General features: G+C 68.0%; 112 protein-coding genes and 2 pseudogenes (2 of these 114 running past the window's edge). 55 read left to right on the forward strand and 59 right to left on the reverse strand.

Translation table 11 applies throughout. The features are described 5' to 3' along the window. The 3 genes in view from Q5Y72_RS03085 to Q5Y72_RS03095 are tightly spaced (each overlapping or abutting the next) and all read right to left on the reverse strand, a layout consistent with a single transcriptional unit that may run on beyond the window. A protein-coding gene (locus Q5Y72_RS03085) for an ABC transporter substrate-binding protein (RefSeq protein WP_305961948.1) crosses the window boundary here: on the reverse strand, positions 1–887 show its 5' portion. The gene continues 148 nt to the left of window position 1, outside the view; only the first 887 of its 1035 coding nucleotides appear in the window; it begins with the start codon at positions 885–887; the stop codon falls past the left edge of the window. Continuing rightward, positions 884–2275 carry a sensor histidine kinase gene (locus Q5Y72_RS03090; RefSeq protein ID WP_305961949.1) on the reverse strand — a complete coding sequence of 464 codons (1392 nt, stop codon included), beginning with the start codon at positions 2273–2275 and terminating at the stop codon, positions 884–886. Before Q5Y72_RS03090 ends, Q5Y72_RS03085 begins: the two co-directional genes overlap by 4 nt. Beyond that, on the reverse strand, positions 2272–2937 hold the full coding sequence (locus tag Q5Y72_RS03095) for a response regulator transcription factor (protein ID WP_305961950.1): 666 nt from the start codon (positions 2935–2937) through the stop codon (positions 2272–2274). Before Q5Y72_RS03095 ends, Q5Y72_RS03090 begins: the two co-directional genes overlap by 4 nt. A gap of 106 nt (positions 2938–3043) precedes the next feature. Between Q5Y72_RS03095 and Q5Y72_RS03100 the strand changes: the two genes are divergently transcribed. From Q5Y72_RS03100 to Q5Y72_RS03125, 6 genes are read left to right on the forward strand one after another with little or no spacing between them, the layout of a single operon-like run. After that, a complete protein-coding gene (locus Q5Y72_RS03100; RefSeq protein ID WP_305961951.1) occupies positions 3044–4003 on the forward strand; it encodes a Bug family tripartite tricarboxylate transporter substrate binding protein in 960 nt (319 codons plus the stop codon). Beyond that, positions 4000–4443 carry a tripartite tricarboxylate transporter TctB family protein gene (locus Q5Y72_RS03105; RefSeq protein WP_305961952.1) on the forward strand — a complete coding sequence of 148 codons (444 nt, stop codon included), beginning with the start codon at positions 4000–4002 and terminating at the stop codon, positions 4441–4443. The genes Q5Y72_RS03100 and Q5Y72_RS03105 overlap by 4 nt, the downstream gene beginning before the upstream one ends. Before the next feature lie 4 nt (positions 4444–4447). Continuing rightward, entirely contained in the window at positions 4448–5974 is a 1527-nt protein-coding gene (locus Q5Y72_RS03110; RefSeq protein ID WP_305961953.1) for a tripartite tricarboxylate transporter permease, read from the forward strand. Between the two features lie 4 nt (positions 5975–5978). Further along, positions 5979–7340, forward strand: a complete 1362-nt coding sequence (locus tag Q5Y72_RS03115) for an acyclic terpene utilization AtuA family protein (RefSeq protein WP_305961954.1) — start codon at positions 5979–5981, stop codon at positions 7338–7340. Further along, positions 7337–7636: a DUF4387 family protein gene (locus tag Q5Y72_RS03120; RefSeq protein WP_305961955.1), complete on the forward strand. Its 300-nt coding sequence runs from the start codon at positions 7337–7339 to the stop codon at positions 7634–7636. Before Q5Y72_RS03115 ends, Q5Y72_RS03120 begins: the two co-directional genes overlap by 4 nt. Continuing rightward, positions 7623–8651 (forward strand): AbrB family transcriptional regulator, encoded by a 1029-nt coding sequence (locus Q5Y72_RS03125; RefSeq protein WP_305961956.1) that lies wholly within the window; start codon positions 7623–7625, stop codon positions 8649–8651. Before Q5Y72_RS03120 ends, Q5Y72_RS03125 begins: the two co-directional genes overlap by 14 nt. Here Q5Y72_RS03125 and Q5Y72_RS03130 read toward each other — a convergent pair. The 5 genes from Q5Y72_RS03130 to Q5Y72_RS03150 all read right to left on the reverse strand — a co-directional run bounded on the left by Q5Y72_RS03130 (position 8635) and on the right by Q5Y72_RS03150 (position 14107). Further along, complete coding sequence (locus Q5Y72_RS03130; RefSeq protein WP_305961957.1) at positions 8635–9522, reverse strand: TolB family protein; 888 nt, start codon at positions 9520–9522, stop codon at positions 8635–8637. The two genes, Q5Y72_RS03125 and Q5Y72_RS03130, sit on opposite strands and share 17 nt — an antisense overlap. Before the next feature lie 122 nt (positions 9523–9644). Continuing rightward, the gene (locus Q5Y72_RS03135) at positions 9645–11354 is read right to left on the reverse strand and encodes a bifunctional sulfate adenylyltransferase/adenylylsulfate kinase (RefSeq protein WP_305961958.1); all 1710 of its coding nucleotides are present in this window, start codon (positions 11352–11354) and stop codon (positions 9645–9647) included. 327 nt (positions 11355–11681) lie between these two features. After that, positions 11682–12089 carry a c-type cytochrome gene (locus Q5Y72_RS03140; protein ID WP_305961959.1) on the reverse strand — a complete coding sequence of 136 codons (408 nt, stop codon included), beginning with the start codon at positions 12087–12089 and terminating at the stop codon, positions 11682–11684. A 49-nt stretch (positions 12090–12138) separates the two neighbouring features. Then, complete coding sequence (locus tag Q5Y72_RS03145; protein ID WP_305961960.1) at positions 12139–12813, reverse strand: ABC transporter ATP-binding protein; 675 nt, start codon at positions 12811–12813, stop codon at positions 12139–12141. Then, complete coding sequence (locus tag Q5Y72_RS03150) at positions 12806–14107, reverse strand: lipoprotein-releasing ABC transporter permease subunit (protein WP_305961961.1); 1302 nt, start codon at positions 14105–14107, stop codon at positions 12806–12808. Before Q5Y72_RS03150 ends, Q5Y72_RS03145 begins: the two co-directional genes overlap by 8 nt. Before the next feature lie 134 nt (positions 14108–14241). Between Q5Y72_RS03150 and radA the strand changes: the two genes are divergently transcribed. From radA to purF, 3 genes are all read left to right on the forward strand, one after another. Continuing rightward, the gene (gene radA / locus Q5Y72_RS03155; RefSeq protein ID WP_305961962.1) at positions 14242–15618 is read left to right on the forward strand and encodes a DNA repair protein RadA; all 1377 of its coding nucleotides are present in this window, start codon (positions 14242–14244) and stop codon (positions 15616–15618) included. A gap of 41 nt (positions 15619–15659) precedes the next feature. After that, entirely contained in the window at positions 15660–16268 is a 609-nt protein-coding gene (locus Q5Y72_RS03160) for a CvpA family protein (protein ID WP_305961963.1), read from the forward strand. A gap of 145 nt (positions 16269–16413) precedes the next feature. Next, a complete protein-coding gene (gene purF, locus Q5Y72_RS03165) occupies positions 16414–17904 on the forward strand; it encodes an amidophosphoribosyltransferase (RefSeq protein WP_305961964.1) in 1491 nt (496 codons plus the stop codon). Between the two features lie 83 nt (positions 17905–17987). On the opposite strand, the gene Q5Y72_RS03170 is transcribed toward purF, so the two are convergent. The 5 genes from Q5Y72_RS03170 to Q5Y72_RS03190 form a co-directional block, all read right to left on the reverse strand. Next, a complete protein-coding gene (locus tag Q5Y72_RS03170; RefSeq protein ID WP_305961965.1) occupies positions 17988–18434 on the reverse strand; it encodes an NUDIX domain-containing protein in 447 nt (148 codons plus the stop codon). After that, on the reverse strand, positions 18431–19465 hold the full coding sequence (locus Q5Y72_RS03175; RefSeq protein ID WP_305961966.1) for a 5-(carboxyamino)imidazole ribonucleotide synthase: 1035 nt from the start codon (positions 19463–19465) through the stop codon (positions 18431–18433). Before Q5Y72_RS03175 ends, Q5Y72_RS03170 begins: the two co-directional genes overlap by 4 nt. Beyond that, entirely contained in the window at positions 19458–19943 is a 486-nt protein-coding gene (gene purE, locus Q5Y72_RS03180) for a 5-(carboxyamino)imidazole ribonucleotide mutase (RefSeq protein ID WP_305961967.1), read from the reverse strand. Before purE ends, Q5Y72_RS03175 begins: the two co-directional genes overlap by 8 nt. 61 nt (positions 19944–20004) lie before the next feature. Further along, the gene (locus Q5Y72_RS03185; RefSeq protein ID WP_305961968.1) at positions 20005–20223 is read right to left on the reverse strand and encodes a YdcH family protein; all 219 of its coding nucleotides are present in this window, start codon (positions 20221–20223) and stop codon (positions 20005–20007) included. After that, on the reverse strand, positions 20220–20423 hold the full coding sequence (locus tag Q5Y72_RS03190) for a hypothetical protein (protein WP_305961969.1): 204 nt from the start codon (positions 20421–20423) through the stop codon (positions 20220–20222). Before Q5Y72_RS03190 ends, Q5Y72_RS03185 begins: the two co-directional genes overlap by 4 nt. Here Q5Y72_RS03190 and Q5Y72_RS03195 point away from each other — a divergent pair. The 3 genes from Q5Y72_RS03195 (at position 20404) to Q5Y72_RS03205 (ending at position 21736) form a co-directional block, all read left to right on the forward strand. Then, positions 20404–20964, forward strand: coding sequence for a hypothetical protein (locus Q5Y72_RS03195; protein ID WP_305961970.1), 561 nt, complete (start codon positions 20404–20406; stop codon positions 20962–20964). The genes Q5Y72_RS03190 and Q5Y72_RS03195 overlap by 20 nt on opposite strands. A gap of 118 nt (positions 20965–21082) precedes the next feature. After that, the gene (locus Q5Y72_RS03200) at positions 21083–21493 is read left to right on the forward strand and encodes an Hsp20 family protein (RefSeq protein ID WP_305961971.1); all 411 of its coding nucleotides are present in this window, start codon (positions 21083–21085) and stop codon (positions 21491–21493) included. A 15-nt stretch (positions 21494–21508) separates the two neighbouring features. Beyond that, a complete protein-coding gene (locus Q5Y72_RS03205) occupies positions 21509–21736 on the forward strand; it encodes a DUF1150 family protein (RefSeq protein WP_305961972.1) in 228 nt (75 codons plus the stop codon). 72 nt (positions 21737–21808) lie between these two features. On the opposite strand, the gene doeB is transcribed toward Q5Y72_RS03205, so the two are convergent. From doeB to ehuR, 10 genes are all read right to left on the reverse strand, one after another. Continuing rightward, positions 21809–22798, reverse strand: coding sequence for a N(2)-acetyl-L-2,4-diaminobutanoate deacetylase DoeB (doeB, locus tag Q5Y72_RS03210; protein ID WP_305961973.1), 990 nt, complete (start codon positions 22796–22798; stop codon positions 21809–21811). After that, on the reverse strand, positions 22795–23991 hold the full coding sequence (gene doeA / locus Q5Y72_RS03215; protein ID WP_305961974.1) for an ectoine hydrolase DoeA: 1197 nt from the start codon (positions 23989–23991) through the stop codon (positions 22795–22797). Before doeA ends, doeB begins: the two co-directional genes overlap by 4 nt. After that, the gene (locus Q5Y72_RS03220) at positions 23992–24960 is read right to left on the reverse strand and encodes a cyclodeaminase (RefSeq protein ID WP_305961975.1); all 969 of its coding nucleotides are present in this window, start codon (positions 24958–24960) and stop codon (positions 23992–23994) included. Next, entirely contained in the window at positions 24957–25913 is a 957-nt protein-coding gene (eutB, locus tag Q5Y72_RS03225; protein ID WP_305961976.1) for a hydroxyectoine utilization dehydratase EutB, read from the reverse strand. The genes Q5Y72_RS03220 and eutB overlap by 4 nt, the downstream gene beginning before the upstream one ends. After that, positions 25907–26611: a maleate cis-trans isomerase family protein gene (locus Q5Y72_RS03230; protein WP_305961977.1), complete on the reverse strand. Its 705-nt coding sequence runs from the start codon at positions 26609–26611 to the stop codon at positions 25907–25909. The genes eutB and Q5Y72_RS03230 overlap by 7 nt, the downstream gene beginning before the upstream one ends. 18 nt (positions 26612–26629) lie before the next feature. Next, on the reverse strand, positions 26630–27076 hold the full coding sequence (locus Q5Y72_RS03235) for a universal stress protein (RefSeq protein ID WP_305961978.1): 447 nt from the start codon (positions 27074–27076) through the stop codon (positions 26630–26632). A gap of 12 nt (positions 27077–27088) precedes the next feature. Beyond that, the gene (locus Q5Y72_RS03240) at positions 27089–28375 is read right to left on the reverse strand and encodes a TRAP transporter large permease (protein ID WP_305961979.1); all 1287 of its coding nucleotides are present in this window, start codon (positions 28373–28375) and stop codon (positions 27089–27091) included. 3 nt (positions 28376–28378) lie between these two features. Next, positions 28379–29029, reverse strand: a complete 651-nt coding sequence (locus Q5Y72_RS03245; RefSeq protein WP_305961980.1) for a TRAP transporter small permease — start codon at positions 29027–29029, stop codon at positions 28379–28381. Between the two features lie 125 nt (positions 29030–29154). Further along, complete coding sequence (gene dctP / locus Q5Y72_RS03250) at positions 29155–30168, reverse strand: TRAP transporter substrate-binding protein DctP (RefSeq protein ID WP_371930740.1); 1014 nt, start codon at positions 30166–30168, stop codon at positions 29155–29157. Between the two features lie 162 nt (positions 30169–30330). Then, the gene (ehuR, locus tag Q5Y72_RS03255; protein WP_305961981.1) at positions 30331–31740 is read right to left on the reverse strand and encodes a MocR-like ectoine utilization transcription factor EhuR; all 1410 of its coding nucleotides are present in this window, start codon (positions 31738–31740) and stop codon (positions 30331–30333) included. A 72-nt stretch (positions 31741–31812) separates the two neighbouring features. Between ehuR and Q5Y72_RS03260 the strand changes: the two genes are divergently transcribed. The 3 genes from Q5Y72_RS03260 to Q5Y72_RS03270 all read left to right on the forward strand — a co-directional run bounded on the left by Q5Y72_RS03260 (position 31813) and on the right by Q5Y72_RS03270 (position 35253). Then, positions 31813–32292: an Lrp/AsnC family transcriptional regulator gene (locus Q5Y72_RS03260; RefSeq protein WP_305961982.1), complete on the forward strand. Its 480-nt coding sequence runs from the start codon at positions 31813–31815 to the stop codon at positions 32290–32292. 118 nt (positions 32293–32410) lie between these two features. Further along, the gene (locus tag Q5Y72_RS03265) at positions 32411–33871 is read left to right on the forward strand and encodes an NAD-dependent succinate-semialdehyde dehydrogenase (protein ID WP_305961983.1); all 1461 of its coding nucleotides are present in this window, start codon (positions 32411–32413) and stop codon (positions 33869–33871) included. Between the two features lie 11 nt (positions 33872–33882). Next, positions 33883–35253 (forward strand): aspartate aminotransferase family protein, encoded by a 1371-nt coding sequence (locus Q5Y72_RS03270; protein ID WP_305961984.1) that lies wholly within the window; start codon positions 33883–33885, stop codon positions 35251–35253. Between the two features lie 73 nt (positions 35254–35326). Here the strand turns inward: Q5Y72_RS03270 and Q5Y72_RS03275 are convergent, their stop codons facing one another. The 10 genes from Q5Y72_RS03275 to purC all read right to left on the reverse strand — a co-directional run bounded on the left by Q5Y72_RS03275 (position 35327) and on the right by purC (position 44696). After that, the gene (locus Q5Y72_RS03275; RefSeq protein WP_305961985.1) at positions 35327–36871 is read right to left on the reverse strand and encodes an ABC transporter transmembrane domain-containing protein; all 1545 of its coding nucleotides are present in this window, start codon (positions 36869–36871) and stop codon (positions 35327–35329) included. A gap of 5 nt (positions 36872–36876) precedes the next feature. Further along, positions 36877–37929, reverse strand: coding sequence for a P-loop NTPase family protein (locus Q5Y72_RS03280; RefSeq protein WP_305961986.1), 1053 nt, complete (start codon positions 37927–37929; stop codon positions 36877–36879). Positions 37930–37965: 36 nt separating this feature from the next. Then, complete coding sequence (locus Q5Y72_RS03285) at positions 37966–38787, reverse strand: alpha/beta fold hydrolase (RefSeq protein ID WP_305961987.1); 822 nt, start codon at positions 38785–38787, stop codon at positions 37966–37968. 157 nt (positions 38788–38944) lie between these two features. Continuing rightward, positions 38945–40276, reverse strand: a complete 1332-nt coding sequence (locus Q5Y72_RS03290) for a glutamine synthetase family protein (RefSeq protein ID WP_305961988.1) — start codon at positions 40274–40276, stop codon at positions 38945–38947. 2 nt (positions 40277–40278) lie between these two features. Continuing rightward, positions 40279–41103 carry an ABC transporter permease gene (locus Q5Y72_RS03295; protein WP_305961989.1) on the reverse strand — a complete coding sequence of 275 codons (825 nt, stop codon included), beginning with the start codon at positions 41101–41103 and terminating at the stop codon, positions 40279–40281. After that, positions 41100–41981: an ABC transporter permease gene (locus Q5Y72_RS03300; protein ID WP_305961990.1), complete on the reverse strand. Its 882-nt coding sequence runs from the start codon at positions 41979–41981 to the stop codon at positions 41100–41102. Before Q5Y72_RS03300 ends, Q5Y72_RS03295 begins: the two co-directional genes overlap by 4 nt. Before the next feature lie 54 nt (positions 41982–42035). After that, entirely contained in the window at positions 42036–42764 is a 729-nt protein-coding gene (locus Q5Y72_RS03305) for a transporter substrate-binding domain-containing protein (protein WP_305961991.1), read from the reverse strand. Positions 42765–42802: 38 nt separating this feature from the next. Continuing rightward, positions 42803–43600 (reverse strand): ABC transporter ATP-binding protein, encoded by a 798-nt coding sequence (locus Q5Y72_RS03310; RefSeq protein ID WP_371930741.1) that lies wholly within the window; start codon positions 43598–43600, stop codon positions 42803–42805. 80 nt (positions 43601–43680) lie between these two features. Then, on the reverse strand, positions 43681–43920 hold the full coding sequence (gene purS, locus Q5Y72_RS03315; protein WP_305961992.1) for a phosphoribosylformylglycinamidine synthase subunit PurS: 240 nt from the start codon (positions 43918–43920) through the stop codon (positions 43681–43683). A gap of 14 nt (positions 43921–43934) precedes the next feature. Beyond that, on the reverse strand, positions 43935–44696 hold the full coding sequence (purC, locus tag Q5Y72_RS03320; RefSeq protein ID WP_305961993.1) for a phosphoribosylaminoimidazolesuccinocarboxamide synthase: 762 nt from the start codon (positions 44694–44696) through the stop codon (positions 43935–43937). Between the two features lie 127 nt (positions 44697–44823). On the opposite strand from purC, the gene Q5Y72_RS03325 reads away from it, so the two are divergent. Continuing rightward, complete coding sequence (locus tag Q5Y72_RS03325) at positions 44824–45141, forward strand: DUF1476 domain-containing protein (protein WP_305961994.1); 318 nt, start codon at positions 44824–44826, stop codon at positions 45139–45141. A gap of 47 nt (positions 45142–45188) precedes the next feature. Here the strand turns inward: Q5Y72_RS03325 and Q5Y72_RS03330 are convergent, their stop codons facing one another. From Q5Y72_RS03330 to Q5Y72_RS03340, 3 genes are read right to left on the reverse strand one after another with little or no spacing between them, the layout of a single operon-like run. After that, a complete protein-coding gene (locus tag Q5Y72_RS03330; protein ID WP_305961995.1) occupies positions 45189–46556 on the reverse strand; it encodes an MATE family efflux transporter in 1368 nt (455 codons plus the stop codon). Position 46557: 1 nt separating this feature from the next. Then, entirely contained in the window at positions 46558–47058 is a 501-nt protein-coding gene (locus Q5Y72_RS03335) for a PaaI family thioesterase (protein ID WP_305961996.1), read from the reverse strand. Positions 47059–47065: 7 nt separating this feature from the next. Then, a complete protein-coding gene (locus Q5Y72_RS03340) occupies positions 47066–47518 on the reverse strand; it encodes a PaaI family thioesterase (RefSeq protein ID WP_371930742.1) in 453 nt (150 codons plus the stop codon). Between the two features lie 144 nt (positions 47519–47662). On the opposite strand from Q5Y72_RS03340, the gene Q5Y72_RS03345 reads away from it, so the two are divergent. The 9 genes from Q5Y72_RS03345 (at position 47663) to Q5Y72_RS03385 (ending at position 57365) form a co-directional block, all read left to right on the forward strand. Next, on the forward strand, positions 47663–48043 hold the full coding sequence (locus tag Q5Y72_RS03345; RefSeq protein WP_305961998.1) for a MerR family transcriptional regulator: 381 nt from the start codon (positions 47663–47665) through the stop codon (positions 48041–48043). A gap of 113 nt (positions 48044–48156) precedes the next feature. Further along, a complete protein-coding gene (locus tag Q5Y72_RS03350) occupies positions 48157–48555 on the forward strand; it encodes a MerR family transcriptional regulator (RefSeq protein WP_305961999.1) in 399 nt (132 codons plus the stop codon). Between the two features lie 4 nt (positions 48556–48559). Then, the gene (locus Q5Y72_RS03355; RefSeq protein ID WP_305962000.1) at positions 48560–50335 is read left to right on the forward strand and encodes an acyl-CoA dehydrogenase C-terminal domain-containing protein; all 1776 of its coding nucleotides are present in this window, start codon (positions 48560–48562) and stop codon (positions 50333–50335) included. Positions 50336–50404: 69 nt separating this feature from the next. Continuing rightward, complete coding sequence (locus Q5Y72_RS03360; RefSeq protein WP_305962001.1) at positions 50405–51046, forward strand: glutathione S-transferase family protein; 642 nt, start codon at positions 50405–50407, stop codon at positions 51044–51046. Next, positions 51043–52254 carry an acetyl-CoA C-acetyltransferase gene (locus tag Q5Y72_RS03365; protein ID WP_305962002.1) on the forward strand — a complete coding sequence of 404 codons (1212 nt, stop codon included), beginning with the start codon at positions 51043–51045 and terminating at the stop codon, positions 52252–52254. Before Q5Y72_RS03360 ends, Q5Y72_RS03365 begins: the two co-directional genes overlap by 4 nt. 11 nt (positions 52255–52265) lie before the next feature. Next, entirely contained in the window at positions 52266–54452 is a 2187-nt protein-coding gene (locus Q5Y72_RS03370) for a 3-hydroxyacyl-CoA dehydrogenase NAD-binding domain-containing protein (protein WP_305962003.1), read from the forward strand. A 154-nt stretch (positions 54453–54606) separates the two neighbouring features. Further along, positions 54607–55785 carry a toxic anion resistance protein gene (locus Q5Y72_RS03375; protein ID WP_305962004.1) on the forward strand — a complete coding sequence of 393 codons (1179 nt, stop codon included), beginning with the start codon at positions 54607–54609 and terminating at the stop codon, positions 55783–55785. Beyond that, positions 55782–56801 carry a DUF2927 domain-containing protein gene (locus tag Q5Y72_RS03380; protein ID WP_305962005.1) on the forward strand — a complete coding sequence of 340 codons (1020 nt, stop codon included), beginning with the start codon at positions 55782–55784 and terminating at the stop codon, positions 56799–56801. Before Q5Y72_RS03375 ends, Q5Y72_RS03380 begins: the two co-directional genes overlap by 4 nt. A 135-nt stretch (positions 56802–56936) precedes the next feature. Further along, entirely contained in the window at positions 56937–57365 is a 429-nt protein-coding gene (locus Q5Y72_RS03385) for a VOC family protein (RefSeq protein ID WP_305962085.1), read from the forward strand. Positions 57366–57467: 102 nt separating this feature from the next. Here the strand turns inward: Q5Y72_RS03385 and Q5Y72_RS03390 are convergent, their stop codons facing one another. The 3 genes from Q5Y72_RS03390 to Q5Y72_RS03400 all read right to left on the reverse strand — a co-directional run bounded on the left by Q5Y72_RS03390 (position 57468) and on the right by Q5Y72_RS03400 (position 58836). After that, positions 57468–57980, reverse strand: coding sequence for a MarR family winged helix-turn-helix transcriptional regulator (locus Q5Y72_RS03390; protein ID WP_305962006.1), 513 nt, complete (start codon positions 57978–57980; stop codon positions 57468–57470). A 162-nt stretch (positions 57981–58142) separates the two neighbouring features. Next, on the reverse strand, positions 58143–58439 hold the full coding sequence (locus Q5Y72_RS03395; RefSeq protein ID WP_305962007.1) for an FAD assembly factor SdhE: 297 nt from the start codon (positions 58437–58439) through the stop codon (positions 58143–58145). 1 nt (position 58440) lies between these two features. Next, the gene (locus Q5Y72_RS03400; RefSeq protein ID WP_305962008.1) at positions 58441–58836 is read right to left on the reverse strand and encodes a helix-turn-helix domain-containing protein; all 396 of its coding nucleotides are present in this window, start codon (positions 58834–58836) and stop codon (positions 58441–58443) included. Positions 58837–58868: 32 nt separating this feature from the next. On the opposite strand from Q5Y72_RS03400, the gene Q5Y72_RS03405 reads away from it, so the two are divergent. Further along, a complete protein-coding gene (locus Q5Y72_RS03405; RefSeq protein ID WP_305962009.1) occupies positions 58869–60071 on the forward strand; it encodes a pyridoxal phosphate-dependent aminotransferase in 1203 nt (400 codons plus the stop codon). Positions 60072–60302: 231 nt separating this feature from the next. Here the strand turns inward: Q5Y72_RS03405 and Q5Y72_RS03410 are convergent, their stop codons facing one another. Beyond that, entirely contained in the window at positions 60303–61085 is a 783-nt protein-coding gene (locus Q5Y72_RS03410) for a 3-hydroxybutyrate dehydrogenase (protein WP_305962010.1), read from the reverse strand. A gap of 332 nt (positions 61086–61417) precedes the next feature. Between Q5Y72_RS03410 and Q5Y72_RS03415 the strand changes: the two genes are divergently transcribed. The 3 genes from Q5Y72_RS03415 to Q5Y72_RS03425 are packed head-to-tail and all read left to right on the forward strand — an operon-like array spanning position 61418 to position 63740. Beyond that, positions 61418–63277 (forward strand): extracellular solute-binding protein, encoded by a 1860-nt coding sequence (locus tag Q5Y72_RS03415; protein WP_305962011.1) that lies wholly within the window; start codon positions 61418–61420, stop codon positions 63275–63277. Next, entirely contained in the window at positions 63274–63402 is a 129-nt protein-coding gene (locus Q5Y72_RS03420; protein ID WP_305962012.1) for a hypothetical protein, read from the forward strand. The genes Q5Y72_RS03415 and Q5Y72_RS03420 overlap by 4 nt, the downstream gene beginning before the upstream one ends. Further along, a complete protein-coding gene (locus Q5Y72_RS03425) occupies positions 63402–63740 on the forward strand; it encodes a hypothetical protein (protein ID WP_305962013.1) in 339 nt (112 codons plus the stop codon). The genes Q5Y72_RS03420 and Q5Y72_RS03425 overlap by 1 nt, the downstream gene beginning before the upstream one ends. 26 nt (positions 63741–63766) lie before the next feature. Here Q5Y72_RS03425 and Q5Y72_RS03430 read toward each other — a convergent pair whose 3' ends face one another. Next, positions 63767–64918: a BCCT family transporter gene (locus Q5Y72_RS03430; protein WP_305962014.1), complete on the reverse strand. Its 1152-nt coding sequence runs from the start codon at positions 64916–64918 to the stop codon at positions 63767–63769. 242 nt (positions 64919–65160) lie between these two features. Between Q5Y72_RS03430 and Q5Y72_RS03435 the strand changes: the two genes are divergently transcribed. Continuing rightward, positions 65161–66048: a cation diffusion facilitator family transporter gene (locus Q5Y72_RS03435; RefSeq protein WP_305962015.1), complete on the forward strand. Its 888-nt coding sequence runs from the start codon at positions 65161–65163 to the stop codon at positions 66046–66048. A 6-nt stretch (positions 66049–66054) separates the two neighbouring features. Here the strand turns inward: Q5Y72_RS03435 and xth are convergent, their stop codons facing one another. The 3 genes from xth to Q5Y72_RS03450 all read right to left on the reverse strand — a co-directional run bounded on the left by xth (position 66055) and on the right by Q5Y72_RS03450 (position 68467). Beyond that, entirely contained in the window at positions 66055–66840 is a 786-nt protein-coding gene (gene xth / locus Q5Y72_RS03440) for an exodeoxyribonuclease III (RefSeq protein ID WP_305962016.1), read from the reverse strand. Further along, positions 66837–68000: an acyltransferase family protein gene (locus Q5Y72_RS03445; RefSeq protein WP_305962017.1), complete on the reverse strand. Its 1164-nt coding sequence runs from the start codon at positions 67998–68000 to the stop codon at positions 66837–66839. Before Q5Y72_RS03445 ends, xth begins: the two co-directional genes overlap by 4 nt. Positions 68001–68143: 143 nt before the next feature. Beyond that, complete coding sequence (locus Q5Y72_RS03450) at positions 68144–68467, reverse strand: HesB/IscA family protein (protein ID WP_305962018.1); 324 nt, start codon at positions 68465–68467, stop codon at positions 68144–68146. A 140-nt stretch (positions 68468–68607) separates the two neighbouring features. Here Q5Y72_RS03450 and Q5Y72_RS03455 point away from each other — a divergent pair, with 140 nt between their 5' ends. From Q5Y72_RS03455 to Q5Y72_RS03475, 5 genes are all read left to right on the forward strand, one after another. Then, positions 68608–69702: a deoxyguanosinetriphosphate triphosphohydrolase gene (locus Q5Y72_RS03455; protein WP_371930748.1), complete on the forward strand. Its 1095-nt coding sequence runs from the start codon at positions 68608–68610 to the stop codon at positions 69700–69702. A gap of 341 nt (positions 69703–70043) precedes the next feature. After that, the gene (locus tag Q5Y72_RS03460) at positions 70044–70466 is read left to right on the forward strand and encodes an OsmC family protein (RefSeq protein ID WP_305962020.1); all 423 of its coding nucleotides are present in this window, start codon (positions 70044–70046) and stop codon (positions 70464–70466) included. Next, positions 70466–71308 carry a transglutaminase-like domain-containing protein gene (locus tag Q5Y72_RS03465; RefSeq protein ID WP_305962086.1) on the forward strand — a complete coding sequence of 281 codons (843 nt, stop codon included), beginning with the start codon at positions 70466–70468 and terminating at the stop codon, positions 71306–71308. Before Q5Y72_RS03460 ends, Q5Y72_RS03465 begins: the two co-directional genes overlap by 1 nt. Before the next feature lie 302 nt (positions 71309–71610). Continuing rightward, on the forward strand, positions 71611–75513 hold the full coding sequence (locus Q5Y72_RS03470; protein ID WP_305962021.1) for a beta strand repeat-containing protein: 3903 nt from the start codon (positions 71611–71613) through the stop codon (positions 75511–75513). Between the two features lie 144 nt (positions 75514–75657). Then, positions 75658–76002, forward strand: coding sequence for a hypothetical protein (locus tag Q5Y72_RS03475; protein WP_305962022.1), 345 nt, complete (start codon positions 75658–75660; stop codon positions 76000–76002). A 236-nt stretch (positions 76003–76238) separates the two neighbouring features. Here Q5Y72_RS03475 and Q5Y72_RS03480 read toward each other — a convergent pair whose 3' ends face one another. Continuing rightward, entirely contained in the window at positions 76239–77669 is a 1431-nt protein-coding gene (locus Q5Y72_RS03480; protein WP_305962023.1) for a nucleobase:cation symporter-2 family protein, read from the reverse strand. A gap of 176 nt (positions 77670–77845) precedes the next feature. Here Q5Y72_RS03480 and Q5Y72_RS03485 point away from each other — a divergent pair, with 176 nt between their 5' ends. From Q5Y72_RS03485 to Q5Y72_RS03505, 5 genes are all read left to right on the forward strand, one after another. Continuing rightward, positions 77846–78775, forward strand: coding sequence for a LysR family transcriptional regulator (locus tag Q5Y72_RS03485; protein ID WP_305962024.1), 930 nt, complete (start codon positions 77846–77848; stop codon positions 78773–78775). Between the two features lie 273 nt (positions 78776–79048). Next, on the forward strand, positions 79049–79975 hold the full coding sequence (locus tag Q5Y72_RS03490) for an amidohydrolase family protein (RefSeq protein ID WP_305962025.1): 927 nt from the start codon (positions 79049–79051) through the stop codon (positions 79973–79975). A gap of 20 nt (positions 79976–79995) precedes the next feature. Beyond that, the gene (locus Q5Y72_RS03495; RefSeq protein WP_305962026.1) at positions 79996–80961 is read left to right on the forward strand and encodes an amidohydrolase family protein; all 966 of its coding nucleotides are present in this window, start codon (positions 79996–79998) and stop codon (positions 80959–80961) included. 72 nt (positions 80962–81033) lie between these two features. Continuing rightward, positions 81034–82419: a UbiD family decarboxylase gene (locus Q5Y72_RS03500; RefSeq protein ID WP_305962027.1), complete on the forward strand. Its 1386-nt coding sequence runs from the start codon at positions 81034–81036 to the stop codon at positions 82417–82419. Next, positions 82416–83021, forward strand: coding sequence for a UbiX family flavin prenyltransferase (locus Q5Y72_RS03505; RefSeq protein ID WP_305962028.1), 606 nt, complete (start codon positions 82416–82418; stop codon positions 83019–83021). The genes Q5Y72_RS03500 and Q5Y72_RS03505 overlap by 4 nt, the downstream gene beginning before the upstream one ends. A 153-nt stretch (positions 83022–83174) precedes the next feature. On the opposite strand, the gene Q5Y72_RS19855 is transcribed toward Q5Y72_RS03505, so the two are convergent. Further along, the gene (locus tag Q5Y72_RS19855; protein ID WP_371930749.1) at positions 83175–83474 is read right to left on the reverse strand and encodes a type 2 periplasmic-binding domain-containing protein; all 300 of its coding nucleotides are present in this window, start codon (positions 83472–83474) and stop codon (positions 83175–83177) included. Here Q5Y72_RS19855 and Q5Y72_RS19860 point away from each other — a divergent pair. Continuing rightward, positions 83473–83751 (forward strand): hypothetical protein, encoded by a 279-nt coding sequence (locus Q5Y72_RS19860; protein WP_371930750.1) that lies wholly within the window; start codon positions 83473–83475, stop codon positions 83749–83751. The genes Q5Y72_RS19855 and Q5Y72_RS19860 overlap by 2 nt on opposite strands. A gap of 24 nt (positions 83752–83775) precedes the next feature. Here the strand turns inward: Q5Y72_RS19860 and Q5Y72_RS19865 are convergent. After that, positions 83776–83907, reverse strand: a pseudogene (locus Q5Y72_RS19865) (transposase); the annotation flags it as partial. 61 nt (positions 83908–83968) lie between these two features. On the opposite strand from Q5Y72_RS19865, the pseudogene Q5Y72_RS03515 reads away from it, so the two are divergent. From Q5Y72_RS03515 to Q5Y72_RS03545, 7 genes and pseudogenes are all read left to right on the forward strand, one after another. Continuing rightward, positions 83969–84669 (forward strand): annotated as a pseudogene (locus Q5Y72_RS03515) (IS256 family transposase); the annotation flags it as partial. A 464-nt stretch (positions 84670–85133) separates the two neighbouring features. Next, positions 85134–85985 (forward strand): substrate-binding domain-containing protein, encoded by an 852-nt coding sequence (locus Q5Y72_RS03520; protein WP_305962030.1) that lies wholly within the window; start codon positions 85134–85136, stop codon positions 85983–85985. Further along, the gene (locus tag Q5Y72_RS03525) at positions 85982–87406 is read left to right on the forward strand and encodes a sensor histidine kinase (RefSeq protein WP_305962031.1); all 1425 of its coding nucleotides are present in this window, start codon (positions 85982–85984) and stop codon (positions 87404–87406) included. The genes Q5Y72_RS03520 and Q5Y72_RS03525 overlap by 4 nt, the downstream gene beginning before the upstream one ends. Beyond that, on the forward strand, positions 87399–88601 hold the full coding sequence (locus Q5Y72_RS03530) for a sigma-54-dependent transcriptional regulator (protein ID WP_305962032.1): 1203 nt from the start codon (positions 87399–87401) through the stop codon (positions 88599–88601). Before Q5Y72_RS03525 ends, Q5Y72_RS03530 begins: the two co-directional genes overlap by 8 nt. Positions 88602–88751: 150 nt before the next feature. Next, positions 88752–89276 (forward strand): arsenate reductase (azurin) small subunit, encoded by a 525-nt coding sequence (locus Q5Y72_RS03535; RefSeq protein ID WP_305962033.1) that lies wholly within the window; start codon positions 88752–88754, stop codon positions 89274–89276. A gap of 12 nt (positions 89277–89288) precedes the next feature. Beyond that, positions 89289–91754, forward strand: a complete 2466-nt coding sequence (locus tag Q5Y72_RS03540; RefSeq protein ID WP_305962034.1) for an arsenate reductase (azurin) large subunit — start codon at positions 89289–89291, stop codon at positions 91752–91754. Positions 91755–91865: 111 nt separating this feature from the next. Beyond that, positions 91866–93077 (forward strand): molybdopterin molybdotransferase MoeA, encoded by a 1212-nt coding sequence (locus Q5Y72_RS03545; RefSeq protein WP_305962087.1) that lies wholly within the window; start codon positions 91866–91868, stop codon positions 93075–93077. A 122-nt stretch (positions 93078–93199) separates the two neighbouring features. Here Q5Y72_RS03545 and trmB read toward each other — a convergent pair whose 3' ends face one another. The 5 genes from trmB to Q5Y72_RS03570 all read right to left on the reverse strand — a co-directional run bounded on the left by trmB (position 93200) and on the right by Q5Y72_RS03570 (position 98403). Continuing rightward, positions 93200–93916: a tRNA (guanine(46)-N(7))-methyltransferase TrmB gene (gene trmB, locus Q5Y72_RS03550; protein ID WP_305962035.1), complete on the reverse strand. Its 717-nt coding sequence runs from the start codon at positions 93914–93916 to the stop codon at positions 93200–93202. Between the two features lie 108 nt (positions 93917–94024). After that, positions 94025–94477, reverse strand: a complete 453-nt coding sequence (locus tag Q5Y72_RS03555; RefSeq protein ID WP_305962036.1) for an Hsp20 family protein — start codon at positions 94475–94477, stop codon at positions 94025–94027. Between the two features lie 143 nt (positions 94478–94620). After that, a complete protein-coding gene (glcF, locus tag Q5Y72_RS03560; protein ID WP_305962037.1) occupies positions 94621–95922 on the reverse strand; it encodes a glycolate oxidase subunit GlcF in 1302 nt (433 codons plus the stop codon). Continuing rightward, a complete protein-coding gene (locus Q5Y72_RS03565; protein ID WP_305962038.1) occupies positions 95922–96956 on the reverse strand; it encodes an FAD-binding protein in 1035 nt (344 codons plus the stop codon). The genes glcF and Q5Y72_RS03565 overlap by 1 nt, the downstream gene beginning before the upstream one ends. Beyond that, positions 96946–98403 carry an FAD-linked oxidase C-terminal domain-containing protein gene (locus tag Q5Y72_RS03570; RefSeq protein WP_305962088.1) on the reverse strand — a complete coding sequence of 486 codons (1458 nt, stop codon included), beginning with the start codon at positions 98401–98403 and terminating at the stop codon, positions 96946–96948. Before Q5Y72_RS03570 ends, Q5Y72_RS03565 begins: the two co-directional genes overlap by 11 nt. A 229-nt stretch (positions 98404–98632) precedes the next feature. On the opposite strand from Q5Y72_RS03570, the gene Q5Y72_RS03575 reads away from it, so the two are divergent. Beyond that, a complete protein-coding gene (locus tag Q5Y72_RS03575) occupies positions 98633–99397 on the forward strand; it encodes a DUF599 domain-containing protein (protein ID WP_305962039.1) in 765 nt (254 codons plus the stop codon). Here Q5Y72_RS03575 and Q5Y72_RS03580 read toward each other — a convergent pair. Next, positions 99315–100502, reverse strand: a complete 1188-nt coding sequence (locus Q5Y72_RS03580) for an MFS transporter (protein WP_305962040.1) — start codon at positions 100500–100502, stop codon at positions 99315–99317. The two genes, Q5Y72_RS03575 and Q5Y72_RS03580, sit on opposite strands and share 83 nt — an antisense overlap. A 104-nt stretch (positions 100503–100606) precedes the next feature. After that, positions 100607–101005 (reverse strand): hypothetical protein, encoded by a 399-nt coding sequence (locus Q5Y72_RS03585; protein WP_305962041.1) that lies wholly within the window; start codon positions 101003–101005, stop codon positions 100607–100609. A 55-nt stretch (positions 101006–101060) separates the two neighbouring features. Between Q5Y72_RS03585 and Q5Y72_RS03590 the strand changes: the two genes are divergently transcribed. Next, positions 101061–101834, forward strand: a complete 774-nt coding sequence (locus tag Q5Y72_RS03590; RefSeq protein WP_305962042.1) for an alpha/beta fold hydrolase — start codon at positions 101061–101063, stop codon at positions 101832–101834. A 6-nt stretch (positions 101835–101840) separates the two neighbouring features. Here the strand turns inward: Q5Y72_RS03590 and Q5Y72_RS03595 are convergent, their stop codons facing one another. The 4 genes from Q5Y72_RS03595 to Q5Y72_RS03610 all read right to left on the reverse strand — a co-directional run bounded on the left by Q5Y72_RS03595 (position 101841) and on the right by Q5Y72_RS03610 (position 105082). Next, on the reverse strand, positions 101841–102149 hold the full coding sequence (locus Q5Y72_RS03595) for a hypothetical protein (RefSeq protein ID WP_305962043.1): 309 nt from the start codon (positions 102147–102149) through the stop codon (positions 101841–101843). A 71-nt stretch (positions 102150–102220) separates the two neighbouring features. Continuing rightward, entirely contained in the window at positions 102221–102583 is a 363-nt protein-coding gene (locus Q5Y72_RS03600) for a cell division protein ZapA (protein ID WP_305962044.1), read from the reverse strand. Further along, a complete protein-coding gene (locus tag Q5Y72_RS03605; protein WP_305962045.1) occupies positions 102583–103239 on the reverse strand; it encodes an FtsB/FtsL family cell division protein in 657 nt (218 codons plus the stop codon). Before Q5Y72_RS03605 ends, Q5Y72_RS03600 begins: the two co-directional genes overlap by 1 nt. A 106-nt stretch (positions 103240–103345) precedes the next feature. Then, the gene (locus Q5Y72_RS03610) at positions 103346–105082 is read right to left on the reverse strand and encodes a BCCT family transporter (protein WP_305962046.1); all 1737 of its coding nucleotides are present in this window, start codon (positions 105080–105082) and stop codon (positions 103346–103348) included. 242 nt (positions 105083–105324) lie between these two features. Between Q5Y72_RS03610 and Q5Y72_RS03615 the strand changes: the two genes are divergently transcribed. The 4 genes from Q5Y72_RS03615 (at position 105325) to hisH (ending at position 108606) form a co-directional block, all read left to right on the forward strand. Further along, entirely contained in the window at positions 105325–105981 is a 657-nt protein-coding gene (locus tag Q5Y72_RS03615; protein ID WP_305962047.1) for a potassium channel family protein, read from the forward strand. 80 nt (positions 105982–106061) lie between these two features. After that, complete coding sequence (locus Q5Y72_RS03620) at positions 106062–107330, forward strand: TrkH family potassium uptake protein (protein ID WP_305962089.1); 1269 nt, start codon at positions 106062–106064, stop codon at positions 107328–107330. A gap of 44 nt (positions 107331–107374) precedes the next feature. Then, positions 107375–107962 carry an imidazoleglycerol-phosphate dehydratase HisB gene (gene hisB, locus Q5Y72_RS03625; protein ID WP_305962048.1) on the forward strand — a complete coding sequence of 196 codons (588 nt, stop codon included), beginning with the start codon at positions 107375–107377 and terminating at the stop codon, positions 107960–107962. Next, entirely contained in the window at positions 107962–108606 is a 645-nt protein-coding gene (hisH, locus tag Q5Y72_RS03630; RefSeq protein ID WP_305962049.1) for an imidazole glycerol phosphate synthase subunit HisH, read from the forward strand. Before hisB ends, hisH begins: the two co-directional genes overlap by 1 nt. Before the next feature lie 132 nt (positions 108607–108738). On the opposite strand, the gene Q5Y72_RS03635 is transcribed toward hisH, so the two are convergent. Beyond that, positions 108739–109500, reverse strand: a complete 762-nt coding sequence (locus Q5Y72_RS03635) for an HpcH/HpaI aldolase family protein (RefSeq protein ID WP_305962050.1) — start codon at positions 109498–109500, stop codon at positions 108739–108741. A 141-nt stretch (positions 109501–109641) separates the two neighbouring features. Between Q5Y72_RS03635 and Q5Y72_RS03640 the strand changes: the two genes are divergently transcribed. Beyond that, positions 109642–110271, forward strand: partial view of a GDSL-type esterase/lipase family protein gene (locus tag Q5Y72_RS03640; protein WP_305962051.1) — the 5' portion only. 567 nt of this gene lie beyond the right edge of the window; 630 of the gene's 1197 nt are visible here — the first part of the coding sequence; it begins with the start codon at positions 109642–109644; the stop codon falls past the right edge of the window.

Below are 110271 nucleotides of genomic sequence, written 5' to 3' on the forward strand. Positions count from 1 at the left end.
GCATTCTCGGCGATCCGGGCCTGACTGGACGGGGCCAGCAGCCAGGACAGCAGATCGGTGGCGTCCGACGGGTTCGGCGCATTGGCCGGCACCAGCGCCGAGCGGACGATCGCCAGCGTATAGTCCTCCAGCACGAGGCGCACCAGGTCGGGATCGTCGGGCGCGTAGCGCGAGGCATAGCTGGCCACGACGTTGTAGGCGATCGTGACCCGGCCGGCGCGCAATTCGTCGATCATCTCGCCCGAACAGCAGAACAGCCGGGCGTTCAGCCGGCCCATCACCTCGGCCAGCCGCCAGAATCCCTCGGATTGCTGGCTGTCCTGCGAGATCAGGAAATAGCCGACGCCCGAACTGCGCGGATCATAGCTGGCGACGCGGCCGTCGAAGCGTTCGGGGTTCTCGCGCAGCATGGCGATCAGGTCGCGCCGGGTGCGCGGCACCGGCAGGTCGCCCAGGCCCTGCCGCGAGGCCAGCGTCACCACCGGTTCCAGCGCGACCCCGAACAGCTGGTCCCGCCAGCGGGCCCAGTCGGGCAGCCCGCCAAGCTGCGGCGAGACCGAGGCCGCAAGCCCGTCATTGGCCAGTTTCATCTGCAGGTCCATCGCCGAGGACATGACCAGATCGAAGGGAACCGCCTCGTCACGGATCGCGCGGAACACCTCGACGCTGGACGCCTGGACATAGCGAAGGCGCAGGCCGGGACGCGCCGCGACAAAGCCCTCGAGCACGCTGTCGATGGCCTCGAGATCGGTAGTCGAGATGACGCTGACCTCGCGCCCCTCCTCGGGGCCGAAGGACCGCTCGACCTCGATCTCGTAGGCGCTGGCGGCCGTCGCCAGCCACAGCAGCATGGCGGCACCGCGCAGAAAGCCCCGCAGCGGCGTCATGGCAGCGCGAGGGACAGCGTCGCGCATGCGCCCTTCTCCGGTCCGGGGCGCAGGTCGAAGCTGCCGCCATGGGCGGCGGCGACCTCGCGCACGATGGTCAGCCCGAGGCCGGATCCGACGACATCGCCGACATTGCTGCCGCGCCGGAACCGCCCGGTCAGGTCGCTGTCGCCCTTTGCAAGCCCGCGCCCCGCATCCTGCACCGACAGGTGCGCCATGCCGTCCGCCTGGTAAAGCCGCAGGGTGATCCGCCCCTCGGAGGCCGAATATTTCAGCGCATTGTCGAGGATGTTGCGCAGCGCGACCTCGATCATCCGCTCGTCGCCATGCAGCGGACATGGCCTGTCGAGGCCCTGCGCGGCGATCTCGATGTCACGCATCTCGGCCAGCGGCGCGACCGCGCGCAGCACCGAGGCGGTCAGCGCGGCCAGATCGAAGGGCGCGGCGGCGAACTGGTCGCTGCGATACAGCACCATCGCATGGTCGAGGATCTGGTTGGCCGAGCGGCTGCTTTCGCCGATGGCGCGCACCATGCGCCGCAGGCGCTGCCGGGTCGCCTCGTCCGACGTTTCGGCCAGCGCCATCTCGGCCTCGTTGCGCACCAGCGACAGCGGCGTGCGGATGCGGTGCGCGGCCTCGAAGATGAAGGTCTCGGCCAGTTGCAGCGCGCCCCGCAGGCGCGCGATGAAGCCGTTCAGCGCGCCCACAAGCGGCACCAGCTCGCGCGGCGTGGGATCGCGCACCGGGCGCAGGTCCTGCGGGCCGCGCCGTGTCACCGCCGCCGCCAGACGATCCACCGGCCGGATCACCGCCCGCGCCGCGAACAGCGCAACCGGCACCGCCAGCAGCAGGAACCCCAACCCGATCCAGACCGCGCTGCGGGCCGTGTCGCGGGCGATGGCGGCCTGGCCATAGCGGGTCTGGCCCAGCACCACGACGATCTCGGCCATGCGGTTGTCCAGAAGCACGCGCCGGGTGATCGCCGCCAGCCGCAGACGGCTGGCCCGGTAATCCGCGCTCCAGAACACTGGCGACAGGTCGCCCGGAACCTCGGGCGGCGGCGGCAGGCCCTCGTATCCGGTCACCAGCCGCGATCCGATCGCGAGGCTGTAGAAGATCCGTTCCTGCCCCATCGCGCCCAGCATCGAGAAGGTCGCGTGGGGCAGGTCAAGCTCCAGCCCGTCATCGACGGCGCGGATGCCGTCGCCCACCGAGATGACGGCCGCGCCCAGGACCGCGTCCTGGCTGGCCCGCGAGGCACGCTCGGCCGCGAAGCGCACGGTGAAGAACAGCGCCACCACCAGCAGCAGCGACAGCACCAGGAACTGCCACACCAGCCGCCGCCGCAGCGAGATGCCGGCCGGCAACGCGGCGCCGGCCGGCGTCATTCGGGAATCAGCCGATAGCCCACGCCGCGCAGCGTCTCGAGGCGCGCGCCCGAACCGTCAAGCTTGCGCCGCAGCCTGCCGACATAGACCTCGATCGCGTTGTCGCTGACCTCCTCGTCGAACGAGAACAGCCGGTCGATCAGATGCGGCTTCGAGAAGGTCTGCCCCGGCCGCGACAGCAGGATTTCCAGCAGCCGCAACTCGCGGGCGCGCAGTTCGCGCAGCTCGTCGCCCACCGTGATGGTGGCCGACAGCGCGTCGAAGATGAAGCCCGCGTAATGGCGCCGGCTGTCCGCCGCGCCCGCATGGCGGCGCAGGACGGCGCGGCAGCGGGCCTGCAGCTCGGCGAAATCGAAGGGCTTGGTGATGTAGTCGTCGGCACCCTGATCCAGCGTGCTGACCCGGTCCCCGACCGAGGCGCTGGCCGTCATCATGATCACCGGCGTCTCGCGCCGCGCCCCGCGTTCGCGCGCCAGGAAGTCGCGGCCGTCACCATCCGGCATGGAAATATCTAGCAGGATCAGGTCGTAAGGCGCGGATTCCAGAAACTCTCTGGCTTCTGCAAGGGTCGCTGCGCGATCCACGCCATGCCCGTCCATCGCCAGCCGCGAGGCCACCGAGGCGGCCAGGTCGTCACTGTCCTCGACCAACAGGAAACGCATTCGCCCAACTTTTCGGCAATTCGTGACAGGTTGGTGTCAGCTTTCCATCAAATCTTCTACGCTGCAAGTCCGCGCCGCGATCCGGCGCATCCACTGGGAGGATACCATGAAGACCTGGACCCGTGCGGCGATCGCCGCGCTGATGATGACCGCAGCCATGCCGGCCATGGCCGAGGAATGCATCGCCCCCGCCAACCCCGGCGGCGGCTGGGATTTCACCTGCCGCCAGATCGGCCGCATCATGACCGAGATCGGGCTGGTGCCGAACATGGTGCAGGTCACCAACCTGAACGGCGCCGGCGGCGGCGTGGCCTACACGCAGGTCGTCAGCTCGCGCGGCGACGATCCCGCCCTGTTCGTGGCCGCCTCGTCGGCAACCACCACGCGGCTGGCGCAGAACGCATTCGCCGGGGCGACGGCCGATCAGGTCCGCTGGGTCGGCTCGATCGGCGGCGATCCCGGCGTTCTGGTCGTGGCCAAGGACAGCCCGTTCCAGAACCTGACCGACCTCGTCGAGGCGGTGAAGGCCGATCCGGCCTCGGTCGCCTTTGCCGGCGGCTCGGCGGTGGGTGGCTTCGACCACCTGAAGGTGCTGATGATGCTGGACAAGGCCGGCTTCGAGGACGCCCGCGCGGTCAAGTATATCGGTCTTGACGGCGGCGCCGACGCCATCACCCAGACGGTCGGCGGGTTTGCCCAGGCGATGACGGGCGATCTGTCCGAGATCACCGGCTTCATCAAGTCGGGCGATGTGCGGCCGATCGCGGTGCTGTCGGAAAGCCGCGTTTCGGGCTTCGAGGACGTGCCGACCGCCAAGGAGCAGGGCGTGAACATCGTCGCGATGAACTGGCGCGGCATCTACGTGCCCAAGGACATCAGCGACGAGGATTACCAGAAATGGGTCGACATGCTGCGGCAGGTCGGTGAATCCGACCAGTGGAAGCAGGTGATGGCCGAAAACGGGCTGGAACCCTACAACCTGTTCGGCGCCGAGTTCGAGGCCTTCGTGAACGAGAACATCGCCGAGATCCAGGAGATCTCGCGCGAGATCGGGTTGCTGCAATGATCCGCGGCGACCGCATCTTCGGAGCGGTGATGATCGTGGTGGCGCTGGGGTATATCCTCAGCGCCAGCAGCATCCAGACCAGCTTCATGTCCGACCCGGTCGGCCCGCGCATCTTTCCCTACATGATCGCGGCCGTCGTCATCCTGTCCTCGCTGGTGATGGTGCTGCGGCCCGATCCCGATCAGGACTGGCCCGCCGGCCCGATGGTGGCGCAGCTTGGCCTCGCCCTGGCGGTGCTGGTGGGCTATGCCTATGCGATCACGCCGCTGGGCTTCATCCTGCCCACGACCATCGCCGCCGGCGTCATCAGCTGGCAGATCGGCGGCAATCCGCGCCGCGCGGCCATCGCCGGGCTGGGGCTTGCCGTTGGCCTGTTCGTGCTGTTCCGCGTCATCCTTGGGCTGGGCCTGAAGGGTCTTCCCGCTGGCATGGGGTTCTGAGATCATGGAAACACTTGCCAACCTGGCGATGGGATTTTCCATCGCGATCACGCCGTTCACCCTGCTGCTGGCCATCATCGGCTGCTTTGTCGGCACCATCATCGGCGCCCTGCCCGGCCTTGGGCCGTCCAACGGGGTGGCGCTGCTGATCCCGATCTCGTTCTCTATGGGGCTGGATGCGATTTCGGCGCTGGTGCTGCTGACCTCGGTCTATTACGGGGCGATGTATGGCGGCCGCATCAGCTCGATCCTGCTGAACATTCCCGGCGACGAGCCGGCGATGATGACCACGCTGGACGGCTATCCGATGGCCAAGCAGGGCAAGGCCGCCGAAGCTCTGGTGGTGTCGGGCGTGGCGTCCTTCGTCGGCGCGCTGCTGGCCACCATCGGTCTGATGGTCTTTGCGCCCTATCTGGCGCGGGTCGCCTATCAGTTCGGGCCGGCCGAATACTTCGCGCTCTACATGCTGGCCTTCTGCACGCTGGGCGGCATGGGCTCGAACAACCAGGCCAAGGCGGCGCTGGCCGCGGCTATCGGCCTCGGCATCGCGATGATCGGGCTGGACAAGACAACGGGCATGCCGCGCTTTACCTTCGGCGAGCTGCACCTGATGGACGGGGTCGACTTCCTCGTGGCCATCGTCGGCCTGTTTGCCGTGGCCGAGGTGTTTCACTTCATCGAAAGCCACGGCAAGGACAGCGCGATCGGCGTCAAGCTGGGCAAGATCCTCGTGCCGTGGAGGATGCTGAAGCAGACCAGCGGCGCGATGCTGCGCGGCACCGGCATCGGCTTCGTCGCGGGCGTGCTGCCCGGCGCCGGCGCCTCGCTGGGGTCGTTCCTGGCCTACATGGCCGAGAAATCGGCCGCCAAGGACAAGGCGACCTTCGGCCAGGGCAACCCCAAGGGCGTCGCCGCACCGGAAGCCGGCAACAACGCCGCGGCGGGTGGCGCGCTGGTGCCGATGCTGACGCTGGGTGTTCCCGGCTCGGGCACCACGGCGGTCCTGCTGGCGCTGCTGCTGACGCTGAACATCACGCCGGGGCCGCTGCTGTTCACCGAACGGCCCGAGGTGGTCTGGTCGCTGATCGCCTCGCTGCTGATCGCCAACGTCGTGCTGTTGCTGATGAACGTGCCGATGATCAAGGTCTTCGTGAAGATCCTGTCGGTGCCGGCCTGGGTGCTGCTGCCGGGGGTGACGATGGTGGCCTTCGTGGGCATCTACTCGCTGACCGGATCCAGCTTCGACATGCTGATGATGGTGGGCTTCGGCGTGCTGGGCTATGTCATGCGCAAGCTGGACATCCCGACCGTCCCGGTCATCCTCGGCATCCTGCTGGGCAACGCGATGGAGGACAACCTGCGCCGCGCGATGGTGCTGTCGAACGGCGACTGGACCTTCCTCTTCAGCTCGCCTATTGCGGTGGGGCTGTGGATTGCCGCGGTTCTGGGCTTCCTGGCCCCGCTGTTCCTGCGCCGGCTGCTGAAAAAGCCGCCGCTGCCCACCACCGACCCCACGCTGAACGAGGACTGATCCCATGCCGACCCGCGTTCTGGTGCCTTCGGGCGTCCTGGGGCTGGGCTTCGACCACGCCGCGCTGATGCGCGGCGTGGCGATGCGCCCCGACATCATCTGCATCGACGGGGGGTCCACCGACAGTGGGCCCTTCAGCCTTGGCGCGGGGGTGTCGAAATACTCTCGCGCCGCGACGAAATCGGAATGGCGCAGCCTGATGCGGGCCCGCGCCGAGGCAGGCGTGCCGCTGGTCATCGGCACGGCAGGCACCTGCGGCACCGACAGCACGGTGGACTGGATGTATGACATCACCACCGAACTGGCCGCCGAACTGGGCCAGTCGCTGAAGATCGCCCGGCTCTATTCCGGCCAGCCCGTCGAACGCATCGCCGAGGCAATGACAGCGGGCCGCATCGCGGCCCTGCCCGCCGCCCCGGCCATCGCGCTGGAGGGCCTTGCCAACATCGTGGCCTTGGCCGGGGCCGAGCAGATCCAGGCCGCGCTGGCGACCGGCGCCGACATCGTGATCGCCGGGCGCACCACCGACACCGCCACCATCGCCGCCCTGCCGCTGTCGCGCGGCGATGCCGCCGGCGGCGCGTGGCATGGCGCCAAGATCGCAGAATGCGGCGCGCTGTGTTCCACGAACCCGACCTCGGGGGTGATCATGGTCGATTTCGACGAGACCGGCTTCACCGTCGAGCCGCTGGCCGACAGCGCCGCCTGCACGCCCCATTCGGTCAGCGCGCATATGCTGTATGAAAATTCGGACCCGTTCATCCTCTACGAGCCGGGCGGGCATCTGGACGTGACCGGCGCGCGCTATGCCGCGCTGGACGGCCGCCGCGTCCGGGTCGAGGGCTCGCGCTGGCTGCCCGGCCCCTACACGGTCAAGCTGGAAGGCGCGCGGGTCGCGGGCTACCAGACCACGATCCTCGCGATCCTGCGCAACGCCCATTACGCGGCCAATGCGCAGGCCTGGGTGGACCGGCTGTCGGGCTTCCTGGCCCGCGAGATCGAGACCCGGATGGGGCTGGCCCCCGCCGATTACGGGCTGGAGTTCCGGCTGATCGGCGTCAATGGCGCGCTTGGCCCGCTGGAAAACCGCTGCGGCGATCCGGTCGAGGTGGGCGTTCTGGGCATCGTCACCGCCCGCAGCCAGGCCGAGGCCGCCGAGATCGGCAAGCTGATCAACCCCTTCGTGCTGCACTACCCGCTGACCGACGACGAGGAACTGCCGACCTTCGCCTTCCCCTATTCGCCGGCCACCACCGATCGGGGCGCGCTGTATGAATTCGCCCTGAACCATGTGATGCATCTCGACGATCCGATGGCCGCGTTCCGCATCGAGGTGACGCAGATCGGCGCGGAGGTTCCGGCATGAAACTGGGTGATGCCGTCCTGAAAGTGCGGTCCAAGAATGCCGGGCCGTTCTGGGTCACCATCGACATCTTCTGCGACCGGCCCGAGATCTTCGCGCGGGTGCGCGACACCCTTGGCAACCGCGAGGTGGCCGCGCTTTACAACGTGCCCGAGGCAACGCTGAAACGCTTTGACATCGAGGATCTGCGCGTCGTCAAGTTCAGCCTGCCGCGTCCGGTCGTGCAGGGCTCGGCGGCCGACCGCGACATGCATGGCGCGCAGTATGCGGCGCTTCTGGAGGAACATGACCTCGCCTAGACGCCGCCTGCTGACCTTCGCGCTGGCCGCGGCCGGCGCGGCGGCCTTCCTGATCCTCGGCCTGCCGCTGCCCTGGCTGCTGGGTCCGATGCTGGCCTGCCTGATCGCGGCGCTGGCCGGCGCGCCGCTGGCCGGCGCCGGGCAGTTCGGCATCTTCATGCGCACGTTCCTGGGCGTTGCCGTGGGTGCCTCGATCACGCCCCAGGTGCTGACCGGCCTGCCCGACATCGCCGCCTCGCTGGCGCTGGTGCCGGTCTTCATCGCGGTGATCGCGATGATCGGCTATCCGCTGTTCCGCCGCGTCTTCGGCTTCGACCACCCGACCGCCTGGTATGCGGCGATGCCGGGTGGCCTGCAGGACATGCTGGTCTTTGGCGAAGAGGCGGGTGGCGACATCCGCGCGCTGTCGCTGATCCATGCGACGCGGGTGCTGGTGATCGTGACGGTGGCGCCGCTGATCATGCAGCTTTACTGGGGCGTGGACCTGTCGCAGCCCCCCGGCGCCCCGATCACCGAGACCGGCGCGGCCGACATCGCGATCATGGTCGCGGCGGGCCTTCTGGGCTGGAAGATCGCCGAGCGGGTCGGCCTGTTCGGCGCCTCGATCCTCGGTCCGATGATCCTGACCGCCGCGCTGTCGCTTATGGGCATCATCGACCACCGCCCCCCGGCCGAGATCATCCAGGCCGCGCAGTTCTTCATCGGCATCGCCGTGGGCGTGAAATATGCCGGCATCACCGCGCGCGAGCTGCGCATCGACGTGACGGCGGGGCTGGTCTATGCGCTGCTGCTGGCGGTCATCAGCCTGATCTTCATCGAGGTGATCCTGATCCTGGGCCTTGCCCCGGCGCTGGATGCCTTTCTGGCCTATCTGCCGGGCGGGCAGGCCGAGATGGTGGTGATCGCGATCATCGCCGGTGCCGATCTGGCCTATGTGGTCAGCCACCACCTGCTGCGCATCATCATCGTCATCACGCTGGCGCCGCTGGTCGCGCGGGTCATGTCGCGGCGCTGACCGGCGCGGTGCCGGACGCATAGCGCATGAAGGCGAAGGCGTGGCCGTCGGGCGCCCATGAGGGCACGTTCAGGCTGCCCTGCCCGCCCAGCAGATCGACGATCCGCCGCCGCCCCGACCCGTCGGGCGCCATCAGCCACAGCGACACGTCCAGATCGCGCGGATGGCCCGCCGTGCCGGGCGGATAGGCCAGGTAGACGACATGCCGTCCGCAGGGCGAGGGATGGGGAAACCAGTTCACGTTGTCGTCACGAAAGACCGGCGCCGCCCCCTGCCCGTCACGGCCGACGCGCCAGATCTGCGCATGGCCGGTGGCGTCGGAATTGAACCAGACGACCTGCCCGCAGGCCGAGAAATCCGGCCCGTCATGATGCGCAGACCCCTGCGGCGTCAGCACCCTTTCTATGCCGCTGTCCAGATCCATCACCGCGACCCGCACGACCCGATCGCCGCCGCGCACGCAGGCATGGGCGATCCAGCGCCCCTCCGCGCCCAGATGCGCCCCGTGCCACCAGCTTGGGCGCGCCGCCAGAACCTCGCGCGGGCCGTCGGCCTCAAGCATGTAGATGCCCGAGCCATGCGCATTGTGGCAGGAAAACAGGATGCGCCCGTCGGGCAGGATGCCATGATCGTTGTTGCAGCGGTCCAGCCCGCCGATATCGATGGCCCGCAACCCGGCGGCATCAGCCCGCCACAGCCGCCCCTCGGCATTGACGAGGAACCAGCCCTCGGGATGCCAGTTCGGCGCCTCGATCAGCCGCGGCGAGCGCAGCACCACCCGGCAGCGCCCGGACGCGATGTCAAAGACCTCCAGCGAGGATCGCCAGCCGGCCGCGCCGGGCCGCGCATCGGATGGATCGTCGCGTGTCATCGCCTGCCTCGCCCCTGTCGCCCCACCCGCCCCTCACGGGCGGATGGCCCCGCCCCATCAAAGGCGAACGGCCCCGCCCCGGCAAGGGGCGAGGCCGCGCTTGTCGCGGATGCGGGCCGGCCTCAGTTCAGGCCGATCAGCCCCATGCCTTCCAGCGTCAGCAGCACCTGATGCGCGCAGGTATCGACATCCACATCCTGCGTGTCGACGCGCAGTTCGGGCTTCTGCGGATCCTCATAGGGGTCCGAGATGCCGGTGAATTCCTTGATCTTGCCTTCGCGCGCCAGCTTGTAGAGGCCCTTGCGGTCTCGACGCTCGCATTCCTCGATCGAGGTCGCGACATGCACCTCGACGAAGGCGCCGTATTGCTCGACCATCTCGCGGACGGCGCGGCGGGTCGCGGTGTAGGGCGCGATGGGCGCACAGATCGCGATGCCGCCATTCTTGGTGATCTCGCTGGCGACATAGCCGATGCGCTTGATGTTGATGTCGCGGTGTTCCTTGCTGAAGCCCAGTTCGGACGACAGGTGCTTGCGGACCACGTCGCCATCCAGCAGCGTCACCGGCCGGCCGCCCATTTCCATCAGCTTGACCATCAGCGCGTTGGCGATGGTCGATTTGCCGCTGCCCGAGAGGCCGGTGAAGAACACGGTAAAGCCCTGACGCGCGCGGGGCGGCGAGGTGCGGCGCAGCTGCGTGACGACCTCGGGGAAGCTGAACCATTCGGGAATGTCCAGCCCCTCGCGCAGGCGGCGGCGCAATTCGGTGCCGCTGATGTCCAGCACGGTCGACCCCTCGGGAACCTCGTTCGCGGGGAAATAGCTTGCCTTTTCCTGCACATAGACCATGTGCTTGAAGTCCACCATCTCGACGCCGATCTCGTCCTCATGGGTCTTGAACAGCTCTTGCGCGTCATAGGGACCGTAGAAGTCCTTGCCGGCGCTGTTCTTGCCTGGCCCGGCATGGTCGCGGCCCACGATGAAGTGCGTGGCGCCGTGGTTGCGGCGGATCAGCCCGTGCCAGACCACCTCGCGCGGGCCGGCCATGCGCATCGCCAGGTTCAGCAGCGACAGCGTGGTGGTGGCCGAGGGGTATTTGTCCAGCACCGCCTCGTAGCAGCGGACGCGGGTGAAATGGTCCACATCGCCCGGCTTGGTCATGCCGACGACCGGGTGGATCATCAGGTTGGCCTGCGCCTCGCGGGCGGCGCGGAAGGTCAGCTCCTGATGCGCGCGGTGCAGCGGGTTGCGGGTCTGGAAGACCACGACGCGCTGCCAGCCCAGCTTCTTGAACATGGCGCGCAGTTCGTTGGGCGTGTTGCGGCGGCCGCGGAAATCGTAATGCGTCGGCGCCTGCAGGCCCTTGACCGGGCCGCCCAGATAGACCGGGCCGGCGATGTTGTGCAGGTAGTTCACCGCCGGATGCGCCAGATCGTTGGCGCCGAACACCTTCTCGGCCTCATGCGCCTTGTTGGGCACGTATTTGTCGGTGACCGACATGATCGCCAGGATCACGCCCTCGGGGTCGCGCAGCGCGATGTCGGTGCCGGGCTCCAGCCCTTCGGCGAATTTCTCGCTGACATCCAGCGTGATCGGCATCGGCCACAGCGCGCCCGAGGTCAGCCGCATGTCATTGACCACGCCGTTGTAGTCCGCCTCGGTCAGAAAGCCCTTCAGCGGGTTGAAGCCGCCATTCATCAGCAGTTCCAGATCGCACATCTGGCGGGCGGTCAGGTCCCAGCTGGGCAGTTTGCCGGCCTCGTGCTTCAGCGCGGCGGCGGCCTCGTCAGAGACATAGAGTTCGGGGATCGGCGTCTGGTTCGGATGGGTCATGTCGGATGCTCGGATCGATTGAAGAGGGATTGGCGCCGCGGTCCCGCGATGCGGTGCGCGCCGTCGGCCCGCCCATAGACCCGCCCGTGCAGACATTCAACCTGTGGCTTGGCGGGCTGCCACGGATTTCGGCAGGGGCTTGCGCAAATGCCCGGCCGGCCACCGGAACAGTGTCGCGCGAGGCGGCGGGGTGACGGAACGATGATCGGGGGCCCGGCGCATCGGCGGGCGATCTGTCCCGCTCAAGGCCCCGGCGAGGACGATTTCAGACGTTTCGGCGTGGCGCGGCGAAAAAGCCACAGCCACGCCGTTCCGGGGTGACGGGCGCTATTCCTGCAACCCCTCGACATATTCCATCAGCGCGACCAGCCGCCACGGCGTCGGCGTCTCGACCCCGTCGCCGCTGTCATACAGCACCGTCCGCCCCTCCAGCACGTCGCCAAAGGAGGGCATGGCGGTTTCGCCGCGCCCCATCGAATAGCCGTAGATGTGGCTCATCACCCGGTTGCGGGGAAAGACACCGCCATTGTCGCGGGCGATGCGCGTGATGTCGGCGGGGCGCGGGTTCAGCCCCTCGGCCATCGGGCCGTCGCCCTTGCCGGCCGGGCCGTGGCAATCCACGCACAAGGCCCTGAAATCGCTGCGTCCGGTGGTGAGCTGGGTCCCGGGCGCGCAGGCCGCGATCAGCCCAGCCATCGCCACGCCGCCCAGACCTGCCAGAACCACTGCCCTCATCGCTGCCTCCGTCGGTTGCGCTGGCCCGACTGTGCCCCGAGGGGCAGCCTCAGGCAACCGTTTCGTTCAGCCGGATCACCCGGTCCATCCGCGCGGCCAGCGCGTGGTTGTGCGTGGCGATCAGCGCCGACAGCCCGGTTTCGCGGACCAGCGCCATCAGCACTTCGAACACCCGGTCCGAGGTCTCGGGGTCAAGGTTTCCCGTCGGCTCGTCGGCCAGCAGCAGCGCCGGCGCATTGGCCAGCGCCCGGCAGAAGGCCACTCGCTGCTGTTCGCCGCCCGACAATTCGGCGGGGCGGTGGCCGGCGCGGTGGGCCAGCCCGACCCGGCCCAGCAGGTCCTGCGCCCGTGCCGCCGCCGCCCGCGCCCCGACGCCGTTGGCCAGTTGTGGCAGCACGATGTTCTCGGCCGCGGTGAACTCCGGAAGCAGGTGGTGGAACTGGTAGACAAAGCCCAGATCGCGCCGCCGCGCCTCGGTCCGGGCCTTGTCGGGAAGCCCGGTCATGTCGCGCCCTTTCAGCAGCACCCGCCCCCGGTCGGGGGTGTCCAGCAGCCCGGCAATATGCAGCAGCGTCGATTTGCCCGCCCCCGAGGGCGCCACCAGCGCCACCACCTCGCCCCGCGCCACGGCAAGGTCGAGGCCGTGCAGCACCGCGACCGGGGCCGGGCCGTCCTTGCCATAGGTCTTGCCGATTCCCTCGAGGTGCAGCACCGGATCACTCATAGCGCAGCGCCTCGACCGGGTTCATCCGCGCGGCGCGGCGGGCGGGAAAGATCGTCACGATGAAGGACAGCGCCAGCGACAGCCCGACCGCGCGGGCGATGTCCCAGGCCCGCAACTCGGCCGGCAGGCGATAGATGCCGCGCACCTCGGGCTGCCAGGCGCCGCCGCCCGTCAGCGCGTTCAGCCCGGCCATGATGCTGTCGACGTTCAGCGCCAGCGCCACCCCCAGCACCACCCCCGCCAGCGTGCCGAGAACGCCGGTAAAGGCGCCGCACAGGAAGAACACCCGCAGCACCGCCCCCTCGGTCAGCCCCATCGTGCGCAGGATGCCGATGTCGCGGCCCTTGTTCTTGACCAGCATGATCAGCCCCGAGGTGATGTTCATCGAGGCGATCAGCACCAGCACCGACAGGATCACGAACATCACGTCATCCTCCATGTCCAGCGCGCTGAGGAAGCTGCCCGAGGCGTCGCGCCAGTTCCAGACCTGCGCCCCCGGACCCGCCGCCTGCAACAGCGGCAGCGTCCAGTCGTCCACCCGCTCGGGGTCGCTGACAAAGACCTCGATCTCGTCGGCCACGCCCTCGCGGTTGAAATAGCTCTGCGCCTCGGCCATCGGCATGTAGATGCGGGTGCGGTCGATGTCATAGCGCCCGGCACTGAACACATAGACCACCTCATAGGCGGTGACGCGCGGCGTGGTGCCAAAGGCGGTGCGCGCGCCCTCGGGGGCGATCAGCCGCACCTTGTCGCCGACGCCGACCGCCAGTTCCCGCGCGATGCCCGAGCCGATGGCGATGCCACGGTCGAAATCCTGCAGCGAGCCCACCGAAGTCCGTGGATCGACGATACGCGACATTTTCTCTAACTCGTCAAGAGTTACGCCAAACACCTCGGCCACGTTCGAGCTGTCATTGGCGGTCGCCATGACCTGCCCGCGAATGACCGGCGCGGTGCGGGTGACGCCGGGGATCTGCGCCAGCGTGGCAGCCATCGCGTCGTAATCGGCGATCCGGCCGGGCACCACATAGACATCGTCGGTGAATTCGTTCTCGACCCGCTGGGGTGCCATGTAGACGGTGCTGTGGGCGTTGGCGCCCAGGATCGTGTCCACGAACTCGGCCCGGAAGCCCGCCCGCACCGCCAGCGTGGCGATCAGCGCCATCACCCCCAGCGCGATGCCGACCAGGCTGATCCAGGTCATCACGCTGACCCCGCCCTCGGCGCGGCGGGCGCGCAGATAGCGCCAGGCGATCATGAACTCGTATCGGGAAAACGGCGCGGGGCTGGGCATCGGCGGACCTTGGCGGAAATCGCGCCGACCCTGACCGCGACAGGGCCGAAGATCAAGCCGACAATGCCGTGAAGCACCGCGCCGCGCACAGACGGATATTGCGGTGCGCGCGACGGGATGCCACAAGATGTGGCATGGCCAAACCCGTCGCCGCCTTCACCTGCACCGCCTGCGGCGCCGCCCACAAGAAATGGGCCGGCCGGTGCGAGGCTTGCGGCGCCTGGAACACCATCGTCGAAGAGGCGCCCCTGTCGCAGGGGCCGGGACGCGGCCTCGGCGCCGCCAAGGGGCGCGCGGTGGCGCTGTCGGGCCTGGCGACGGACGAACCGCCGCCGCCGCGCAACCGGTCCGGGCTGGCCGAACTGGACCGGGTGCTGGGGGGCGGGCTGGTGCCCGGCTCGGCCATCCTGGTCGGCGGCGATCCCGGCATCGGCAAATCGACGCTGCTGTTGCAGGGTGCGGCGGCGTTTTCGCGCACCGGGGTGGACGCGATCTATTTCAGCGGCGAAGAGGCCAGCGCGCAGGTCAGGATGCGGGCGCTGCGGCTGGGGCTGGCCGATGCGCCGGTGCGGCTGGGGGCCGAGACGAACCTGCGCAACATCCTGACCACGCTGGATGCCGAGCGTCCGCAGCTGGCGGTGATCGATTCGATCCAGACGCTGTGGTCCGACACCGTCGAGGCCGCGCCCGGCAGCGTCGCGCAGGTCCGCGCCGCCGCGCATGAGCTGGTGACCTTCGCCAAGCGGCGCGGCGTGGCGGTGGTGCTGGTCGGCCATGTCACCAAGGAAGGCCAGATCGCCGGCCCGCGCGTGGTCGAGCACATGGTCGATACGGTCCTGTATTTCGAGGGCGAGCGCGGCCACCAGTTCCGCATCCTGCGCAGCGTCAAGAACCGCTTCGGCCCCGCCGACGAGATCGGCGTGTTCGAGATGACGGGCGCCGGGCTGGCCGAGGTCGCCAACCCCTCGGCGCTGTTCCTGTCGGAACGTGGCCAGCCGGTGCCGGGCAGCGCCGTCTTTGCCGGCATCGAGGGCACGCGGCCGGTGCTGACCGAGGTGCAGGCGCTGGTCGCCCCCTCGACGCTGGCCTCGCCCCGCCGCACCGTGGTCGGGCTGGACTCGGGCCGGGTCAGCACCATCCTCGCCGTGCTCGAGGCGCGCTGCGGGATCCCCTTCGCGGGTCTCGATGTGTTCCTGAACGTCGCCGGCGGGATGCGCGTCAACGAACCGGCGGCGGACCTGGCCATCGCAGGCGCGCTGCTGTCGGCCCGCGAGGACAGCGCCCTGCCGCCCGAAGCGGTGCTTTTCGGCGAGATCAGCCTGTCGGGCGCGCTGCGTCCGGTGTCCCAGACCGAAAACAGGTTGAAAGAGGCGCAGAAACTTGGTTTTTCACAGGCGATTTTACCCGACGGCCAAAAGCTCGAGGGCGTCGATGGCGAACGCGGCGGCATGGCATTCCGCCGCATCGGGGATCTGACGGGATTTGTGGGTGATGTCTTCGGCGCCGGCTGAACCACCTGAAACGTAACAATATCCGGCGCAGGGGCAGAGCAATGGACGGTTTCACGATCATCGACGCGGTGGTGGCTGCGGTCATCATCCTTTCGGCGATACTGGCGTGGTCGCGGGGCTTCGTGCGCGAATCGCTGGCGATCCTGGGCTGGATCGCGGCGGCCATCCTGGCCTTCCTGTTCGCAGCCGCGGTGCGCCCGATGATCGCGCAGCTGCCGGTGCTGGACCGTTTTCTGGGCGACAGTTGCGAACTGGCCACGATCGCGGGCTTCGCGGTGGTCTTCGCGCTGGCGCTGGTGGTGTTCTCGATCATCACGCCGCTGTTTTCCTCGGTCGTGCAGCGTTCCGCGCTGGGCGGCGTCGATCAGGGCATGGGCTTCCTGTTCGGCGTGGCGCGCGGCATCCTGCTGGTTGCCATCGCCTTCATCGTCTATGACAGGGTGATGACCAGCCAGCAGGTCGCCATGGTCGAAAACTCGCGCTCGGCGCAGGTGTTCGAGCGGATGCGCGGCCAGATGGACGAGCAGATCCCCGACGACGCGCCGGGTTGGATCGTCACGCGCTACGAGCAGATGGTCGGCGGCTGCACCGCCAAGGGGCCGGTGACGCCCGATGCCACCCCCGGCGCGACGCCGCCCGCGTCGAACTGAGCCGCAAGCGCCCCGGCGCCGCAGCGCAGCGAAAATGTGACGCGCCGGTGACGAAAAACGGCCCCCTCATGTCGAGGGGGCGTGACTTTGGGCGCGTGCGGCACTACATACCCCCCGACAGCCCAAAGCCATTCAGGATGCCGCGATGCAACCATTCCTGGCCCATCCGTTCGATTCGGACCGCCTGCATGAAGAATGTGGCATCTTCGGGGCGATCGGCGTGGCCGACGCCTCGAGTTTCGTCGCGCTTGGCCTTCATGCGCTTCAGCATCGCGGACAGGAGGCGGGCGGCATCGTCGCCCATGACCCCGAACAGGGCTTCAACAGCGCCCATCGCTTCGGCTATGTCCGCGACAACTTCACCAAGGCCGATGTCATGGCGACGCTGCCGGGGCCGCTGGCCATCGGCCATGTGCGCTATTCGACCGCCGGCTCGAAGGCCGCGACCGCGATCCGCGACGTGCAGCCCTTCTTCGGCGAGTTTCACATGGGCGGCTGCGCCATCGCCCATAACGGCAACATCACCAATGCGAGCGCCCTGCGCCGCGAACTGATCGAGCGCGGCTCGATCTTCTCGTCGTCCTCGGACAGCGAATGCATCATCCACCTGATGGCCCGCTCGATCCAGCGCAACATCCCCGAACGCATGAAGGACGCGCTGCGCCGCGTCGAGGGCGCGTTCAGCGTGATCGCGATGACCAGGACCAAGCTGATCGGTGTGCGCGACCCGCTGGGCGTGCGGCCGCTGGTGCTGGGGCGGGTCGGGGACGAAGGCTTCGTGCTGGCATCGGAAACCTGCGCGCTGGACATCATCGGCGCCGATTTCGTCCGCGAGGTCGAGCCGGGCGAGATGGTGGTGATCTCGCGCGGCAAGATCGAGACATCGCGCCCCTTCGGCCCCTCGACAGGCCGGTTCTGCATCTTCGAGCACGTCTATTTCTCGCGCCCCGATTCGATCATCGGCGGGCGCTCGGTCTACGAAACCCGCCGCCAGATCGGCGTGGAACTGGCCCGCGAGGCGCCGATCGAGGCCGACCTTGTCTGCCCGGTGCCCGACAGCGGCACCCCTGCCGCCATCGGCTATGCGCAGGAATCGGGGATACCTTATGGCATGGGCATCATCCGCAACCAGTACATGGGACGGACCTTCATCGAGCCGACCGACCAGATCCGCAACATGGGCGTGCGGCTGAAGCTGAACGTAAACCGGGCGCTGATCCGCGGAAAGCGGGTCGTGCTGGTCGATGACAGCGTCGTGCGCGGCACCACCAGTCGCAAGATCAAGGACATGATCATCGATGCCGGCGCGGCCGAGGTGCATTTCCGCATCGCCAGCCCGCCCACCGCCTGGCCCTGCTTTTACGGCGTGGACACGCCCGACCGCGAGAAGCTTCTGGCGGCGAACATGTCGACCGACGAGATGCGCGACTGGATCGGCGTGGACAGCCTGGCCTTCGTGTCGCTGGACGGGCTGTACCGGGCGGTCGGCGAGAGCGACGGGCGCAACGCCAAATGCCCGCAATACTGCGACGCCTGCTTCTCGGGCGATTATCCGGTCGCGCCATTCGACCAGCTTGAACGCGGCTTCCGCATGAAGCCGGGATCCGAGACGGCGATGAACGAGGCCGCCGAGTAGGATTGCGTCCCGCGCCGGCCGGGGGCCAGCCCCCCGGACCCCCCCGGGATATTTCAGCCAAGGCAAACGGCGGCGGGCAGGGTTCAGGGTATAATGGGTTCCAGCGCGTCGTAATGCGCCGCCCCGACGCCCCAGACCGCCTCGGCGAGGCTGTCGGGCTTGTGGCGCATGCAGCGCAGTTCGTCACGCGACACCCACCGGAACCGGTTCACCACCCCCGCGGGGTCGGCGAGGATGATCGCCGGGGCGGCGACAAGACGCGCGCGGAAGAGGAGTTCGACCTGGTGGAAGCCCCCGGCCGGATCGTGGAATTCGTTGATCAGGAAGGGTTCGGCCACCGTGATCGCCAGCCCGGTTTCCTGGGCGACCTCACGGATCAGGTTCTGCGGCAGCGACTGGCCGGGTTCGACCCCTCCGCCCGGCAGGCACCACAAGTCGCTGTGCCGGCCGGGATAGGCGTTCACCAGCAGCAGCCGGTCGTCCCTGAGGATCGCCGCGCGCACCGCCAGCCGGGGGCGCGCGGGCCTCATCCGGCGATCCGGTTGACATGGCCCATCTTGCGGCCGGGACGCGCCTCGCCCTTGCCGTAGAGATGGACCTGGGTGCGCGGGCTGGCCAGAAGCGCAGGCAACTGGTCGATGTCGTCGCCGATCAGGTTCTGCATGACCACATCGGCATGGCGCCGGCCATCGCCAAGCGGCAGGCCGGCAACGGCGCGGACATGCTGTTCGAACTGGTCGACGGCGCAACCGGCCTGGGTCCAGTGACCCGAATTGTGCACGCGCGGTGCGATCTCGTTGACGATCAGGCCCTGCGGGGTGACGAACAGTTCGACCCCCATCACGCCGACATAGTCGAGGGCATTCGCGATCTGCGCGGCGATCAGCACCGCATCCGTCGTGACCCGCGCCGGCAGGCCGCAGGGGATGGTCGTCGTGCGCAGGATGCCGCCCTGATGCAGGTTCAGCCCGGGATCGAAGGCCGCCACCTGCCCATCCGCGCCGCGCGCGACGATGACGCTGATCTCGGCGGTGAAATCGACAAGGCCTTCGAGGATCGAGGGCGCGCCGGTCCATCCGCCCGGCCCGTCGTCGATACGGATCTGGCCCTTGCCGTCATAGCCCATGCGCCGTGTCTTGAGGATCGCGGGACGGCCGAGCCGGTCGATCGCGGCGGGCAGATCCTCGTGGCGCGGCACATCCGCGAAGGGCGCGGTGGCAAGGCCGATCCCGTTCAGAAAGGTCTTTTCGTCCAGCCGATCCTGCGAGATCGCGAGGGCGCGGCGGTTGGGGCGGATCGGGCGCAGCGCTTCCAGCAGGTCCAGCGCGGAGGTCGGCACATTCTCGAATTCGTAGGTGATGACATCGACGCTGGCCGCGAAGTCGCGCAGCGCGGCCTCGTTCTCGTAGGGCGCGGTGGTCAGCCGCCATGCCACGTCTCCGGCCGGCGCGGCGCCCGGTTCGTAGATATGGCAGCGCAGGCCCAGCCGGCTGGCCGCGACCGACAGCATCCGGCCCAGCTGGCCGCCGCCGAGGATCCCGATGCTGCGCACCTCAGTCATCGCGCGGCTCCTCGGGGATCGAGGCGGACAGCGCGGCGCGCCAGTCCTGAAGGCGCTGCGCCAGCGCCGGATCGGCAAGGGCAAGGATGCCCGCCGCCATCAACCCGGCATTGGCCGCACCCGCAGCGCCGATGGCCATGGTCGCCACCGGATAGCCCTTCGGCATCTGCAGGATCGAATAGAGCGAGTCCACGCCAGAAAGCGCCCGCGTCTGCACCGGCACGCCGATGACCGGAAGACGCGTCTTGGACGCCATCATGCCCGGCAGATGCGCCGCGCCGCCTGCGCCGGCGACGATCACCTTCAGCCCGCGGGCCACGGCCGTCCTGCCATAGTCCCAAAGCCGGTCCGGGGTGCGATGGGCGCTGACGATCCGGGCCTCGTAGCCGATGCCAAGCTCGTCGAGGATGGCCGCTGCCTCGCGCATGGTCGGCCAGTCCGACTGGCTGCCCATGATGATTCCCACCGGCGTTTCCATGGCGCGCACCCCCTTCCCGTTGTCTGGCGCCTGCCTTAGCGCGGGCGCGGCGGCATCGCAATCAGGCGATGATGTCGGGGGTCAGTTCGTCTTCCAGACGGGCGATCTTGTCCTTCAGGGCAAGCTTTTGCTTCTTCAGGCGCTGCAGGGCCAGCGACGAGGTCAGCTGCTGGGCCGCCAGCGCCGCGATGGCCTCGTCAAGGTCGCGATGCTCGCAGCGCAGGGCGGCCAGCTTGGCGCGGACGATTTCCTCGTGGGACATTTCATGGTGCACGTTCATCTGGCGATCTGCTGGCTGGCGCTTGGACGTTGTTTTTCCAGCTTATAGCCTGTCGGAACGATGCTGTTAACAGAATCATTCCACTGCGATGCATTGCCGCCCGATCCGGCCGATTGATCCCTTGCGCCCTTGCCCATTGCACCCGACACTGAGGTGCACAGGACGAAAGGACAGGCCGACATGATCGCGAAACTCGGCATTGCCGCCCTGGTCACCCTGCTGGCGGTGCCGGCCAGCGCGCAGATGGACGACGGGGAACTGCAACGATGCATCTGGCGCTGCCTCGCCGATTCGCCCGGCGCCGCCAGCCAGCAATACAATGCCTGCGTGCGCCGGCTGTGCGAGGGACCGGCGCCTGCACGTCCGGCGGGTCCCTCGTGGGGCCATGTCGGGCGGGCCTCGGGGGGCGGGCAGATGGCCTCGATCACCGTGGGGGCCAGCACGCTGGCCTTTTCCTGCGAGCGCGGCAAGCCCGCCCTGCTGGCGATCGAGGGGCTGCCGGGGCCGTCACGGGGGATCGCCGTGACGGTGGATGGCCGGCCCTATCGCGCCGACTTCGCCAGCCGCAGGGGCGTGCACTACACCGCCATCCCGGCCGGTTCGCCGCTGCTGGCGGCGCTTCTTGCGGGATCCTCGGTCCAGCTGCGCAATCCCGGCGGCAACAGCGTCTCGACCTTTCCGCTGGCCGGGTCGTCGCGGGCGATCGGCACCGCGATGGCGCGCTGCGGGATGCGCGGCTGAGGGCGCAGGGGCGGGCCAGAGCCTTGTTTCGCCGCGGCGCGATGCCCATATCGGGTCTCGAAGCGGGTTGCCGTTCCGGGACCCGCGAGGACCAGTCGCTTGAACGGACAGGGCTGACATGACCAAGATCTCGCTGGGGGCGCATCCCTACCTGCTGGGCTTCGACCAGCTGGAGCGCATGGCCGAACGGGCCGCCAAGGGTGCCGAGGGCTATCCGCCCTACAATATCGAGCATCTGCCGCCTGACGGCTTTCGCATCACGCTGGCGGTGGCCGGCTTTGGCGAGGACGATCTGGCCGTGACGACCGAGGATCGCCAACTGGTGATCCGCGGCCGGATGGCCGAGGCCGGCGAGGGCCGGGTGTTCCTGCATCGCGGGATCGCGTCGCGCGCATTCCAGCGCAGCTTCGTGCTGGCCGAGGGGGTCGAGGTCGTTTCGGCCGAGATCGAGAACGGGCTGCTGCATGTCGATCTGCGGCGGGTGCCGTCCCAGCAGGTCGTGCAGACCATTCCGATCAGCCGCAAGTAGAGAAAGGGGTTCCGCATGGAAACCGCATTCGATTTCGGCGACAACACCGCCGACAACACCGTCTATGTGCGCCGCGTCGCCACCGAGACGCTGCCCGACGAAATCCGCGAACAGTTGCAGGGAGTGACCCAGCTTTATGCGGTGCATGATGCCGATGGCGAAAGGCTTGCGCTGGTGCGCGACCGGTCCCTGGCCTTCGTGCTGGCCCGGCAGAACGAACTGATGCCGGTCAGCGTTCACTGACGCGCCCGACCGATGTGGGCAGGCTGGACGGGGCGTGCCTTGCGCGCCCCGTTCGCGTTGCAGCGCCCGATTTCAGGCGACGGCGATCACCGCGAGGCAGTCGCCGCTTTGCACGAGGCCCGGAAAATGGCGCGCGGCGATGACGCCATCGCGGTTGGCAAGCACATCGACCGGATCGACGCCGGTGCGGTCGGGCGGCCAGATCCGCGCGATTGGCTGTCCCGCGGCCACGCTGTCGCCCAGATCGGCCAGCGGGTGCAGCAACCCGTCGCGGGTGGCGAAGTGGAAGCAATCGTCGCCGGGCATGTCCAGCATGATGCTGTCGCCCCCGGTCTCGGCTGCGCCCGACAGGATGCCGGCATGGCGCAGCACGTTGCGCGCGCCCCGCGTGGCGATGGCAGCCGAGCGCGCGGTGGCCGTGCCGCCGCCGCCCAGTTCGGTGGTGACGAAAACCTTGCCCTGGCTTTCCACCGCCGTGTCGAACATGCCCACCGCGTCGATTTCCAGCATCATCATCGTGTAGGGCGCGGCGAAGGCCTTGACCGCCGCGACGCAGGCCGCCTGCTGGTCCTTGTCGTCAAGGTAATGCGCCGCCGCATAGGGCAGGAAGTCCAGTGTCTTGCCGCCCGAGTGGTAATCCAGGACCAGATCGGACATCGGCACCAGCACATCGTTGAAATAGTTCGCGATCTTCTGGCTTGGCGTGCCGTCGGGCCGGCCCGGAAAGGCGCGGTTCAGGTTCACCTGGTCGATCGGGCTGACCCGCGCCCCGGCCCGGAAGGCCGGGTAGTTCATGTAGGGCACGATGATGACGCGGCCGGTCACATCCTCGGGCGCAATCTCCCATGACAGCTGCTGGAGCGCGATGGGGCCTTCGTATTCGTCGCCGTGATTGCCCCCGGTCAGCAGCGCGGTGGGCCCCGCGCCATTGGCGATCACCGTGATCGGAATCATCACGCTGCCCCAGGCGCTGTCGTTGCGCGAATAGGGCAGCCGCAGGAAGCCGTGATGCTTGCCTGGCGCATCCAGCGGGATGGTGGGGCGGATCGGATTGCCGCTCATGCCTTCACCAGCATCTTTCGCGGCAGGCTGCAGAACAGTTCCGGCGCGCCGTCGGTGATGATGATCGACTCGGTCGTCTCGTAGCCCCAGCCGTCCATCCACAGCCCGGTCATGAAATGGAAGGTCATGCCCGGCCGCAACTCGGTCTGGTCGCCCCGGCGCAGCGACATGGTGCGCTCGCCCCAGTCGGGCGGGTAGGACAGGCCGATGGGATAGCCGGTGCGGTTGTCCTTGACGATGCCATAGCGGTCCAGGACGGTGAAGAAGGCGGCGGCGATATCCTCGCAGGTATTGCCGGCCTTCGCCGCGTCAAGCCCGGCATCCATGCCCTCCAGCACGGCCTTTTCGGCCTCCAGCATCTCGTGCGGGGGCTGGCCGAGGAAGATCGTGCGCGACAGCGGGCAATGGTAACGCTGATAGCATCCGGCGATCTCGAAGAAGGTGCCCTCGTTCGGCTTCATGGGCAGGTCGTCCCAGGTCAGGTGCGGCGCCGCGGCATCAGGCCCCGAGGGCAGCAGCGGCACGATGGCGGGATAGTCACCGCCATGCCCGGCCCATTCGTCATAGCGCAGCCCGGCATCATAGATCTCGGCCACGAGGTCGCATTTGCGCATCCCGACCTCCACCTTGTCGGCGATGCGGCGGTGCATCCGCTCGACGATGCGCGCAGCCTTGCGCATGTAGTCCAGCTCCTCGTCGGACTTCACCGCGCGCTGCCAGTTCACAAGGCCGGTCGCGTCCAGGATCTGCGCCTCGGGCAGCCCCGCCAGCAGCCGTTCATGGGCCTTGGCGGTATACCAGTAATTGTCCATCTCGACCCCGATGAAGCCGCGATGCCAGCCGCGATCGGCCATCTGCGCCCACAGGTAATCCATCGGGTGGCGGTCCACCGACTGAACATAGTGGTCGGGATAGCCGATGATGTGATCGTCGCGCATCCAGACGGTGCGCAGCGCGCCCTGCGCGTCCTGGCCGCGGCCGAACCAGATCGGGTCGCCGGTCGGGCCGACGATCACGCATTGATGCACATAGAAGGACCAGCCGTCATAGCCGGTCAACCAGGCCATGTTCGAGGGATCGCTGACGATCAGCAGATCAAGGCCGAGTTTCGCCATGCTGTCGCGGGTCTGCCGCAGGCGGCGCTGGTATTCGCGCGTCGAGAAGCGTTCGGGGGTCCTTTGCAATTCGGGCATTCAGCTGTCTTTCGAAAACGCGGCAAGCGCGTGGGTGGCAATGGCGGTGTCCTGCACGCCGGTGCCGGTCAGATCGGCGATGGTGATCTGGCCGGGGTCGGTGCGGCCGGGATGGTGCCCTGCGATGATGTCGCCCAGTTCCGGCAGGCCGTCGGCGGTGGCGACGATCCCGGCCTCCAGCGCGGCGCGCAGTTCGCCCATCAGCCGGGTCTGGCCGACGCGATCCGCAACATAGAGGTCGGCGCGATCAAGGCAGCGCGGGTCAAGTTCGTTCTTGCCTGCCTGATCGCTGCCCATCGCGGTCAGATGCTGGCCGGCGCGCAGCCAGCCGGCGCGCAGGATCGGCTGCGTGGCGGGCGTCGTTGTGACGATCACATCGCCGAACCCGGCCGCCCTGGCGGGATCGGCCTCTGCCCTCACCGTCAGGCCCGGCTTTGTCATGCTGGCGGCCAGCGCCCCGGCGCGGGCGGGATCGCGCGCCCAGATCACCGCCTCGCGGATCGGCCGGACAAGGCACAGCGCCTGCAGCTGCATCCGCGCCTGCAAGCCGGCCCCGAAGATCGCGGCGCGCGCGCTGTCGGGACGCGACAGGTGCCGCGCGGCGACGCCGCCGGCGGCCGCGGTGCGCAGATCGGTCAGGTAGCCATTGTCCAGCAGCACCGCCTGCACCCGGCCGGTCTGGCTGGACAGCACCACCATCAGCCCCGAGGTCGAGGGCAGCCCCCTGGCCGGATTGTCGAAGAACCCCGGCGACAACTTGACGGCAAAGCCCGGAAGGCCGGGGACATAGGCAGTCTTGACGTCCAGTTCGCCGTTCACATCTGGCATGTGCATCGACAGGACCTGCGGCATCACCACCCCCCCCCGCGCCAGAGTGGCAAAGGCATCCTCGATGACCGCGATCAGGGCGGCGTCCAGATGAATGGCACCCCGCAGCTGGTCTTCGGTGAGAACCCGGATCTCGCTCATGCGGCCCCCCTGACGATCGCGGCGTGGCGGGCCGGGTCGATGTTCTGGCCGGACAGGATCAGCACCAGCGGGCCGTCGGTGGCGCGCAGCTTGCCGGCAAGGATCGCGCCCGCGCCGACTGCCGCGGCACCCTCGACCGTCTCGCCGTCCTGCAGGGCCAGATGGCGGATCCCGGCCGCGATCTCGTCTTCGGTCAGCAGGATCAGGTCGTCCATCAGATCGCGCGTCATCGTGAAGGTCAGCCGGTTCTGCAATCCGATGCCGCCGCCGAGGCTGTCGGCCAGCGTTTCCAGTTCCTCGACCTCGACCGGATGACCGGCCGCAAGGCTGGCGGCCATCGCGGCGCCGCGTTCCATGCTGATGCCGGTGATGCGGATATCGGGGCGCAGCGACTTCGCCGCCAGCGCCACCCCGGCCAGCAGCCCGCCGCCGGACAGCGGCACCGCGATATGGCCGGCATCGGGGATCTGGGACAGGATCTCGACCCCCAGCGTGCCCTGGCCGGCGATCACATCGGCATGGTCGAAAGGCGGGATCAGCGCGAAGCCCTCGTCCCGCCGCAGCCGCCGCGCCTCGTCAAAGGCCGCATCCTGGCTGGCCCCGATCACCCGGGCCTCGGCGCCCAGCGCGGTGATCGCATCGCGCTTGTTCTGCGGCACGAGGCGGGACAGGCAGATGATCGCGGGCAGGCCCAATTGCCGCGCGGCATGGGCCAGCGCACGGCCGTGATTGCCGGTCGAGGCGGTGGTGACGCCCGCCACATCGCCCAGACGCGCCGCCGCGTTCGACGCGCCGCGCAGCTTGAAGGCGCCGGTATCCTGCAGATGCTCGCATTTCAGCCAGACCGGGCCTCCGGCGATCCGCGACAGGCTGTCCGAGGTCCGCACCGGCGTCACCCGCACCATGTCGCGGATGCGCGCCGCTGCGGCGGTGATGTCGTCCGGCCCTACCATGTGCGCAGCCGGAACAGCCGGCCCGGTCCCCGGGCCGGAACCTGCGCCTGGTCCAGCATCGACCAGAACAGCGCCAGATTGGCGCTGACCACCGGCTTGCCCAGGCGATCCTCGATCTGGTCGATGATCCGCACCGCCGGCAGCGCGGTGCAGGACATGAACAGCGCCTCGGCGTCGGGATGGTCGGATTCCAGCGCAAATTCGATGATCTCGGCATCCGACAGCAGGGCCATGTCGCGATCGTCTGCATGGCCCATCGAGTGCCGGGTGACCACGCCCAGCCCGTTGGCCTGGAAGTGATCGCCGACCAGATCGGTCGTCTCGGGCAGATAGGGGGTCATCAGGGCGATCCGCCCGACACCCATCGCCGCAAATCCGCGCAGCGCCGCGGCGACCGGCGTGCTGATCGGAGCGCGTGCCCCGATCTCGTCCAGCACCGCCCGGCCCAGCACCGCCGAGGCCGAGGTGCAGCCGAAGCCGATGCCCTTCAACTCGACGCCGGGCACCAGCAGGTCTGCGGCGGCGCGCAGGCGCGGGCCGGTCTTCCTGAGGTTCTCGGCCGTGGTCGGGTTGTCAAAGGCGATGCGCGTGACATGCAGCCGGCAGCCCGGCGGCAGCAGGCGCGCGGCGTCCTCCTCGATGGTGAGGTCGGTGGCCAGGGCGATCAACCCGAAGCGGTTCATGCTGTCGCGCCACATGGTCTGCCTCGTCCGTGCTCACACGACCATGACCGGGCAATCGGCCAGCCCGGTCACCTTGTGGCTGACCGAACCCAGCAGATAGCCCTCGGTCGCGCCCAGCCCGCGCGAGCCGACGACGATCAGATCGCAGCCCTTTTCCTCGGCCACCGCGACGATGGTGCGCGCGGGCTGCCCCGCCTTGATGAAGGCACTGACCCGTGCCACGCCGGCATCGCTGGCATGGCTCTTGGCATAGTCGGCGGCGTCGCGGGCGGTGCCCCGCATCGCCTCGTCCAGATTGCCGCCCGGTTCGACGCTGCCGCGCACCATCGACAGCGACGCCTCGAGCATCGAATGGTGGCGATAGACGGTCAGCACCACCAGCTGCGCCGCGCACAGCCGCGCCAGCTCGGTCGCCTTCATCAGCGCGCGTTCGGCGCCGTGCGAGCCGTCATAGGCGATCAGGATCTTGTCGAAGACCATCGGCGCCCCCTTTCACTTGTCGAAGGCAAGGTCGCGCAGGAACAGCGCGATCTGCGGAAAGAAGATCAGCAGGACGGCCACCGACAGCAGGATCAGGATGAACGGTGGCGTGCCGCGCACCACCTCGGCATAGGGCCGCTTGAAGACGGCGATGGCGGTGAAGATGTCGCAGCCGAAGGGCGGTGTCGCGCTGCCGATGGCGACCTGAAGCGTGATGATCGTGCCGACCAGCACCGGATCGAGGCCGACCGACTGCACCACCGGCGCGAAGATCGGCACGAAGATCAGGATCACCACGATCGGATCGACGAACATGCAGCCGACGAAGAAGGCAATCGAGATGGTGAACAGCACGCCATACGGACCCATCTGGTCGATGCCGATGGCGCCCAGCACCTGCTGGGGGATCTGGGCGAAGCTGATGACATAGGAGAAGGCGGCCCCCGCCCCCACCAGGATGAACACCACCGCGGTGATCAGCCCGGTCGATTTCGCGGTGGCGTAAAGCTGCTTCAGGCTCATCTCGCGAAAGACGACCATCTCCAGGAACAGCGCATACAGCACGCATGCCGCCGCGGCCTCGGTCGGCGAGAAGATGCCGCCATAGATGCCGCCCACGATGATGACCGGAAAGCCCAGCGGCCACAGCGCCCGGCGCAGCGCGGACCACCGTTCTGCCCAGTCGGCCTTCGGCTCGGTCGGGACGTTGTTGCGGGTCGCGTAGATGTAGGAATAGATCGAGAACAGCACGAGGATCAGCAGGCCCGGTCCGATCCCGGCGATGAACAGTTCCGAGATCGAGGTGCCCGACACCACGCCATAGATGATCATTCCGATCGAGGGCGGGATCAGGAAGGCGATGTCCGAGGCGTTGACGATCAGCGCCAGCACGAAGCTGTCATTGTAGCCCGCCCGCAGCATCCGCGGCCGCAGCGGCCCGCCCACCGCGACCACCGTCGCCTGCGTCGAACCCGAGACCGCGCCGAACAGCGTGCAGGCCGTCGCGGTCGAGACCGCAAGCCCGCCCTTCAGGTGCCCGACAAAGGCCATCACGAGGTCGATCAGCCGGTTGGCCGACTGCCCGCGTGTCATGATGTCGGCGGCGAAGATGAACATCGGCACCGCGATCAGGCTGGCCGGCCGGATGCCGCCCAGGATCTGCTGGACCATGGTGTCCAGTTGGCCAAGCCCTCCGAACAGCGTGACGAAGCCGATCAGCGATCCGGCGATCAGCGGGATCATCATCGGAAATCCCAGCAGCAGCAGGAAGATCATCGCGCCGAAGATTGCCCAGGCCATCGTTCAGACCTCCTCTTCGTGGCTGTCGTCATAGCCCTCGACCGTGCTGGTCGACAGCCAGATATCCTTGTCCAGCAGGTTCTTGATGGCGGTCAGCCCGTATTGCAGCCCGGTCAGGAAGAACCCGAGCGGCGCCCAGACGATGATCCACCATTGCGGGATCTGAAGCGCCGGCAAAAGCCGCCCGCGCGAGGCCTGCGTCAGCACGTATTGCAGCGAATACCACGCCAGCAGGAACATCGCGGCGGCGGTGACGACCGCGATCAGGACCATCAGCGGCTTGCGCAGGCGGAACGGCAGCGCGTCGAAGAAGGCCGACATGCGGATGTGCCGCCCGTGCCGCGCGGCGTAGGAAATGCCCGCGAAGGTGATCAGGATGATCAGTGCCTGGTTCAGTTCTTCCGAGAAATAGATGCTTTGGCCCAGCACATAGCGACCGACGACATTGGCCATCGTGTTGGCGGCCATCAGCAGGACGCCGATGGCCAGCAGCACCGCCTCGATCCGCGCGACGGCGACATCGATCACGCCCAGGACGCCCGGCAGGCCCGAGACATAGGCCGAATCGTCGATGTCATCGTCGAGCGACACCGCCTCGGCCGCGGCGATGACATCGGGATCGGGCGTCGGGGCGTGCTTGTCGTCAAGCGTCATGGCCGCTGTCTTTCCTGTGCGGGCAGGACTGGCCAGACCCCGTCATGGCGGGTCGGCCAGCCGGCGATGCGATGCGCGGGGCGGCGGGCGGCCGGACGGATGGTCCCGGCCGCCAGCCCTGCCGGTCAGCTGCCCGAAGCGGCAGCCTCGAGATCGGCCTTCATCTGGTCAAGGATCTCCTGCGCCTTGGGTCCGCCGATCTTCAGGAACTCCTGCTCGACGGCCTCGGCGGTCGCCTTGAAGGGCGCGCGCTGCTCCTCGGTCAGTTCGGTGATGGTGATCGAGGGCTTGGCGGCCTTGATCTTCTCCAGCGACTCCTCGGTCAGGCCGGTCTGGTAGTCAACGATATAGTCGAAGGACGCCTCGATGGCGTCGCGCACCATCTGCTGATCCTCGGCCGAGAGCCCGTCGAAGAACTCCTTGTTGGCCATCACCGCGGTGGTGAAGTTGTTGTGGCCGGCGCGGGTGATGTAGTCGGTCACCTCGTACATCTTGGTCGATTCGATGAAGAAGGCCGGGTTTTCCTGGCCCTGGATGATGCCGGTCTGCAGCGCGCCATAAACCTCGCCCCAGGGCAGCGGCGTGGGCGTCGCGCCGAAGGACTGGTAGCTGCTGACCAGCAGCGGGTTGGTCATCACCCGGAACTTCACCTCGTTCAGGTCCTCCGGCGATGTGACCTCGGTCGTGGTGGTCATCATCACCTCGCCCTCGGGGAACATGGTCAGCAGTTCCAGCCCCTGTTCTGCGTAAAGCGGCGGGAACAGTTCCTTGATGGCCTTCGAGTTGCGGAAGAAGCTGACCAGCTGTTCCTGGTCGGCGGGCAGCAGGTAGGGAACGAAGAACACCTGCGCCTCGGGGATCAGCGCGCCGGTGAAGCCGGGCGACTGGTCGACGAATTGCAGGATGCCCGATTGCGCCTGCTCCATGATGTCGGCGGACTCGCCCAGGGTGCCGAAGGGGAAAAGCTGCACCTCGTGGTCGGAATTGGCCTCGACCTCTTCCTTGAACTTCTGGGCGAACTTGCCCTGCACCTCTTCCATCGCCTCTTCGAACGCATAGCGCCAGGTGTCGGCCATGGCCGTCCCCGCGCCCAGGACGAGGGCGGCGAGGCTAACGGCGGTCAATGTCTTGCAGGTCATGATACCTCCTGTGGGATGGGGCCGTGTGACGCGATGCAGCCACGGCCTCCGGTTGGCAGGATTCGGGTCGTTGCAGCCCGATCCGACTGGCTCCGAGAGATCGTGCCAGCCAGAACTCAAGTCAATTGATATATTAAATCATGACAATTTAGGCGCCGAGTGTCAAATCGGTGCCTGATCCGGGGCAGCAGCGTCGCCCTGATCTGCCGGCGCAGCGGGCAGGATTTCCGCAAGGGTTGCAAGCGCCGCGTCCAGTTCGCGCACCGAACAGCCGCCCAGACACAGCCGCAGCGCCGGGCTGCGATCGGTCACCGAAAAGCCCGCGCCCGGGGCCAGCGCGATGTCATGGCGCAGCGCCGCGCGCAGCAGCCGCTGCTCGTCCGCACCGCCGGGCAGCGGCACCCACCGGTGCAGCCCGTGCGGGAAGCCATGCGTGCGCGCCCCCAGCACCCGCCGCGCCAGCCGGTTGCGCCCGGCCAGTTCGGCGCGCTGGGCCTGCAGCAGCGCATCGGCGATGCCGCTGTCGATCCAGTCGCGGGCAATCTCGGCCAGAAGCGGGGTGGCCATCCAGCTGACCGAAAGATGCCGGTTCAGGATCCGTTCGGCCAGCGCATCGGGCATCGCCAGAAAGCCAAGCCGCAGCCCCGGCGCCAGGCATTTGCTGAGCCCGGTCATGTAGAGGCTGCGGTCGGGCGCAAAGCTTGCAACCGGTGGCGGCCGGCGCGGCGCGACCGGGCCCAGCACGTCGCTTTCGATGATGATCAGCCCCCATTCGGCCGCGGTCTCGGCCAGTGCCTCGCGCCGGGCCCGATCCATGATCCGCGCCTGCGGCGATGCACCCGAGGGCAGCAGGAACACCGCGCGCAGCTTGCCCGCCGCGCTGCGCGCCGCCGCGGCCAGCGCCTCGGGCAGCATGCCGCCCGCATCGCAAGCCACGCCGCGCATCCGCAGGTGCAGATGGCGGATCGCCGGTTTCAGCGTGTGGCAGGTAAAGCCCTCGGTGGCGATCTCGTCGCCGGGCTGTGCCACCGACATCAGCGCCACCATCAGCGCGGGCGTGCAGCCATTGGTGATCAGGATGCGCTGTGCGGGCACCACCATGCCGCAGCGCGCCAGCCAGCCCGCCGCCATTCCGCCATACAGCGCCATGGTCTGGCGCGGCCGGAACGAATACATCGCCGGATCGGGCAGCCGGTCGGCCACGCGGCGCAGCGAGGCGCGCCAGGCCTCGGCGATGGCGGGCAGCCGCACCGGGGTCATCATCGACAGATCGACGGGCGGCCGCGTGGTCGGCGCGCGGAACCACGGCACCTCCACCGTCTCGCGCGGACCCGACCGCACGAAGCTGCCGCGCCCCACCTCGCCCGAGATCAGGTCGGCGCGGATCAGTTCCTCATAGGCCCGGCTGACCGTCTGCACCGAGATGCCCAGTTGCCAGGCAAGGTCGCGATGCGGCGGCAGGCGGTCGCCCGGGCGCAGGCTGCCCGCGTCGATGGCGGCGGCGATGCCCTGCGCCAGGCTGCGATAGGCAGGGCGTGCGATATCCGCGCGGGTCAGGGGCCAATGCGACATGGGGCCAGTTGAGCCAAGCCGCAGCGGCTTGTCCAGATTGACATTTTCCCGGCCTGCGGAAACAACCGTCGAATGGCCCACACCCGACTGGACGACCGAGACATCGCCATCCTCGCGACGCTGTCGCGCGAGGGGCGCATCGCCAAGACCGATCTGGCGGCGCGGGTGAACCTGTCGCCGACGCCGTGCTGGGAGCGGATGAAGCGGCTGGAAAAGGCCGGACTGATCCGCGGCTATCGCGCCGAGATCGACCTTGCCGGGCTGGGTCCGCATGTGCAGGTCTTCGTCACGGTCGAGCTGGAAAGCCACCGCGCCGAAAGCTTCCAGATCTTCGAACGCACCGTCGCCCGGATGCCCGAGATCAGCGGCTGCTGGGCGATCGGCGGCGGCTATGACTATCTGATGCAGGTGATCACGACCGATGTGGCGGCCTTCCAGACGCTGATGGACGGGCTGCTGGAAAGCCGCGCCGGGGTGCGGCGGTATTTCAGCTATATCGTCACCAAGCCGGTCAAGGACCTGCCGCCGGCGCTGGCGCTGCTGCCCGGCTAGGCGCGGGTTTCTCTGGCGCCGGCTGCCGACAAAAGAGGATTCCTCTGCCCTGCCCGTCCGGCTTGGTGAAATCGACTGCCGGCGCCGTCGCATCCTTGGATCAACAAGGAGGTGTGCGATGCTCGACAATCTGTCTTCCCGGCTGACCGACAGGATCACCGATACCGCCCTGCTGGCAGGCCATGGCGATTTCGCCGGCGAGGGTCGGCTGGCGGTGCGCGATCCGGCGACCGGAGATCTGGTCGCACAGGTGGCGATCAGCGACGCGACCGGCGCCTGCGCCGCCGTCGATGCCGCGCAGGCGGCCTTTGCGGCATGGTCGACCACCCTGCCCCAGCATCGCGCTGCGACCCTGCATCGCTGGCACGACCTGATCCTTGCCGCGAAGGAGGACCTGGCCCGGATCATGGTCGCCGAACAGGGCAAGCCCGTCAGCGAGGCCCGCGGCGAGATCGACTATGCCGCCAGCTTCGTGCAGTTCTATGCCGAGGAGGCCCTGCGCCCGAACATCGAGGGCGTGACCAGCCATCTGGCCGATGCCGAGATGGAGTTGTGGCGCGAACCCGTGGGCGTCGCCGCGCTGATCACGCCGTGGAACTTTCCCTGCGCGATGATCACCCGCAAGGCCGCCGCCGCGCTTGGCGCGGGCTGCACCGTGGTCATCCACCCCTCGGCCGAAACGCCGCTGTCGGCGCTGGCGCTGGCCGAACTGGCGCGGCGCGCGGGCTTTCCCGGGGGCGTGGTGAACACCGTCATCGGCGATGCCGCCACCATCGTCGGCGAATGGACCCGCGATGCCCGCGTCCGGGCGCTGTCCTTCACCGGCTCGACCGAGGTGGGGCGGCTGCTGTATCGCCAGTCCGCCGACACGGTCAAGCGGCTGGTGATGGAACTGGGCGGGCACGCCCCCTTCATCGTCTTCAAGGGCGCCGATCTGGACCGCGCGGTGGCCGAAGCCGTCAAGGCGAAATTCGCCACCTCGGGGCAGGATTGCCTGGGCGCCAACCGGTTCTACATCCACCGCCCGATCTATGACGAGTTCTGCGCCCGATTCACCGCGGCGGTCGAAAGGCTGACCATCGGCACCGGCATGGACGACCCCGATATCGGGCCGCTGATCCATGACCGCCAGATCGACAAGCAAAAGGCGCATGTCGCGGATGCGCTGGCCCAGGGCGCGCGGCTGCTGACCGGCGGCAGCGTCGACGAGGATCTGGGGCCGCTGTTCTTCAGGCCCACGGTGCTGGCCGATGTGCCCGACGAGGCCGCGATCATGTCCGAAGAGACCTTCGGCCCGGTCGCCGCGCTGTCGGTCTTTGACGACGAGGAGGAGGTGATCGCCCGCGCAAATGCCAGCGAATACGGTCTGGTCGCCTATGTCCACAGCCTCGATCCGCGCCGGATCTACCGGCTGACGCGGGCGTTGCAATACGGCATGGTGGCGGTGAACCGCACCAAGGTCACCGGCGCGCCGATACCCTTCGGGGGCATGAAGCAATCCGGCATCGGGCGCGAAGGCGCCCGCCAGGGCCTCGAGGCCTTTACCGAAATCAAGTATGTCTGCCGCGACTGGGGTTGAAAGGAACGACCATGCTGACCAATGACGAACTTGCGAAATGGGACCGCGAGAACTTCTTCCACCCCTCGACCCATCTGGGCCAGTTCGCCCGCGGCGAGGGCGCGCAGCGGATCGTCTCGGGCGGTGAAGGGGTCTATATCACCGACCGCGACGGCAACCGCCTGCTGGACGGCTTTGCCGGCCTCTACTGCGTGAATGTCGGCTATGGCCGGACCGAGATCGCCGAGGCCATCGCCCGGCAGGCGCATGAGCTTGCCTTCTATCATTCCTATGCCGGCCACGGCTCCGAGGCGAACATCACCCTGGCCAAGATGGTGATGGAGCGTGCGCCGCAGGGCATGGCGCGGGTCTATTTCGGTCTGGGCGGATCGGATGCGAACGAGACCAACGTCAAGCTGGTCTGGTATTACAACAACATCCTCGGCCGCCCCGAGAAGAAGAAGATCATCTCGCGCTGGCGCGGCTATCACGGCTCGGGCCTGATGACCGGCAGCCTCACCGGGCTGGATCTGTTCCACAGGAAATTCGACCTGCCGCTGACCCAGGTGCTGCATACCGAGGCACCCTATTACTATCGCCGCGCCGACCTGAACATGTCCGAGGCCGATTTCGTGGCCCATTGCGTCGCCAGGCTGGAGGACCTGATCGAGACCGAGGGCGCCGACACCATCGCGGCCTTCATCGGTGAACCGGTGCTGGGCACCGGCGGCATCGTGCCGCCCCCGCCGGGCTACTGGGCGGCGATCCAGAAGGTTCTGGACAAGCATGACATCCTGCTGATCGCGGATGAGGTCGTGACCGGCTTCGGCCGTCTGGGCAGCATGTTCGGCAGCGATCATTACGGCATGAAGCCCGACCTGATCACCTGCGCCAAGGGCCTGACCTCGGCCTATGCGCCCTTGTCGGCCAGCATCGTCGGCCAGCGCATGTGGGAGGTTCTGGTGCGCGGCACCGACGAGAACGGCGTGTTGGGCCATGGCTGGACCTATTCGGCCCATCCCATCGGCGCGGCGGCGGGGATCGCGAACCTGAAGCTGATCGACCAGCTGGGGCTGGTGCGCAATGCGGGCGAGAACGGGAACCATTTCTGGCAGGCCATGCGCGAGGCGGTCGGGGGCCATCGCAATGTGGGCGAGGTGCGCGGCGAGGGGATGCTGTGCGCGGTGGAACTGGTTGCCGACCGCGACGATCGCCGTTTCTTCGATCCGGCCGAGGCCAAGGGCGCGAAGGTCGTGGCCGCGATGCTGAAGCGCGGCGTGATCGCGCGGGCGATGCCGCAGGGCGACATCCTGGGCTTTGCCCCGCCGCTGTGCCTGACCCGCGACGAGGCCGAGCAGATCGTGTCGGTCACGCGGGACGCCATCGCCGAAGTGCTGGGCTGAGCCCGCAGAGGCGAAGACACGGGCGAAGGCACGGGCACAGGTGAAGGCACGGGCACCAGCGCCGGTCGCCGCCTCAGGCGGCGACCAGACGCGCGCTTTCGGCCTCCGGCCGGGCGCAGATGACGGTGGCCGGGCAGGCGGTCAGGTGACGCTCGATCCGCGGCCAGGCCTCGGCCGCGCAATCGCCGTCGACAAGGATCAGCCGCGGCCGCAGCAGCCGCATCCGCACCAGTGCGACCGCGATCCGTTCGCCGCGCGTCAGGTTGCGCCCGGCCTCGCGCACCGTGCAGTCCAGCCCGCCCAGCCGGGCGATCAGCGGGGCCAGCCCCTCGTCGCAGGCGAGGCGCGACAGCCCTGCGTCATCGGGCCGGTCCCTGCAGCCCATCAGCAGCGCGCGGCGCAGCGATCCGTGCAGGATTTCCGGCGCGGCGCCGATGCGCAGCACGCCGCGTCGCAAGGCGCCCCGGCTGAGATCGCGCAGATCGGTGCCTGACAGCAGGATCCGCCCCCGCTCCGGGCTGTCGAGGCCAAGCAACATCTCGACCACGGCCTCGCCGTCCAGCTCGTCGACCGGCAGCCAGCCCCGCGCCCCGGCCGGGACCGACCACGAGAGCGACCGCCCGGACGGCAGGGCGACATCCTCCAGCACAACCTCGGCCGGCACCTTGCACAGCGGCTTGCCGGCACGATAGAGGTCGCGGCCGCGCCGCGCCATCGCGGCCTGGGCCTTGCGCGCCGCGGCGGCGTGGGCGGCGCGGTGGTTCCACACGCCGCCCAGATCGCGCAACGGCGCCAGCGTCAGGCCCAAAAGCGCCAGCGCGGCGGCGATGCTGGCGGTGCCGATGCCCTGCCGGTGACCCGCCAGCAGGATCAGTGCCGCGGCGATGCCGGCCGCCAGGTCGGGCAGTGCCTTCAGCGTCTCGGCCACGATGCGGTGCCGCAGCGCCGCGTCGATCATCGCATCGCTGCGGCGCTCGAGCAGCGTCATCTCGGTGCCGCGCCGGCCCAGCCGGTCCAGCTGCGGGGCGATGGGCATGCGCTCGGCCATGTCGGCGGCGATCCGCGCGCGCAGCGTCCTCAGGCGCCGCTGCAAGCGCACCAGCGGCAGGCCGCCCAGGCCCGCCAGCAGCATCGTCGCCCCCAGCACAGGCGCGACCACCGCAGCCAGCGCAGGTTGCAGAAGCCACATCACCAGAAGCGTGGCAGGGATCATCACCGCGCCCGCCACGAGGCGGGGCAGGCCCAGCCCGAGCCAGTTGCGAAAGGCGGTCATGTCACCCACGAAGCGCAGCGAGACATGGCCGGCGCGGCGCCGCGCCACTGCGCCTGCGGGCATCCGCGCGGCATGTTCGAACAGCGCGCCGCGGATCTGGCGGGCATAGTCCTGGCCCAGACGCTCGCCCAGAAGGCGGGCGCCGATGCGGCTGGCGGCGATCACCGCGCCCGCTCCGACCAGCAACACCAGCCCGGCGGCCGGCGGCCCGGAACCGCGCTGCAGCGCCTCGAAGATGTCGCGCGTCGCGAAAGCCGCCGCGCCGGCCGCGATGCCCTGGATCAGGGTCAGCCCGGCCACCGCGGCCAGTCCGCCGCCCCGTCCCCGGTCGAGAAGCGGGGGCATTCCCATCACGCGGCCCGAGGGGTGCCGGCAAGGGCACGCCGCGCAAAGCCGTTGGCCTCGGCCGGGTCCGACAGGTCGGATTTGCGCAGCACCGCAATGCCGGTCGCGGCCACGGCCTCGGCGGCGGCCATCGGCGAACAGCTGAGCAGGCCGGTCAGCGCGTCGGGCCGCAGGCCGTGGCGGGCAAGCTCGGCCACGCCGCCGGCGGCCGCGACGGCATCCCCGCAGGCAAAGACCAGGCCCGATTGCCGGCGGCGGAACCAGGCATCCGCGATCAGCTGGCCGGTCTCGCGCTGGAACAGCCCGTCGGCGATCTCGACGACCGCGATCTCGCAACCCTCGGCGGCGGCATGGCCCAGCAGGCGGCGCAGCCCCATCCGCACCCGGGCCAGCGGCTCGCGATAGGTCGTGACCATCCCGGCATCGGTGAAATCGGCGACCAGATGCGCGCCGGTGTCGCTGTATTCGTTCACGTCCCCGAAGGCGCCGGTGCCGGTGCCCTTCAGCGCCGCGACCCGGTAGCCCGCGCGCCGCAGCCCCAGCGCAAGCTGGGCGGTGGCGAGCGTCTTGCCCGAGTTCATCGCGGTGCCCAGCACGAAGACCGCCGGGATCTCGTCGCCGCGATCCGAATGCGGCAGGGCAAAGCGGTCGAGGTTCAGCGGCCGACCCGACCCGTCCAGCAGCCGCCCGACCGGGATCAGCCGCGTTGCGGGCCTGATCCGTTCGTTCCGGGCCACCACCCGGCCGATGCAGCCGCCACCGGCGAGAAGGTCGGCGCCAGCCGGATCGATCCGGGCCAGCCCCTCGAACTGGTCGGGCGCATATCGCGCGCCGCAGGCCAGCACCACCATGTCGCCGGGATAGATGTTCGAGGGCCGCCCCGTCGTCAACTGCACGCGCTGGTGCTGGCCGAGGCTTTCGACCTGGGCGAGGATGAGGTCGCCCGCCCGCGCGGCATCGAAGCCGCAATCCATGCCGGCAACCAGCCCGCGATCGACGCGGCGGGTCGAGAATGTCCATTTGGCCGCGGCAAGGGCGGCGGGGAGATCGATGCTCATGGTCGGCTCCGTTCTGAATCGGGGGGGTGCGGCGGATCAGCAGGCGCTGGCCAGCGCGGGCGTCTCATGCGTCACGCACCGGGCCAGCCCGGCCTGGCGGATCGCCTGTGCGACGTCATGCGCGACACCGGGCAGGCGGATCAGCGCGATGTCGGGGCGGATGCCCTGCGCCCGTGCGGCGGCACGGAAGCGGGCCACATAGGTCTCGGCCCGCGCAAGGCGGTTCGGCCCCTGTTCGCGGTCAAGCCGCGGGGTCTGGCGCAGGGTCTCGTCGCGCCCGACATCAAGGGTGCCGACATAGACCTCGACCCGCAGGCCAAGATATTCGGCCAGCACCGCGCGGTGGCGGCGCGCCCAGACCAGCGTGTCGGGGTCGGCATCCGCGCCGATCCCGCAGGGATGGGACATGCCGGCATCGGGCAGGCAATACCACCCCGCCGCCGCCAGACCCAGCCGGCGCAGCCGCTGCGGATACAGCATCGCAAAACGGTGCGCCAGCTGCGCGCCGCCGGAATGGCCGAACACATCCAGCCGCCCCGCAAAGGCCGGATCGAAGCCCGCGAGATGGCCCATCAAGGCCAGCAATGCCTGATCGGGCCGCGCGGCACGGCAGGGCCGCTGAAAATGCGGCCAGCGGCTGGCCGAGAAATGCGGCACGAGGACCGGCCTTCCGCTGGCCTCGGCCTCGGGGCGGAACAGGTCCACAAGTTCGTCGGCGTTGCGCGAGATGCCGTGCAGGACCACCAGGGGCGGCAGGCCGGACCGGCTGGCCGGCTGGATCAGCCGCGCCGGCAGGGTGCCTGCCGGGGACGCGGCGCGGTGGTCCGTGACCACGGATGAAACCCGGGAACGCTGCATGTCTGCCTCCTTCATGCGCTGATGCATGGAAAACGGGCCAGCGGGCGGATTATTCCGGTGTCATGAAAGTTTCATGTCCGCGACGGTGCTGCGGCCTGCGCTGGGTGGGCGGCGCGCGGCGGCCGTCGCGGTGCGCTGGGGCCGCGCGCGGTCCGGGTCAGACCGTGTCCAGATACAGCTCGACCGTTTCCTCGTCGGACAGTTCGGACATGTAATGCAGTTCCTGACGCTTGGTCATCAGGTAGTTCTCGACCAGATGCAGCGGGAAGATGCGGCGGATCTCGGGGCAGGTCGCGAAGGCCTCGATCGCCGCGCCCCAGTCGCCGGGCAGTTGCTGAAGGTTCTGGTCATAGGCATTGCCCCGGAACGGCGCCGGCGCGGGCAGGCGATCCTCGATCCCATCCAGCGCCGCGCCGAGGATCGCCGCAACCGTCAGATAGGGGTTCACGTCGCCGCCCGCCACGCGATGCTCGATCCGGCGGGCGGCGGGCGAGGATGCGGGAATGCGGATCGCCGCGGTGCGGTTCTCATGCGCCCAGCCGATCCCGGTCGGCGCATGGGCATTGGGCACCAGCCGGTCATAGCTGTTCTCGTGCGGGGCAAACAGCAGGGTCGAGCCCGGCATCGCGCGCAGGCAGCCCGCGACCGCGTGGCGCAAGGCGTCGCTGCCGGCCTCGGTGCCGTCGTCGAAGATGTTGCGGCCATCCCCGGTCAGGATCGAGAAATGCATGTGCATGCCGTTGCCCGGCCAGGCCTCGTAGGGCTTGGCCATGAAGCTGGCGGCAAAGCCGTAGCTGCGCGCCACGCCCTTGACCAGCATCTTGAACAGCCAGGTGTCGTCGGCGGCCTTCAGCGGATCGGCCTGATGCATCAGGTTGATCTCGAACTGTCCCGGCCCGGCCTCGGAGATCGAGGTGTCGGCGGGAATGTCCATCATCTCGCAGGCGTCGTACAGGGTGGTGAAGAACTGGTCGAAGGCGTCCAGCGCCCGCAGCGACAGCACCTCGCCGCCGGTGCGGCGCTTGCCCGATCGCGGGCTGGGCGGCACCCGCAGCGTGCGCCCGGAATCGTCGATCAGGAAGAATTCCAGCTCGGTCGCGACAACCGGCACCAGCCCCGCCGCCCTGTATCGGTCGACCACCCGCGCCAAGGCTTGGCGTGGGTCGCCCTCATAGGGGCGGCCGTCGGGGTGGAACATCCACAGCGGCAACAGCGCGGTCGGGGCGTCCAGCCAGGGCATCGGCAGGAAGCCGCGTTCGGTCGGCAGCAGCAGCCCGTCGGGATCGCCCGATTCGAAGACCAGGGGGCTGTCCTCGATATCCTCGCCCCAGATGTCGAGATTCATCACCGAGAAGGGAAATTTCGTCCCCTCCTCCATCAGCTTGCGGGCAAAGCGGGCCGGGATGCGCTTGCCGCGGGCGACGCCGTTCAGGTCGGCCGCGGCGACGCGGATCGTCTTGACCTCGGGATGCTCGCGCAGCCATTCCATGCTTACCTCACCAGTTGCGGGCGATAGGACAGACGCCCTGCCGCACCGGGCAAATGGCGGTTCAGGCGCCGGTTGACGATGCCGAACAGCCCGATCAGCAGCAGGGTGCAGAGGATGAAATATCCCGCCACGATCGGATAGGCGACGAAGGGGTTAAAGGTCCGGTCGGCAAAGTAGCTGGCGTAGTACAGGCTGTCGCCGCGCTGCTGGAAGGCCGGGAAGCCGGAAAAGAACACCAGCGTGGTCGCGTGGAACAGGAAGATCGCCTCGTTGGTATAGGCGGGCCAGGCCAGCCGCAGCATGGTCGGCCACAGCACCCTGCGGAACTTGTTCCAGCCCGAGAGGCCATAGGCGTCAGCGGCCTCGATGTCGCCCTTGGGCACCGACATCAGCGCGCCGTGGAAGATCTGCGCCGAATAGGCAGTGGTGTTCAGGATCAGCACGATCAGCGCCCCCGCCCAGGCCTTGGTCAGCCAGCTGGTCGCCATCGTGAAGCCGAAGATCTCGATCCCCGCCCGCGGCAGCAGCACCAGCGTCTCGTAGGCGAGGAAGAACTGGATGAACAGCGGGCTGCCCCGGAACAGGAACACGAAGCCCTCGGCCGGCCTGCGCAGCCAGGGATTGCCGCCGGCCTTGGCAAGCGCCAGCCCGGTCGCGAGGAAGAAGCCGACCAGCAGCGCGAACGCCGCGAAGTAGATGTTCCAGATCAGTCCCGAGCCGATCAGCACGAATTGCTGGCACAGGTCGAAATCGCTGCGCGGCAGCAGCCGTTCGCCGATGCCGATGGCGCGCAGGCCGTAATCGAGGATGGTTTGCGCGCAGCTCATGCCGCCCCCGCCTTGCGCTGCGCCTCGCCGGCCATCGTCGCCTGACCCGAGGACAGCCGGCGCGTCAGCCGCCCCAGGATGCGCTCGGATCCCCAGGTCATCATCAGGTAGAAGACGAGGATCGCGAGGAAGTAGTAGAGCCGCCAGTCGGGATGCGGATAGTCGAAGGCGCTGGTCTTGGCGCCGCCCAGTTCGCGCGCCCAGTAGACGATGTCCTCGACGCCCAGCAGGAACAGCAGCGGCGTGGCCTTGATGAGAATCATCCACAGGTTCGAGAGGCCCGGAATGGCATAGGTCCACATCTGCGGGATCAGCACCCGCCGGGTGACCTGCCGCGGGCTCATGCCGTAAGCCTCGGCGGTTTCAAGCTGGGCGCGGGGCACCGCCTGCATGGCGCCGTAAAGGACATTCGCCGCGAAAGCCCCGAACACGACCGCAAAGGCGATCACCGCCAGCGTCAGCCCGTAGGCTTCGTGCATCCATTCCGGGCTGGTCGACAGCGGCATCTTGGCCGCCGGGCAGACCACGAACTCGTTGCCCTGCCAGGGCGGGACCCGGCTTTCGCACAACACGCGGCTGCGCGCCCATTCGATCACCTGATCCAGCGCGATCGGCACGAAGAGGAAGAAGATGATGTCGGGCACGCCGCGCACCATCGAGGTGTAGATGCGCCCGAACCAGCGCAGCGGCGCGATCTGCGACCGCGAGGCCATCGCGCCGCCAAAGCCGAACAGCAACGCCACCGGCGCGGTGACCGCCAGCAACAGCAGCACCGTGCCGAAGCTGGCATAGAACAGCATGTGCTTGCCCGAGGTCAGGTAGCACGTCAGCCATTCAAGCCCCTGAAGCGAGGCGGGTTCGGCGCAAGAGGCGAACATCGCGCAATTCCATCGGGGCCGCCACGGCAGGCGCCGAAGCGGCCGGGCTTCAGATCATTCGAAGACCTGCGAATCCTCGCCGAACCATTTGCGGATCATCGTGTTCAGGCTGCCATCGGCCTTCATCTCGGTGATGACAGCATCCAGCTTGTCGCGCAGTTCGGTGTCGGACTGGCGCAGCCCGACGCCGATCCCCTCGCCCAGCACGACATCCTCGCCGACCCAGACAAGCTCGCCGCCCGATTCCGCCACGAAAGGCGCCAGGAAGTCCTTGTCGGCCAGAACCGCGTCGGCCTCGCCGTTGCGGACGGCGGCCAGGGTCTCGTCGGGGGTTGCGAATTCCAGCAGCGTCGCGCCGGTCTCGGCGACATGGCCCGCCTGGATCGTGCCGGTCTGCGCCGCGACGACGCCGCCCGCGACATCGACATCCGGGGTCAGCCCGACATAGGCCGACGGCACCGGCGGGATGTAGTTCTGGGTGAAGCCGATGACCGCCTTGCGCTCCTCGGTGATGCTCATGCCCGCCATGATCGTGTCGTAATTGCCCGACACGAGGTTGGGGATGATCGAATCCCAGTCGTTCTTGACCCAGGTGCAGTCCAGCTCTGCCCGCGCGCAGATCTCGTCGCCCAGCTCACGCTCGAACCCGTCCACCTCGCCGGCGTCGTTGACGAAATTGTACGGAGGATAGGCGCCCTCGGTGCCCATGCGCAGTGTCTGGGCAAGGCCGGTCCCGGCGGTCAGAACCAGCGCGGCGGCACCGGCAAGCATCAGTGTCTTCATCAATCGTCTCTCCTGTTGGTCTTTTCGTGATTGTTCGGTCAACTGGCCATCGTGGCGTTCAGGAACTGGCGCAGCCGATCGGTCTGCGGCGCGCCGAAGAGGCGGTCGGGCGGGCCTTCCTCGCAGATCAGGCCCTGATGCAGGAACACGACATGATCGCTGACATCGGCCGCCAGCCGCATGTCATGCGTCACGATGATCATGGTGCGGTGTTCGCCGGCCAGGTCCTTGATGACGCGCACCACCTCCTGCTGCAATTCCGGGTCCAACGCGCTGGTCGGTTCGTCGAACAGCAGCGCGCGGGGCTGCATGCACAGCGCGCGGGCGATTGCGGCACGCTGTTGCTGACCGCCCGACAACTGCGCGGGCCAGGCATCGGCCTTGTCGCCGATGCCGACCTTGTCCAGCAGGGCGCGGGCCCGCGCCTCGACCTCGGCCCGATCCTCGCCCAGCACGGTGACAGGCGCCTCGATCACGTTCTGGAGGATCGTCATGTGCGCCCAGAGGTTGAACTGCTGGAACACCATCGACAGGTTGGTGCGGAACCGCGTCACCTGCGCCCGGTCGGCGGGGTGGCGGGACTGTCCCTGCCCCTTCCAGCGCACGGCCTCGCCGTCGAAGAGGATGTCGCCCTTCTGGCTGTTTTCCAGAAGGTTGCAGCAGCGCAGCAGGGTCGACTTTCCCGATCCGGACGAGCCGATCAGGCTGACGACGTGACCGCGCGGCGCCGCCAGCGAGACGCCCTTCAGCACCTCAAGCGTGCCATAGGCCTTGTGCAGCCCGCGAATCTCGATCACGGGGCTTGGGTTCCGGGGGGCGCGGGTCTCGTCCATCATCGGCGCATTGGGCGACACTCATGACGAATTTGCAACAGCTTCGCGCGCGGCGGCGGCCGACAGGCCCGGCTGCCGTGGCGTCAGGCGATCTCGATGGCATATTTCTCGATCACGGTGTTGGCCAGCAGCCCCTCGCACATGCGGGCGACTTCGGCCCGCGCGGCCTCGGGGTCGGTGGCGTCCAGATCAAGCTCGATCAGCTTGCCCTGCCGCACGCCCGCGACGCCGCGATGGCCCAGCCCGCCAAGCGCATGGCGGATCGCCTCGCCCTGCGGGTCCAGAACGCCGTCCTTCAGCATGATGGTGACACGGGCTTTCATGGCGCGGCGTCCTTTCAGTTGATCGCGGTCGGTTTCAGGCTGGTGGTGTTTGCGGGCATCAGGCCCAGCCGGCGGGCGACCTCGGTATAGGCGTCGGTCAGGTTGCCCAGATCGCGGCGGAACACGTCCTTGTCCAGCTTCTGCCCGGTCTTGACGTCCCACAGCCGGCAGCTGTCGGGGCTGATCTCGTCGGCGACGATCAGCCGCATGAAGTCATTGTCCCAGACCCTGCCGATCTCGATCTTGAAATCGATCAGCTTGATGCCGACGCCGTAGAAGACGCCCGACAGGAAGTCGTTCACGCGCAGCGCCAGCGACACGATGTCGTCCAGATCCTGCTGGCTGGCCCAGCCGAAGGCGATCACATATTCCTCGCTGACCATCGGATCGCCCAGCTCGTCGTTCTTGAAGCTGTATTCGACGATCGGGCGCGGAAGCAGGGTGCCTTCCTCCAGGCCAAGCCGCTTGGACAGCGAGCCTGCCGCGAAGTTCCGCACGATCACCTCCAGCGGGATGATCTCGACCTGGCGGATCAGCTGCTCGCGCATGTTGATGCGGCGGATGAAGTGGTTCGGCACGCCGATATTCGTCAGCCCGTTCATGAAGAATTCGGACAGCCGGTTGTTCAGCACGCCCTTGCCCTCGATGGTGGCGCGCTTCTGGGCGTTGAAGGCGGTCGCGTCGTCCTTGAAGTACTGGACCAGTGTCCCCGGCTCGGTGCCCTCGTAGAGGATCTTCGCCTTGCCTTCGTAAACTTTCTTGCGCCGCGGAGCCATGGCCGGCCGTCCTTTCGCATCTGACTGCTTCGGGCCTTATCGCAGAACCGGGCCGGGGGGCAATACGGGCTTGCGGCAAAGGCCCGCAATGGGCATATCGGAAGGCAACAGCAACAGGAGGCCATGCATGACCACCTTTGACGATCGCGAACGCGCCTACGAGGCGAAATTCGCGCTGGATGCCGATCTGCAATTCCGGGCCGAGGCGCGGCGCAACCGGCTTCTGGGCGAATGGGCGGGCGGTCTGCTGGGCAAATCCGGCGAGGATGCGCGGACCTATGCGATGACCGTCGTCACCTCGGATTTCGAGGAGCCGGGCGACGAGGACGTGTTCCGCAAGCTGGCCGGGGATCTCGAGGGGCTGGCCGATGCCGCCACGATCCGCGCCAAGATGGCCGAACTGACCGTCGAGGCCCGACGGCAGATCGTCGAGGAAAAGAAATAGGGCTTGCCCCGACTGGTGGCGGATGAAGGGGGCGCAGGCCCCCTTTTTCATGCGCGCCTGCCCTCGGTATCCGGCAGCGGGGACGGGGCGGGCGGCCGCGCGGCCTCCTCGGCGCGGGGATAGCGCAGGGCCATGGTCACGCCGCGCGCCGCGTTCAGGATCATCAAGGCCGCCCACAGCCCGTGATTGCCCAACAACGGCGGCAGCAGCAGGACCGCGCCCAGATACAGCAGGACCGACTGGAACATCGCCACACGCATCTCGCGCGTCAGCGTGGCGCCGATAAAGACGCCGTCCAGCATCCAGCTGGCAATCCCGATCAATGGCGCCGCGCCCAGCCAGGGCAGGTAGCGACGGGCCTCGGCCCGCACATCCGGCGCGGTCGTCAGAAGGTCGATGATCGCCCCGCCCCCGACCCAGAACACCAGCCCCAGCAGCACCGCCCCGCCGATCCCCCATTGCGAGGTCAGGATGGCGGCGCGGCGCAGCCTGTCGGGGCGCCGCGCCCCGACGGCCTGCCCCACCAGGCTTTCGGCCGCGAAGGCAAAGCCGTCCAGCGCGAAGGCGGTGATCGACAGGAATTGCACCAGCACCTGGTTGGCCGCCAGCACCGTGTCGCCCTGCGCCGCGCCGAGGAACAGGAAGCTTGTGAAGCAGGCCTGCAGCAGCACGGACCGGATCATGATGTCGCCGTTCACGCGCAGCAGGCGCCGCAGCCGGTCGCGGGCGAACAGCGTCGCAAGGGCTCGCGCCGCGGTGATCGCGGCGCGCAACACCCGGCGCGCAAGGAACAGCCCAAGCGCAAGGCCGGACCATTCCGCGATCAGCGTGGCCCAGGCGACCCCCGCGACACCCAGGCCGAGGCCAAGCACGAACCACAGGTCCAGAGCCACGTTCAGCCCGTTCTGCAACAGTTGCAGCGCCAGCACCGCCCGCGTCCGCTCGACCGCGATCAGCCAGCCGGTGACGGCGTAAAGCCCGATCGTCGCGGGCGCGCCCCAGATGCGGATGACCAGATAGTCGCGGGCCAGCGCCTCGACCTCGGCCGAGGCGGGCGCAAGCCGGAACGCGGCCCGGAAGATCGGCGCCTGCAGGATGATGAAGACCACGCCAATGCCGCCGGCGATGGCCAGGGCGCGCAGCAGATGCGCGCCGACCTCAGCCCGGTCGCCGGCGCCGTGGCTTTGCGCCACCAGCCCCGATGTGCCCATCCGAAGGAAGCCGAAGACCCAGTAGATCGAGGCCAGGATGACCGCGCCGATGCCCACCGCGCCGATCGGCGCAGGCTGGCCAAGCTGCCCCACCACACCGGTATCGACCAGTCCCAGCAACGGCACGGTCGCATTCGCCAGCACGATCGGCAACGCGATGCCCAGCACCCGCCGATGGCTCAGCGGCACCTCGCCCGGCGTCATGTCAGGGCTGCGGCATCAGGAAATGCCCGGTCGCCTGCGCGATCAGCCGCGAGCGGTTGTCCTGCCAGGCCTCGACATGCACCGAGGCATAGCGCCGACCCGACCGCACCACCCGCGCCCGCGCATAGGCATCGCGCGGCAGGCCGCTGCGCAGGTAGTCCACCGTGAAGTCGATGGTCTTGGGCAGGCGCGGCAGGCTTTCGGGCACCGCGGCATCGGGCGCAATCCGGCCCGATTCCAGATCCTCCCACATCGCGACCCAGGACAGTTCGACAATCGCCGTCACCTCCAGGAAGGCCGCCGTCACGCCGCCATGCAGCGCGGGCAGCACCGGGTTGCCGATCAGCTTGCCGTCGAAGGGCAGCACGGCGGTCAGCTCGTCCCCCCGCCGGTCAAAGCGGATGCCCAGCCAGGTCATGTAGGGCACGCCCGAGACCAGCGCGTTCAGCGCCGAATCGCGACGCGACTTGATGCGGTCCAGCGGTTCGTTGCGATCGGCCATCCGGTCCCTACCTTTCCGCCGTGAAGGCACCGGTCGCGGCGGCCACCGGATTCTCGCCGTCCTCGTCCAGCGCGACCGCCCGCAGGAAGGCCACGCTGCGGGTCATGTGATAGCATTCGGCCCGCGCGGTGATCCGCTGCCGGGGCGCCGCCGCGCGCATGTAGTCGATGCGCAGGTCGATGGTGGCAGTGGATCGCGGGCTGGCCGGATGCATCATCACCGCGGCCCCGCAGCAGGTGTCCATCAGCGCCGATACCACGCCGCCGTGAATGACCCCGGTGCGCGGGTCGCCGACCAGATGATCGGACCAGGGCATGCTGATAACCGCCCGGCCCGGCCCCAGGTCGTCCACCCGCATCCCGAGGGCGCGGGCATGGGGGATCGCCTCGATGAATTGCTGGGCGATCCGCTTGCGGTCGTCGCGGTCGCTGTCGTCGCTTGGCCCGGCAGACATCGGCATCTCCTGCGCTTGCACGCCCCAGGCTTAGCGCCGGCGGCCCGCCCTGCTCAACCCCTGTCGCGGCGGCAGGCGACTTGCGGTTGAGCCGTGACCGCAGAAGGGCTAGGTTTCCTTACGAGACCAAAGTCTGAGGAGCGGACGCGGATGCCGTCACAGTCACTGCTGAGCTTCAAGGAGATGTGCGCGCGATTCGAGGTCACGCCGCGGACACTGCGCTATTACGAGTATATCGAGTTGCTGAACCCGCAGCGCGACGGGCGCAGCCGCCTTTATGGCCCGCGCGAGATCGCCCGCATGACCCTGATCCTGCGCGGCCGCCGCTTCGGCTTCTCGCTGGAAGACATCCGCCAGTGGCTGCTGATGTACGAACAGACCGGCAGCCGCAAGCAGTACGAGGCCTGGCTGTCGCTTGCCGACCGCCAGCTCGAGGTCATGGACGGCCAGATCGCCGAGTTGCAGGCGGCCCGCGCCGACCTGAAATCGCTGCGCGATCTCAGCGAGGACGAGATCCGCAACATGCGCTGAAACGTCGCGCCGCGGGCGCGGAGTTGTGACGCTGCGTCTCGCTTACGTTCGCGTAAACTTGGGCCTATATCCTGCCGCAGGATGGCTTGGGGCCCAGGGAGGAACGGCGCGACATGCCCGACGAGGTGCTGACGATCAGACAGATGTGCGACCTGTTCGAGGTCACGCCGCGAACGTTGCGATTCTACGAATCGCGCGAACTCATCTTTCCCGAGAGGCGTGGCCAGCGGCGCCTTTATGACCGGCGCGACCGCGCCCGGCTGACGCTGATCCTGCGCGGCAAGCGGTTCGGCTTCAGCCTGGAACAGATCCGCCAGCTGCTGGAATGCTACGAGCCCGGCGGCACCAACCGCACGCAGATCGCGGCGACGCTGAAGGTCGGCCGCGACCGCCTTGCCGACATGGAACGCCAGCACGCCGAACTGGCCGAGGCCATCGCCGAGCTGAAAGCCCAGATTGCAGAAGCAGAACACCGCCTGGCCGGGATGCCGGCCGATTTGCGAACAGGATAGAGAGATGCCGATCTACACCGCACCGACCCGCGACCTGCAATTCGTCCTGCACGACGTGCTGGAGGTGCAGCAAAGCGGCCTGCCCGGACATGACGAGATGGACCCCGGCTTCACCGAGGCGGTGCTGGACGCAGCCGGCAAGCTGGCCTCCGATGTGCTGGCCCCGCTGAACAGCTCCGGCGATGCCGAGGGCTGCCGTCTGGAAAACGGCGTGGTCTACACGCCCGGAGGCTACAAGCAGGCCTTCGAGGCCATGCGCGAGGGCGGCTGGACCGCGCTGGATTGCGACCCCGATTACGGCGGACAGGGCCTGCCTTATGTCATCGGCCTGGCCACGGGCGAGATGTTCGCCGCCGCCAACATGGCCTTCACCATGTATCAGGGCCTGACCCACGGCGCCTATTCGGCGATCCGCACGCATGGCACCGACGCGCAGAAGCAGACCTGGCTGCCCCGGATGGTCAGCTGCGAATGGACGGGCACCATGAACCTGACCGAGCCGCATTGCGGCACGGATCTGGGCCTGCTGCGCACCCGCGCCGAGCCGCAGGAGGATGGCAGCTACCTGATCACCGGCCAGAAGATCTTCATCTCGGCGGGCGACCACGACCTGTCGCAGAACGTCATCCACCTGGTGCTGGCCAAGGCGCCGGGCGGAGGCGAGGGGACCAAGGGCATCAGCCTGTTCATCGTGCCCAAGTTCCTGCTGAACGAGGACCGCTCGGTCGGCGAGCGCAACGCGGTCAGCGTCGGCAGCCTTGAAGAGAAGATGGGCATCCACGGCAACGCCACCTGCGTGATGAACTTCGACGGCGCGCGCGGCTGGCTGCTGGGCGATCTGCACAAGGGCATGCGGGCCATGTTCACGATGATGAACGAGGCGCGGCTTGGCGTGGCGCTGCAGGGCTATGCCTGCGCCGAGGCCGCCTATCAGAACGCGGTGGCCTATGCCAAGGACCGGCTGCAGGGCCGCGCGGTGACCGGCATCGCCAACCCGGCCGGCCCCGCAGACCCGCTGATCGTGCATCCCGACATCCGCCGCAGCCTGATGGATCAGAAATCCTTCATCGAGGGGGCCCGCGCGCTGGCGCTGTGGGGCGCGCATCTGATCGACCGCAGCCACAACGGCGATGCCGAGGCCGAAGGGCTGATCTCGCTGCTGACGCCGGTGGCCAAGGGGTTCCTGACCGACAAGGGCTTCGACGCGACCGTGCAGGCCCAGCAGGTCTTTGGCGGGCATGGCTATATCGAGGAACATGGCATGAGCCAGTTCGTCCGCGACGCCCGCATCGCGATGATCTACGAGGGCGCCAACGGCATCCAGGCGCTGGACCTTGTGGCGCGCAAGCTGCCGCAGGGCAGCGGCAAGGACATGATGGCCTTCTTTGCGATGATCAAGGCGTTCTGCAAGGAACATGGCGACAATCCGCGCCTGGCCAACGATTTCGTGGTGCCGCTGAAATCGGCGTCCAAGGATCTGCAGGCCGCCGTGATGTTCTTCATGGAGCGTGGGATGTCGCGGCCCGATGATGCGCTGTCGGGATCGACCGACTTCCTGCATCTGTTCGGCCATGTCGCCCTGGGCTTCATGTGGGCGCGCATGGCGGTGGCCGCCACGCTGGCGCTTGACGAGGAAAACCCGGACGAGGCCTTCTATCGCAACAAGCTGCTGACCGGACGCTATTACATGCAGCGGCAACTGCCGATGACCGTGACCCATCTGGCCCGGATCAGGACCGGCGCCGACCCGGTCATGGCGCTGCACGTCGACGCGTTCTGAGATCGGCCCCCGCCCACCAGCGGTGGCGGGGGGCGGGCCGGCAGGCGCCACAACCACAGGGGAGGAAGGATGACCGCGCAACTCTGGTGCTTTGGCGAATCCGGCAACGCCTACAAGGCGGCGCTGACAATGCAACTGGCCGGCTATGACTGGCAGCCCGTCTATGTCGATTTCTTCAATGGCGAGGCCCGCAGCCCCGAATTCCGCGCGCTGAACCCGATGGGCGAGGTGCCGGTGTTCCGCGAGGACGGGCTGACCCTGACGCAATCCGCCGTGATCCAGCTGCATGTCGCCGAACGGACCGGCAGGTTCCTTGGCAGCGACCGCAACGAGACGCTGCGCTGGCTGATGTTCGACAATCACAAGCTGTCCGGCCAGGCCGGACCGGCACGGTTCCTGTTGAACTTCCTGCCCGAGGCCAAGCGCCCGGCCGGTGCCGCCGCGTATCTGCAGGGCCGCCTGAAGGGCGCCTATCAGGTGCTGGACGCGCATCTTGCCACCCGCGACTGGGTGGCGCCCGGTGGGCCCGGCATCGCCGATTTCGCGCTGTGCGGATACCTGTATTATCCCGAGCCCTTCGGCTTCGATCGCGCCGACTGGCCGCATGTCGGCCGCTGGCTTGACGCCATCGCCGCCCTGCCCGGCTGGCAGCACCCCTACGACCTGATGCCCGGAAACCCATCCGACCGGGCGCCCAAGGAGGACACATGACCGACGCATTCATCTATGACGCCGCCCGGACGCCGCGCGGCAAGGGTCGCCCCGATGGCAGCCTGCACGAGGTCACCTCGCTGGCGCTGTCGGCGCGCCTGCTGAACGCCGTCAAGGAGCGCAACGGGCTGGAAGGCCACGCGGTCGAGGACGTGATCTGGGGCAATGTCACCCAGGTCAAGGAACAGGGCGGCTGCCTGGCCCGGTCCGCCGTGCTGGCATCCGATCTGGACGAACGCATCCCCGGCCTGTCGATCAACCGCTTCTGCGCGTCGGGCATGGAGGCAGTGAACCTTGCCGCCAATCAGATCCGGGGCGGGGCCGGGCAGGCCTATATCGCCGGCGGGGTCGAGATGATGGGCCGCGTCGCCATGGGCAGCGACGGCGCCGCCATCGCGGTCGATCCCTCGCTGGCGATGAAGACCTATTTCGTGCCGCAGGGCATCAGCGCCGACATCATCGCGACCGAATACGGCTTCAGCCGCGAGGATGCCGACAACCTGGCGCTGGAAAGCCAGCGGCGTGCGGCGCAGGCGTGGCAGGAGGGGCGCTTTGCCCGCTCGATCGTGCCGGTGCTGGACCAGAACGGCCTGACCATCCTCGACCGCGACGAATACATGCGCCCCGGCACGACGCCGGACGACCTTGCGAAGCTGAAGCCCGCCTTCAAGGAAATGGGCGAGGCGATGCCGGGTTTCGACAAGGTGGCGATGCTGAAATACCCGCATCTGGACCGGATCGAGCATATCCACCATGCCGGAAACAGCAGCGGCATCGTGGACGGCGCGGCCGCCGTGCTTATCGGCAATGCCGAGTTCGGCAAGGCGCATGGCCTGAAGCCCCGCGCCCGCATCCGCGCGACGGCCAAGATCGGCACCGACCCCACCATCATGCTGACCGGCCCGGTGCCGGTGACCGAGAAGATCCTGGCCGACAGCGGCATGGCGATCAGCGACATCGACCTGTTCGAGGTGAACGAGGCCTTCGCCAGCGTGGTGCTGCGCTTCATGCAGGCGTTCCAGGTCGATCCGGCCCGCGTCAACGTCAACGGCGGCGCCATCGCCATGGGCCACCCCCTCGGCGCGACCGGCGCGATCATCATCGGCACCCTGCTGGACGAGCTTGAGCGGCAGGACCGGCAGGTGGGCCTTGCGACCCTGTGCATCGCGTCCGGCATGGGCGCGGCCACCATCATCGAACGCGTGTGAGGAGCCCGGACATGACCGATTTCACGATGGACAAGGGCGCCGACGGCGTCGCGGTGATCACCTGGGACGTGCCGGGCAAGTCGATGAACGTGCTGTCGATGGATGGCGCGACTGCGCTGGACGGGCTGATCGACGACGCGCTGGCAGACGAGGCCGTGAAGGGCGTTGTCATCACCTCGGGCAAGAAGGACTTTGCCGGCGGGATGGATCTGAACGTCATCGCGGGAATGAAGGACCGCGGCGGGGCGCAGGGGGTCTTTGACGGCGTGATGACGCTGCACCACCTGCTGCGCAAGATCGAACTGGCCGGGATGGACCCCAAGACCAAGAAGGGCGGCAAGCCGATCGCCGCAGCGCTTCCCGGCACCGCGCTTGGCATCGGGCTGGAACTGCCTCTGGCCACGCACCGGATCTTTGCCGCCGACAATCCGAAGGCCAAGATCGGCCTGCCCGAGATCATGGTCGGCATCTTTCCGGGCGCGGGCGGCACCACCCGCCTGACCCGCAAGCTGGGCGCGATGATGGCCGCGCCCTTCCTGCTGGAAGGCAAGCTGTCCGACCCGAGGAAGGCCAGGGCGGCCGGGCTGATCGACGAGGTGGTCGAAGACCCGCTGGCCGCCGCGCGCGACTGGGTGCTGGCTGCAAAGGATGCCGACATCGTCAAGCCCTGGGACGCCAAGGGCTACAAGATGCCGGGCGGAGAGCCGTTCCACCCGGCGGGCTTCATGACCTTCGTGGGCGCCTCGGCGATGGTGCATGGCAAGACCATGGGGGTCTATCCCGCCGCCCGGGCGCTGCTGTCGGCGGTCTATGAGGGCGCCATGGTGCCCTTTGACCAGGCCCTGAAGATCGAGGCGCGCTGGTTCACCAATGTCCTGATGAACCCCAGCAGCAGCGCGATGATCCGCAGCCTGTTCATCAACAAGGAGGCGCTGGAGAAGGGCGCCAACCGCCCCGAGGTCGCGGACCAGACCGTGCGGAAGGTGGGCATCCTGGGTGCGGGCATGATGGGCGCGGGCATTGCCCATGTCAGCGCCATGGCCGGGATCGACGTCGTCCTGATCGACGCCGCACAGGACGCCGCCGACCGTGGCAAGGCCCATTCCGCGGGCCTGCTGGACAAGGCGATCGGCCGCAAGAAGGCGACCGAGGAGAAGAAGGCCGAGGTGCTGGGCCGGATCACCGCCACCACCGATTATGCCGCGCTGGCCGGCTGCGACCTGATCGTGGAAGCCGTGTTCGAGGACCCGGCCGTGAAGGCCGAGGTCACCCGGAAGGCCGAGGCGGTGATCCCCGGCGACGCCATTTTCGCGACCAACACCTCGACCCTGCCGATCGGTGATCTGGCGAAGGCCAGCGCGCGGCCCGAACAGTTCATCGGCATCCACTTCTTCAGCCCGGTCGACAAGATGCTGCTGGTCGAGATCATCAAGGGCCGCCAGACCGGCCCCCGCGCCGTCGCCAAGGCGCTGGATTTCGTGCGCCAGATCCGCAAGACGCCGATCGTCGTGAATGATGCGCGGTTCTTCTATGCCAACCGCTGCATCATCCCCTATATCAACGAAGGCATCCGCATGGTCGGCGAAGGCGTGAACCCGACCCTGATCGAGAATGCCGCCAAGCTGATGGGCATGCCGCTGGGTCCGCTGCAACTGGTCGATGAAACCTCGATCGATCTGGGCGTCAAGATCGCCAGGGCAACCCGCGCGGCGATGGGCGAGGCCTATCCCGACGGCGCCGTGGACGCGGTGATCTTCTGGATGGCCGATCAGAACCGCCTAGGCCGCAAGACGAACGCCGGGTTCTATACCTATGACGCGGCGGGCAAGCGGCAGGCATTGTGGGACGGTCTCGACGCCCAATATCCGCAGGCCGACGACCAGCCCGAACTTTCCGAGGTGCAGCACCGGCTGATGTTCGCCCAGACCCTCGAGGCGGTTCGGGCGCTGGAGCAGGGCGTGCTGGAAGACATCCGCGAAGGCGATGTCGGGGCGATCCTCGGCTGGGGCTTCGCGCCCTGGTCCGGCGGGCCCTTCGGCTGGCTCGACATGCTGGGCGCGGCCCGAGCGGTCGAGATCTGTGACCACCTCTCAGCACGTCACGGCGACAGGTTCGCCGCCCCTGCCCTGCTGCGCGAGATGGCTGCCAGCGGCGACAGCTTCTATGGACGCCTCGCCGCCCGGCCACGCGCCGCCTGAACCGCCCCCGGCACGAAGACGTCCCTTGCGATCCTGCACGGGGGCGAAACTTTCGCCCCCTGCTGCCGTTGAACCAGGCCGAAATCGGCATATGCTGCGCTGCGACAGGTCGCCGCGGCGGCCGTTCTGGCTGGACGGGACAAGGACGATTCTGATGACCGACGACACGCGCCGCCGCGCCGAGGCCGCCCGGAACGACATCGAGCAGGTGACCTCGGTCGTGCTGCCCGAACCGGCGGACGGCCCGGCCGCGCTGGATCAGGCCGATCCGGCAACCAGCGAGGAGATCCGCCGCCGCATGGACGAGATCGACCTGGCCGACAGCGGCTCGATCATGCGCTTTGGCACCCGCGCGCAATCCGAATTGCAGCAGATCAGCCAGAAGATGCTGGCCGATGTGAAGAACAAGGATGTCGGCCCGGCCGGCGACAGCCTGCGCCGCATCGTCACCACGATCCGCGGCTTTTCCAGCGCCGAACTGGACATGCGCCGCGAGCGCAGCTGGTGGGAGCGGCTTCTGGGACGTTCGGCCCCGTTCGCGAAGTTCGTCGCGAATTACGAGAAGGTCCAGACCCAGATCGACCGCGTGACCTCGGATCTGGAAGGGCATGAACAGCGGCTTCTGAAGGATATCAAGGCGCTGGACCTTCTGTATGAGCGCACGCTGGCCTTCTATGACGAACTGGCGCTGTATATCGCGGCGGGCGATGCCAAGCTGGCGCAGCTTGACGGCGAGGTGCTGCCCGCGCGGCAGGCCGCCATCGAGGCGGCGGCCGAGCCCGATCAGGTGATGCAGGCGCAGGAGCTGCGCGACCTGCGCGCCGCCCGCGACGATCTGGAACGGCGCGTCCACGACCTGCGCCTGACCCGGCAGGTCACGATGCAGTCGCTGCCCTCCATCCGGCTGGTGCAGGAAAACGACAAGTCTCTGGTGACGCGGATCAATTCGACGCTGGTGAACACCGTGCCGCTGTGGGAGACGCAGCTTGCGCAGGCCGTGACGATCCAGCGCGGCGCCGAGGCCGCACGCGCGGTGAAGGAGGCCAACGACCTGACCAACGAATTGCTGACCCGCAACGCCGACAACCTGCGGCAGGCCAACGCCCAGATCCGCACCCAGACCGAACGGGGCGTCTTCGACATCGACGCGGTCAGGACCGCGAATGCCCAGCTGATCGCGACCATCGAGGATAGCCTGCGCATCGCCGACGAGGGCCGCGCCCGCCGCGCCGCCGCCGAGGACGAGTTGAACCGCATGGAGACCGGCCTGCGCCAGGCGCTGGCCTCGGCGGGGGCGCGCGGCGCAATCTCGGGCGGGGACGACCGGCGATGAGGGCCGCGGCGCTGCGCCCGGCGCTGCTGGGTCTGATCGTGCTGCTGGCGGCCTGCGCCGACCGGCCCGCGATCGAGGCCGTGCCGCCGCCCATGCGTCCGACCCCCGCCGTCGCACCCCCCGCGGGCCCGACGCAGGAAGAGTTGCGCCGCGCCCGGGCCTCGCGCAATCGCATCACCAACGCTGCCGCCGCCGATGCCCAGTCCAGCGGGCTTGGCCCCGACGCGGCGCAAAGCGCCCATTACCGCGCGGTCGAGCGCGGGTTGCTGGCGCAAGGAAGGCTGCGGCGCGACCGGGTGCCGCTGGACGCGCCGATCACCGCCGATCGTCTCGCAAGCGACTTCATCCAGATCGCGCTGCGCGACGAATACAGCCGCAGCGGCGATCGGCTGCTGCCCGGCGCGCAGGATGCGCCGCTGCGACGCTGGCGCGATCCGGTGCGGTTTCAACTGGAATTCGGGCAATCCTCGGACACCGCCCTGCAGCGCATCTATCGCGGCGAGATCGCGGCCTTCGCGGCACGGTTGCAGCGGGTCACCGGCCACCCCGTCGGGCTGACCGGCAACGGCGGCAATTTCCTGGTGCTGATCCTGTCCGACAGCGAACGCAAATCCATCGGTCAGCGGCTGGGCACGCTGATCCCCGACCTTCCCGCGCAGGATGTTGCGGCGCTGAGCGCGCTGGATCGCGACAACCTGTGCACGGTCTTCGCCTATTCGCGGGGCAGTGGAACCGATTACGTGCGGGCGGTCGCCCTGCTGCGGGCCGAATTGCCGCCCCTGCTGCGCAGTTCCTGCATCCATGAGGAGCTGGCGCAGGGCATGGGCCTGGCGAATGACAGTCCCACCGCCCGGCCCTCGATCTTCAACGATGACGAGGAATTCGCGCTGCTGACGCGACACGACGAATTGCTGCTGCAGATCCTGTATGATCCGCGGCTGCGCCCCGGCATGACCGAGGCCGAGGCAATCCCGATCGTGCGCGAGATCGCGGCCGAATTGCTGCCCTCGTCGTGATCGCGGCACGCCGCGCCGGGGAACCGGGGCGCCGACTGCGCTGTTTCGTCCGCATGGTCGGAGCCTGTGCCGCGGACAGCGCCGACGCCGACGCCGACGCCGACGACCCGAGAAACGACAGGACAGGAGATGGCTATGGACATCCGCTATTTGCACACGATGGTGCGCGTGAAGGATCTGGAACAGAGCATGGCGTTCTTCCGGCTGCTGGGGCTGGAGGAAACCCGGCGCATCGACAATGAAAAGGGCCGCTTCAGCCTCGTCTTCATGGCGCCGCCCGGCCAGCCCGAATGCCCGGTCGAGCTGACCTACAACTGGGATGGCGACGACGGCCTGCCCTCTGACAGCCGCCATTTCGGCCATCTGGCCTATCGCGTCGGCAATATCTACGAGATGTGCCGGCGCCTTCAGGATGCTGGCGTCACCATCAACCGCCCGCCCCGCGATGGCCACATGGCCTTTGTGCGCAGCCCCGACAACATCTCGATCGAACTGCTGCAACAGGGCGACAGCCTGCCGCCACAGGAACCCTGGGCCAGCATGGACAATACCGGCCACTGGTAGCACCGGCCCGGCGCGCGGCGCTGACGCCAGACGCGCCGGCATCGCCCCCGTTCGGCATCCGGGGTGGCGGTCGTTTGCCGCAGCCCCGTTGCGCAGCCGGGATCAATAGATGTAGCGGATCTGTTCGGTCCAGAAGCGTTCGATGCGGCGGCTTTGCAGGTTCACCTGGTCGAGGGGCGGATCGTCCAGCACGCCCGACATCGCCAGCCCCGCCGCGTGGCGCAGGAACAGATTGTGGACCAGAACGCGCACCGCCAGCCCCTCATCGGTCAGCCTGACGCGGACGGAACGGCGATCCATGTCGCAGCGTTCGTGATGGACATAGCCCATCGTCACCAGCTTCTTCAGGTTGTAGCTGACATTCGAGCCCTGATACATGCCGCGTGACCGCAACTCTCCCGCCGTCACCTCGGATTCGCCGAGGTTGTAGAGGATCAGCGCCTGCACGGGCGTCAGATCGTTGCGGCCCAGGCGTTCGAATTCGTCCTTTACCAGATCCAGCATCAGCCGATGCATCCGTTCCAGCAGTTGCAGCGATTCAAGATAGGCTTCAGCGGTCACCGCGGCCTCTTCGGTTGAGGGCGCGTCGTAACCGTGTCGTTCGAACTGGGGCATTTGACTCAACATCACGAATTTCTGTCCTGTCAGGGTCGGCTCACGGACGACTATGGGACAAAAACACAAATCTTCAGTTAATTGCCGTCGAAAGCTGCAGTCCGGATAAGGCCCGCGGCCCGGGCAACCCTGCGTCACCTTGCCGGAACTGCGTCAAATTGTTCACATCGGGCCTGGTTGGCGCGCTGTCGCATGGGCGGCGATTCGGTCGAGGATCGCGGCCAGCGCCGCGGGTCCGGTCGCGGTATCGTCGCTCTGCGTCACCCGCCGCGTGACCCACAGATAGAGATCCTGATCGTTTTCCGCCAGAAGCGCCTCGTAGGCGGCGATCGCCCGGTCGTCCAGCGCGGGCAGGACCTCGTCGGCGAAGGGGCCGAGGATCAGGTCCATCTCCTTCATGCCACGGCGCCAGCTGCGCATCCTGAGGCGGCGCAGGCGGGTTTCGGGAGTTTCGGTCATTTCAGCCATCGGCAAGCAGCTCTTCGATCCGGTCCACACGCTGCGCGGCCTCGTCCAGCAGGCGGCGCAGCTGGCGCAACTCGCTGCGCACACCCGGCGACGGACCGTCGCCCTGCTGCGGACCCTCGCCCTCGCCGGTCAGCAGCCAGACCAGCGATACCCCCAGCATCCCCGACATGCGCCCCAGAAACACCGCGCGCGGTTCGGCCTGATCGGCCTCCCACCCCGACAGCGTGTCGGCGCGCACCCCCAGCCGTGCCGCCAGATCGTCAAGCGTCAGCCCCGCCGACTCGCGCGCGGCGGTCAGCCGGTCGCCCAGGGTCGCCTCGTCCTCTCCATAGCCATGCCGATCCATCACCGCCTCGCTTGTGACCCGTTCGAGGCCAGCGTATGCCATCGGGACAGGCAGTTCAAACCGACGAGGCCGATATGAGCTTTCTTGCCGAGCGTCTGGCGCGGATCAAGCCCTCGCCGACCATCGCGATGACCACCCGGGCCGCCAGCCTGCGGGCCGAGGGCCGCGACATCATCGGCCTGTCCGCGGGCGAGCCCGATTTCGACACGCCCCCGCACATCCGCGAGGCCGGCAAGGCGGCGATCGACACCGGCCGGACCCGCTATACTCCGGTGGATGGCACAGCGTCGCTGAAACAGGCGATCTGCGACAAGTTCGCGCGCGAAAACGGTCTGGACTACACCCCCGCCCAGATCACCGTGGCCAGCGGCGGCAAGCAGATCCTGTTCAACGCGCTGATGGCCACGCTGGATGCCGGCGACGAGGTCATCATTCCAGCGCCCTACTGGGTCAGCTATCCCGACATGGTACTGCTGGCCGAGGGGCGGCCGGTCATCGTCGAATGCGGCATCGCCGACGGCTTCCGCCTGACGCCGCAGGCGCTGGAGGCCGCGATCACGCCGCGCACCAAATGGCTGATCCTGAACTCACCCTCGAACCCCTCGGGTGCGGGCTATGACCGGGCCGCGATGCAAGCCCTGACCGATGTTTTGCTGCGCCACCCGCAGGTCTGGGTGCTGGCGGACGACATCTACGAACATCTGGTGTTCGACGATTTTGCCTTCGTGACCCCCGCCCAGGTCGAGCCGCGCCTGAAGAATCGCGTGCTGACCATGAACGGGGTCAGCAAGGCCTATGCGATGACCGGCTGGCGGATCGGCTATGGCGGCGGGCCGGAGCCGCTGATCCGCGCGATGGGCAAGCTGCAGTCGCAGTCCACCTCGAATGCCTGTTCGATCAGCCAGTACGCCGCCGAGGCAGCGCTGAACGGGCCACAGGACTACATCCACGACAGCCGCGCGGTGTTTCAGCGCCGCCGCGATCTGGTGGTGGCGGGGCTGAACGCCTGCCCCTTCGTCCGCTGCCCGACACCGCGGGGTGCGTTCTACGTCTATCCCTCGATCGAGGCGATGATCGGCCGCACGACCGCAGGCGGCACGCGGATCGACAACGACGAGGATTTCGCCAACGCGCTGCTGGACGAAACCGGTGTGGCGGTGGTCTTCGGCGCGGCCTTCGGCCTCAGCCCGCATTTCCGTGTCTCCTACGCCGCAGCCGACGAGTTGCTGGCCGAGGCCGTGGCACGCATCCGCACCTTCTGCGAGGGATGCACCTGAGCGGCACCGGATCGTCCGACAGGCAACGCGCCCCGGCCGTCACGACCGGGGCGCGTTGTCATTCCGGCCGACGACGCCGGCGCTTCAGAAGATCCCCAGCACGTACAGCACGATGATGACCACCACCGGTACGCCAAGGAACCACGCCACCAGACCCTTCATCCTTCGCCTCCCGTCACGCAGTTTCAGCCCAACGCGGGCCGGGACCGGCGGTTCCCGCCGGCGCAGGCATCACAGCGCGGTCCAGCCGCCATCGACGCTGATCGTGGTGCCGGTGATCTGCGCGGCGGCGTCGCTGCACAGGAACACGGCGGTGTCGCCGATCTCCTCGACCGTCGCGAATTCCTTCGAGGGCTGACGCTCCAGCATGACCTTGCGGATCACGTCGTCGCGACTCATGCCGTATTCCTTCATCGTCTCGGGGATCTGCGCCTCGACCAGGGGGGTCAGGACATACCCCGGGCAGATCGCGTTGCAGGTGATCGGTTCCCTGGCGGTTTCCAGCGCCGTAACCTTGCTGAGGCCGACAACCCCATGCTTGGCCGCAACATAGGCGGACTTGAACGGGCTTGCCGTCAGCCCGTGCGCCGATGCGATGTTGACGATGCGTCCCCAGCCCGCCTTGCGCATCAGCGGAAGGGCGGCGGCGCTGGTGTGGAAGGCCGAGGACAGGTTGATCGCGATGATCGCGTCCCACCGCTCGACCGGGAAATCGGGGATCGGGGACACGAACTGCACGCCTGCATTGTTCACCAGGATGTCGCAGCGTTCGGCCCGTGCGATCAGGGCACGACAATCCTCGGCCTTCGACATGTCGGCCTGCACATAGCGGACGGCGACGCCGTGTTCTTCGGCAAGGCCTGCGGCCAGCGCATGATCCTCGTCGCGGTCGGTAAAGCTGTTCAGCACCAGATCGGCCCCGGCGCGCGCAAGCCGATGCGCCACGCCCAGTCCGATGCCGGAATTCGACCCCGTCACCACCGCCGTCTTGCCTGTCAGGAACTTCTCGAACATGGGTTTGCCCACTCCATTCATCGCTGTCGGGGGCAGCTTAGCCAGACATGCGGGCGGGTGCAGCCGCAAAAAGCCCCGTTGACCGGCCCGGGGATGGGAACGGCCCCGGGCGGGCTGTCACCGCGCGCCGGACGGGGCAAAAAAAAGCGCCCGCACAAGGCGGGCGCAAGTCATGAGGCAGGTTTCATACAGGCAAGAAACCTATCGAGCAGTGGGTTATTTATACGCGACTCGCCGCCCGAGTCCAACAGGGAAGTTGGCCGCGCCATTGACGCCCCCCCGGCGAGCCTGTTGAAATCTCCGGCAAACAAAGAATGACGAGGCAGGCGGCGATGCGAATCTTCGAAAACCTTAACAATTGCGCGATCAGGCGGGGTGCGGCCGTGCTGCTGATCGCGGCTGCCGGTGTTGCAGCAATGCCGCTGGCAAGCCCCGCCAGCCCCGCCCATGGCATTGCAATTTATGGAGAACCTGCGCTTCCTGAGGGCTTTGAGCATCTGCCCTACGCCAATCCCGACGCGCCGAAGGGCGGGACGATTCGGCTGGCCGAGCCGGGGGGATTCGACTCGCTGAAGCCCTGGATCCTCAAGGGAAACGCCGCCTGGGGTGTCGGGGTGCATGTCGCCGAGACGTTGATGTACCGCTCGATCGACGAGCCTTTCACGCTGTATGGCCTGCTGGCCGAGACGGTCGAGACCGACCCCGCGCGAAGCTGGGTCGAATTCACGCTGCGCCCCGAAGCGCGGTTTTCGGACGGATCGCCGGTCACTGTCGAGGACGTGATCTGGTCCTACGAGACCCTCGGTACCGTGGGTCATCCGCGCTATCTGGGCGCCTGGTCCAAGGTCGAGGGCATCGAGCAGACCGGCGAGCGCAGCCTGCGCATCACCTTCACCGAACCCGACCGCGAACTGGCGATGCTGATGGGTCTGCGGCCGGTGCTGAAGAAGGCGCAGTGGGCCGACGGCAATTTCGGCGATTCAAGCCTCGAACCGCCGATCGGATCGGGCGCCTATGTCGTGGACCGCGTCGATCCCGGCCGCGCGATCACGTTCCGCCGCAACCCCGACTATTGGGGCAAGGACCTGCCGCTGAACCGCGGGCTGAACAATTTCGACGAGATCCGCTATGATTATTTCGGGGACGCCAACGCGATGTTCGAGGCGTTCAAGGCGGGCGAGGTGAACATCTGGCGCGAATTGTCGGCGCAGAAATGGGACAGCGAATACGACTTTCCCCTGATGGCCGAGGGCAAGATCGTCAAGTCCGAGATCCCGAACGAACGGCCCTCGGGGATCATGGGTCTGGTGATGAACACCCGCAACCCGATCTTCGCGGACTGGCGGGTGCGGCAGGCGATGATCGAGGCCTTCAACTTCCAGTTCATCAACGCCACGCTGAATGGCGGCAAGGACAGCCGCATCACGTCGTATTTCGCCAATTCCAGCCTTGCCATGCAGCCCGGCGCCGCCGAGGGACGCGAGCGCGAGCTGCTGGAGCCCTTCGCCAGGTCGCTGCCGCCCGGCGCGCTTGAAGGCTATGTGCTGCCTGAGGGCAGCGATCAGCCCCTTGACCGCCGCGCCCTGCGCCGGGCCATTGCGCTGCTCGAGGAGGCCGGCTGGACGGTCCAGGGCGGGGTGCTGACGAATGATGCCGGACGCCCCTTCAGCTTCGAGATCCTGCTGAACCAGTCGGGCAGCGCGATGCGCGCGGCCTCGGAGATGCAGCAGATCGTCGACATCTATATCGAGGCACTGCGCAACCTGGGCATCACCCCGCGGGTCACCATGCTGGATGCCGCGCAGTATGTTCAGCGCACCAACAATTACGATTTCGACATGACCTGGTATGAACGCGCCCTGTCGCTGTCGCCGGGCAACGAACAGCGTCTCTACTGGGGCAAGGACGGGGTGACGTTGCCCGGCAGCCGCAACTGGATGGGCATGAACAGCCCCGCCGCCGAGGCGATGATCGACGCGATGCTGAGCGCCGACACCCCCGAGGCCTTCGCCGCGGCCGTCCGGGCGCTGGACCGGGTTCTGACCGCGGGGCGCTATGTCATCCCGGTCGGCTACTCGCCCATCTCGCGGCTGGCCCATTCGGGCCGGCTGCATTATCCTGAAAGGACGCCGCTTTACGGCGACTGGCCCGGATTTCTTCCCGAGGTCTGGTGGCAAGAGGCAGAAAAATGAAACGAGCAGCAACGATCCTGCTGGCCTGCGCGTTGCTGGCCAGCTGCAACACGGTGGCGGGCGTCGGAGAAGACATCTCGGGCATGGCGCGATGGTCGCAGCAGGGAATGGGAGGGGGATACTGATGAAGTGGCTTCATGTTCAGCAGAACTGGCCCGCCTTCTACGAGGCGATCATGGACAAGTGGCCCGAGGTCGACGAGGCCGATCTTGACGAGATCGACGGCGACCAGCGGGCCTTCATCGCCCATCTGGCCGAGGCGACCGGTCAGGAGGCCGCCGACATCCGCGACGAACTGCGCGAATGGCTGGCCGGCGAGATCCCGTCGGACGTGGTGATGGATCCGATCCACGACAACCACTCGATCTCGCTCAGCGCCAAATACGTCAATGAGGGCGAGGACGAATACGACGACGACGCCCGCTTCGGCGATGACGACGATCATCGCGGCGACGGCGACTGACGCAGCCGCCGCATCGCCGGCTGGCCTCAGCGCACCGCGGCAATCCCCGACAGCAGACCCAGCCGGCGCAGGATCATCGCGTAGATGATCGCATAGAGACCGGCCACCACCAGCCCGACCCACTGGATCTCGAACGGCGTGAAAAAATAGGCGCCGACAAGGATCAGTTGCAGGAAGAAATGCATCGGATAGTAGACCCGATCGCCGAGATTTTCGCGCGACCAGCCCAGATTGGCCGCGTAAAGGCGGATCAGGCTGTCCAGCGAGTTGATGACGAACACCACGCCCACGAAGATCATGAACCAGTTGAGCCATGTGGGGATCACGATCTGCGCCTGATGATAGATGTAGAGAACGCAGAACCACAGCCCCAGCGGAATGGCCGGCAGCGCCACCATCGCCAGCGCCAGCTGCCAGACCGGCAACCCGCCGACGAAGCGGGCGACGAACTGGCCGATCATGATGCTCCAGGCAAACCACCAGAACAGATAGAATTCGTGGTAGTCGCTGATCGGCACGGAAAAGCGCGGCAGATGGGCGAAATAATCCATCAGCAGGCCGATATTGGCAGCGAAATCCGTCAGCCCCACGCCGCTATAGGCGAACGCCACCAGCGCCAGCGCCGTGAAGGCCAGCATCCCGAAGCCGTAGGTCGAGACGATGGCCAGCCATTTCATGATGTTCATGTCGCCGCTGGAGGTGACCGAAAAGGCCAGCACGGCGATGACCAGTGCCCAGATCGCCAATTGCGGCAAGTCCGGCGCATAGGTCGGCAGGTTGATCATGAAGAGGTAGCAGGTGAAGGAACAGGTCGCGATCACGGTCAGGTTGTAGATCCATTTGACCAGCGGAACCTCGAACAGGCGCAGCCGGGGTTCCAGCGCGACGAAATAGAAGGTGGTCACGAAATACATCAGCCAGACCAGCGGCCCCCACATGCCGAACTCGACCGCCAGCGCGTTGGTGAAGGCGAACGCCGGGTCCTGTTCGTAGATCGGGAACTCGTTCAGCGGCAGCATCACCAGCCCCATGTCCAGCCCCGCCGTGAAGAGCAGCGCGATCAGGGTGAAGATCCCGACCGGCGTGTCCCCCGTGCAGCGCACGCGGGGCCATCGGACCAGCACGAAAAGCGCGCAGGCGAGAACGCTGAGATAGGCGACGGTGATGATCGGCGTCATATGAACCTCTTGGCTGCCAAAGGCGATGTCTTTGCAGGAAGCTCCGCCTGCCGGGAGCGGCGAGGCGGCTGCGGCGGCAAGGTGCCGCAGGGTCATTCTGACCCATGAGTGCCGTAAGTTGATTGCTCAGTCAATCAAAAACAGCGTTCCACTCCGATGTCGCGACCTTCGCGGTTGAGCTTGCGGCGCCACTCTGCCAAAGGCAGGGCACGAGACGGGACGGAACAAGGCGACGCGCGGCGATGGCGAACACCCTGAGAATTGCGGTCGGCAGCATTTTCGTCGGCCTTGCGGTGCTGGCGCTGAAGCTGCTGGCGTGGTGGATGACCGGATCGATTGCGCTGCTGTCGGACGCGCTGGAAAGTACCGTGAACGTCGCCACTGCCCTTGCCGCGCTGGTGGCGATCCGGGTCGCCGCGCGGCCCGCCGATGACGGTCACCCCTACGGCCACCACAAGGCGGAATTCTTCAGCGCCGTCCTCGAGGGCGTGATGATCATCGTTGCGGCGCTGCTGATCATGCGCGAGGCCTATGCCGGCTTCCGCAATCCTCCGGTCCTCGAGGCGCCCTTTGCCGGCATGGCGGTCAATGCCGCGGCAGGCGCCGTCAACGCGGTCTGGTGCTGGGTGCTGATCACCTGGGGGCGGCGGCTGAAATCGCCGGCGCTGGTGGCCGATGGCCGGCATCTTCTGTCGGACGTGATCTCGTCCGCCGGGGTGCTTCTGGGGGTCTGCCTTGCCGTGCTGACCGGCTGGAGCGTCCTTGACCCGGTGCTGGCGGGGCTGGTCGGCCTGAACATCCTCTGGTCGGGCTGGAAGGTCACGGCCTCCTCGCTCAGCGGGCTGATGGACGAGGCGGTGCCTGAATCGACGCTGGCCGAGATCCGGGCGATCATCTCGGACAAGGCGACGGGCGCGATCGAGGCGCATGACCTGCGCACCCGCCATGCCGGGCGCGTGACCTTCATCGACTTTCATCTGGTCGTCGCGGGCCAGACCACCGTCGAGGATGCCCATGCCATCTGCGACCGGATCGAGACGTCGCTGCGCCGCAGCCTGCCCGACGCGCAGATCACCATCCATGTCGAACCCGACCACAAGGCCAAGCATTCCGGCGTGCTGGTGCTTTAGGCCCGCTCAGGCGGCAAGCCTGACCCAGACCGGGACGTGATCGCTTGGTTTCTCGCCCGCCCGTGCCTCGCGGTCCACGCCGGTCTCGACCATCAGGTCGGCGGCCTGCGGTGACAGCAGCAGATGGTCGATGCGGATACCGTCATCGCGGTTCCAGGCCCCGGCCTGATAGTCCCAGAAGGTGAACGGCCCGCGGGCCGCCCAAGGATCGCGGATCCGCACCGCATCCGTCCAGCCCTGCCACAGGATCCGTCGCAGCGCCGCGCGGCTCTCGGGCAGGAACAGCGCATCCTCGCGCCAGGCCTCGGGGCGGGCGGCATCGCGCGGCTCGGGGATGACGTTGAAATCGCCCAGCATCACCACCGGCATTTCGCTGACCAGCAGCTCGGCGGCGCGCTGTTGCAGGCGCCGCATCCAGGCCAGCTTGTAGTCGTATTTCGGCCCCGGCGCAGGGTTGCCGTTCGGCAGATAGAGGCCGGCGATCCGGATCGCGCGCTGTCCGGTCACGGTCGCCTCGATATAGCGGGCCTGCTCGTCGGTCTCGTCGCCCGGCAGGCCGCGGCTGACATCCTCCAGCGGGCTGCGCGACAGGATCGCCACGCCGTTGAAGCCCTTCTGGCCATGCGTCTCGACGTTCCAGCCCAGATCGCCGAAATGATCGCGCGGAAACCCCTCGTCGAGGGACTTGATCTCCTGCAGCACCACGACATCGGCATCCGCGCTGGCCAGCCAGGCGGTCAGCGCCTCGATCCGCGCCTTCACTCCGTTGATGTTGAAGCTGGCGATCTTCACCGCACGCCCTCGGGCAGCCGCGCGGCGCCCCTGCCGGGCGGCCACTGGCGGTTCAGCCAGCGGCGCGACGGCTGCTCGATCAGGTGATAGCTGAGCGCCGAGGCGACGATGATGATGCCGAACACGATCGCCGCGTGCAGGGTCATCGGAACCGCGTTCCAGAAGCCGAAAAGGCGCGGGCCGATATTCGAGTAAAGCAACAGGATCAGCGTGTGGACCATGTAGGTCGAATACGAGATCTCGCCCAGATAGACCAGCGCCGAAACGCCCGGCAACCGCGCCAGATGCGGCGACAGCCGTGCCGCGGCAAGGATCAGGGCCGCGAACAGCGGCAGCAGCACATAATCGGCGTCCTTGTCCTGCACCGCGAAGAACAGCCCGACAAGGGCGGCGACGCCGATCAGCGACGCCGGCCGCGGGCCGACATGATCGGCCGCCAGCCGGGTCAGCGCACCAAGTGCAAATGCGGGCAGGATGCGCAGCGCCCCGAAATCCCAGGTCGGATGCATGAAGCCGGTATAGCCCTGGCGGACGGCCACCAGATGCGCCAGCACGCCGGTGACCACAAGTGCAGCCAGCCAGAACCGCCAGCCCGGCGCGGTCTGGCGGAAATACATCAGCAGCCCGAATGCCAGATAGGCGGTCATCTCGGCCGAGACCGACCACGCCACGCCGTTCAGCAGCAACCCGTCGGTGAGATGCCAGGACTGGATCAGCAGCGCCGAGGCGATCACGTCCCACAGCGTCACCCCACGCTCCAGCGCGACCCCCAGCGCGGTCAGCGCCAGCAGCATCACCAGCCAGATCAGCAGCATCGCCAGGTGCAGCGGATAGACACGCGCAAAGCGGCGCCACATGAACTTGCCAAAGCCGAAATCGCGGCCCGGCGCCCTGCGTCCATAAACGTGGAAGATGACAAAGCCCGACAGCACGAAGAACAGGTCGACCCCCCGCGCCCCGGACCCGGCAGCCCGCCAGATGCCGGTCGCGGGCAGGCCGAGCCAGCTCCAGAAGTGGAAGGCAAAGACCCAGAAGGCGGCAAAGAACCGGATCGCCGTCAGCAGCGGCAGGTCGGCCGGCAGCGGTGGCGGCACGACCTGCGGCGCGGACAGATGGGGTGGCACGGGCGCGGCGGCCGGCGCAGGGCGGAAATCGGACACGTCATCACCATTGAAAGCCGCGAAAGCGGTCGGACACCCCGCCACCATAGCAGGTCGTGACGCTCAGGTAACCTGTCGAAACGTTAGCAATTTCCGAAGACTGCCACGAGGGCCGCGAGGGCCGCGCCCGCGCCCGCGCCCGATCAGACCGAGAAGGATGTGCCGCAGCCGCAGCTGGACGAGGCGTTCGGATTGTCGATCACGAAGCGCGCGCCGATCAGTTCATCGGCGAAATCGATCGTCGCGCCGGCCAGGAAGGGCAGCGACACCGGATCGACCACGACCCTCTGGCCTGCCCCTTCCAGCACAAGATCATCAGCCTCGGCCCGGTCCAGGCGGATGTCGTACTGGAACCCCGAGCAGCCGCCGCCTGCAACCGCCACACGCAGCGGCGCATCCGCGCCGCCCTCGTTGATCTCGGCCAGCCGGGCAAAGGCGCGTTCGGTGACTTTGGGAGGCAGGTTCATGGGTCGTTCCCGTTTTCGTCCTTCGTCCCTGAATATAGGCTTTGCACGGAACCGCTTCAAGAAAGACCCGTCCCGTGACCGGATTTGCGCCCTATGCCTGCCAGCCCGACGACAGCCGCGGCCGGTTGTGGCCCGAGCGCATGTCGACCTTCCGCTCGCCCTGGCAGCGCGACCGGGACCGGATCATCCACTCCTCGGCCTTCCGTCGGCTGAAGCACAAGACGCAGGTCTTCGTCGAACATGACGGCGAGGATTACCGCGGCGACTATTTCCGCACCCGCCTGACCCATACCATCGAGGTCGCGCAGGTGGCGCGCACCATCGCCGGCGCGCTCGGGCTGAACACCGACCTCGCCGAGACGGTGGCGCTGGCGCATGATCTGGGCCACCCGCCCTTCGGCCACACCGGCGAGGATGCGCTGGCCGCGCTGATGGCGCCTTACGGCGGCTTCGACCACAACGCGCAGGCACTGCGCATCGTCACCCGGCTGGAGCGCCATTATGCCGATTTCGACGGGCTGAACCTGACCTGGGAGGCGCTCGAGGGCATCGCCAAGCATAACGGGCCGGTGGCCGCGCCCCTGCCCTATGCGCTGGCCGAGGTGAATGCCGACTGGGACCTGGAACTGGGCGGCAATGCCAGCGCCGAGGCCCAGGTGGCCGCGGTGGCCGATGACGTGGCCTACAACCACCACGACCTGCATGACGGCTTGCGCGCGCAGCTGTTCACCGAAGAGGAACTGGCCGAACTGCCCGTCATCGGCCCGGCCTTCGACGAGGTGGATCGCCTGCATCCCGGCCTCGACCGGATGCGCCGCCGCCACGAGGCGCTGCGCCGGGTCTTCGGCGTCATGGTCGAGGACGTGATCGCCGTCGCCCAGAACCGCCTGACCGGGCTTCAACCGCAAGCGGCACAGGAAATCCGCGACATGGATGGTCCGATCATCCGATTTTCAAAGCCCCTCTACCAGAACATCAAGGCGATCAAGTCCTTCCTCTTCACGCGCATGTACCGCGCCCCGTCGGTCGTGGACGAACGCAGCAGGGTCACCGCCATGCTGAACAACCTCTTCCCGCTCTTCCTCGCCGAACCCGCGCAGATGCCGCCGCAATGGCATGCCGTCGCCGCGGCCGCGGGTGAGCAGACTTATCGCGCCCGCGTGGTCCTCGACTACGTCGCAGGCATGACGGACCGCTTCGCGATCTCCGAACACCAGCGCCTCTTCGCCCGCTAGGCCGCCCCGCCGCCAGGCCCGCCCTGCCGCCGCCCGACCCGCCGCGGCCTTTGTCATCACACGGGCCGAAACGCCGGACACCCCCGCCCGCGCACCAGGCAAGGCCCCCGCAGGCACGGCTTGCCTTGGCCGAAATATCCTCGGGGGTCCGGGGGCAGACAGCCCCCGGCGGTCGCGGGACGCACGGAACCGCTCCCATCCGGCACAACGCCCCTCTGCCCGTCTTCTGCCCGCGTCGCAGGCAGCGCTGCGCGGCGATTGATAGTTGCGCGTCCGGCGGACCTCGCGGCGCAGCCCCGCGTTGTCGTCAGGCAGAGTTGATGTCAACAGGAGGCATGAAAATGTTCACGCGCAGCGGATCGGCCAGATGGCAGGGCGGGCTCAAGGACGGCAAGGCGGTGGTCTCGACCCAGTCGGGCGCCCTCGCAGACCAGCCCTACGGCTTCAACACCCGCTTCGAGGACCGGCCCGGCACCAATCCCGAGGAACTGGTCGGAGCGGCCCATGCCTCCTGCTTCTCGATGGCGCTGGCAAAGATGCTCGAAGAGGCCGGGATCGGGGGCGTCGAGATCCGCACCACCTCGCGGATCACCCTCGAGAAGGATGGCGACGGCTTCACCGTGACCAGGGCGCATCTGGAAACGGCGATTTCCGGCGATGGCGATGCCCCCACGATCGAGGATCTGGCCAACAAGGCAAAGGAAGGTTGCCCGATCTCGAAGCTGCTGAACGCCAGCGTGACCATGGACGTGACGGTCGGATGATGCTGATCCGGGTCGGCCACCAGATCGCCATCAGCACGCCGCAGGATACGCCGCTGGTCTGCCTGACCGCGCCGCATCCGTCGCGCCACGGCGATTTCGTGGCCCCCGAGGCGGTTTCGACCGCCCCCTTTGCACCGATCCACAACTATCTGGACGACCACGGCAATCTCTGCCGGCGCATGATCGCGCCGGCGGGCCGGTTCGCGCTGCGCGGCGATGTCACGCTGCGCGATGACGGGCAGCGCGACCCCGCGGATCCGGCCGCCGAGGAATGGCCGGTCGAGGCGCTGCCGGACGAGGCGCTGAAATTCCTGCTCGGCTCGCGCTATGTCGAGACCGACCTGATCAGCCAGGAAGCCTGGGACCGCTTTGGCGGCCTCGCGCCGGGCTGGCACCGCGTTCAGGCGGTGGTCGACCATGTCCACGGCCATCTGCGCTTCGACTACCAGCAGGCCAGCGCGACACGAACCGCGCAGCAGGCCAACCGCGAGGGCGTGGGCGTCTGCCGCGATTTCGCGCATCTCGCGCTGGCCTTCCTGCGCGCCCTGAATCTTCCGGCCCGCTACGTGAATGGCTATGTCGGCGATATCGGGGTGCCGAAGGCGGCCGATCCGATGGATTTTGCCGCCTGGATCGAGGTGTTTCTGGGCGGCCGCTGGTGGACCTTCGACCCCCGCAACAACCAGCGCCGCATCGGGCGCGTGGTGGTCGCCCGCGGCATGGACGCCACCGACGTGCCGCTGCTGAACAGCTTCGGCCAGCACAATCTGGACAGCTTCGAGGTGTGGTGCCACCCCGTCGACGATGCGGGGCACGAACTGGACGGCATGCTGTTTGCCTGATCCCGCGTGAGCGGGCAGCGCCGGCCCCGCGACCTCCGCGACGGGACATCGGTTCGTCCGGCAGCCCCTGCCGCGGTGTGGGACCGCCACCGCCGAGGCGGCACAGGCTGCCCGGACAGGCAGGCGGCACGCCTTGCAGTTTAGGAAAATATTCATTTGAAAACCCCGGCAGAATTTCTTCTCTGGTTGGCCTGACCCGGCGAAACGACCACGCAGCCATACCGATCCCAACGCAGCGAAAGAGCATGACTCTGCGCCGTCGCTACCGCCGCCTTCCACATTCAGAGATGCTCGAGGACTAGATGGCTGACATTCGGGGCACGACCGGCGCGGACTTCATCCACCGGCGCGGCGATGGACTTTCGGTTCCCTCGCGATTGAACGAGGTGATCGGCGTGACCCGCGACGGCGACCTGCTGTCCGGCCTGGCCGGAAACGACGTGATCCACGGCGACGCCGGCGACGACACGATCCTGGGCGGTGGCGGCGCCGACCGCATGTTCGGGGGCGACGGCAATGACCGCTATTTCGTGGACGTCGCGGGCGATGCCGTGACCGAGCGTGCCGGGGCCGGCAATGATCGCGTCTATTCCCTTGTCGACTACACGCTTGGCGCCAATGTCGAGACCCTGCGCCTGATCGGGACGGCAGGAAACTCGGGAACCGGCAACGGCCTCGGCAACCGCATCCTCGGCAATGATGCGGCGAACCAGCTTGCCGGTGCTGGCGGTGACGATGTCCTGGTCGGCGGCCTCGGCAACGACACGCTTCGTGGCGGTGACGGCAACGACGCTGTCTGGGGCAACGAGGGCAACGACACCATCGTCGGCGGCGATGGCAACGACACGCTTGGCGGCGAAGTGGGCCAGAACCGCATGGTCGGCGGTCTTGGCGACGACACCTACCTGGTCGGCGCGGCGCGGAACACGCTTGTCGAGGGTGCCGGCGCAGGCGTCGATCTGGTCATCTCGGACGCCGATCATACCCTTGGCGCCAATCTCGACAACCTGACCCTGCGCGGCGCCGACAGCCTCAGCGGCACGGGCAACGGGCTGGACAACGTCATCCGCGGCAATGCCGGCAGCAACCTGCTGCGCGGTCTGAACGGCAACGACACGCTGTTTGCCGGCAACGGCGCTGACACCCTTGATGGCGGACAGGGCGCCGACAGCATGACCGGCGGTGCCGGAGGCGACACCTATGTGGTCGATGACGCGGGCGACGTGGTCAGCGAGAAGGTCGCGAAGGGTCCCGCAGACACGGTGCAGTCGCAACTGAATGCCTATGCGCTGGGCGCGCAGGTCGAGGACCTGGAGTTCACCGGGACGGGCGACTTCGAGGGCAGCGGCAACGGGCTGGACAACGGCATCACGGGCGGCGCGGGCGATGACAGGTTGCGGGGGCTTGCCGGCAACGACACGCTGCTGGGCGGCAACGGTGATGACACGCTTGATGGCGGACAGGGCGCCGACCGCATGACCGGCGGCAATGGCGGCGATACCTATGTGGTCAACGACGCGGGCGACGTGGTCAACGAGAAGTCCGGCAAGGGTGCGCCCGATCTGGTGCAGTCGCAGCTGAACGCCTACACGCTGGGTGGGCAGGTCGAGAACCTCGAATTCACCGGCGCGGGCGACTTCTCCGGCAACGGCAACACGCTGGACAACCGAATCACCGGCGGAGCGGGCGACGACACGCTGAACGGGCGCGGTGGCGCCGATACCCTGATCGGCGGCCGGGGCGACGACACCTATGGGGTCGATGATGCCTCCGAGATCGTCACAGAGGCGTCCGGCGAGGGCGAGGACCTGATCCGCACCCTGCTGAGAACCTACACGCTTGGTGCGAACCTCGAGGATCTGGAATTCACCGGCACCGGCAGGTTCACCGGCACCGGAAACGGGCTGTCCAACCAGATTACCGGTGGCCTGGAGAATGACCGGCTGTTCGGCCTCGCAGGGGCCGACGGGCTGTACGGCGGCCTTGGCGATGACACGCTGGACGGCGGCGCGGGGGCCGACTTCATGTCCGGCGACGAGGGCGACGACACCTATGTCGTCGACAATGCCAATGATTCGATCCAAGAGCTGGCGAATGGCGGACAGGACGACCTCGTTCTGGCGCGACTGAACAGCTATACCCTTGGTGCCAACGTCGAGAATCTGCAATTCGACGGCGTCGGCAACTTCACGGGCCGGGGCAACGGCCTCGGCAACCAGATCGTGGGTGGCGGCGGCAGCGATACCCTGTTCGGTCTGGCTGGCAGCGACACCCTGTTCGGCGGCGCGGGCAGCGACTCGCTGGACGGCGGCGCCGGTGCTGACCTTCTGTCGGGCGATGCGGGCGACGACACCTATGTGGTCGACGATGCCAATGACATGATTCAGGAGGCGGTCAGCGGCGGGCAGTCCGATCTGGTGCTGGCCCGTCTGAACAGCTACAGCCTTGGCGCGAATCTGGAAAACCTGCAATTCGACGGAAACGGTGACTTCATCGGGCGCGGCAACAATCTGAACAACCAGATCGTAGGCGGCGCAGGAAGTGACGCCCTGTCGGGCCTCGGCGGCAGCGACGATCTTTATGGCGGCGCCGGTGATGACACGCTGGATGGCGGGCTGGGCGCCGACTTCCTGTCCGGCGATGCAGGCAACGACACCTATGTGGTCGACAACGTCCAGGACGTCATTCAGGAATTGGCCAGCGGCGGGCGGGCAGATGTCGTGCTGGCACGGGTCAACAGCTATACCCTTGGCGCCAACGTCGAGGACCTGCAATTCGACGGAACCGGCGACTTCACTGGAAACGGCAATGCCGGTGCCAACCGCATCACCGGCGGCTCTGGCGACGACACGCTGAACGGCCGGGGCGGCGCCGATACGCTGATCGGCGGCCGGGGCGACGACACCTACGGCGTCGATGATGCCTCCGAGGTCGTGACCGAGGCGGCAGGCGAGGGCGAGGATCTGATCAGGACCAGCCTGAACGCGTTCACGCTGGCGGCCAATTTCGAGAACCTCGCCTTCAGCGGCACCGGCACCTTCGCCGGGCGCGGCAACGATGCGGCGAACCAGATCACCGGCGGGGCCGGCAATGACAGCCTTCTGGGCCTGGCGGGCAACGATGCGCTGTTTGGCGGGGGCGGGAACGACACCCTCATGGGCGGAATCGGGGCCGACTTCATGTCCGGCGATGCGGGCAACGACCGCTTTTTCGTCGACAACGCTGGCGACACCATCCAGGAACTTTCCGGCGGGGGGGACGGCGATACCGTGCTGTCGCAGCTGAGGTCCTACACGCTGACGGCGCAGGTCGAAAATCTTACCGCGGCGGTGCTGGGCGATTTCACCGGCACCGGAAACAACCTGGCCAACGTGATCCTGGCTGCCAACGGCAACGATACGCTGAGCGGTCGCGCAGGCAATGACACCCTGCAATCCTCGCGTGGAAACGACGTTCTGGATGGTGGAATTGGTGACGACGAGATGACCGGGGGCGCCGGAAATGACACCTATGTCGTCGACTCGCTCGGCGACGTTGTGATCGAGGGCCCCACGGGGGGCAATGATACCGTCAGGACGGATCTTTCCGGCTACACACTGTCCGTGGGCGTCGAGAACCTTGTGTACACCGGCTCCGGCGCTTTCTCGGGGATCGGCAACGCGTCCGCCAACAGCATCACCGGCGGCGCGGGTGCCGACACCCTCGACGGCAGCTCCGGCAACGACACGATCGACGGCGGCGCGGGCAGCGACCGCATCCTTGTCGGCAATGGCGCGGACACCTTCCTGTTCACGTCGCTGGGCGGGTCGGACCGACTGGTCGGTACCATGGGTTTGGAAGATTCGATCGCCTTCGACATGTCCGAAATGCCGATCGGTGACGGCGACACGGTCGTTGAGAACGTCGGCTTTGCCAACACGGGCGGACGGACCTGGGACAGTGCGAACGAGGTCGTCCTGCTGACCGGCGTCAGGTCCTTCGACGACGCTGGCGTCGCGGACGCCATGTCGCGGACGGCTGGAAATGTCACCGCTGGCACGACACAGCTGTTCGTTGTCGCCAGCGGGGGGGAGACGGGCGTCTATCGCCATGTGTCCAACGGCACGCGGACTGTCCTCGAGGCCGATCTGGATCTCATCTTCTCAGTCAGCAGCACGGACGTGAGGAACTTCAGCTTCGAGACAGAGACGGTCTTCGTGGCCTGACCCGAACCTGGTCGGTTGCCTGATGACCCGACCAGCCCATTGCGAAACCGGCGGCGATCATCGCCGGTTTCGTCCCCCGATGCCTCCGGGCGCATCCCGCGCCGGGTCGCGAACCCTGAACCACAGCCAACCCATGAGGACGACATGAAGACCACACTCATCGCCACGGCCCTTGCCTCCAGCCTCGGCATCCTCGGCTTTGTCCTGCCCGCATCGGCCGCCGACGAGGCGACGATGATGAGCAAATGCAACACCTATGCAGCACGCCATCTGGGTGTCTCGACCACGGACATCGTCGAACTGAAATACGAAGGCACGCGGACCGACGGGACCCACGCCGTCAACGGCTCGGCCAGCAACGGCCAGACCTTCCAGTGCTCGTTCGGTCCGGCCGGCAAGCATGTCGTGAACTGGACGCATTCCGCCCCGACGAACTGCCCCGCCGATGTCAGCGAGGCGGATCGCTACATGTATCCCGCCTGCGGCTGAAGCCGGCCGGATTGATCCTCCGGGGGCCGTGGTCCCCGGTGCGATGACAAGACCCGGCCGCATCCCCCGCTACCCCGGGGACAAGGCGGCAGAAAGACCACGCCCGGCGGCCCCCTGGCTGCCGGGCGTCCTCGTGCGGGGCCGGCGCTGCCTGACAGGCCCGGCCCCGGCCTTCGACGCAAAAGGCGCCCCGGTGATCGGGGCGCCTCTCGTCTTGCAGTCCGGGATATCGCCAATCAATGGCCGGCAAGATCCTCGGCCAGGTCGGCGCCGCGCTTGGGAATGCCGTTGAACAGCATGTTCAGCAGCAGCGCCGAGAAGGTGCCGACCAGGATGCCGCTGTGGAACACCTGCTCGATGAAGTGCGGCAGGCGGTCGAAGATGCCCGGTGCAACCAGCGGAATCATCGACAGCGCGAGGCTGACCGCCACGATGTAGATGTTGCGCTTGTTCTTGATGAAGTCCGCGCGGCCGAGGATCTTGACCCCGGTGGCCGACACCATGCCGAACATCACGATGGCCGCGCCGCCGACGACATAGCTGGGGATCGAGGCGCTGACATAGGCGACCTTGGGCAGACAGCCCAGCAGGATTAGCATCGCCCCAGCCGCCGCCACGACATAGCGCGACAACACGCCGGTGATCTGCAGCAACCCGACATTCTGGGTATAGCTGGTATAGGTGAAGGTGTTGAAGATGCCGCCGATGATGTTGCCGATGCCGTCGGTGCGCAGGCCGCGGGCGAGGCGTTCCTCGGTGATCGGCTGGTTGGCCATGTCACCCACGGCGAGGAACTGGCCCGTCGCCTCGATCATCATCACCACCATGACGAGGCTCAGCATGACCGTGCCCCACAGGTTGAAGATCGGCGGACCGAAGGCAAAGGGCGTCACGATGTTGACCCAGCCGGCATCGGCGATTCCGCCAAAGCTGACCCGACCGGCGGCGATCGAGATCCCGAAGCCCAGGCCGATGCCGATCAATACGCCCAGATTGGCCACGAAACCCCGCCCGAAGCGCGTCACCAGCAGGATCGTCAGCAGCACGATCGCGGCAACGCCAAGGCCGAAGGGGTCGCCATAGGCGGGGTTCGGGATCGGGCCGTCCGGCCCCTTGATGGTCGGCTGGCCGCCTGCGGCCCAGTTCACGCCCACCCGCATCAGCGCGATCCCGATCACCAGCATCACCGTGCCGGTTACCACGGGCGGGAAGAACCGCACCCACTTGCTGAAGAACTGCGCCGCGATCACCGTGAAGATGCCCGAGGCGATGACGGCGCCAAACACCCCCTGGATGCCCAGTTCGGGATTGGTCCCGATGGCGATGATCGGCGGCACGGCGGTAAAGCCGATGCCCATGACGATCGGCAGCCGCGCGCCGAATTTCCAAAGGCCCAGCGTCTGGATCATCGTGACGATCCCGCAGGCGAACAGATCCGCGCTGACCAGCATGGCGATCTGGCCCTTGGTCATCCCGATCGCATTGCCGATGATCAGCGGCACCGCCACGGCGCCCGCATACATGACCAGAACATGCTGCAGACCCAGGGCAAACAGCTTGGGCAGCGGCATCATTTCCTCGATCGGGTCCACCACCGCGACCGTTTCATTCTCGTTGACGGGGACTTGTGCCGGGCCGGTCCGATCGACCTCGAAGGCTCCATCCATGTCTTTCCTCCCATTCGTCGTGTTCGCGACGCGCGGCACCTCCTGGCCACGGCCCGCATGACAGGGGTCATGCCGCCGCGCATATGATGAACCGAGCCATTCATTTAGCAACTGCCTCAGTTGACTTTATTCATTCAGTGACTGTATGAATGGCGGCCTGGCGAGGAAAAAGGCAGATGGACCTGACGCTCAAGCAGCTGCGCGCGTTCGTGGTGGTCGCCGAGGCGGGCCAGTTCACCCGCGCCGCCGAGCGGCTGGGCCTGTCGCAATCGGCCGTCAGCACCCTGATCAGCCAGCTGGAAGGCAATCTGGACCTGCGGCTGTTCGACCGGCACACGCGGCTGCTGCGCCTCACCCAGGCCGGCACCGAGATGCTGCCCATCGCGCGCCGGGCAGTGGGCGACATCAACAGCATCGTCGAAAACGCGCGCGACCTGAACCGGCTCGGCCGCGGCCGGGTCGAGATCGCCTCGGGAACCCTGCAGGCCGCACTGCTGCTGCCGCGGCTGATCCATTCCTTCGGCAAGCGGTTCCCGAATGTCGATGTCTCGCTGCATGACGTGTCCGAGCGCATGACGATCGAACTGGTCCGCAACGGCAGCGTCGATCTGGGCCTCGGCACGGTGCCCGAGAATGACAGCGAGATCGTCGGCATCCCGGCGCTGACCGATTCGTTCCTGATCGTGATGCGGCCCGAACACCCGCTGGCCCGGCGCAGCAGCCTGTGCTGGAAGGACCTGACGGACGAGGAGGTGATCGGCCCGCAGCGCGGCAACCCGATTCGCGACCGACTCGAGGCCGAGCTGGCCCATGCCGGGATCAGGCTGCAACTGCACCGCGCCTTTCGGGACGTGTCTCTGCCGCTGACAATCATCGGCATGGTCGATGCCGGGCTGGGAATCGCGGTGATGACATCGACCGTGATTCCGCTGGCCAGGACCCTTGGCCTCGTCACCATCGTGCCGGGCGAGCCGGTGATCTCGCGGGATGTCTCGCTGATCGTGCGCCGCGACAGGTCCCTGTCGCCCGCCGCGCGCCTGTTGCGCGATTTCCTGCAGCGCACCCTGCAAGAGCGGCATCGCACCACAAAATCGCCATCCGCCTGAACAAGATTGTTGACAAAGAAATCACGCGGTGGTTTTCTTGGGCCTGAGTAGAAGCACAAGGCTGCACATCGGGCGGCGTTAATTGCTCATCTTTCTTGGGAAGGTGAGACATGCCGCTTCTGCATCCAGCCCTCAGCAATCCACCCGGATCGTCGACAAACCGGTCGCGTTCGCGCGCCCGGCCTGCCGCGCCGTTCCGTTTCCCCTCGCGGAAACGGGGGGATCGTCCCTTCCTGCTCGCAATTCCAGAACCCATCAGAGGAGGCGCATACCGTGATCATTGATCTCAGTTGCTACCCGACGGACCTTGTCGATCTCGCCTGGCGCCATGACGGCGAGCCCTTTACCGGCGAACGTCTGCTGAAGACCATGGACGGCCCATACACGATCAACGGCAAGCCGCGCCGGATCGACAAGGCGTTCATCCAGCCCCCGCAGGGCAACACCATCTACACCCACGAGATCATGGAGAAGGAAGGCAAGGAAGCCATCCGCCACTACATGGCCTACACCGAGAAGATGGTGACCGAGCATCCCGACCGCTTCCTGGGCTGCTTTGTCTACAACCCGCGCTACGGCACGCAGAACGGGGCCGAGGAAATCGCCCGCTATGCGAAGGAATTCGACTTCAAGATGGTCCAGCTGCAGGCGAACATGCACGCCTACCGGCCGGACCGCGCGCTGGACTGGCTGCGCCCGGCCATGCGCGTCTGCGCCGAGCATGGCCTGCTGGTCAAGCTGCACACCGGCGACGGTCCCTATTCGATTCCGACCGAGTTCTACCCGATCATCCGCGAATTCCCCGAGGTGAACTTCATCCTCGCGCATTTCGGCGTGCAGACCGGTGGCGTCTATGTGTTCGAGCCGTTCCAGATGGCCCTCGACGCGCCCAACGTCTATGTCGAGTCGGCCTGGTGCCTGCAGTCGCGGATCGTCGAATTCGCCAAGGAACTGCCCAAGCACAAGATCCTCTATGGCAGCGACACGCCTCCGAACGAGCCGGGCATGTGGCTGAACCTGCTCGAGGTGCTGTGCCACGAGCCGCCGCAGGGCCTGAACCTCGATGAGGACACGCTGGAGGATTATCTGGGCAACAACCTCGCCCGGATGATCGGCCTCGAGACCACCCCGCCCCCGCGCAGCGTCGCCGAGGCCGAGGCCTATCTGCGCAACCACGGCGTCGCGCTCGAAACCGCCTGAGCACGCAAGAGGAGAACGAGATGATCATCGACACGCACCTCCACCCCACCAATCTGGTGGACGAGGCATGGCGTCACACCGGCACCCCCTTCACGGGTGAACGGATGCTGAAGCTGATGGACGGCCCCTACATGATCAACGGCAAGCCGCGCCGGATCGACATGGGCTTCATCCAGCCGCCCCCCGGCAACACCGGTTACCGGGACGGAAACCGCATGGGCCGCGAAGGGATTCGCGACTACATGTCCTATATCGTCGAGCTGTGCGAGAAATACCCGGAACGCTTCATCGGAAACTTCACCTACAACCCCCGCTGGGGTCCGGACAACGGCGCGGCCGAGATCGAATTCCACCACAAGGAATACGGTTTCAAGATGATCAAGCTGCATGCCAACATGCACGGCTATCGTCCGGACCGTGCCCTGGACTGGCTGCGGCCGGCGATGAAGATGTGCGCCAAGTACAACATCGTCGTGCTGATCCACACCGGCGACGGGCCCTACACGATCCCGACGATGTTCTACCCGATCATCCGCGAATTCCCGATGGTCAACTTCATCATCGGCCATTTCGGGATCCAGACCGGCGGCAACTATTCGTTCGAATCCTTCTGGATGGCGAACGACACGCCCAACGTCTATTGCGAGTCGGGCTGGTGCTTCCAGTCGCGCATCGTCGAGTTCGCCAAGCAGCTTGAAAAGCACAAGATCGTCTTCGGCACCGATTCGCCGCCGAACGATCCGGGCATGTGGCTGCGCGAGCTTGAGGTGCTGTGCCACGACGCGCCGCAGGGCATGAACCTGTCAGAGGATGACCTGGAAGGCTATCTGGGCAACAACATCGCCAGGCTGGTCGGCCTGACGCCCACGCCCCCTCCGCGCGACGTCGAGGATGCCAAGGCACGTCTGACCGACACCTACGCCAATGTCGATCGCACCACCGGCAAGAGCCTGCTGGATGCCAAGACCGGCATGGTCAACGCCTGATCCGGCGCAGGACCGACACGGGCGGCGCCCTTCACGGGGGGCGCCGCCAATCAGAAAGGGAGGGAGCCCAGGATGCTGCAGAAAACCGAATTCCACGCGCAGGACGTGCGCCACTTTCTGGCCGAGTATCGCAAGGCTCATCCGGAAGACGTCCTGACGATCACCGACCCGGTGTCGGACGACCAGGACGCGACCGCGCTGGTCTTTGCACTGGCCGCCAAGGGCCGCGCGCCGATTGTCGAACTGACATCCGTCGCGGGGCTGGACGCGCCCGTCGTGACGAACATCTTCGGATCGCGCGACCGCATCGCACGCATGTTCGGCACCGATGTCGCGGGCCTGCACGAGGCCTATCAGGCCGCCGCCCGCCGCGCCGTCGAGCCGGTCGAGGTCAGCGACGCGCCGATCCTGGAACAGGTCATCACCGACAATATCGACCTGTCGGCCCTGCCGATGCTGAAACATTTCGCGACCGACGCCGCCAAATACATCACCAGCGGCATCATCATCGGCGAACATCCCGACACCGGGGCGGGCAACCTGTCCTATCACCGCTCGATGATCAATTCGCCCGACACGCTGGCCACCAGCCTGCATTCGCGCGGCCATCTGTGGCGGCTTCTGAACATGGCGAAAGAGGCCGGCCGGCCGATGCCCGTCGCCATGGTCATCGGCGCCCACCCCCTGTTCATGATCGCGGCCTCGGCACGTCTGGCCTTTGGCGAGGACGAACGCTGGATTGCCGGAGGGCTGATGGGGGCGCCGCTGGAAGTCGTGCGGACTCCGAAATACGGCATCCGCGTGCCGGCCCATGCCGAGATCGTGCTTGAAGGCGTGATCGACCCCGAGGCGCATGTCGCCGAAGGTCCGTTCGGCGAATTCACCGGCTATTCCTCGGACCGGTCCACCAACAACCTGTTCCGGGTGGAAACCATCCTGCGCCGCCGCGATCCGATCCTGGTCAGCGTCAGCGGCGGAGCCTCGGCCGAGCACCTGAACCTGGGCCGCGTTCCGCGCGAGGCCGAGATGGTGGAAAAGCTGAAACAGCGCTTCCCCAGCGTGACGGCCGTGCATTACCCGGCCTCGGGCACGCATTTCCATGCCTATGTGGCGCTGGACCAGCAACGCTTCGGCGAGGCACGGCAGGTGCTGATGGGACTGCTGGCCTGGGATCCCTATCTCAAGACGGTGATCGCCGTGGACAGCGATGTCGACGTGACCCGCGACGAAGAGGTGCTGTGGGCGCTGTCCACGCATTTCCAGCCGCATCGCGACGTGATGATCATCGATTCGCTGCCGGGCAATGCGCTGGATCCTTCGGCGACGGGCGTGGGCACCACCTCGCGCATGGGGCTGGACGCAACGCGCGGGCCGGATTTCCACGGCACCCGCGCCCTGATCGACGCCGCCCCGCGCGACCGGGCCGAGGCGTTGCTGCGCGCGGCGGGGCTGTCATGAACCGGCCGCGCCCCGTGCCCCAGGACCGGCCGCGCATCGTGGTGGGCATCTCGGGTGCCTCGGGCGCGGTCTATGGCAAGCGGATGCTGGAGATCCTGCGCGAGATGGAGGTCGAGACGCATCTTGTCATCTCGAACGCCGCGCGGATCACCATCGCCAGCGAGACGGACTTCACGCCTGCCGATCTGGAACGCATCGCAACCGTCACCCATTCCAACAAGGACATCGGCGCGTCCTGCGCCAGCGGGTCCTTCCGCACCGTCGGAATGATCGTTGCGCCCTGCTCGGTCAAGACGCTGTCCGAAATCGCCACGGGCATGACCAGCAGCCTGCTGGCCCGCGCCGCCGACGTGACGCTGAAGGAACGCCGCCGGCTGGTCCTGATGCTGCGCGAAACGCCGCTGCACCTGGGTCATATCCGCTCGATGGCGGCGGTCACCGAAATGGGCGGGATCGTCTACCCGCCGGTCCCCGCCTTCTACGCCAGGCCCGCCACCATCCAGGACATGGTCGATCACAGCGTCGGCAGGGTGCTGGACCTGTTCGACCTGAATTCGGGCCTCTCGCATCGCTGGCAGGGATTGCAAGCGCAAGCAGATTGATCACGCCACAACCTCCCCTTGGCGGCGTGTCAATCGCCCCGCCGTCATGGCGGGGCGTCTTGCGTTGCGCCGCCGGCAGGGGGCGCGGCCCGGCACGATCACGACCGCGCAAGCCCCCGGCAGGCGGCTCTTGAAGGGCGGTCCCGCGCGCGGTCATCGTTTCGGGCGCCGATGGCTGCATGCCGGGTCGTCGCCGTGTCGATGGGCGCCGGGGATGCCCGACAGCTGGGCCAGAAGGTCATGCAGCCGCGCGATGATGTCCACGCGGGGCGAGAGGGTCCGTTCCACCATGCCCGTCTGCGGCGCGCCGAACGGCACTTGTGTCAGCGCCGCTTCGCGCGACTGGTTCGGCGCCGCATGGCGCACGACTGAAGCGCCCAGCCCCTGTTCGACGCAGGTGACGGTCGATCCGATGCTGTCGATCTGGGCTATGTCGCCCACGGTGATGCCCATGCGCGACAACGCGGTAGCGATCAGGCTGGCCAGCGGGACGGCGCTGCGAGAGCGTATGAAGGCCATGGTCCTCAAGGCGCGCTGCGGGTCCGCAAGGTCCGTGCGCGGCGATCCGGACGCCCAGTTCCTGCTCCAGCGGCCGGACCTGCTGGCTTACGGCCGAAGGGGCTGGCCGACGACATCGGCCGCACGGGCAAAGCTGCCATGCGCGACGATTGCCATGATCCTGCTCAACTGCCGCGTATCCACGCAGGACCATCAGGGTGTCTGCATCTGACTGCCAGCGTTGGATGACCAAATTCCGCTTCCACCGCCGCAACACGCTCTGCGCCAAATCAAGGTCATGGGCGGCTTGCGCCACCGCCACACACCGATCCCTCACCAACCTTACGGCCTCGATCCTGAACTCGCGGCTGACCTTCCGTCTCGTCATATCCACTCTCCAGTTCCTTGGTCACGATCGCATCTTCGGGTCCACGAAACCGGCAGAAGGCCAGGGCTGGCGGATCGTCTCGGTTGCGGCCATAATCGCCCTGGCCGCCAGCACCGAAGGCCGCCGCGATATCATCGGCCTTGGCATCGGCCCTTCCGAAGCGGAAACCTTCTGGACGGACTTCCTGCACTCTCTGAAGGCCCGCGGCCTCGACGGCGTGAAGCTCGTGATCAGCGGTGCCCATACCGGCCTCAAGTCCGCCATCGCGCGTGTCTTCGAGGCAACCTGGCAGCGCTACAGGGTGCACTGGATGCGCAACGCGCTGGCCCATGTGTCGAAGGCCAGCATACGGTCGTGGCCGCCGCGATCCGACAGGCCTTCGACCAGCCCGACCGCAAGCACGCCGGCGAGACCTGGCGCCACGTGGCGGGCCAGTTCCGCGCCCGATGGCCCAAGCTCGCCGATCTGATGGACGCCAGCGGACATGACGTGCTCGCCTACGTGGCCTTCCCCCGACAGCACAGGACCAAGCTTCACGGCACAAACCCGATCGAGCGGCTCAACAAGGAGGTGACGCGCCGCGCCGACGTCGTCGGCATCTTCCCCAACGAACCCTCGATCCTGCGCCTCATCGGCGCCGTGGTGTTCGAGCAGAACGACGAATGGCAGACCTCGAGCCGCTACATGATGGTCGAGGCCTTCGCCCAGATCGACAAGGAGGAGATCGACCCGATCCCCAGCATCACAACGAAGGCCGCCTGATCATGACCTCAGGCCATCGCGGAAATTACACCACCTTGACGGACGTGACCCCGCAGCACCTCGACATCCGGCGCGCGGGCCTGTTCTCGCAAGCCTGACGCGGCGCGGCACGGGGCTGTCCCAAAACGCTGCAGGCGGTGTGGGCACTGTCCATCGCGACTGCGATGAGGCGAAGGTGAAGGGGGCCGGCATGCCGACCGAAAAGGTTTCATCGGGAGCCTTTGGCCGCGGTGTCACAGCAGACTGCCCGACCGCACACGGGTCATTCGTCTTGCGGATGCGCTTCATGGACCCAAGGCCGGGCGCAGACGGATCGACAGCGCGTCCGGGACGCCCCCGGCCGACCGGGGCCCGATGACCGGCCTTCTCCAAGGCGGTGCAGATCCGTAGAGTGGCCCCACCGTCCACTGTGGCGGCCAATCTGGACCGTCGCGGACGGCCCATCGTTCAAGAGCGCCCTGGCCATGCTGACGACACGCCGCGCCTTTCTGTCCTGCCCCGTGGTGCTGGCGGCGGGAATGGCTGCGGCCGTCGCGGCGGCGCCCTTTCGCTTTGCCCTGACCCCGGTGTTTCTGGATAACGACGCCGCCGTCCTTTCGGCCCTGCGCGCGGCACTGGCACACGGCCTCACCAGTGATGTCGAGCTTGTCCAGCGCCGCACCTATCAGGAGATTACGGGCGCGCTTCTGGACGGGTCGGTGGATGCCGCCTGGACCTGCGGCTATCCGTTCCTCGAACACCGCAACGCGCTGACGATCCTGGGCGCCCCGGTCTGGCGGGGCAAGCCGCGCTACCAGTCCTATCTGATCGTCGCCGATGACGACCCGGCGACCGGCCTGTCCGACCTCGCCGGGGGGATCCACGCCTTTTCGGATCCCGACAGCAATTCGGGGTTCCTGGTCACCGCATCCGATCTGGCCGGCATCGGGCAGACGCCCGACACCTATTTCAGCCGCACCATCTTCACCTATGGTCATCGGAACGTGGTGCGTGCCGTGGCAGGCGGGCTTGCGCGGTCCGGCAGCGTTGACGGCTATGTCTGGGAGACCCTGGCCGAGGCCGAGCCCGACCTGACCGCGCGCACCCGCGTCATCGCAAGATCCGAATGGCTGGGCTTTCCGCCCTTCGTGGCGCGCGGCGATCGCCTGTCCGAGGCGGGCGTTGCGGCCTGCCGCGCCACGTTGCTGGCGCTGGGCAGGAACGCACCGGGCCGCGAGGCCCTGCGGCTTCTGCGCCTTGACGGGGTCACCCCGGCGGGGCCTGCGCTTTATGACGGCATCGCCCGGCGCATGTCGGCGATCCGCGTGCTGCGATGAGGCTGGCGTGGTTCCGGAACCTGCCCGTCACGGTCCGGGTGCCGCTGGTGGTCGCCGGCCTGATGATCGTGCTGGGCCTCGTGGCAAGCCAGGGCGTGCTGGCGGTGCTGGGCAGCCTTCAGGATGCCAGGTTGCGCGAAATCACGCGGCTTCATGTCGAGGGTCTTTCCGTGGCCCTCGGTCCTTTCGTGCCGCGGCAGGACGTCTGGGAGGTCTATGACGTTCTCGACCGGGCGCAGCGCGCCACCGACGGCCAACGCCTGCTGCTGACGCTTGTGGCCGACGACCAGGGGCGCGTGCTTGCGGCGACCGATCCGCGCCGCGCCCCGGTCGGCAGCGCCATCGCGCCGTTCACGGTCGATGCGGCGGCCCCGGAGGCCGTGCGCATGACCGGCCAGCGGGTGCTTCGCATAGCCGCGCCGCTCGTCTACCAGGATCGCAATGTGGGCCAGATCGTGACGGAGCTCGACGTGACGGACCTGCTGCAAGAGCGGCGGCGGGTCGGGCATTGGCTGCTGGTCGGCAACGTCGCCGCCACCGCGCTGCTGGGACTGGCGGGGTGGCTGGTCGTGGCGCGCCTGCTGCGGCCCATCGGCATTCTGGTGGAGGCGATGGGCGCCGAGACCGGGGTGCCCCACGCAATCCCGGACAGCCGGATGCCGCGCGGCGACCCGGGGCTGGTCCGGCTTTTCAGGACCTATAATGCCATGGCGGCGGCCGCAGAGGCGCGGGCCGAGGCCGAGCGTCGGCTGGCTGCCCGCGAACGCTTTGTCAGCCTCGGGCGGCTGTCCTCGTCGCTGGCGCACGAGATCAACAACCCGCTGGGCGGGCTGATGAATTCGGCCGATACGATCGCCAGCTACGCGCACCGACCCGAGGTGGTGCGCGAGGCCGCCGGCCTGATCCAGCGAGGTCTGTCGCATCTGCGCGATGTCAGCCGGGCGATCCTCGACCAGAACCGTCTGGACCGCGCGCAACAGCCCCTCTGCCCCGAAGACCTCGATGACCTGCGGCTGCTGTTCGGGCCCGAAGCGGCATCAAGCGCGCAGTCGCTGGACTGGCGGGTGGCAGCGGACGCGGCCGCGCTTGGCCGGCATCCGGCGGCGCCGGTTCGCCAGATCCTGCTGAACCTGCTGCTGAATGCGGGCGCTGCCGCGGGCCGGTCAGGGCATGTCGCGCTGGATGTCCGAAGCGGGCCAGACGGGCTGCATCTGGTCGTGGCCGACAGCGGCCCCGGCCTGTCGACCGATGATCTGGCGCGGCTGATGGCCTCGGGACCGGTCCCGCCGGGCGGAGGCGTCGGATTGCGGCTGGTGCATGATCTGGTGACGGGGCTTGGCGGCGAGATCCGCCATGCCCGCAGTTCGGAACGGACGGCGATCGAGGTGGTCCTGCCAACCGCGGGGGGCGCGGATGCTTGAGGGACGCCTGATCGTTCTTGTCGAGGATGACAGGATCGTCGGCGCCTCGCTGGTGCAGCGGCTCACGCTTGAAGGCGCCGAGGTGCAATGGCATCGCCACATGACGCGCGCCCTGCCCGCAATCCGCACCCCGCGGCTGCCCATCGACGCGGTGGTCTGCGATATCCGCCTCCCCGACGGAACGGGGGAAGAGCTGTTTCAGACCCTGCTGCGCACGACCGCACCGCCGCCCTTCCTCTTCATCACCGGGCAGGCCGACGTTGCGCAAGCCGTGCGCCTGATCCGCTCCGGGGCGGTTGACTACATCACCAAACCGTTCGAGATGAAGGGGTTTCTGGAAAAGCTGGCGACCATCCTGCAGCCCCGTGAAACCCGCGGCCTTCTGGAACAGACCGGCATCAGCCGACAGGCCCGCGCCGTGGATCGGCAGGCGGCAGAGGCGGCCGATCGCGATTCGCCGTTGCTGATCCTGGGTCAGCATGGTCTGGGCAAGGCGCGCCTCGCGCGGCTGATCCACGCCGCCTCGGACAGGCGCGCCGCGCCGGTCGTCACGCGCGATGCCTTCCGCGACCCGGTCGACGGTGACGAACTGGCGCGCGCGGCCGACCAGACAGGCGAGGGAACGTTGCTGATCGTGGGCATCGGCCGGTTGCCGGCCGAGGCGCAGGACAGGCTCAGCGGGCTGTTGCGCGGCGCTGCCTTCCGGCTGATCGGCACGGCCGGCATGCGGCTGCCGGAACGGGTGCAGGCCGGCGGGTTCCGGGCCGATCTTCACGACCACCTGTCGGCCCATGCCATCCTGGTCCCGCCGCTTGGCGCGCGGCCCGAGGATGCGGTCTGGCTGGCGGGCCGGCTGTTCGATCGCCTGAATGCGGGCCGCAGGTCCGGCCTTGCGGCCGCGACCGAGGAGGCGATCCGCCTTCATGACTGGCCCGGAAACGGACGCGAAATGCGGGCCCGCATCGCGCGCGGCATCGAGGCGGCGGAGGGTCCGCTGATCCTGCCCTCGGACATGTTTCCCGAGCAGGCCGCCCTGCCCGATCTTCGGCCCCTGTCCGATGTGCGCGATGCCGCCGAGCGTGCCCATATCCGGGGCGCGCTGGGGCGGACCGGCGGTCAGGTCGCCGAGGCGGCCCGGCTTCTGGGCATCTCGCGAACGACGCTGTGGGAAAAGATGCAGAAACTGGGACTGTGACCCGATCGCGGCGTTCGGATTTCCGGACATGGAAAAAAATTGTTCCGCATCAATATTTTGCCGCGCAGCAGCATGAGGCCAAATCGGGTCGCGCCACCACGTCCGACATCCTAGACTCGCTGCAGAAGTTCAGCCAGGGAGGACCCAGCCATGAAGTGCAACAGGTTGGTCGACGTCGGCCGCCGCCAGTTCCTGCGGGGCGGTCTTGTCGCCACCGCCGGCGCCGCCGCAGCGACCGTCGTCGGAACGGGACAGGCGCAGGCGCAAACGGCGCTGGCGCTTGTCGATTACCCCGCGAACCGTCTCGCGAACATTGCCGATCTTGCCGCCAACGAGCCGATGGATATCGGCTATCCCGATGCGGACAGCCCCGGCGTGCTGATCAAGCTGGGCAACGCCGTCGATGGCGGGGTCGGCCCCGATGGCGACATCGTGGCCTTTTCGGTGCTGTGCCCGCACAAGGGCTGGATGCTCAGCTACAACGCAGGCGACCGGACGCTGAATTGCCCGGGCCATCACTCGCGGTTCGACTGCGAATCCGGCGGTCAGCAGATCTGGGGCCATGCCACGCAGAACCTGCCGCAATTCAGGCTGCGGGTCGAGGATGACGGCGACATCTTCGCCGATGGCGTGGACGAGCTGATCTATGGCCGTCTGTCGAACGTGCTGGCCTAGGGGGACCGTATCATGGCATTCAAGCGTCAAGTCGGCCGGCTGCCGATCATTCCCGCCGATGCGCAGGAATTCAACGTCACCTGCCACTACTGCATCGTGGGCTGCGGCTACAAGGCCTACACGTGGCCGATGAACCGGCAGGGCGGGACGGCGCCGGAGCAAAACAAGTTCGGCGTCGATCTGAGCGAGCAGCAGGTCATGGATGCCGAGGCCTGGTATGCACCCTCGATGTATAATGTGGTCCGCCAGAACGGCCGCGACGTTCAGCTGGTGGTCAAGCCGGACGTGAACTGTTCGGTGAATTCGGGCCTCGGCTCGATCCGGGGCGCGCGGATGGCCGAGAACCGCCCCAGCCGCGTCACCGGCACCCAGGCGCAGCGCCTGTCGGACCCGCTGGTCTGGCGCAACGGCGTCTGGCAGCCGACCTCGTGGGACGACGCGCTGGATCTGGTGGCGCGCGTGACGGCGAAGGTCGTCACCGAAGGCTCGGAGGATGACCTCGTGGTCTCGATGTTCGACCACGGCGGCAGCGCCGGCGGCTACGAGAACACCTGGGGCACCGGAAAGCTGTATTTCGAGAGCATGAAGGTAAAGAACTGCCGCATTCACAACCGGCCCGCATACAATTCCGAAGTGCATTCCTCGCGCGACATGGGCTTGGATGAACTGAACTACGCCTACAAGGACTACACGCTGACCGACACGATCTTCATGCTCGGCGCGAACTCGATGGAGACGCAGACCAACCTGTATCTGAACCACATGGTACCGGGCCTGCAGGGCGGCGCAAGGATGGTGGTGGTCGACCCGCGCCGCACGCTGACCATCGCCTCGTCCGAACAGTATGCGGGGCCGGAGAACGTGCTGCACCTTGCGATCAAGGAAGGCACCGATCTGGCGCTGTGCAACGCGATCCTGACCGAGATCGTCGACAAGGGCTGGACCGATGCCGAATTCATCGCAGCCTCGACCTTCCCCGATGGCGTGGCGGTCGCGCAGGACGACGCCCACCCCGCAAGCCTCGGCAGTCTCGAGCATGCGATGACGGCCTGCCGACTGTCCCTGGACGAGGCGGCCGAGATCTGCGGCGTGCCGGCAGCCGACATCGCCAGGGCCGCCGAATGGATCGCCGGGCCGCACGAGGATGGCAGCCGCCGCAAATGCGTGACCTGCTATGAAAAGGGCATCATCTGGGGCAACGACAACTACCGCACGATCGGTGCCATCGTGAACATTGCGCTGGCCACGGGCAATGTCGGCCGCGAAGGCGGCGGGGTCTGCCGTCTGGGCGGCCACCAGGAAGGCTACTACCGCCCGGGCGATGCCCATGTCGGCCGACCCGCGGAATACATCGACCAGTTCCTGATCCGTGGCCTTGGCGGGGTGCACCATATCTGGGCCTGCGACCACTACAAGACGACGCTGAACGCCTCGGAGTTCAAGCGCGTGCACAAGCGGCGGTCCGACATCGTGAAGGATGCGATTGACGCTGCGGCGGGCGGCACGCGCGAGCAGGTGGTGGATGCCATCGTCTCGGCGATCAACGCGGGCGGGCTGTTCGTGGTGGACGTGGACATCATCCACAGCCAGATCGGCCAGAACGCCCATGTCATCCTGCCGGCCTGCGAAGCCAACGAGATGAACCTGACCTCGATGAACGGCGAGCGGCGCCTGCGGCTGTCCGAGAAATACATGGACCCCTGGGGCAACGCCAAGCCCGACGCCCTGATCGCGGCAGGCGTTGCCCAGGCGATGGAGCGTGTGCTGCGCGAGATGGGCAACGACGCCTATGCCGACCAGTTCAAGGGCTATGACTGGGCGACCGAGGAAGACGCCTTCATGGACGGTTACAACAAGGGCAACCCCGAAGTGACCTATGAGCGTCTGCGCGCGATGGGCAACAACGGCGTGCAAGAGCCGGTCACGGGGTTCGAGAACGGCCAGTTGATCGGCACCGAGCGCCTTTACAGCGACGGGCGTTTCACCCGGCACGGGCGCGAGGATGGCAAGGCGCTGTTCTGCGCGGCGGGCTGGCGCGGCTGGCAGGCACCGGGCAAGGCGCGCGAGCAGGCGGCGCACCGGTTCTGGATCAACAACGTCCGGGCCAACATCTTCTGGCAGAACCAGTTCCTCGACCAGAAGAACGATTTCGTGCAGGACCGCTATCCCCACCCTTTTGTCGAGATGCATCCCGACGACATGGTGGAACTTGGCCTGAACCCGGGCGACCTGCTCGAGATCATCAACGACAACGGCGTGACGCAGGGCATGGCCTATCCGATGCCCACGCTGAAGCGCAACACCGTGGCGATGGTGTTCGGATCGCCGGCGGGCAGCCAGGGCAATGTGGTGAACCCCGGGGTGAACGAACTCGTGCTGCCGGACTACAAGCACTGCTGGGGCGACATCCGCAAGATCTCGGATGCCACGCCGCAGACTGCCGGGATCTCGTTCAAGTCGCCTGAGGCGGTGCTGTAAGGCGCCTGTCGAACCGACCCGCGCCCCGATGGGGGTGCGGGCCCCTCCACGCCCGGGTGCAGATCATGGCTGACGCGATCCCCCCCGCCCGCCGTCCCGTCAGGGCCGGTCCTGTCGGTCGATGCGGCACGGTTGCGCGCCGTGGCCGCGGCTGCGCCCGTTCCCGACACCGAAGGCTTGGCGCTTGACCAGGCCTGCGGCCGTGTTCTGGCGGGTTCGGTGGCGGCGGCCTCTGCCCTGCCGCCCTTCGACACCTCCGCGATGGATGGCTACGCGATGCGGCTGCCCGACCTGACCGGTGCGGGGCCTTGGCAGCTGACCGTCGCGCTGCAGATCGCCGCAGGCACGACGGCGGCCCATGCGCTTGCGCCGGGCAATGCCGCACGGATCCTCACCGGCGCGCCGATCCCCGCCGGAGCGGATGCGGTGGTGATGCAAGAGCACGTCACCCGCAGCGGCGACCGGATCACGCTGACCCGACGCCCACGCCCCGGCCAGAACATCCGCCGACGCGGCGAGGATGTGGCATCCGGCGCCCAGGCATTGCCGCCGGGCGTTGCGCTGACCCCGCCGCGGCTGGCGCTGCTGGCCGGCTGCGGCCTGCCGCGGGTGACGGTAAGGCGGCGCGTGCGGGTGGCGATCCTGTCAACCGGCACTGAACTGGCCGAGCCGGGCCGCCCGCTTGCCCCCGGCCACATCCACAACTCGAACCGTGTCCTTCTGCGCAGCACGCTGGCGCGCCTTGCCTGGACCGAAACGACGGATCTGGGGATCCTTCCCGACAACCCGCATGCGATCCGCGCCACGATCCGGCAAGCGGCGCTGGCGCATGACGTGATCATCTCCTCGGGCGGGGTTTCGGTTGGCGAAAGGGATCATATCCTCGATGTCCTGCGCGCCGAGGCGGCGGAGCTCGAGGTGCTGAAGATCGCGATCCGCCCCGGCAAGCCTCTGACGGTCGGCCGCCTTGGTGCCACGCTGTATTTCGGCCTTCCGGGGAACCCCTATGCGGCCGCGATCACCTTTGCGCAGATCGCCCGGCCCGCCCTGCGCAAGATTGCGGGCCTGACCGAGGACCCCGATTCCTGGCTGCCCGGCATCGCCGGTTTCACCTATCATCGCAGGATGGCAAGGCGCGAATATGTGCCCGTCACCTGGTCGCGGCGCGACGCCGTGGGGCGCCCCGTGCTGGACCGGCTGGGTCAGGGGGCCTCGGCCTCGCTTTCCCCGATCGCCGCGGCCATGGGCATCGCGGTGATTCCGCCAGAGCTGGCAACCGTCCATCCGGGCCAGCCGCTTCGGGTCGAGGTCCTGGCCGAGTGACCCTGCCGCTTGCGACGGGGGCGCAGCGGTCGGATCACGACCGACACCTGCGGCACGTTCCGGCCCTTCGGCAGCCTGGCCGTCCGGCAGGCGAACGGGGCCTCGCCCGGGCGGGCACGTTCTCAGCCCCGCCGGCGGAAGGTGACGTAACGGGGCGGGCGTCCCTCGCGCAGGGCCTTCTGCTCATAGCGGGTGCTGATCCAGTCGGGCCACGGGACATCGCTGTCGGCGACCAGATCGAAGCCGGCCGGGGGAACCTCTTCCAGGGTCTGGCGGATATAGTCGGGTATGTCGCTGGCCACCCGGAACTCGGCACCCGGCCGCGTCACCCGCGCCAGCGGCAACAGATGTTCGGGCGTGACGAAGCGGCGGCGATGATGGCGCGCCTTGGGCCAGGGATCGGGATACATCAGGAACACCCGGTCAAGGCTTGCATCGGGCAGCACGTCCATCAGGTCGCGCGCATCGCCGGGATGAACGCTGACATTGCCGACCCCGGCGGCGCGGATCTTGCCCAGCAGCATCGCGACGCCGTTGATGAAGGGCTCGCATCCGATGATGCCGATGCCGGGATAGGTGGCGGCCATGTGCACCAAGTGCTCGCCGCCGCCAAAGCCGACCTCCAGCCAGACCGGGCGTTCATCGCCGAAGATCGCCGAGGGCGAGATCGGCAGGCGCTGCGGATTTTCGGACAGGGTGATGCCGCGCGGGCGCAATTCGCCCAGATCGTCGCTGAGATAGCCCTTCTGACTTTGCCGCAGGGTCTTGCCATGCCGGCGGCCATAGAAGTTGCGGCGCGGCGGATGCGGATCGAAGGGGGTTTTCGGCGTCTCTGTCATGGCGCGCACCTGCCGCAACGCCGCGCCCGGGTCAAGCCCGCCCAGCGATGGCGGGCGGTGCGGAAGGCCCGGGGGATGTCCCCCGGACCCGTGGCCAGACGACCGGGATCAGGCGTCCAGCTTTTCGACCTTCGGGGCGGCCTTGGCGATCTCGATGCGGCGCGGCTTCAGCGCCTCGGGGATCTCGCGGACAAGGTCGATATGCAGCATCCCGTCGACATGGCTGGCGCCATCGACGCGCACATGATCGGCAAGCGTGAACTTGCGCTCGAAGGCGCGGGTGGCGATGCCGCGATGCAGATAGGTGCGGCCGTCATCTTCCTCGGTCTTGCGGGCCGAGACGATCACGGCGCCGTCGCGGACCTCGACATTCAGGTCGTCGGCACCGAAGCCGGCCACCGCGATCGAGATGCGATAGGCATCCTCGCCGGTCTTCTCGATGTTGTAGGGCGGATAGGTCGGCACGGCCACATCTGCGGCCAGGGCACGATCGACGACATCGGCAAGCCGGTCAAAGCCAACCGAGGCACGATAAAGGGGGGTCAGGTCAAAGTTACGCATGGTCACATCCTTTCACAAGCGATGCTATGGGTGATGCCCCCCGACAGTCCGGGCGGGCCTTTCCGACGCCATTCCGGCCGCCGGCAGGGATGATCTAGGCGCGCCCCGGCGCCGTTCAAGGGCCTTTTTCATGCGATCCGCGATCAGGCGACGACGCCCAGCCCCTCGGGGCGCGGGCCGCCCGTCGCCCAGTCCAGCAGTTGCACGGTGTGGACAACCGGCAGGCCGGTCGCGCCGCCGATCTGCATCATGCAGCCGATATTGCCGGCCGCGATGATCTGCGGTGCGGTTGCCTCGAGGCTGGCGACCTTGCGCCGCCGCAGTTCGGATGACAACCCGGGCTGCAGCAGGTTGTAGGTGCCGGCCGAGCCGCAGCACAGATGCGGGTCCGCCGGTTCGACCACATCAAAGCCCGCCCGCGTCAGCAGCGCGCGCGGCGCCGACTTGATCTGCTGGCCATGCTGCAACGAGCAGGCCGAATGATAGGCCACCCGCGCGCCGCGTCCCTCGTCGCGCGCACGGTCCGGCAGGCCAAGATCGGCAAGGAACTCGCTGACATCCCGCGCCAGGGCGGCGACCCGCGCGGCCTCGGCGGCGATGTCGTCGCCGGCGAAGAGATGCCCGTAATCCTTGATCGTCGTGCCGCAGCCCGAGGTGTTCACGACGATCGCGTCCAGCGGGCCCGTGCCCTCGGCCGCCAGCAGCCGGGCGATGCTGTCGCGGGCGCGGGCCTTGGCGTCCTGCTGCTGGCCCATGTGCAGCGTCAGCGCACCGCAGCAACCGAACCGTTCGGGGATCACCACCTCGCAGCCGGCGCGGCGCAGCAACCGGATGGTGGCGTCGTTTATGTCGGTGTTCAGCGCCCTCTGCGCGCAGCCGATCATCAGCGCGACCCGCGCGCGGCGTTCCCCGATGGGCGCAAAGGTCTGGCCGTCATCGTTGCGGCTGACCGGGGGGATGCGCGCCGGCGCCATGTCCAGCATCGCCCGCAGCCGGGGGTCCGGCATAAGCCGCGCGAAGGGCCGCGCCAGCCGGGCGCCGAACATCGCCAGCCGGAACCGGCCGGGATGGGGGATCACGCTTTTCAGCAGCCAGCGCAGCGCCCGGTCGCGCCAGGGGCGACGATAGGTCGCCTCGATATGGGCGCGGGCGTGATCGACCAGATGCATGTAGTGGACGCCCGAGGGGCAGGTGGTCATGCAGCTGAGGCAGGACAGGCAGCGGTCGACATGCTTGACGGTCTTGGCGTCGGCGGGTCGGCCCGCCTCGAGCATGTCCTTGATGAGGTAGATGCGGCCGCGCGGGCTGTCCAGCTCGTCGCCCAGCACCTGATAGGTCGGGCAGGTCGCGGTGCAGAAGCCGCAATGCACGCAGGTCCGCAGGATCTGGTTCGACCGCGCCACCGCAGGGTCCCGCAGCTGATCGGCGGTGAAATTGGTCTGCATCAGTCGACCCCCGTGAAGATGCCGCGCGGATCGAAACGCTGGCGCAGCCCGGATTCAAGCCGGCGGGCAACCGGGTCGGGCGCCGGCAGCACCATCGTCGCGGCGCCCGCGATCCGGCGGGCATGGCCCGAAAAGCGCGGCAGCACCGGCAATTCGTCGCGGGGCAGGCGCAGATGGATCAGCGCGCCGCCCCAATCCATCATCAGGGGCGCGGGCAGGCCGGAAAGGATGCCGGCGGCCTCGCCCGGCCGGCAGACGATCCGCCACAGATCGCCCTCGCCGGGCGCCGGGCGAAGCCGCGTCCAGACCTCATCGGCCGCCTCGACGATCTCGCCGAACTCCGCAAGACGCCTGCGCAGTGCGGCGGCGCGGATCCCGACCGAGCCTTCCAGCCCCTCGAGGCGGATCAGCGCGCCCTGCCCGGGCAGCCACGCGGCGCCGCTGACGTCAAAGGGGCGGGTCAGCGCGGCGGTCAGCGCGGCCACCGCGCCGGGCGCGTCCAGCGCGGTAAGGGCAAGCGTCTGGCGCACGGGCGGCACCGGAAAGGTGCGCAGCGACAGCTGTGTCAGCACGCCCAGACGTCCCCGGCTGCCGGCCATCAGCTTGACCAGGTCATAGCCGGTGACGTTCTTCATCACCCGGCCGCCATTCTTCACGATCTCGCCATGCCCGTCGACAAGACGCACCCCGATCAGCGAATCGCGGGCCGCCCCAGCCTGCACCCGCCGCGGTCCGGATGCGTTCGCGCCGACCACCCCGCCGATGGTGGCCCCCGGCGCGTCCGGCGGCTCGAAGCCCAGCATCTGCCCCTCGGCGGCAAGCAGGGCGCGCAGCTCGTGCAGCGGCGTGCCGGCCTGCACCACCAGCGTCAGCGCCTCGGGCTCGTAGAGGCTGACCCCGGCAAGCCCGGTCGTGTCCAGCCGCTGTCCCAGCCCCTCGCCCGGCCAAAGCCCCGTGCCGCCCCCGATGATGGCCAGCTGCTCGCGCGCATCGCGGATCATCGCGGCCAGCGCCGCCTCGCTGTCAGGCCGCATGGGACGCGGGGTCCGGACGTGCCTCGCGACGGCTGGCCGACACCGACAGCGGAAAGACCTTGGCCGCGTTCAGCAGCCAGCGCGGGTCGAACACGTCCTTCACGCGCATCTGCGCCTCGAGATCGGCGGGCGCATACTGGTCGCTCATCAGGTCGCGCTTCTCGATGCCGACGCCATGCTCGCCGGTCAGGCAGCCGCCGACCTCGACACAGAGGCGCAGGATGTCCGCCCCCAGGGCCTCGGCCCGGTCCAGATCGCCCTCGGCATTGGCGTCGTAGATGATCAGCGGATGCATGTTGCCGTCGCCCGCATGGAACACGTTGGCCACAGCAAGGCCGTATTCGCGCGACAGCTCCCCGATCCGGCGCAGCACCGCCGGCAGGGCCGAGACCGGGATGGTGCCGTCGAGGCAGATGTAGTCGCCCATCTGCCCCATCGCGCCGAAGGCCGATTTGCGGCCCAGCCAGATGCGCCGTGATTCGTCCTCGCTGCGGCTTTCGCGGAATTCGACCGGCGCGAAGGACAGCGCGATCTCGCGGATGAGGGCCAGTTGCTCGTCGATCTCGGGGTCGGTGCCCTCGACCTCGACGATCAGCAGCGCCTCGCAATCGGGATAGCCGGGATGGGCATGGGCCTCGGTCGCGCGGATGCAGGGCCGGTCCATGAACTCGATGGCGACGGGCAGGACTCCGGCGCGGATGATCGCCGCCACGCAGGCGCCCGCCGTCTCGCTGCTGTCAAAGCCGATCAGCACCGGCCGCGCACCCGAGGGTTTCGGCAGGATGCGCAGCGTGGCCTCGGTGACGATGCCAAGCTGTCCTTCCGATCCGCAGACGACGCCCAGCAGGTCAAGGCCCGGTGCCTCGCCCATCGGGCCGCCCAGCTCGACGATGCTGCCGTCCATCAGCACCATCGTCACGCCCAGAAGGTTGTTGGTGGTGACACCGTATTTCAGGCAATGCGCACCGCCCGAGTTCATGCCGATATTGCCGCCGATGGCGCAGGCCAGCTGGCTTGAGGGATCGGGCGCGTAGAAGAACCCCTGCCCGTCCACCGCAGCCGACACCGACAGGTTGGTGCGCCCCGCCTGCACCCGGATCAGCCGGTCGCCCGGCGCGATTTCCAGCACCGCGTTCATCCGCGCAAGCCCGATCACCACCGCATCGGCCGTCGGCATCGAGCCGCCCGCCAGGCTGGTGCCGGCCCCGCGCGGCACCACCGGAACGCCGAGCCGGTGACAGACCGCCATCAGCCGCGCGACCTCGTCGGTCGAGCCTGGCAGCACCACCGCCAGCGGCGGACAGCGATAGGCCGACAGCGCGTCGCATTCATAGGCGCGGGTCTCGGCCGCGTCGTCGATCACCATGCCCGCGCCGGCCTGCCGCAGCGCCGCGACGATGGCCTCGCGGCGGTCCAGGACCGATGCGTCGGGTTGCGGCATCTGCATCATGGCGACGGCCCTCCCCGGCCGATTGCGCTGCGGCGTGCAGCCCGGGCGCCATGCCCTCACCGGCAGGCGCAGGCAAGGCACCGGCATGCCATCGGCGCCGTGGCGATACTCCGGGCGAGCCACCATCTTCCGCGAGGCCGACTGCTGCGTCAAGGGCGCGCCGCGCGTCGCGGGCCGGCCCGCATCGGGGCTTTCGCGCGACGCCCGCGCAGCCTAAAGCTGTGGGATGAGGATCGACACGCTTCTGATGGGCGGCCTGCTGAGCGCGGCGGATCTGGCGGCGGTGCTGCTGCTGTTCGTCGCCTGGCTTGGCATCGGCTGGCTGACCGAGCGGCCGCCGGCAGGGCGACCCTCTGTCTCGGTGCTGATGACGCGGTTCCGGCGCGAATGGATGCTGCATTTCCTGACCCGAGAGCCGCGCATCTTCGACGGCAACATCCTGGCCAGCCTGCGCGAGGGCACCGCCTTCTTCGCCTCGGCCTGCATGATCGCGACCGGCGGCATCCTTGCGCTGATCGGCAATACCGAACAACTGCGCGGGCTGGCGCGCGAATTCGACCTGGAACGCGGCACCGCGCTGCTGTGGGAGCTCAAGCTGCTGGTGACGATGTTCTTCGTCGTCAACGCCTTCCTCAAATTCGTCTGGTCGCACCGTCTGTTCGGCTATTGCGCGGTGATGATGGCCGCCGTGCCCAACGATCCGGCCGACCCCTCGGCGCGCGACCGGGCCATGCAGGCGGCGGATCTGAACATCACCGCCGCGCGCAGCTTCAACGCCGGGCTGCGCAGCGTCTACTTCGCGATCGGCTCCCTTGGCTGGCTGGCCGGGCCCTGGGCGCTGATACTGGGCACCGCGGTGGTGCTGTTCGTCACCTGGCGGCGCGAATTCGCCTCGACCTCGCGGCGGGTCATCCTGCGCAGTCTGCCAGCGGCCGCGCTGCCCGCTCATGCAGCACCGCCGCCGTCAGCACCAGCGCGCCCACGGCCGTAAGCGCGATCCCGACCAGCCCCGGCGAGCGCCAGCCCCATCCCGCGGCCAGCGCCAGCCCCGCCAGGAACGGACCCAGCGCGTTCGCCGCGTTGAAGGCGGCGTGGTTCATCGCGGCGGCCATGTTCTGCGCGCGGCCCGCCACGTCCATCAGCCGGGTCTGAAGCGGGATCACCAGCCCCGCGCCGGCGGCCAGCAGGAACGAGGACAGCACCATCAGCGGCCAGTTGCCAACCGCCAGCGAGGCAAAGCCCTGCGTCAGCGCCATGGCCGCAAGGCTGACATAGGCGGCACGGATCTGGCCCAGACGCTCTGTCACGCGGCCCGCGACCCAGGTGCCAAGCGTGCCGCCCACGCCGAACATCGCCAGCGCCAGCGGGATCGCCCAGCCCGGCGCATCGGTCGTGGCCAGCATCGCGGCGGTGAGGAAGGCATAGACGGCGAACAGCCCGCCGAAGCCGATAGCGCCCACGGCCAGCACCCACAGCACGCGCGGATTGCGCAGCGCCTGCAATTCGTCCAGCGGGCGGGCATGGGGATTTCCACCGACGCGCGGGGCCAGCCGCAGGATCGCCCAGGCCGACAGCAGCGCCAGAACGCCGGGCAGCGCAAAGCCCCAGCGCCAGCCGATGCCCTGCCCCAGCGCCCCGGCCAGCGGCACGCCGATGATGTTGGCCACCGTCAACCCGATGATGACCTGCGCGGCACCGCGGGCACGCTGCGCCGCGGGCAGGGCATCGGCCGCATACAGCATCGCCACGCCCAGGAAGCCGCCATGCGGCAGGCCGGCCATGAAGCGCATTCCGGTCAGCGCGGCCAGTCCCGGCATCACCGATGCCAGCAGGTTCACCACCCCGTAGAAGGCCATCAGCGCCGCCAGATAACGCCGGCGCGGCAGCCGCGCCCCCATCAGCGAGGTCAGCGGCGCGCCGACCACCACGCCCAGCGCATAGGCGCTGATGACATGGCCGGCCTGCGGATCACTGATCCCCAGATCGGCGGCGAAATAGGGCAGCAGCCCCATCGCCGCGAATTCCGAGGTGCCGATGGCAAAGGCCCCCAGCGCAAGCGCCAGGATGGCGTGACGAAAATCACGGGAATCGGTCATGGTCGGTCCTGTCGGCTGTTCGCGCCAACATCATGCCGCGGCGCAGCAAATACAAGCGCCGCGGGGCGCGCGGCAGGGTTGCGCGCACTGCAAGGCGCACGGCGCTACAGATGCCCGCGGCGGACCATCACCCAGACGACGACTGCCGCCAGCACCAGCAGGCCAAAGCTGACCGAGGCCGCAAAGCTGATCGCCCGGCCGCGCCAGCGGCTCAGCTCGCCCAGGGGTCGCAGATGCGCGGTCAGCGCGGCGTGGGCGCGGCCCAGGCTTGTCAGGTCCAGTTGGCGGGCGATGCGGGGCTGGGCGCTGATCCGGTCGGCCTCGGCCAGCCGCGCGGCCGACTTGCGCAGCTTGCGCGGCAGGGCCCCGCCGCGACGCGCCATCATCACATGCAGCGGCGGCCGTTCGCCCCGGCGCGCCCCGCCAAAGCGGGCCACCATCAGGCGCGACACCTCGTCGGCCATGTCGTGGATGTCGTGAAAGCTGTGGACATCGCGGCTCATGGCGGCAGGATAGACGGGATGGCGGCCAGGCACCAGACGCCGTAGGATCGAGGCCATGAAGCTGACTCACACCATCACCGGGCAGGACAGCGGCCTGCCCGTCATCATCGCGCACGGACTTTTCGGGCAGGGCCGCAACATGGGCGCGCTGGCCCGGCGGCTTGGCGCGACGCGGCGCGTCGCCGTGCCGGACATGCGCAACCACGGCGACAGCCCGCAGCATGACGATCACGGCTATGCCGCGCTGGCCGGAGATCTGGCCGGACTGATCGGGGAGCTGGGCGGCAAGGCGGACCTCGTTGGCCATTCAATGGGCGGCAAGGCGGCGATGGCCTGCGCGCTGACGCGACCCGACCTGATCCGCAAGCTGGTGATCATGGACATCGCGCCGGTCGCCTACGGCCACAGCCAGACCCACCTGATCGATGCGATGGAGTCGCTGGACCTGGCGCAGATCGCCCGACGCAGCGAGGCCGATGCGGCACTGGCCAGGACCGTCGAAAGCCCCGGCCTGCGGGCCTTTCTGCTGCAGTCGCTGGACCTGAAGGCGCAGCCACCGCGATGGCGCCTGAACCTGCCGGTCCTGCGCCGCAGCATGGAGACCATCACCGGCTGGCCGGGCGATCTGCCCGGGGGCCGCTTCGAGGGGCCGGTGATGGCGCTGCTGGGGGCCGAATCGGATTACGTCGATGCGGCGGGCCAGCGGGCCTTGCGCGCGCTGTTTCCGCAGGTGCGGGTGGTGACGCTGAAACAGGCCGGACACTGGCTGCACGCCGACGCGCCTGAAGCGGTGGCCGACACGCTGGCCGCGTTCCTGGGCGCCGGCTGAGGCGCCTCAGCCGCAATCCAGGTCGAATCGCGCCACCCCGCTATCGCCGGGGATTCGGGTGGTCATGCTGCCGGGAATGACCACGCAGCCGGTGGCCTGCGCGGCCGCCATCGCCATCTGCGCGGGCACGTCGACACGCTGCGCCCGGCCCAGATAGCCCATCCGCACGACCTCGGCCTCGGTCGCCTTGTGGAACACGACGAAGTCGCGGCCCTCGACGACCACCTCACGGCGTTCCCCCCCGAACATGTCGGGCGACTGGCTGGCACAAGCGGCTAGCAGCAGGGTAAAGATCAGGCCGGTGAGAACGCGCATGAGACAGATGTCGCATAGCACGGTTAAGAAAGGATTAATGGCGACCGCCCGGGATGCTTCGGCGGCCGGGTTCAGCCCTGCCGCTGATCGTCCAGGCGCTCGGCCAGCGCCTCGGCGCGGGCGGCCAGTTCGGCCATCGCCTCCTTCAGGTCGGCAGGGATCACCGGCACTTCGACGCGCGCCGGGTTCGACTGCAGCCGGTTCAGATGCCGCTCGGCCTTCTCGGCGCGTTCCTCCATCGTGCAGAACCGATCCGCCAGCATCAGCCCGGCCAGAAGCAACAGCCGCGGCTCGGGCATCCGCCCGGCCTGTTCAAGGATCTGCTGCGCCTCGGCATCCAGAAGAGCGGCGGCCCGCTTCAGCAGCTTTTCCTCGCCATCCTGCGCACCAAGGCGGTAATCCTTGTGCCCGATCGTGAATTCGACTTCGGCCATCACCGGTCCCCGTCCTCGCGCATGCCATCGGCATTGCTGCTGTCCTGCGCGGCATAGGGCCGCCGATCCTCGGCCGCATCGCCGCGGGCCCCGTCGTCGTCGACCGCCTCATCCTCGGGCACACCGGCCGAATCGCCGGCGACCTCGGGCAGCACCGCATCCTCGACATCGCGCGGCTGCGTGGGCCGGGCGTCATGCGGCGCCAGAAGCCGTTCCAGTTCGAGCATGATATCGCCCATCTGCGCGATCTCGGCGGCGCGGGCGGCGCGCAGCGCCTCGATCTCGGCCTCCAGCGCCTCGATGCTGGCCTGTTCGGCGCCGCCATCGCCGCGCGCCGCCTCGATCAGCGCGCGGTTCGCGGCGGCAAGGTCGTCATTGGCCGCCGCCAGCCGCGCCGCCTGTTCGGAAGCGCCGCCCAGACGGTTGCGCGCCTCGGCCAGCGTCGCCTCCAGCGGACCGCCCTGATCGGTGCGCAGCGCCGCCAGTTCGGCGGCAAGCCGGGTGTTCTGGGCCTGAAGCTCTGCAAGCTGGTCGCGAAGCGCCGCATCGGGTTCGGCGGCGAAGGTGCCGGGACGCCCCGCCCCGCCCTCGAGCAACTGGTCGATGCGGTCCAGCGCGGCGCTGAGGCGGCGTTCGCTGACGGAGATGTCTGTCATCGCGTCGGTCCTTCGGTGACGTCAGTTCCGGTTTTGGCACCCGTGAGGCGATATGACAAGAACGGGCGGGAAAATCCCGCCCGCCCCTCGTTTACCGGTCCAGGCCTCAGCCCAGTTCCCGCCGTTCGGCCAGCAGGCCGCGGACCAGCGCCCAGCAGGCGCCCAGCAGCACCAGCGTGAAGGGAAACCCGGTCGAGACCGCCATCGCCTGAAGCGCCGTCAGGCCGCCTCCCAGCAACAGCGCGATCGCCACCAGCCCCTCGAAGCTGCACCAGAAGATGCGCTGCGCGACGGGCGAGTTCACCTTGCCGCCAGCGGCGATGGTGTCGATCACCAGCGAGCCGGAATCCGAGGAGGTGATGAAGAACACCACGACGAGGATGATCCCGACAAAGCTGGTGATCGCGGTCAGCGGCAGTTGCGACAGCATCTGGAACAGCTTCAGCTCCAGCGCCGCGTCCGTGATGCCGGCAAAGCCGCCCAGCGTCATGCCGATGGCGGTGCCGCCCAGCGCGGTCATCCACAGCACCGAGATCAGCGACGGCACGATCAGCACGGCAATCAGGAACTGGCGCACCGTGCGGCCGCGCGAGACGCGGGCGATGAACATGCCCACGAAGGGAGACCAGCTGATCCACCAGGCCCAGTAGAAGGCCGTCCAGCCCTGGCGGAAATTGTCGTCATCCCGTCCGAAGGGGTTCGACAGCGGCAGCAATTCCCGCGCATAGGCGCCCAGATTGCCGAAGAAGCCGCGCAGGATGTCCATCGTCGGGCCGACCGCCATCACGAAGAACAGCAGGATGATCGCAAGGACCATGTTGATCTCGGACAGCCGCTTGACGCCCTTCTCGACCCCCAGCACCACCGACGCCCCGGCGACGATGGTGATCAGCACGATCAGCACGATCTTGGTCAGGTTCGAGTTGGGGATGCCGAACAGGAAGTTCAGCCCCGCCGTCGCCTGCTCGGCCCCGAAGCCCAGCGAGGTCGCCAGCCCGAAGATCGTCGCGAAGACCGCAAGAACGTCGATGACATGGCCGGGCCAGCCCCAGACCCGCTCGCCCAGCAGCGGATAGAAGACCGAGCGCATCGTCAGCGGCAGGCCCTTGTTGTAGGCAAACAGCGCCAGCGCCAGCGCGACCACGGCATAGATCGCCCAGGGGTGCAGGCCCCAGTGGAAGATGGTCGCGGCCATGCCCAGCCTGCGGGCGCCCAGCTCGTCGCCCTCGGCCCCGCCAAGCGGCGCCCAGTCGGTGCGCACCCCGCCCTCGACCACGGTGCCGCCGAAGGCGGTCTCGAAATGGCTGATCGGCTCGCTGACGCCATAGAACATCAGCCCGATGCCCATGCCGGCGGCGAACAGCATCGCGAACCAGCCGGTCAGGCTGAAATCGGGCGTCGCCTCGGGGCCGCCCAGCCGGATCGAGCCCAGCGGCGACAGGATCAGGCCGATGCACAGCAGGACGAAGATGATGCCCGAGATCAGGAAGAACCAGTCCAGCTTGCTGGTCAGGAAGTTGCGCATCCCGTTGAAGAACGGCTCGAGCTGGGTCGGAAACAGCAGCGTCAGAACGGTGAAGGCGACGATCGCCAGGGCCGAGATCATGAAGACCGGGTTGTGGATGTCAAAGCGGAACGGCTTCACGCCCTCGATGTTGTTCTGACCGATCTGGTAATTGGTGTCGATCAGCTCGGTCGGGCCCTCGGGCGCCGGCAGCGCCTCGACATCGGGGGCCGGCTTGTCCGCGAAGCGGCCACTCAGCGCGTCGCGTTCGCGCAGCCGGTCGCCGGGCTGCCCCTTGAGGTTGCGACGGGCGCCGTCGGAGGTGCGTTTGTCTGGCATACGTCCCTTTTCCTTGTGCAGGTGCGGATCGCGCCATGCCCCATCGGGCATGGCGGCGTCCCACCATGTTTTCAGCTTTCCGCGTGATCTGCACAGCATGGCCGAGGCGGGGGAAATTTGCGTGCCACAGCGACCAGTCGTGTCCCGTATGCGACGTTGCGCCGCGGCTGCATCCCCGCTTGACCGCAAACCCGGCCTGTGACGCAGTGTGCGCCAGGATCGGCAGTGACGGCGAGGGTCGCATGGCAAGGCACAACCGAAGTTTCGTGGTCATCGGCCTCGGTGCCTTCGGCAGCGTGGTCGCCTCGGAACTGGCCCGATTCGGCAATCGCGTTCTGGGCATCGACAAGGACCACCGGCGGGTCGCCGCCCTGGCCGACCAGCTGTCAAGCGTCGTCATCCTGGACGCCACCGACGAGGGCGCGCTGCGCGAGGCGGGCGCAGACCGCTATGACGTGGGGATGGTGTCGATCGGCAACGATCTGGAAAGCAACGTCATCGCGGCGATGAACCTGCGCCTGATCGGGGTGACGACCGTCTGGGCCAAGGCCGACAGCCGCACGCATCACCGCATCCTGTCGAAGATCGGTGCCGACCGGGTGGTCATGCCCGGCCTCGAGGTCGGACGGCACACGGCGCAGATGCTGAACAACCCGGCGGTGCAGGATTATGTCTCGCTTGGAAACGGTTTCTCGGTCGTGAACCTGCTGGTGCCGCAGGATCTTGCCGGACGCCCGCTGTCCGATCCCGGATGCGGGCCGGGCGTCACGGTGCTGGGCATCATGCGCGGCACGGAATTCATCGCCCCCGCGCAGGACGGCGCGGCGCTGCGCCAGGGCGACCGGCTGCTTCTGCTGGGCAAGCGGGTCGATCTGACGCGCTTTGGCAACCAGCTGTGAGATCGCGCCTGCGCCCGCTGCCGGCGCTGCGCCGCTGGCTGGCCCGCACCCCGCCGCCGGCGGTCCTTGCGGTCCTTTACATGGCGCTGATCGCGACCGGCGGGCTGGCCTTCCTGCTGCCGGTGATGACGACCGAACCCATCGGCCTGACGGATGCGCTGTTCACCGCGACCTCGGCGGTGACGGTGACCGGGCTTGCGGTTGTCGACACCGAACTTGCACTGACCTTCTGGGGCCAGCTTGTGCTGGCGGTCCTGATCCAGCTGGGCGGCCTCGGGCTGATGACCTTTGCGGTGCTGGTCTGGTCGGCGCTTGGCCTGCCGCTGGGGATCGGCCATCAGGCCTATCTGCGCGAGGATCTGAACCAGACCTCGTACGAGCGGCTGGCGCGGCTGGTGCGGACCATCTTCCGCGTCGTCGTCATCGCCGAGATCGCCGGTGCCATGCTTCTTTGCCTGACCTTCATTCCGCGCACAGGCCTGGGAACCGGCCTGTGGCACGCGATCTTCCATTCCGTCTCGGCCTTCAACAATGCCGGCTTCTCGACCTTTTCGGCGGGGCTCACCGGCTATGCGACCGATCCGGTAGTCAACGCGGTGATCCCCGCGCTCTTCATCATCGGCGGCATCGGCTATGTCGTGGTCGCGGATGTGGCGGGCCGGCGCTTCTGGCATGGCTGGTCGCTGCATACCCGGCTGATGCTGGTCGGCACGGTGGTCCTGATCGTGATCGGCGTCGGCCTGACGGCGATCCTGGAATGGAACAACCCCCGCACCCTGGCCCAGCATGAGGGCGCCGGAGCGCGGCTGATGGTCGCCTGGTTCCAGGGCGTCACCACGCGCACGGCGGGCTTCAACACCACCGATATCGGCGGGCTGCACGATTCGACCTCGCTGCTGTACATGGCGCTGATGGCGATCGGCGGCGGGCCGACCTCGACCGCGGGCGGGCTCAAGGTCACCACGGTCGTCGTGATGGTGCTGGCCACGCTGGCCTTCTTTCGCCGCCGCAATCAGGTCTGGGCCTTCGGGCGGTCGATCCCGCTGGACGAGGTGCTGAAGGTGATGGCGCTGATCGCCATCGCCTCGGCGCTGATGTTCACCGCGACGTTCCTGCTGATCGCCAGCCACGAGGGACGCTTCCTCGACATCAGCTTCGAGGTCGCCTCGGCCTTCGGCACCACCGGCCTCAGCCGCGGCTACACGACGGAACTGTCGGGCTTCGGGCAATGGGTCATCATGGTGGTGATGTTCCTCGGCCGGGTCGGGCCGCTGACGCTCGGCTTCTTCCTGGCCACGCGCGTCACGCCCCGGCTGCGCTATCCCGAGGGGCAGGTGCATCTTGGCTGACCGGCCGACGCGGCCTATAAGGCGCGGCGACGAAAGGACATCCCATGCGCACAGCGACGATCACCCGCAAGACTGCCGAGACCCGGATCGAGGTGACGCTGAACCTCGACGGCACCGGAAGCTATGACAACAGCACCGGGGTGGGCTTCTTCGACCACATGCTGGACCAGCTGTCGCGGCATTCGCTGATCGACCTGACGATCCGCGCCGAGGGCGACCTGCATGTGGACGACCACCATACCGTCGAGGATACCGGCATCGCCATCGGACAGGCGCTGGCCCGCGCGCTTGGCGACAAGCGGGGCATCCGCCGCTATGGCAGCTGCCTGCTGGCAATGGACGATTCGCTGCTGCGGGCCGCGCTCGACCTGTCGGGTCGGCCCTACCTCGTGTGGAACGTCGATTTCCCGACGGGGACGATCGGCAGCTTCGATACGGAGCTGGTCCGCGAATTCTTCCAGGCGCTGTCGACCCATGGCGGGATCAGCCTGAACCTCGCGCGGCTCGACGGGATCAACAGCCATCACATCGCCGAAGCCGCCTTCAAGGCGGTCGCCCGCGCGCTGCGCGAGGCGGTCGAGCCCGATCCGCGCATGGCCGGCGCCCTGCCCTCGACCAAGGGCGCGCTCTGATGCGGGTGGCGCTGATCGACTATGACAGCGGCAATCTCCACTCGGCCGCGAAGGCGTTCCAGCTGATGGGCCGCGAGGTCGGCGCCGAGATCCTCGTCACGGCCGACCCCGACCTCGTCGCCCGCGCCGACCGCATCGTGCTGCCCGGAGACGGCGCCTTTCCCGCCTGCCGGGCGGCTCTGGACGATGTCGACGGCATGGCCGAGGCGCTGCGCGAGGCGGTGCTGACGCGCGCCATGCCCTTCATGGGCATCTGCGTCGGCATGCAGATGCTGGCCGGCACCGGGCACGAATATCGCGACACCGACGGCCTCGGCTGGATCCCCGGCGAGGTGGTCGCGATCGACAGCCCCGAGATGCGCCGCCTGGGCCTGAAGGTGCCGCATATGGGCTGGAACGACCTGGTGATCGACCACCCGCACCCGGTCCTGTCGGGAATCGCCACCGGCGACCACGCCTATTTCGTGCATGGCTGGCAGTTCCGCGTGCAGGATCCCGCGCACCGCATCGCCCATGCCGATTACGGCGGGCCGGTCACCGCCGTGGTCGGCCGCGACAACATCATCGGCACCCAGTTTCACCCCGAGAAATCGCAGGCCATCGGCCTGCGCCTGATCGCGAACTTCCTGCGCTGGACGCCCTGAGGCATCTTCTGTGCCGAAATATCCTCGGGGGAGTCCGGCGCCAGCCGGATGGGGGCGGACAGCCCCCGCCCCCCGCACGCAGGCAAGCCGCGCCCGCCGGCGGTCAAGCCCCGCCCCCCCCGGGCCCTGCCCCTAGGCCCGGGCCGCGGCCAGCGCCGCGCGCAACGCGCCGGTGAACAGTCCCGCATCTGTCGACAGCGAGGCGAAATCGAAGCCCTGCGCCAGCATCCGCCCGACCATCTCGCCCGACCCGCAATGCACCCCGGCCAGCAGCCCGGCCCGGCGCGCCGAGGCCAGGATCTCGGCGATCGCGCCCAGTACCTCGGGGGCCTCCGGCAGCAGGCTCGGCACATGGCCCAGCGACAGGCCCAGATCGGCGGGGCCGACATAGACGCCCGACAACCCCTCGACCGCCATGATCGCGTCGCGGTTGCGCAGCGCCTCGGCGGTCTCGATCATCGCGAAGACCTGCACCAGATCGCCCGCGCGCGCGGCATAGTCGGGAAAGATCGCCCCGGCCCGCATCGGGCCGTAGCTGCGCGTTCCCAGCGGCGCATAGCGCGTGGCGGCGACCAGCGCGCGGGCATCCTCGGGGGTGTTGACCATCGGGCAGATCACGCCGCTGGCCCCCGCATCAAGGCATTTCATCGCAATCCCCGGCTCGTTCCAGGGCAGCCTGACCAGCTTGGGCGCGGCGCTGGCCGACATCGCCTGCAGCATCGCCAGCATGGTCTGATAGTCGATCAGCCCGTGCTGCAGGTCGATCGTCAGCATGTCGAAGCCGGCCCGGGCCAAAATCACGGCCGTCACCGGCGAGGGGATCGCGCACCAGCCGTTCACCGCACGGCCGCCCGCCGCGAAATGATCCCGGAAACCCTCGGTCGTCAGCGTCATCGCCGTCCCCTGCCCCCTGACCTCCATCCGCGACAGGCAAGCACGCCGCGCCCCGGCGCGCAAGCGCGGGACGCCTTGCCTTCGTCGCGGCCGCGCCTGAAGATCGCCCCGACGGCCACCATGGAAGGGGTCCCCTCAGCGATGCGCGCCGCAGTCCCGATCTGGTCGAGCCTTGCAGCCTCTGCCCTGCTGCTGGCGGCGGGGTTGTGGGCCGCGCAGCCGCCGCGCCCCTTCGAGGGCCCGGTCCCGCCGGTGAGCATCGCCCCCGATGCGCCTGCCGGATTCGCCGCCCGTTTCGAAACCGGTGCCGCGCCCGCGTCCGCCATGAAGATGCTGCCCGCTCATCTCACCGGCCGCATCGCCGCGCCCGGCGATGCCGGGCCAGGCCGGAACGATGTGCTGCACCAATGGCCCGGCTTCCACGCGACCGCCCGATTCGAGGGCACGGGATTCGCCCTGTCGCTTGATGACGACGCCAACCGCTATCGCCTCGTCATCGACGGCACGGAGGTCATGCTGACCCGGCCGGGACGCGGGCTGCTGCGCGTCTCGGGGCTGGCGGATCGGCCGCATCTCGTCCGGCTGGAAAAGCTCAGCGAGACCGGCAAGACGGCGCGGTTCGGCGGTTTTTTCCTGCCCCCCGGCGCGCGCGCCCTGGCCCCGCCCGCGCCCGGAAGGCTGATCGAGTTCGTGGGCGATTCCGACACCGTGGGCTATGGCAACACCGCGCCGGGTCGCGACTGCTCGGGCGCGGCGCAGTTTCTGGCGACC

This window comes from Paracoccus spongiarum (assembly GCF_030732095.1).
GTDB classification, from domain to species: Bacteria; Pseudomonadota; Alphaproteobacteria; order Rhodobacterales; family Rhodobacteraceae; genus Paracoccus; species Paracoccus spongiarum.

Coding starts and splice junctions, on each gene's coding strand:
- Q5Y72_RS03520 (WP_305962030.1), top strand. CDS start 85,134: ATGCTGACGACACGCCGCGCCTTTCTGTCCTGCCCCGTGGTGCTGGCG.
- Q5Y72_RS03590 (WP_305962042.1), top strand. CDS start 101,061: ATGAAGCTGACTCACACCATCACCGGGCAGGACAGCGGCCTGCCCGTC.
- Q5Y72_RS03230 (WP_305961977.1), bottom strand. CDS start 26,611: ATGTGGCGCGACAGCATGAACCGCTTCGGGTTGATCGCCCTGGCCACC.
- Q5Y72_RS03540 (WP_305962034.1), top strand. CDS start 89,289: ATGGCATTCAAGCGTCAAGTCGGCCGGCTGCCGATCATTCCCGCCGAT.
- Q5Y72_RS03565 (WP_305962038.1), bottom strand. CDS start 96,956: ATGCGGCCTGACAGCGAGGCGGCGCTGGCCGCGATGATCCGCGATGCG.
- Q5Y72_RS03535 (WP_305962033.1), top strand. CDS start 88,752: ATGAAGTGCAACAGGTTGGTCGACGTCGGCCGCCGCCAGTTCCTGCGG.
- Q5Y72_RS03575 (WP_305962039.1), top strand. CDS start 98,633: ATGAGGATCGACACGCTTCTGATGGGCGGCCTGCTGAGCGCGGCGGAT.
- Q5Y72_RS03140 (WP_305961959.1), bottom strand. CDS start 12,089: ATGAGGGCAGTGGTTCTGGCAGGTCTGGGCGGCGTGGCGATGGCTGGG.
- Q5Y72_RS03605 (WP_305962045.1), bottom strand. CDS start 103,239: ATGACAGACATCTCCGTCAGCGAACGCCGCCTCAGCGCCGCGCTGGAC.
- Q5Y72_RS03120 (WP_305961955.1), top strand. CDS start 7,337: ATGAAACTGGGTGATGCCGTCCTGAAAGTGCGGTCCAAGAATGCCGGG.
- Q5Y72_RS03280 (WP_305961986.1), bottom strand. CDS start 37,929: ATGAGCATCGATCTCCCCGCCGCCCTTGCCGCGGCCAAATGGACATTC.
- Q5Y72_RS03310 (WP_371930741.1), bottom strand. CDS start 43,600: ATGATGGACGAGACCCGCGCCCCCCGGAACCCAAGCCCCGTGATCGAG.
- doeB (WP_305961973.1), bottom strand. CDS start 22,798: ATGAGCGGCAATCCGATCCGCCCCACCATCCCGCTGGATGCGCCAGGC.
- Q5Y72_RS03100 (WP_305961951.1), top strand. CDS start 3,044: ATGAAGACCTGGACCCGTGCGGCGATCGCCGCGCTGATGATGACCGCA.
- hisB (WP_305962048.1), top strand. CDS start 107,375: ATGCGCACAGCGACGATCACCCGCAAGACTGCCGAGACCCGGATCGAG.
- Q5Y72_RS03090 (WP_305961949.1), bottom strand. CDS start 2,275: ATGACGCCGGCCGGCGCCGCGTTGCCGGCCGGCATCTCGCTGCGGCGG.
- Q5Y72_RS03200 (WP_305961971.1), top strand. CDS start 21,083: ATGACCAAGATCTCGCTGGGGGCGCATCCCTACCTGCTGGGCTTCGAC.
- Q5Y72_RS03265 (WP_305961983.1), top strand. CDS start 32,411: ATGCTCGACAATCTGTCTTCCCGGCTGACCGACAGGATCACCGATACC.
- Q5Y72_RS03235 (WP_305961978.1), bottom strand. CDS start 27,076: ATGGTCTTCGACAAGATCCTGATCGCCTATGACGGCTCGCACGGCGCC.
- hisH (WP_305962049.1), top strand. CDS start 107,962: ATGCGGGTGGCGCTGATCGACTATGACAGCGGCAATCTCCACTCGGCC.
- Q5Y72_RS03195 (WP_305961970.1), top strand. CDS start 20,404: ATGATCGCGAAACTCGGCATTGCCGCCCTGGTCACCCTGCTGGCGGTG.
- dctP (WP_371930740.1), bottom strand. CDS start 30,168: ATGACCTGCAAGACATTGACCGCCGTTAGCCTCGCCGCCCTCGTCCTG.
- Q5Y72_RS03285 (WP_305961987.1), bottom strand. CDS start 38,787: ATGCAGCGTTCCCGGGTTTCATCCGTGGTCACGGACCACCGCGCCGCG.
- Q5Y72_RS03585 (WP_305962041.1), bottom strand. CDS start 101,005: ATGAGCCGCGATGTCCACAGCTTTCACGACATCCACGACATGGCCGAC.
- Q5Y72_RS03275 (WP_305961985.1), bottom strand. CDS start 36,871: ATGCCCCCGCTTCTCGACCGGGGACGGGGCGGCGGACTGGCCGCGGTG.
- Q5Y72_RS03370 (WP_305962003.1), top strand. CDS start 52,266: ATGACCGATTTCACGATGGACAAGGGCGCCGACGGCGTCGCGGTGATC.
- Q5Y72_RS03425 (WP_305962013.1), top strand. CDS start 63,402: ATGAAGTGGCTTCATGTTCAGCAGAACTGGCCCGCCTTCTACGAGGCG.
- Q5Y72_RS03160 (WP_305961963.1), top strand. CDS start 15,660: ATGGACGGTTTCACGATCATCGACGCGGTGGTGGCTGCGGTCATCATC.
- radA (WP_305961962.1), top strand. CDS start 14,242: ATGGCCAAACCCGTCGCCGCCTTCACCTGCACCGCCTGCGGCGCCGCC.
- Q5Y72_RS03345 (WP_305961998.1), top strand. CDS start 47,663: ATGCCGTCACAGTCACTGCTGAGCTTCAAGGAGATGTGCGCGCGATTC.
- Q5Y72_RS03430 (WP_305962014.1), bottom strand. CDS start 64,918: ATGACGCCGATCATCACCGTCGCCTATCTCAGCGTTCTCGCCTGCGCG.
- Q5Y72_RS03610 (WP_305962046.1), bottom strand. CDS start 105,082: ATGCCAGACAAACGCACCTCCGACGGCGCCCGTCGCAACCTCAAGGGG.
- Q5Y72_RS03390 (WP_305962006.1), bottom strand. CDS start 57,980: ATGCCCCAGTTCGAACGACACGGTTACGACGCGCCCTCAACCGAAGAG.
- Q5Y72_RS03115 (WP_305961954.1), top strand. CDS start 5,979: ATGCCGACCCGCGTTCTGGTGCCTTCGGGCGTCCTGGGGCTGGGCTTC.
- Q5Y72_RS03615 (WP_305962047.1), top strand. CDS start 105,325: ATGGCAAGGCACAACCGAAGTTTCGTGGTCATCGGCCTCGGTGCCTTC.
- Q5Y72_RS03325 (WP_305961994.1), top strand. CDS start 44,824: ATGACCACCTTTGACGATCGCGAACGCGCCTACGAGGCGAAATTCGCG.
- Q5Y72_RS03205 (WP_305961972.1), top strand. CDS start 21,509: ATGGAAACCGCATTCGATTTCGGCGACAACACCGCCGACAACACCGTC.
- purF (WP_305961964.1), top strand. CDS start 16,414: ATGCAACCATTCCTGGCCCATCCGTTCGATTCGGACCGCCTGCATGAA.
- Q5Y72_RS03570 (WP_305962088.1), bottom strand. CDS start 98,403: ATGCAGATGCCGCAACCCGACGCATCGGTCCTGGACCGCCGCGAGGCC.
- Q5Y72_RS03580 (WP_305962040.1), bottom strand. CDS start 100,502: ATGACCGATTCCCGTGATTTTCGTCACGCCATCCTGGCGCTTGCGCTG.
- Q5Y72_RS19860 (WP_371930750.1), top strand. CDS start 83,473: ATGCGCGACAACGCGGTAGCGATCAGGCTGGCCAGCGGGACGGCGCTG.
- Q5Y72_RS03295 (WP_305961989.1), bottom strand. CDS start 41,103: ATGAGCTGCGCGCAAACCATCCTCGATTACGGCCTGCGCGCCATCGGC.
- Q5Y72_RS03130 (WP_305961957.1), bottom strand. CDS start 9,522: ATGACACGCGACGATCCATCCGATGCGCGGCCCGGCGCGGCCGGCTGG.
- Q5Y72_RS03525 (WP_305962031.1), top strand. CDS start 85,982: ATGAGGCTGGCGTGGTTCCGGAACCTGCCCGTCACGGTCCGGGTGCCG.
- Q5Y72_RS03420 (WP_305962012.1), top strand. CDS start 63,274: ATGAAACGAGCAGCAACGATCCTGCTGGCCTGCGCGTTGCTGGCCAGC.
- Q5Y72_RS03110 (WP_305961953.1), top strand. CDS start 4,448: ATGGAAACACTTGCCAACCTGGCGATGGGATTTTCCATCGCGATCACG.
- Q5Y72_RS03600 (WP_305962044.1), bottom strand. CDS start 102,583: ATGGCCGAAGTCGAATTCACGATCGGGCACAAGGATTACCGCCTTGGT.
- Q5Y72_RS03170 (WP_305961965.1), bottom strand. CDS start 18,434: ATGAGGCCCGCGCGCCCCCGGCTGGCGGTGCGCGCGGCGATCCTCAGG.
- Q5Y72_RS03355 (WP_305962000.1), top strand. CDS start 48,560: ATGCCGATCTACACCGCACCGACCCGCGACCTGCAATTCGTCCTGCAC.
- Q5Y72_RS03360 (WP_305962001.1), top strand. CDS start 50,405: ATGACCGCGCAACTCTGGTGCTTTGGCGAATCCGGCAACGCCTACAAG.
- Q5Y72_RS03555 (WP_305962036.1), bottom strand. CDS start 94,477: ATGCGTAACTTTGACCTGACCCCCCTTTATCGTGCCTCGGTTGGCTTT.
- Q5Y72_RS03485 (WP_305962024.1), top strand. CDS start 77,846: ATGGACCTGACGCTCAAGCAGCTGCGCGCGTTCGTGGTGGTCGCCGAG.
- Q5Y72_RS03450 (WP_305962018.1), bottom strand. CDS start 68,467: ATGAACCTGCCTCCCAAAGTCACCGAACGCGCCTTTGCCCGGCTGGCC.
- Q5Y72_RS03530 (WP_305962032.1), top strand. CDS start 87,399: ATGCTTGAGGGACGCCTGATCGTTCTTGTCGAGGATGACAGGATCGTC.
- Q5Y72_RS03365 (WP_305962002.1), top strand. CDS start 51,043: ATGACCGACGCATTCATCTATGACGCCGCCCGGACGCCGCGCGGCAAG.
- Q5Y72_RS19855 (WP_371930749.1), bottom strand. CDS start 83,474: ATGGGCATCACCGTGGGCGACATAGCCCAGATCGACAGCATCGGATCG.
- Q5Y72_RS03350 (WP_305961999.1), top strand. CDS start 48,157: ATGCCCGACGAGGTGCTGACGATCAGACAGATGTGCGACCTGTTCGAG.
- Q5Y72_RS03220 (WP_305961975.1), bottom strand. CDS start 24,960: ATGAGCGAGATCCGGGTTCTCACCGAAGACCAGCTGCGGGGTGCCATT.
- Q5Y72_RS03595 (WP_305962043.1), bottom strand. CDS start 102,149: ATGCGCGTTCTCACCGGCCTGATCTTTACCCTGCTGCTAGCCGCTTGT.
- ehuR (WP_305961981.1), bottom strand. CDS start 31,740: ATGTCGCATTGGCCCCTGACCCGCGCGGATATCGCACGCCCTGCCTAT.
- Q5Y72_RS03150 (WP_305961961.1), bottom strand. CDS start 14,107: ATGCCCAGCCCCGCGCCGTTTTCCCGATACGAGTTCATGATCGCCTGG.
- Q5Y72_RS03185 (WP_305961968.1), bottom strand. CDS start 20,223: ATGAACGTGCACCATGAAATGTCCCACGAGGAAATCGTCCGCGCCAAG.
- Q5Y72_RS03330 (WP_305961995.1), bottom strand. CDS start 46,556: ATGACGCCGGGCGAGGTGCCGCTGAGCCATCGGCGGGTGCTGGGCATC.
- Q5Y72_RS03505 (WP_305962028.1), top strand. CDS start 82,416: ATGAACCGGCCGCGCCCCGTGCCCCAGGACCGGCCGCGCATCGTGGTG.
- Q5Y72_RS03340 (WP_371930742.1), bottom strand. CDS start 47,518: ATGCCGATGTCTGCCGGGCCAAGCGACGACAGCGACCGCGACGACCGC.
- Q5Y72_RS03635 (WP_305962050.1), bottom strand. CDS start 109,500: ATGACGCTGACGACCGAGGGTTTCCGGGATCATTTCGCGGCGGGCGGC.
- Q5Y72_RS03475 (WP_305962022.1), top strand. CDS start 75,658: ATGAAGACCACACTCATCGCCACGGCCCTTGCCTCCAGCCTCGGCATC.
- Q5Y72_RS03460 (WP_305962020.1), top strand. CDS start 70,044: ATGTTCACGCGCAGCGGATCGGCCAGATGGCAGGGCGGGCTCAAGGAC.
- Q5Y72_RS03455 (WP_371930748.1), top strand. CDS start 68,608: ATGTCGACCTTCCGCTCGCCCTGGCAGCGCGACCGGGACCGGATCATC.
- Q5Y72_RS03435 (WP_305962015.1), top strand. CDS start 65,161: ATGGCGAACACCCTGAGAATTGCGGTCGGCAGCATTTTCGTCGGCCTT.
- Q5Y72_RS03415 (WP_305962011.1), top strand. CDS start 61,418: ATGCGAATCTTCGAAAACCTTAACAATTGCGCGATCAGGCGGGGTGCG.
- Q5Y72_RS03260 (WP_305961982.1), top strand. CDS start 31,813: ATGGCCCACACCCGACTGGACGACCGAGACATCGCCATCCTCGCGACG.
- Q5Y72_RS03190 (WP_305961969.1), bottom strand. CDS start 20,423: ATGCCGAGTTTCGCGATCATGTCGGCCTGTCCTTTCGTCCTGTGCACC.
- Q5Y72_RS03105 (WP_305961952.1), top strand. CDS start 4,000: ATGATCCGCGGCGACCGCATCTTCGGAGCGGTGATGATCGTGGTGGCG.
- Q5Y72_RS03385 (WP_305962085.1), top strand. CDS start 56,937: ATGGACATCCGCTATTTGCACACGATGGTGCGCGTGAAGGATCTGGAA.
- Q5Y72_RS03305 (WP_305961991.1), bottom strand. CDS start 42,764: ATGAAGACACTGATGCTTGCCGGTGCCGCCGCGCTGGTTCTGACCGCC.
- Q5Y72_RS03245 (WP_305961980.1), bottom strand. CDS start 29,029: ATGACGCTTGACGACAAGCACGCCCCGACGCCCGATCCCGATGTCATC.
- Q5Y72_RS03375 (WP_305962004.1), top strand. CDS start 54,607: ATGACCGACGACACGCGCCGCCGCGCCGAGGCCGCCCGGAACGACATC.
- Q5Y72_RS03290 (WP_305961988.1), bottom strand. CDS start 40,276: ATGGAATGGCTGCGCGAGCATCCCGAGGTCAAGACGATCCGCGTCGCC.
- Q5Y72_RS03495 (WP_305962026.1), top strand. CDS start 79,996: ATGATCATCGACACGCACCTCCACCCCACCAATCTGGTGGACGAGGCA.
- Q5Y72_RS03620 (WP_305962089.1), top strand. CDS start 106,062: ATGGCGCTGATCGCGACCGGCGGGCTGGCCTTCCTGCTGCCGGTGATG.
- Q5Y72_RS03500 (WP_305962027.1), top strand. CDS start 81,034: ATGCTGCAGAAAACCGAATTCCACGCGCAGGACGTGCGCCACTTTCTG.
- Q5Y72_RS03135 (WP_305961958.1), bottom strand. CDS start 11,354: ATGACCCATCCGAACCAGACGCCGATCCCCGAACTCTATGTCTCTGAC.
- Q5Y72_RS03145 (WP_305961960.1), bottom strand. CDS start 12,813: ATGAGTGATCCGGTGCTGCACCTCGAGGGAATCGGCAAGACCTATGGC.
- Q5Y72_RS03335 (WP_305961996.1), bottom strand. CDS start 47,058: ATGGCCGATCGCAACGAACCGCTGGACCGCATCAAGTCGCGTCGCGAT.
- Q5Y72_RS03380 (WP_305962005.1), top strand. CDS start 55,782: ATGAGGGCCGCGGCGCTGCGCCCGGCGCTGCTGGGTCTGATCGTGCTG.
- Q5Y72_RS03400 (WP_305962008.1), bottom strand. CDS start 58,836: ATGGCATACGCTGGCCTCGAACGGGTCACAAGCGAGGCGGTGATGGAT.
- Q5Y72_RS03480 (WP_305962023.1), bottom strand. CDS start 77,669: ATGGATGGAGCCTTCGAGGTCGATCGGACCGGCCCGGCACAAGTCCCC.
- doeA (WP_305961974.1), bottom strand. CDS start 23,991: ATGCCCGAATTGCAAAGGACCCCCGAACGCTTCTCGACGCGCGAATAC.
- trmB (WP_305962035.1), bottom strand. CDS start 93,916: ATGACAGAGACGCCGAAAACCCCCTTCGATCCGCATCCGCCGCGCCGC.
- Q5Y72_RS03270 (WP_305961984.1), top strand. CDS start 33,883: ATGCTGACCAATGACGAACTTGCGAAATGGGACCGCGAGAACTTCTTC.
- purS (WP_305961992.1), bottom strand. CDS start 43,920: ATGAAAGCCCGTGTCACCATCATGCTGAAGGACGGCGTTCTGGACCCG.
- Q5Y72_RS03300 (WP_305961990.1), bottom strand. CDS start 41,981: ATGTTCGCCTCTTGCGCCGAACCCGCCTCGCTTCAGGGGCTTGAATGG.
- eutB (WP_305961976.1), bottom strand. CDS start 25,913: ATGGTAGGGCCGGACGACATCACCGCCGCAGCGGCGCGCATCCGCGAC.
- Q5Y72_RS03175 (WP_305961966.1), bottom strand. CDS start 19,465: ATGACTGAGGTGCGCAGCATCGGGATCCTCGGCGGCGGCCAGCTGGGC.
- Q5Y72_RS03470 (WP_305962021.1), top strand. CDS start 71,611: ATGGCTGACATTCGGGGCACGACCGGCGCGGACTTCATCCACCGGCGC.
- Q5Y72_RS03125 (WP_305961956.1), top strand. CDS start 7,623: ATGACCTCGCCTAGACGCCGCCTGCTGACCTTCGCGCTGGCCGCGGCC.
- purE (WP_305961967.1), bottom strand. CDS start 19,943: ATGGAAACGCCGGTGGGAATCATCATGGGCAGCCAGTCGGACTGGCCG.
- Q5Y72_RS03395 (WP_305962007.1), bottom strand. CDS start 58,439: ATGACCGAAACTCCCGAAACCCGCCTGCGCCGCCTCAGGATGCGCAGC.
- purC (WP_305961993.1), bottom strand. CDS start 44,696: ATGGCTCCGCGGCGCAAGAAAGTTTACGAAGGCAAGGCGAAGATCCTC.
- Q5Y72_RS03410 (WP_305962010.1), bottom strand. CDS start 61,085: ATGTTCGAGAAGTTCCTGACAGGCAAGACGGCGGTGGTGACGGGGTCG.
- Q5Y72_RS03095 (WP_305961950.1), bottom strand. CDS start 2,937: ATGCGTTTCCTGTTGGTCGAGGACAGTGACGACCTGGCCGCCTCGGTG.
- Q5Y72_RS03465 (WP_305962086.1), top strand. CDS start 70,466: ATGCTGATCCGGGTCGGCCACCAGATCGCCATCAGCACGCCGCAGGAT.
- glcF (WP_305962037.1), bottom strand. CDS start 95,922: ATGCAGACCAATTTCACCGCCGATCAGCTGCGGGACCCTGCGGTGGCG.
- Q5Y72_RS03405 (WP_305962009.1), top strand. CDS start 58,869: ATGAGCTTTCTTGCCGAGCGTCTGGCGCGGATCAAGCCCTCGCCGACC.
- Q5Y72_RS03240 (WP_305961979.1), bottom strand. CDS start 28,375: ATGGCCTGGGCAATCTTCGGCGCGATGATCTTCCTGCTGCTGCTGGGA.